This window comes from Dyadobacter luteus (assembly GCF_003383615.1).
Taxonomy (GTDB): Bacteria; Bacteroidota; Bacteroidia; order Cytophagales; family Spirosomataceae; genus Dyadobacter; species Dyadobacter luteus.
On the sequence record NZ_QNUL01000027.1, the window covers coordinates 1 to 89,360 of the forward strand.

Sequence of the window (89,360 nt, forward strand, 5' to 3'; positions counted from 1 at the left end):
GTCAGCGGACAATGTAATTTCCTTGACCTGCTTTCCTTACATTAAAAATACGTCAATTTAATTCTGATTTAGTATAAGCACTCGTGGATAATTTATTCATTTTCAATGCTTGTATAGCCCATACACTTATAAAAGACATGATTAATAATACTATTGATATATTGAGAATTGGCATTGACAAAGGCATCATTTTAGAAAATGCATCTAAGCGTGATTCATGGCTGGAGTAATTTTGATATACGAATAGCCAAAGTCCATGGTAATAAATATTTGCCAATAGGGAAAATATGGAAATAATCCATTTAGTATTCATATCAGTTTATGGAGTTTGTTGTTCCCGACATTGCAATAAATTGAGCGAACCACCGCCTCGGTTTAAAGGCAAATCATAACGTTAAAGTAATACACAAATGTATACTCTATTTCGTTATTGATAATCCAAATGAGCTTCTGACTTCTTTGAAATTCAATTATTTACAATTTTCAAACCCGCTTCGTCCATTACTATTCATAAATAAGTTATGTTCCTATCGCTCCTTTTCAATACTCCAAACCTGATATATCACGTTCATCTTCGAACAAGCCACCTGCATTAAAAGTCTGAAAATTAAATACAACAATCCCATTGACAGAATATTTGAAAAGCGTTAGTTATCAAATAAAATTTGCATACCATAGCGTTCTCTGACTTTTTCAGACTGGGTTAATCAAGTCCTTTCCAGATTCCCGGAGTGGCCAGCTCTACAAGGTGATTACCCGGATCGCGGAAATAAATGCTTCGTCCTTCATTGAATTCCACAGTACTTTCGGTTTCGATATGATGGTTGGCAAGCCTGGTAAGCCAGTCGTCATAGGAGTCAGAACTAATGGAAAAGGCAATATGAACCGGACCGGATCCGTCGTGCGGGGGAATAATACCGCCACCAGGCAATGTAATAGGAGACAATGAACTTTCTTTCTTAAACAGAAGAAGCACTTGTTTGTCAGCAATGTTCAAAGCAATGAGTCGTTCGTTTTGAATCAAAGTTTCAAAGTCGAACAAGTTCTTGTAAAAACTGGCTGCCTCTTCAATATCATCAAAGTATAATGCAGATTCGAGGATACCGTTAACTTTCATATTCATTTTGTTAATGATCGTGTTAATTCCATAATTAAAACAGCATACCCTGCCACTAAAAGTTCATTTTGGCAGTAATAAAAAGTGAATGACTGTAGCATTTGTAGTGGTTTTTGTAATCTGACTAAATCTAACGACCTGAAAACATGCTTTATAACTATATCAAAATTGCATTCAGAAATCTCCGCTCCGGCGGATGGTATTCGGCACTCAATATAGGAGGTTTGGCTGTGGTTTTGGCAGTGAGTCTACTGCTATCCTGGTGGGTCAGAGATGAGTTGAGTTTTGACCGTTTTCACCAGGAAGCCAAACGTGTCTATCAGCTCAATACTCATTTTGGAAAAGGAGAGGAAGAAATGACTTTGACTTCATCACCCGGCCCCATTGGCCATTTAGCAGTGCAACGGCTTCCGGAGATAGAAAGTGTAGTACGATTGGGCTACTTCCCTTCCGGAACATTTCTGGTAAACGGACAGACATTCGCAGAAAAAGATAATCTGACTTATGCCGATAGCAGTTTCCTTGATATCTTCAATGGTTTCAGGATGATACATGGGAATGCAGACAACCCGTTTACCTCCCCAAATTCAGTTGTACTTACGGAAAAGCTGGCACTCAAATTTTTTGGAACTACTGATGTCGTAGGCAAATCATTTGTGCAGGTTGAAACCAATGAAAGGTTTTCAGTCAGTGGCGTACTTGCCGAGGCACCTGATAATTCATCCTTCCGCTACAACATGTATGTCAACATGCAAGTCAGGGGGAAAAAGTTTGCAAGCGAAAAGTCTGCCAACGAGAGCTGGGATAACTATGATTTTTCCACTTATATCAAACTTCAGCCAAAAACTGATCCTGAAGCTGTAGGAACAAAGCTGACAGCTATCCAGACTGATCTTTTGAAAAATAAAGAGAATGCACCGGACTATCTGCTGCAGCCACTTGTCGATATACATTTGCAGTCGGTGGAGGGCAACGAAGGTGCTATGCAACAGGTAAAAATTCTGGGAATAGTTGCGCTGCTTTTAATTAGTATCGGTTGTATCAATTATGTGAACCTTACCACAGCCAGAGCCACCAGACGAAACCGCGAAGTCGGCGTCAGAAAGGTAGTGGGAGCTCAAACTACTCAGTTGGCCGGACAACTGCTGGTAGAATCGGCCATGACACTCGGACTGGCCCTGCTGATCGCTCTTTCTCTTGTGTATCTCTTACTTCCTTTTTATTCAGAAATTACCGGTAAGGCAGGCCGGTTTTCTTTGACAGATCCCCATGCCTGGCAGCTCCTGGCGGGAACACTGCTTTTTTGCTTTGTAATGGCTGGAATTTATCCTGCAGTGTTGGTTTCTAAATTCAACCCCATACTAATGCTCCGCGGACAATCCAACCATTCGGGTGGCGCGGGTTTACGTAAAACACTGGTTGTTGTCCAGTTTACCTTGGCTACAATCTTAATCGGCGGAACATTCGTCATCGGTAATCAGCTTCGGTTTATTCGGGAGCGCAATCCGGGTTTTAACAGAGAACATGTATTTACTTTCAATGGAAAGGAGTTTCCCCCTCAATTCAGGCAAGCTCTGGCAGCGGAAACGAGTATCAGCGCAATAAGCACATCCACAGACAGTCCCGTTAACGTATCCAGCGGCACCACCATGGTAGACTGGGACGGAAAGGACAAGAACCGTACACTGATCATGGCACAAATGGGCATTGATAAGGACTTCATTCCCAACTTTGGTATACAACTGGTCGCAGGGAAAAATTTTGATGGAAGTAAAGCGGATGAAACGCATTTCATTCTGAATGAGACTGCTGTGAAACAGGCAGGAATCAAAGATCCCGTCGGAAAGCGGTTCCGGCATGAAGGTGTGGAAGGCGTTATTACAGGAGTCGTTAAGGATTTCAGTATCACTTCTATACGTATGCCGATCTGGCCTTTAGTACTGTTTTCCCGCCCTGAAAATAATCATGTGGTACATATACATACCACCGGCCAATCCGCATCAGGTGCAATTGCTAAGGCAGAAAAGCTATGGAAACAATATATGCCACAGTATCCTTTTGAATATCAGTTTCTTGACGAAGAATACAACCGCCTCTACAAAGCAGAACAACAAACCGGCCAGCTATTTAATTTTTTCGCAGGTGTGGCCATCCTTATTTCATCGCTTGGCCTACTCGGACTTGCTTCTTTTACAGCGGAGCAACGTACCAAAGAAATAGGAATCAGAAAAGTGCTGGGTGCAACCGTACCGGACATTACCGTATTGCTTTCCCGGGATTTCATAAAGCTGGTTTTGATCGCTATTGTGATTGCTACGCCGGTCAACTGGTTTGCTATTCGCCACTGGTTACAGGGATTTGCATATAAAGTAGACGTCGCATGGTGGACCCTGATTTTGTCGGGAATGCTATCAGTCGTTGTCGCGTTGCTCACCATCAGTTTTCAGAGCATAAAGGCGGCCCTTGCCAATCCTGTAAAAAGTTTAAAAGCTGATTAGTTCTTCAGCAAATGGAATCTGTTTCGCAACAAATAATCGGCCAGTAACAGGATGCCCAGAGCACTCAGGGAAGCGGTATATACCGATGGCATAGCTAAAATCCCGGTAGCAACGGATGTGAAAAATCGATCCGTTGCAGTCACAGCTACGGTCGTTTCGAGTGAGCCGGTCTCATGATAAAAAAAGATTCCCGTCAGACAAATGATTGCCGCACAAGCTGCCGAGAGGATATACCATATCCGACTGCTTATGATAGGTTTCGCAACAGATACAGGCGGAAGCACTACTTGTTGGACCTCTGCCTGGGACATTACGCGAAGCAAAAAATCATGACCTGGTTTTTCAATCACACCACTATGCTGCAGCAAAGATTGCAGGGCGGGATTCAAAACCGTTTCTTCCTGATTTGTAGTCCGAACTCCGGACATAACAATCCGGGTAAAGTCTGGTGAAGGTATTTCCGCGCCAGCTTCCTGAATCAATTTTCTGAATTTATCCTCGTTTTCCTGTTCCATTTCTGCTCAGTCAGTTCTTTAACTCTCACAATAAAAACTGTAACTCCTTCTCCAGTATTTTTCTGGCACGAAACAATTTCACTTTAATATTCGACTCGGACATCCCCGTAATTTCCTCAATTTCTTTAACCGTATTCTCATTCAGATAAAACAGGGTGATCAGTAATGACTCCGACTCAGGTAACTTCCCGATTGCTTTTCTTACAAAAACCGACCTTTCGGTATGCTGTAACTGATCAAGTTGCGAGTCAGAATAATCATAAATGTAATCTTCATTCAAGTCTTCATCGATTGAATATGTCAGAATCCTGTTCCGGTTAAGTTTGGATATCGAGGTTCTGTAAACAATTGTATACAACCACGTCGAAAACTTAGCTGCTCCCTGAAATGAATAAAGCTGCTGATAAGCCTTGATGAAACTCTCCTGCGCAGCATCCTCGGCATCTTCAGCACTTTTCAGAATCTTCAGTGCGATCGTATACGCCATGTCTTTATACCGGTTCACCAGAAATGAATAGGAAGACGGGTCTCCGTTTTTGACGTTCTCGATCCAGACCTGTTCTTCCGATTGTTTCATGCTGAGTGGTTAGCCCCGTAAAGCTTGGTTTTACAAAAATGCAAATCAAATCTGTTATCCGACTGCTCAGGTTAGACATCTATTTCAAAAAACAGGTTACAACATTTCTCACATTTTTTATTTTTTCATTTTTTTCAAAAAAACTGTAACCTGATTCCCGAAACGAAGGTCATATGGCTGAAATTAAAATTCAAACCAATGGAACACATCAAACATATCATCATCACAGTTACAGCAATAGGTTCAGTTTTTGGCGTATTATATGTATTGATGATGACCCGCTATCGCGAACGTATGGCTATGATCGAAAGAAATGTAGACGCCTCACTATTCACAAGCAAAGGATCTATCTCCCCCACCCTGAAATTCGGTATGCTGCTTGTTGGCGTTGCTTTGGGAATTCTGATGGGCAATGTGCTGCACGACCATTACAGTCTAAGCAGAGGGACTTCATTTTCTTCCATGACGCTTCTTTTTGGAGGTATAAGCCTCATTATCAATTTTGTAATCGAGCGAAGACTCGACCGTAAGTCAGAAGAATGAAATGGCTCACAGAAACAGTTCATAGTATTTTACCTAAAAAAAATTTAGCATAGTACCTTGCATTACAAAGTACCTTTCTATATATTTGATAAGAAAATTAAAATAGACATTAGCCATGAACTGAAATCGTTAATCACCGGCCGGTAAAACTTTTCTGTTCTTCATTTCCAGCATTGCCCGAAAGAGAGAAAATCCTCTTACAGGTATCGTATTGCCTATTTGCATCTATTAGCCATCGAACCATGAGATTCGTAACCATGAAAAAAAATGAAGACATCTATGCTCCTTGCACAGCTGATGCTGCTCTTGCTGGCGTTGCTTGCATTCCAGAAAAAAGCTATAGGACAAAACCAAAACTACCGGATTTCAGGTAGTGTTTCCGACTCTGTTTCGGGTAAGTACCTTGATTTCATCACAATCAATCTGATGACAGATAGGAATACAGTTATAAAAGCGGATTATACCAAAACCGACGGCAGCTTTCTGTTTTCCGGCCTGAAACCATTGCCATATGAAGTGGTCATTGTCGGTGTAGGTTACAAGAAAAAAGTCGTGAAAGCTGATCTCTCAAAAAGTACTGAACTCGCCCTGGGAAATATTCAGATGACATCCGAGACAGTGGGTTTGAAGGAAGTGACAGTCAGCGGTACAAAACAGGTTATCAAACAGGAAATTGACCGTATTTCCTACGACTTACAGGCAGATCCGGAAAGTAAAGTTTTCAGCGTATTGGATATGATGCGCAAAGTTCCGTATCTGTCATTGGACGCCGACAACAATATCTACCTGAAAGGCAATGCAGATTTCAAAATTCTGATCAATGGCAAACCTTCCAGTATGGTAGAACGCAGTTACAAGGACATTCTGCGCAGTATGCCGGCATCATCCATCGAGCGCATTGAAGTGATTACTACTCCGCCAGCTAAATACGATGCAGAAGGACTGGCAGGAATTATCAATATCATTACAAGTAAAAAAGTGGATAATGGCATCAACGGCTCAGTCAATATCAATGAACGCTTCCCATTTGGCGGCCCTGGTGTAGGTGGGTCTGTTTCGGCAAGACTGGGAAAATGGGGAATGACCGCCATGGCTGGTGGAAGTGTTTACAATATACCCGAGACTTATAATACCGTCACCAGGATTACAAACAGCAGTACGCCCACCAACCTTTGGCAAAATTCCTATAATATTTCAAAAAGCCGGAGCGGATACATAGGCTACGAAGTCAGCTATGAAGTGGATACACTTAATCTTATCTCGGGTCAGATCAATTTCAATGGCAGTAAGTCCAGTGGGACAAATGCACAGTGGTCCGTGCTGAACGGATCCGGCGAAATATTACAACAATACGGACTGGATAACCGCAACTCAGGAAATGGTACGGGTATGGACGCAGCACTGAATTATCAAAAAGGTTTCAAAGCAGATAAAAACCGCCTGCTTACTTTCTCCTACCGGTTTTTCAGATTCGACAATAATCAGGATGCCGACCTGGCTATCTCGGAACGTATCAACTATCCTCTGCCCGACTACCGACAGCTGAACGATCAGAGTTTTTCAGAACAAACGATCCAGGTAGATTATGTATATCCCTACAAAAAACTGAATATAGAGGCAGGTTTAAAAGCCATTATCCGCGATAACAAGAGTGACTTTCAATACCGGCAATTCACTGAAAATTCTTCAGATTTTGAAGTAGTACCCGGCCTGAGTAACAAATTTGCCAACATGCAAAATGTATACGGTGTCTATAATACCTACCAATACAATCTCAAAAGTTGGGGTTTCAAGGCAGGTGCCCGTCTGGAACAAACAACGATGAATGCAGATTTCATTTCTACGGAATCTACCATGAAACAGAACTACCTTAATGTGATTCCTTCGGTTTCGATCAGCAAGAAATTTAAAAAGCATAATAGTGGCATGAACCTTGGCTACTCGCAACGTATCCAGCGACCGGGTATTTATCAGCTTAACCCTTTTGTAGATAGATCCAATCCAAATTTCGAGCGTACCGGAAACCCGAACTTGCGCCCCGCACTCGTGCACGACTTTCAGATAGGCTACAACCGGGCAGCCAAAGGATCACTTAATTTCAGCGGGGGAGGAATCTTTTTTACGGACCTCATTTTTCCCGTATCGGTATATGATCCTGTAACAAATATCAACCGGATCAGTTTTGACAACACCGGAACCGCCCGACTTTTCATGGCCAACCTGAGCTGGAATTATCCTTTCACCAAACGTTGGAATATGAACGTTAATGCAAGAGCCGCTCATGGAAAAGTACATGGAACCGTAAATATGCAACCAGTTACCAATCAGGGTATAATGGTACAAACGAACGTATCCAGCGGGTATCGCTTCGAAAAAAACTGGAGGATTAATGCAAACCTCAATTATACCGGCCCCAGCATCAACTTGCAGGGAAGCTCAAACTCTTACTTATTTAGTTCGTTGAGTGTCAGCAAGGATGTTGTAAAAGATAAACTTTCCTTATCCGCATCAGTCAATAATCCGTTTACCAAATTCCGCCAGAATTACCGCTACACTTCCGGACCTGACTTCGAGCAAACAGATTACCGCAGAGAATATTTCAGATCGTTCAACGTCAGCGCTAATTACAAATTTGGTAAGCTGAAAGACGCCATCAAGAAAAATAAACGGGGAATCAGAAACGATGATGTTCAGAATTAGTAAGTACTAACAAAAACCCATCAATAAATTTACCCGGAGCACCATCTCAGGTAACAGGCAGCTTACAACCGCAAAGCGGATAAGCTGCCTTTGCAATTTTTACTTCACTCACATAAAGAGTACCTTTGCATTTATTAAAGGCTAAATCCCTTTCACAATGCAACAAACACTACAATTTGTTCTGGCGCCTGAGATCGCGCTGGATGAGGAAAATTTCCGCCGTTTTATTATCAAAAAGCTGAACCTGCGCGAAGGTGACAATCCTGTTATCCGTAGAACGAGGCAATCGATTGACGCCCGCAGCAAGCAGGTTAAAGTGAATATACAGGCTGAAGTCTATGTAAATGAAACTCCTCCTTCACTCATTAGTTTATCTACCGACTATCCCGATGTAAGTCAGCGTCCGCAGGCTATTGTGGTAGGTTGTGGCCCTGCCGGAATGTTTGCAGCACTTCGGCTTATTGAGCTGGGTATCAAACCGGTTTTATTCGAAAGAGGAAAAGACGTTCGTACAAGGCGCCGCGATCTGGCAGCTATTAATAAAGAGCATGTTGTCAATCCGGAGTCTAACTACTGCTTCGGGGAAGGCGGAGCCGGTACCTATTCTGACGGAAAGCTATACACAAGATCGAACAAACGCGGCGATATTCGCAGAGTACTTGAAATCTTTGTCGGACATGGCGCGAGCGAGCAGATCCTGATTGATACCCATCCTCACATCGGCACTAATAAACTTCCACTTGTGGTAGCTGCTATGCGTGAAAGCATTCTGAAAGCAGGCGGTGAAATTCATTTTGACACCAAAGTAACGGATCTGATTGTTGAGCAAAATATGCTGAAAGGTGTCGTTACTGATGACAAAACTGAGCATATTGGCATAGGTGCAATCCTGGCAACAGGTCATTCTGCCAGAGATATTTATGAGTTGCTAGACAAGAAAAAAATATTGATCGAGAACAAGTCCTTCGCGATGGGAGTGCGTATAGAACACCCGCAACGCGTCATCGATCAGATACAATACCACTGCGAAACGGATCGCGGCTCCTACCTGCCCGCCGCATCTTATAGTCTGGTAACACAAACAAGATTCAACGGCGTACAGCGTGGCGTTTTCTCATTTTGTATGTGCCCTGGTGGATTCATTGTTCCGGCAGCTACAGCTCCGGGCGAGTTGGTTGTAAACGGTATGTCTCCTTCACGCCGCGATTCTCCTTATGCAAACTCTGGCATTGTCGTAGCTGTTGAAGATGTTGATATTGAACCATATAAAGAGTTTGGAGCATTGGCAGGACTCGAATTTCAGAAAGAAATAGAAAAGAAAGCCTGTGAACTGGCCGGAGCTACACAAACTGCGCCAGCTCAACTGGTCACCGATTTTGTGAGAATGAAAAACTCGGGACAACTAAGAGAAACTTCTTATCAACCCGGTCTGCAGGCTGTGGATCTTTATGAAGTGCTGCCTGACAACATTGCTTTGCCATTAAGGAGTGGACTTTCAGATTTTGGAAGAAAAATGAAAGGTTATCTTTCTGAAGAAGCGCAGCTGATTGGCGTAGAAAGCCGTACTTCTTCCCCTGTTCGTATTCCCCGGGACCGCGAATCGTGTGAACACCCTGTCATTAAAGGACTTTTCCCTTGTGGTGAAGGTGCAGGTTATGCAGGGGGCATTATGTCCGCAGCTATGGATGGAGAAAGGTGTGCAGAGCAACTTGCAAAGTTATATACCAAGGTCTGACAGATAGAGATATCCGTCGGGAATTTCACTGAAAGTATCAACAAAACTTCCAGTTGTGATACCTTTAATATCAGATCAAAAAGTAGTATATTTGCATTTAGCAGTGTAAATTATAACCCGAAGCATAATGAGATGGCGCGGAGAAAAGCGCTATGAGGAAGACAATCTATTGTATCACCTTTAAAGGAACCATTTATGGCGTCAGCAGGAGCATTTTCTTTATTTACCACACAATTGGTTAATAATCTGAAATATCCGCTGCCCGGTGAGTCTGCTCACCAGGTAATGCAGGCGACGTCCAAAATGAGGTTGAGTTTCAAGCCCAATCTGCGTACCCGGAAAAGCGCTGTTTTGATATTGTTTTATCCATATCAGGGAGAAATTTACTTTCCGTTGATACTCCGCCCGGCTTACGATGGTGTACACTCCGGGCAGGTCGCATTTCCCGGAGGCCGGTATGAGCTGACGGACGAAAATCTGATACGCACAGCTTTGCGGGAGGCTCAGGAAGAAGTGGGGCTCAGGCTTACTGACGTGAGTATTCTGGGTTGCCTGACCGAATTGTTTATTCCGCCCAGTAACTTTTATGTACTGCCCGTGATCGCTTCCATTCCTTATCGTCCCGACTACTTTCCGGATCCGAGAGAAGTCGAAGATGTGTTTGAAGTAAAGCTTTCTGAAATTACAGATGAAAGCATTGTAGGAGCCAGCTATCTGCAGATTCGCGGCGAGCAGGTTTACGCTCCTCATTACGACGTGCACGGATACAAAATATGGGGTGCCACCGCGATGATGATCAGTGAACTTCTGGCCGTCATCAACAGTACGGACGAGGGGGCTCAAAAGTAGAAATAACCGCTTTATTTGCTATATTAGCGATATTAATGAATATAATCTTAATGGAGTGCAACCAACAGATCCACCTTTTGCCAATCCGTTGAACCTTCTGCAAAGCCGGCAAGAAACTGAATTATAATTTAAGATTTAAACCCTGTTTGTTCCTTTATTTATGGACGAAAACGGATCTGCACCTGAAGCAGAAGACAGCGAACTTCATGAAAAATTGCCCATTTCGGGTTTGTACGAAAGTTGGTTTCTCGATTATGCATCCTATGTAATTCTGGAACGTGCCGTTCCCGCTATCGAAGACGGATTGAAGCCCGTTCAGAGGCGGATCATGCATGCATTGAATGAAATGGACGACGGTCGCTTCAACAAAGTAGCCAACGTGGTAGGATCTTCTATGCAGTATCACCCGCATGGAGATGCTTCCATCTATGATGCAATTGTCAATATCGGACAAAAGGAATTGCTTTTTGATACCCAGGGAAACTGGGGGGACATCCGTACCGGTGACGGTGCTGCTGCAGGCCGTTATATTGAGGTAAGATTATCCAAATTTTCAAAAGAAATTGTTTTCAATGACAGCACCACCGAATGGCAGCTGTCGTATGATGGACGTAAACGAGAACCGGTTACTCTACCTGTTAAATTCCCGCTTTTACTTTCGCTGGGTGTTGAAGGTATTGCAGTAGGACTTTCTACCAAAATCCTTCCTCATAACTTCTGCGAGCTGATTGAAGCCTCTATCGGAATCCTACAGGGAAAAGAAGTAACGATTTATCCTGATTTCCTCACAGGTGGGCACATCGATATATCCAACTATAATGATGGGCATCGTGGTGGGAAAGTGAGGGTTCGCGCGAAGATTGAAGAAGAGGATAAAAAGATGCTTGTAATCCGGGATATTCCTTTTGGAACCACTACTTCTTCCCTGATCGACTCTATCGTAAAAGCAAACGACGGAGGTAAAATCAAAATCAAAAAAGTGGTGGATAATACCGCTGCTGATGTTGAGATACAGGTTCACCTTGCTCCCGGAGTTTCGCCAGATATTACAATGGACGCGCTTTATGCGTTTACAGAGTGTGAAGTATCTATCTCTCCGAACGCCTGTATCATCATTGCCGACAAACCGCATTTCGTTGGCGTTACAGAAATTCTAAAATACAATACCCAACAAACGGTGGGTTTATTACAGCGTGAGCTTGAAATCAAAAGACTCGCATTGCTGGAAAAAATCCTGTACGGTTCTCTGGAAAAAATATTCATTGAAAACCGTATCTACCGCGATATTGAGGAGTGTGAAACGTTTGAGGCGGTAATACGAACCATAGATAAAGGTCTTGATCCTTACAAACCTCAGTTTTACAGAGAGATCACAGACGACGATATTATTGAGCTGACTGAAATCCGGATCAAGCGTATCTCCAAATATGACGGTTACAAGGCAGATGAACTGATGCGTAAATGGCAGGAAGAGCTTGCTGAAACTGAAGACAATCTTGCCAATATCACTCGCTTCGCCATCGATTATTTCCGCGACCTGCTGAAAAAATATGGCAAAGGGCGTGAAAGAAGAACAGAAATCCGCGCATTTAACCAGATCGCCGCCAATATCGTAGCGGCCAACAACCAGAAGCTATATGTGAATCGTGCGGAAGGTTTTGTCGGATACGGTCTGAAAAAGGATGAATACGTGATGGACTGCTCGGATATTGATGACATTATCGTATTCAAAGCGGACGGAAAATGCGTGGTAGTAAAAGCGCAGGACAAAATCTTCGTAGGGAAGGACATTATTCACTGTGCCGTGTTTGTCAAAAATGATGAACGTAAAGTGTACAACCTGATTTATGTTGATGGAAAAACAGGCGTTTCTTACATCAAACGTTTTCAGATTACAGCTGTTACCCGCGACAGAGAATATGATCTGACGCAGGGCACACCAAAATCCAAGGTTACGTACTTCACTGCCAACGATAACGGAGAAGCTGAGATCATTACGGTCAACCTGCAGGCACAAAGCAAAGCAAAGGTGAAACAATTTGATTTCAATTTTGCTGACCTGCTGATCAAGAACCGTAGCGCGATGGGTAATATTCTAACCAAATATCCTGTTCGGAAACTGACGATGAAACAGGCCGGACGCTCAACGCTGGGAGGTGTGGATATGTGGTTTGATCCAATTCTGGGCAGACTGAACAGGGACGAACGCGGAGAATACCTGGGCAATTTCGGTTCGTCGGACAATATACTGGTCGTATATAAAGACGGAACTTACGAGCTTACCAACTTCGACCTCACTAACCACTACGTCACCAACGATGTGGTACTGGTGAAAAAGTTTGATCCGAAAATGGTAATCACCGCGGTATACTACGATGGCGGACAGAAACAGCACTTTATCAAACGTTTTAATATTGAGACTACATCGCTTGACAAGAAATTTCTGTTTATCAGCGATACGAAAAATACCAAACTCCTATTAGCTAGTTCCGATAAACACCCAAGACTGGAAGTGGTGCCACTCAAACCCACAGATGGAGACAAGGCAGGAAAAGAATACCTGATTAGTGAAATGGTGGATGTGCGTGGCTGGAAAGCAATGGGGACTAAGTTACCACATGATAAATTCAAGGATATTCAATGGCTCGAACCTCTGCCTGAACCGGTAGAAGAAGAAGCTCAGCCTGAAGTTGAAAATCCAACAGATGAATCATCAGAATCTGAAGAAAACGACGCAACAGAACCAATCGAAGAGGAATCTGCACCCGTAGCTGAAGATGAACAGGAGACCACCAATGGTTCACAGGAAGAAGACGCTCCGAAAGATGATGTAGCGGCAGACGCTTCAGAAGAACCAAAGCCTGCCAAAGTAAAAAGGGAATCTAAAAAGAAATCGGATCCTGAAAGTCAGCTCGGATTATTTGAATAAAAAACTAAATGCTTTTTGTTGCCAAGGATATATTATTGTTTATTGGCAACAAAAAGCTCCCTCTGCCGCGTACTGGTACATGAAGATTAATTAAAAACGAACCAGGAGGCGGCGAAAGGTTGTTAGGTTTTAATACTATCCTCAGTTTCAGACGTGAAAAATTTGATCAAGGCTATTATTCTATTAGCATTTATCAGCTTGATTTTCATCCTGCTCTGTAATTTCTGGGTGGTTTATTATACACGTCCCTACAACTTTTTCTCCATTAACAACCTCCCTAGCAACGATGTAGCGCTGGTGTTAGGAACGAGTAAGAAAACGGAAAAAGGCAAAGAGAATCTGTTCTTTAAATACAGAATGGAAGCTACTGCCCGGTTGTTCAAAGAAGGCAAAATCAAATATATTATCCTCAGCGGCAATAACGATTCCCGTTATTACAACGAACCGCTGGATATGAAAAAGGCTTTGCTTAACCTGGGTGTTCCGGAAAATGTCATGACTTTGGATTACGCCGGTTTCCGGACATTCGACTCTGTTGTCAGATGCAAACAGGTTTTCAATCAGGACAATTTCACAGTCATTTCTCAAAACTTCCACAACGCCAGAGCCTTATATATCGCTCGTCATGAGGGAATAAGTGCTATATCATTTGCTGCCCAGGACGTACCGGATGGTTATTCCCTGCGCACACTGGTTCGTGAATACCTTGCCCGGCCTAAGGCTGTGCTGGACGTTCACATTCTGAGACCAAATACAGATGTAACGTCTAATAATGAAATTTTTAAAAGGTAAAACTTCGAAAAATATGTAACTTGATGGTATACATCCACACTTCGTCCTTTAAATGAATAAAGCTATACTTTTCCTGATTTTATTTACAACAGGAAGTTTCACAAGTATTTACGCGCAAAACAGCTTTACCATTAAAGGCAGAGTAACGGATGCTTCTTCAGGTGACCCGATTCCATTCGCCAATATTGCTATCAAAGCATCGCTCTCAGGCACCACTACAAACTTTGATGGATTTTATCAGCTTACGTATTCTCCCCCTGCCGACTCCATACTTGTAACATACGTTGGTTATGAAACGAGAAGTAAAGCAATCAAGTCCGGTATTGCCGAACAAAACATAGACATACAACTAAGCCCCGGATCCCAGCAGCTGAAAGAAGTAAAAATCTTTGCGGGTGAAAATCCGGCTTATGCTGTGATGAGAAAAGTGGTAGCTGCCAAAAAGAATAACAACCCTGAAAGCGTCAATGCTTATCAATACCAGAGCTATAATAAAATTCAGATTGACATGGACAATCTGTCTGAAAAGCTCCGCAAGCGAAAGGCAATCAATAAAATGGCTCACATTGTTGACCAGTACGATGAAATCAAGGGCGATAATGGAGAAACTATTATTCCTTTGTTTATTTCTGAATCGGTATCCAATGTATACTTCCGCAATGATCCAAGACGCAAAAAAGAAGTAATCCTCAAAACCAAGGTCTCAGGTGTCGGGCTTACGGACGGAAGCCTGGTTTCTCAACTTGTTGGCTCGTCATTTCAACAATACAATTTCTATAACAACTGGCTCAATATCCTGGAAAAGGATTTCGCTTCACCGGTTTCGGACAGTTGGAAAATCACTTACGAATATTATCTGGCAGACAGTATTGCCAATGGTACAACTCAGGATTATCATATTGAATTTGAACCTCGCAGAGAGCAGGATCTGGCTTTTACGGGATCATTCTGGGTGGACGGACAGACCTTTGCGATTACACAAATTGATGCCAATGTAGGAAAACGGGCTAATTTGAACTTCATAGAAAAAATTAAAATTCAGCAATCTTATGCATTATCTGATTCTGCACAGCGCTGGGTGCCTGAGAAAACCCGCGTGCTGATAGATGTGGATGAGCCGACCAAAAATGCGGCGGGTATGCTTTTGAAGTTTTATTCATCCAATTCAAAATATAAACTCGGACTTCCCCTAAGCAGTAAGTTCTATGATACCGGGATTGAGCTGCGCGAGGATTACATGAAACACGACTCTGCGTTTTGGAAAAACAGCCGTCCCGAATCTCTCACGCCTGCTGAAATATTGAGTTTCCAACTTGTAGATTCCCTGAAAGCACTTCCCGTTGTAAAAACTTACACCGAGATCCTTAATATTTTTGTAAACGGCTATAAGAAGCTGGACAAATGGAATATTGATCTGGGTCCTTATCTTTTCCTCTATGCCAATAATGCAGTAGAAGGTCACCGTTTCCGACTGGGGTTCAGGACCGATCCCGGATTTAGCCGAAAATGGATTTTCAATGGCTACGGAGCATATGGAACCCGTGACAACGCATTCAAATACGGTGTTGGTATGGATCGCATCATTTCCCGGAAGCCCTGGACTATGACAGGCATTTCCTATTCAAAAGATCTTGAAAGGCTGGGAGTTTCTGCTGAAACGATTGGCCCTAATACGCTATTCGGGGCATTTTCAAGATTCGGAGCTTTCCGAAGAGCCTATTGGCAGGAAGATATTGCTGCCTATTTCAAGCGTGAAATCGTAAAAGGGCTCACAGGAAGTGTACAGCTTAAACATAGAAATTTCCGGCCACTATTTCCTTTCGCTTATAAAACCAATCCGGGTGAAGGTGCTGAATCTCCGCTACGAAGTGCATTTGAGGTCACAGAACTCAATTTCGAAACCAGACTGGCAAGAAAGGAAACGTTTCTGCAAAATGACAACGAGCGTATCAGTATGGGTAACGGAAATTCTCCGGCGTTCACTTTAAGGTATTCATTGGGCATGAAAAACTTTCTGGGAGGAGACTTCAGCTATCAAAAGCTATCTTTCAATGTGAAACATAGTTTCAGAGCAGGCATCATGGGGCGCACCCATTACAATCTTACTCTGGGTTATATACCATCGACTTTGCCGTATCCACTGCTATATACCCCCTTGGGCAATGAATCGCTGTTTTATGTTGATAACGCTTTCAACATGATGAAATACTTCGAGTTTATCAGCGACAAGTATGTGGTACTGCGAATGGAGCATAATTTTGAAGGGCTACTTTTCAACCGGCTTCCCGCCATCAGAAAGCTGAAATGGCGCATGCTGGCAACAGGGAAATTATTTTACGGAAGTGTTAGTGAGTCCAATCTGTCGCTTACACCATCGGTAGACCATGAAGGGAATGCCATACCTACTTTCAACAGGCTGACCAACACCCCCTATATCGAGCTCGGATATGGAATAGACAACATTTTGAAAGCAGGCCGGATAGACTTCGTCCACCGGCTCACTTATCTTCAAAACCCGAACGTGACGCCATTTGCGATTAAAATTTCGTTCTGGTTCAATTTGTGATACTATTCTCCGGCAACCATTACATCCCGTGATGAATAGGTCAGGAATACCTCATCACCTATTTCCAGATCTCTTCTGTTGCGGTAAAACGCCAGGTCACCCTGTTTGTTTGCGCATCGCACTTCCCAGTGATTCCCATGAAAACGAATTGCCTGCACTTTACCCGACCACTTACTTTTTTCCGGATGTTTGGTTCTCTTGATTTTCTCCGGCCTGATAAACGTTTTTTTGCCTGATTCCTGATCGTTTAACCAGTTAATATCACCCGTCAGCTCGGCTACATAGCTATTCACTGGCTTATTATACACCTCCTGAGGCGTTCCAATCTGAATAATTTCGCCGTCCTTCAGTACAGCTATCCTGTCCGACCACGCCAATGCATCTGCTGATTCGTGCGTTACAAACACACAGCTCATTTTTTGCTGTTTGCGTAAACCCTCAATCGCATCCGCAAGTACGCGACGGTTATGATTGTCCAAATGTGCAAATGGCTCATCAAGCAACAATACATCGGGCTGTTCCGCAAGCGACTTTGCAATGGCTGTCCGCTGTTTCTCCCCGCCCGATAACAGTTTTGCTTTCTGATTACGTACCGATCCTAAGGCGGTAATTTCCAGAAGATCCTCAACACGCTCCTTCTTATAGGCAGGATCATAGAAACGAAGAGAATAAGAGATATTCTCCTCTACAGTCTGATTAGGAAAAAGTTCAAACTCCTGATGTATCAGCTTAATAGCATCGTAACCTCGCATCAGTTCACTGCTCACAGGAGGTAATTCATTTCCTTTGAAACTGATAGAACCTGTATCAGCATCCAGAAAGCGTCCCAGAATTTTCAGTAATGTACTTTTCCCGGATCCGCTTTCCCCCAAAATACCCAACCATTCCCCTGCCGGTAAGTCAATGCTAATATCCGATAGCACAGGCACCGAACCATAACTCTTGGATATCGATGATGCCTGAAGCATAATTTTCGTATTCTTCATTTTAAGCCCAGATCACCTTTCCTTCAATGGGAGTACGGCGTGCAGGCGTTGCAGGTGCCTCGTGATAGCCCATGAAGAATAGTCCCAGACATTTCTGATTTTCAGGCAATCCCTGAAATTGGCCTAACAAATCAAGGATTGCAGGACTACTCCAGTAAGATCCGATACCATAAGCCGTAGCTGTAAGCCACATATTCTGTACCGCACAGGCAACGGCTGCCGTTTCTTCCCACTCCGGCACTTTATCCGAATGTACCTCCATATTGATCGCAATTACGCAGTCCGACTTCACTACTTTATCTCCTGCCGCTTCGTACCGTGCCTGAGAAAAAGACTCAGCCGGCGTTACTAACTTATATCTTTCCATGAAAAACTCAGCCAGCTTTTGTTTGGCATCACCTTTAAAAACCGTAAAACGCCATGGCTCTGTCAGCTTATGTGTGGGTGCGTAATTGGCATTCCCCAATATGTTCTCAATGATTTCCTTTGGAATTTCCTTCTGAATGTAGCTTGGAGGAAAAATACTGCGACGATTACGAATCGTTTCGTTAATGATATCTACTGAATTACTCATGAAACTCTTGTGTTATTTAAATACTCTGTTAAAATAGCTGTTATTAATGAGCTGTTAGCGATCAGCCCATTTCTCAGTGGTCTTATGCAAATCTAAGCAATATAGCCAATCTGTAGCTTCCGGAATGTCCCAAAGGCTGGTTTTCGATCATTCACTCATAAGGTTATGAAACCAATGATCGAACGTAAATACCATTGACCACGAAATATTTTATGGGATTTATAAATTATTCTAACTTGCAACATCAAAAAACAGCAACTTAACCAAACTATTCACTCCACGTATATGCTCGTTACCACTACACCTAACATCGAAGGAAAGAAAATTGTTAAATACATAGGTCTTGTCAATGGTGAAGCCATTATAGGAGCCAACGTAATGAAAGACGTTCTCGCAAAAATTACCGATATTGTTGGCGGACGGTCAGGATCTTACGAGCAGGGGCTCAGGGAAGCAAAAAGTATAGCGCTTCGTGAAATGATGGATCAGGCACACCGCCTTGGTGCCAATGCCGTGATTGGTGTAGACCTCGATTTTGAAACTATAGGAAACAACGGCTCCATGCTTATGGTGAGCTCAAACGGAACCGCTGTAGTTGTAGAATAAAATCAGAACACCTGTCTTGCAATCTGAGCGACGTTGTCAGACTTACCCATTGTATAAAAATGCAATACAGGCACGCCGTACGCCAGTAGTTCTTTACATTGCTGTACCCCCCATTCGATTCCAACCTGGCGAACGTCTTTTTCAGAAGCGGCTGTAGCTGCCTTAACAAGATCTTCAGGAAATTCGAGGTGGAAGATATCAGCCAGGACAGTGAGTTGCTTTTTGGTTGCGAGAGGCTTTAGCCCTGGGATAATCGGAACAGTGATTCCTTCTGCACGACACCTGTCCACGAACCTGAAAAATTTCTGGTTATCGAAAAACATTTGGGTCACTATATAATCAGCTCCGAGTTCAACCTTTTTTCGCAGGTATTCAAAATCTGTGTCAAGACTGACAGCATCAATGTGTTTTTCAGGATACCCGGCTACACCAATGCAAAAGTCGGTGGGCGTAGTCTCTGTTTCTGCATTGAGCAAAATACCCTTATTCATATCTGCTACCTGTGTTACCAGTTCAGAAGCATAGGTATGCCCGCCATTTTTAGCATGAAAAACGCCAGCAGACTTTTCAGGATCCCCGCGAAGCACTAGTACATTGTCTATTCCTAAATAATGCAGATCGAACAATACGTCTTCCGTTTCTTCTTTGGTAAACCCACCGCATATCACGTGTGGCACTGCATCAACATGAAAGCGTTCCATGAGTCTTGCGCAGATACCAACAGTTCCTGGTCTCTTACGAACCGGAATTCTCTCAATGAGCCCATTAGGTCCTACCCTGTCAATAAGTTCTTCTCTATGATAAGTCACGTCGACGAAAGGCGGCTTAAACTCCATCAAAGGCGCAATAGAATCAAATAACTCATTGATGTTCTGACCTTTAACAGGAGGTATTATTTCAATTGAAAAGAGTGTTTTGCCGTTTGCCTGACTTATAAATTCGGTAACTTTTGTCATGATTGGATCTATTCGGAACTAAAAAGTTCACAAATGAACGGCATTTCGAAACCCAAACCAATGAGGCGAGCACAAAAAAATGGCTTACCGCATTACAGTAAGCCATTCCACGTAAACCCTCCTCTATCAGTGTTCGTCAAAAAAGTTGATTGGAGTTCTGACGGGCGTCAGTTCCAAAGCAACAATTTGCTTGACTGAATACTAATAACTAAAATTCTGTGCCAAAGTATTAAACTTATTTGGAATACACAAATGAAGACGCGAAAATGTAAATCAAATGTAGTTAAAGTACTACATTTTAATCGTATAATCCTTACATTGTTCAATTTTTCAAGGAATCGGCATTTTTTCGTGTATACTAATTCATCACTATTGGGAAAAGCTTCCACATTTTGTTACATCTCATTTTCTTGTGCTTTTATGGTCATTTCAATATGATCAATTCCATCCTCAGGATACACATCGCTGGTCTGAACAAAGCCAAAAGATTCGTAAAATGCTTTGAGATATAACTGCGCACCAATCCTGATCGGCACCTGTCCGTACACGCCCGTGATTCTGTCAATGGCTACATGCAGTAACTCTTTCCCGAGCTTCTCACCTCTTCCATCCTGAGATACGACAACCCGTCCTATAGAAGCATATTGATACGAAATACCGGGAGGCACGATGCGGGCATAGGCAAACAGTGCCCCGCCTCTCCATCCTGACAAATGCTCACACAACTGATCCTTATTATCCATATCCGGGAAAATACAGTTTTGCTCCACTACAAATACCTCACTCCTAAGCCGCAGTATTTCATATAATTCATGCACATTGAGCTCAGTAAATTTCTGAACCGACCAATTTAGCTTCAAATCCATTTTCAATAAATTATACCTTAAAGATTACTATTTATGCCTGAATTTATCTGTCTTTTATAAATTTGCACCCTAGTTATAAATAACCGTTTAATACAACAAACTGTATTGACCCTCTTAGAATGAGAAAAAGGTTATTATTGACACCTAATCAATAGAAAAACAACATTTTAATCAGAAAGTAGAAATGGGAAGAGCCTATGAATACAGAAAAGCCCGGATGTTTAAGCGTTGGGACAAAATGGCAAAAACCTTTACAAGAATCGGAAAGGATATTGTTCTGGCTGTAAAAAGCGGTACTGCTGATCCCAATACCAATGCAAGACTTCGGGTTCTGCTTCAGAACGCACGGGCAGCCAATATGCCAAAAGATACGGTAGAAAGAGCGATCAAAAGAGCTACCTCTAAAGATCAGGAAGACTACAAAGAAATGGTGTATGAAGGTTATGGGCCATATGGAGTGGCTATTCTGGTTGAAAGTACTACTGATAACCCGACCCGTACAGTTGCCAACGTACGCAGTTACTTCAACAAACTTGGGGGAAGCCTGGGTACGATGGGAATGCTTGATTTCATTTTCGACCGTAAATGTATATTCAAGGTTAAAAACAACGGGAAAGATATTGAGGAACTAGAGTTTGAATTGATCGACCACGGCGGAGAGGAAGTATTTCTTGATGAAGAAACCGATCAGATCAATATCTACGGAGAATTTACAGCATTCGGTAACCTACAGCATTACCTGGAAGAAAACGGTTTTGAGATTATCGAAGCTGATTTCGAAAGAATCCCGAATGACACCAAAAAGCTTTCTGATGAAGAAATTGCGGAAGTTGAAAAGCTGATTGAGAAGATCGAAGACGACGACGATGTTCAACGCGTTTTCCATAATATGGCTTAATAAGGCCGCAGACTATCTCATTTCCAGAATAGTTTGCTCCTTATTCTGAAATCTGAATTTCTCATTCACGGTTTTTCCCAATAGTATTACACCCACCGGAGATGAAGATGAGACTGCTATAACGGTTTCATCTTCATACTTCAATACACCCAAACTCACAGATACGAAGAACCAGCCGGCGGTAGTTTTTATCAATGATCCTACTGCCCCTCTTTCCGGAGCCGTCGTATTTCCAATCCGTTCAAGCACTGTTCTTTCTACTCTCACCTGCTCGTATTGACGGGCATGCATATTCCTGTCGAGTTGCCCCATAGACCGTGACGTTTCGTATTTGTCCCCCATTGAGCTTTTCCCCTGATCGTTAGCTGACTCCTGGGCCGCTTCCATAGCTTCCCATGCCACTTTCATTTTTTCCTCTAACAGCTCTTTCACATAATCAATCAACCCCGACTTATTCATTTTTAAAATCTGATTTTTAATAGCACAACAACATTTCTCCTCCTGTCATAAACGTGGACGAACTTCAAAGATAGCTATGATGAAGTAAATCCTGCTCATCATAAGGATTGCTATTTTAATTCCTTAAATCAGCACAACCCCAAAATACTGCTGAAAAAGTATTTGTGTTAAAACATACCGGTGAACACCGAAACATCCTATTCGCACAGAAAAAGTACAAAGTTTATGAAAGAATAGATTTTTCCTTGGAGAGCCGAAAAATGCATGTTTTGCAAATGTCCTGTTCTACTTTTTTAAAACATTTAAAAATCAATTGATTATCTGCTTCGCAAAACAAAGCATGATTTATATTGATGAATTAAATCCGATTTCAATTTTCTCATTCCCCCTTCCTTAGTATCTTTGCCAAACTTCTTGAAATTTAGCAATGACAAAACTTTCGGTCCGGCACTTACTTGGAATAAAAAACCTGAACGAGAATGATATTCAAACAATTTTAGAGACTGCTACTCAATTTAAGGAAATCATTAATCGACCGATCAAGAAGGTCCCTTCCCTTCGGGATATTACCATTGCCAACGTTTTTTTTGAAAACTCCACGCGTACAAGGCTTTCTTTCGAGCTCGCTGAAAAGCGTCTTTCAGCAGATGTAGTCAATTTTTCTGCTTCAGGAAGTTCTGTAAAAAAAGGAGAAACACTGCTCGATACAGTCAACAATATCCTTGCGATGAAGGTGGATATGATTGTGATGCGCCATAGCAGTCCGGGTGCACCACACTATCTTTCATCACGCATTCCCGCCAATGTGGTCAACGCCGGTGACGGTACACATGAACACCCGACGCAGGCTCTGTTAGATGCTTTCTCTATGAGAGAAAAAATCGGGGATCTTACAGGAAAGAAAATTGCCATCATTGGAGATATAACCCACTCACGCGTAGCACTTTCCAATATTTTTTGTCTTCAGAAACTAGGAGCTGAAGTAATGGTTTGCGGCCCCTCAACCCTGATTCCCAAATACCTGGGTGATCTGGGTGTACGAATAGGGCATGATGTGAGAGAAGCATTACAATGGTGCGACGTGGCCAACGTCCTGCGTATCCAGCTCGAAAGACAACAGATTAAATATTTTCCGTCTCTCCGCGAATATTCTCTTTACTTTGGTATTAACAAGGATATGCTGGACGAGTTGAATAAGGATATCGTTCTGATGCACCCCGGCCCTATTAACCGCGGTGTTGAACTTTCTTCTGACGCAGCTGACTCCAAGCACTCAATCATCCTTGATCAGGTAGAAAACGGAGTGGCAGTTCGTATGGCAGTACTCTATCTTCTTGCTCAGCAATAATTGACACTTCTACCCATTTTGTAATTTTATTGCAAAAAATCCCAGGCGGGATCATATTATTCATACATTTACGATAGTATGCACGCATAACATTATAAATGTATGGACTTATGAAGTATGCCTATAAAACACTTCGGGTAAATACCGAAACTCCATATATCGCTTCCATATCATTCAACAGACCTGAAAAAGCGAATGCTCTCCACATGGAGGCATGGGAAGAATTAAAAGAAATTTTTATTAACCTAAGCGAAGACGATGCTATTCGCGTCGTCATTCTTTCCGGGGAAGGGAAGCATTTCTGCTCGGGAATAGATTTAAGCCTTTTACAGGAACTTACACAGTCATCTTCAATTCAAGGGGGACACCAGAATGAACTTCTCAGAAAAAAGATAGTAGCGCTACAGACTGCTGTTACATCGATAGAAAATTGTAACAAACCGGTTATAGCAGCTATTTCCGGTGGCTGTATCGGCGCCGGATTGGATATCGCAACGGCCTGTGATATGCGTTACGCCAGTGAAGATGCCTACTTTTCCATCAGAGAAATAGATATGGGCATGGTGGCTGATCTCGGCACATTACAAAGACTTCCGAAAATAATTTCTGAGGGATTGGTTCGGGAGCTTGCCTATACAGGGAGGAACGTTCCTGCTGAGGAAGCCGAAAAAACGGGTCTGGTGAATAAGGTTTATTCTGATAAAGACGAACTCACAACGGCTGTCCATTCCATAGCAAAGGCGATCGCGGAGAAATCACCTTTAGCCATTCGTGGAACAAAACATATACTCAATTACAGTCGGGATCATTCTGTTGCAGATGGTTTGAACTACGTGGCTACCTGGAACGCGGCTACATTACTTTCCGCTGATCTGAAAGAGATATTTGTTTCAAAGCAGAAAGGCCGTTCTCCTAAATTCAATTCTTAAATCACCTTAATAGAAGAATTATGCTTCACCAGCAAGGAATGCTTCGAGACGGAGCACTATTGAATAAAACCATCATCGTTACCGGCGGCGGAACCGGACTAGGCAAATCCATGGCCACTTACTTCCTGAAACTGGGCGCCAACGTGGTGATATGCAGCCGGAAGCTGGAGGTTCTTGAAAGCACCGCAGAAGAACTTCAAAAACTGACCGGCGGCAACATTCTGCCTCTGGCTTGTGACGTTCGTAAACCTGAACAAATCGAACAGGTAATCAGCACGACTATTGAAAAATTTGGTCAGGTGGATGGCCTTGTCAATAATTCTGCTGGCAATTTTATCAGTCCGACAGAACGCCTTTCTCACAAAGCAGTAGATGTGGTTGTAGATATCGTATTGAGAGGTACGTACTATTTTACACTTTCTCTAGGCAAATATTGGATCGAAAACAACATTAAAGGAACCGTTCTCAACATTTCCACGACTTATGCATGGACAGGATCCGGCTGGGTTGTACCTTCGGCCATGGCCAAAGCGGGTGTACTGGCTATGACAAAATCGCTCGCATTTGAATGGGCAGACCATGGCATCAGACTCAATGCCATTGCTCCCGGCCCTTTTCCTACCAAGGGAGCCTGGGACAGATTGTTTCCCGAGGAGCTTTCAAAACAATTTGCTTTCGAGAACAGGATTCCGTTACACCGTGTTGGAGATCACCAGGAGCTGACCAATCTGGCGGCCTACCTGATGTCAGATTATTCTGCATACATGACCGGCGAAGTAATCACGCTGGATGGAGGAGAAGTTTTGGCAGCAGGACAGTTTAATTTCCTTAAAGATGTGACTGACGACCAGTGGGATGCAATAGAAGATCAGATCAAAAATGCCAACCGGAACAGTAAGAAATCAGAATAATAATTTTCTTCCGTTTTTATTGGGTAATTTTGCACGTTCGTTCGTTATTTGAGAAAATGATGAAAAGATTTCTATGAAAAATATTTTAGGAGTATATCTGTCTTTTTTTGCGGCTGTTGTGCTTGCAGGCTGTGCATCATCAGGAAAGGTTGCCAAACCTCTGCCCGAGGCTCAGGTATATGCATCTGAACAGGCAGCAACGCCTCCATCCAGTGAAGAACTTTCTCTGGTGTCAATCCAGAGCAAATATCTGATCAAAGACACCACTCAGGTAAAAGTATACTTGTATGTGGATGCCTATCGTGGCAAAAACAGCATCCCGGTCGATGATTTTATAAGAATATATAATCTCAATTATGTCATTTACTCCGACTACGGTGCACGCGACAGGCTGGGATATGGTAATGTGAAACTTACCAACTCTAATGTAAGTAAGGTTGGTAACAGAATCGTCATCAGCTTCGACGTGAAGAGTCCGAATAAGGACTATGGTGTATTGCTAAGTGAGATCAGCCAGACCGGCACTTTGAAAAAAGTATTAAATGACCTTACTATCCGCTTTAAAAAGCAGTCGACCAGTGAGCTATATGGCGTATATACGGCTGCAAGTTCTGAGCCATTGCAACGCCATTACATCAATTCCAACGAACAGTTTACAATCAAAAGAGCCAACGAGAGTGCTGATCAACTGCATGTGTTTTACTACAAGCACAGCTTCGATCCGGCAGGTTCTCCTATGAATACTGCCCCTCCGAAGTCGGCAGCAAAATCACTGCAGGTGGACAGTTCGTTTACAATCAGAACAAACGAACCCATTACGTTTGAAAAGGAGGGTCTTTACAACATATTTTCCGATACTACTCAGTCTGAGGGAATGGGAATCCTGATTGTAAACGAGCGTTTTCCTAAAACTACGCAGCCTGAAATGTTGTTAGGGCCTTTGCTTTACATGAGTACAAATACAGAAATCGCCGATATCAAAAAAGCGGAAGATTTCAAGAAGGCACTCGATAAGTACTGGCTTAATCTGATGAACGGCAACGAAGAGCTTGCGCGTCAATCCATCAAATCTTTCTATACGCGTGTGGAGGAAGCAAATACGCTTTTTACAACGTATAAAGAAGGATGGAAAACCGACAAGGGAATGATTTATATTGTTCTGGGTTCACCGGATAAGGTACAACGCAGCAAAGACCGCGAAGTCTGGACTTATGAGCGCCGCGGTAATGCACAGAACGTCAATTTTACATTTAACAGAAGAAACAATCAATTTGTGGATGATCACTATGAGCTGGTTCGGTATGCCGAATATCAGCCAATTTGGTATCCAATGGTAGAAGCATGGAGAAACGGAACTATACGGTAAGAAAACCCGCCCCAAGACCATCCCAGGCGGATATGGTTTTTGGTACACAGTCGGTACTTGAAACACTTCGCTCAGGAAAGGAGATCGAAAGATTATTTATTCAGAGAGAGCTTGGTATGGCTGAGATTGAAAAACTCGCCAAAGAACTTGGTATTCCCTATCAGCGCGTTCCGGTTGAAAAACTGAACCGCGTGACACGGAAAAACCACCAGGGGGTGATTGCTTTTGTGTCCCCTATCCAATATATGCCTTTGCACAATGTGCTTACGCAAGTTTATGAGGATGGTAAAGTTCCATTTTTCCTATTACTGGATAGAATAACAGATGTAAGAAATTTTGGAGCTATCGCCCGTACTGCTGAGTGTGCAGGTGTACAGGGTATTATCGTGCCAATAAAGGGAGGAGCACAGATTAATGCGGATGCGATGAAAACGTCTTCCGGAGCTTTGAACTTCCTTCCGATTTGCAGAGAACCGAATCTATATGAGACGTTACTTTACCTTCGCAACAGCGGCTTGCAAATTATAGCTTGTACTGAAAAAACAGACAAATCTGTTTATGATATTGACTTTTCAGTTCCGACAGTTATCATTATGGGTTCTGAAGAAGATGGTATTTCCAAAGAATTTATACAACTGGCCGATAGCGGTGCAAGAATTCCTTTGAATGGTAAGGTTGAATCGTTAAACGTTGCAGTTGCCAGCTCAATTATTCTTTATGAAGCTGTGAGGCAGAGGGTTTAAAATGAGGAGTTAAGAAGTTAAAGAATGAAAAGGAGTTAAGAGCACAGAGCTTTTAACTCCTTTTTTATTTGAGTACTTTAAATAAAAAAGGAGTTAAAAACGTAGGACACCTGACGCCTAACTTCCTTAACTCCTTATAACTCTTGTAACTTCTTCCTAAGCCTGCCTAAAGTTCTTCATAATCCAGCCACCGCCAACTACATCGTCTCCTTCATAAAAAACAGCAGCCTGGCCAGGTGCGATGCCATTTACACCGTCATGGAAATGAACTTTCACTTTTCCATCTCCCTCAGGCAGAAGCGTAGCCGGAGTTCCTTCATGTTTGTAACGTACTTTGGTAACGGTTTCTAATGGCTCTGTAATCCCATCATATTTCTGCCAGTTCAATTTACCCACTACCATTCCATCACGGAAAAGGTCAGGCAAATCGCCGAGCACAACTTCATTTGTATCTTTTCTTACTTCTGTCACAAATACCGGACGTCCCAACGCTATCCCAAGCCCCTTACGCTGCCCGACAGTATAGAATGGATATCCTTCATGTTTCCCTACAACGGTGCCGTCTTCGTATACAAAATTCCCTCCTGCCACTTCCGCTTCCAATCCGGGAATACGACGTTTCAGGAATCCGCGGTAATCATTATCCGGAACGAAACAGATTTCATAGCTCTCAGCTTTATTTACAAGATCAATAAAACCGCGCTGCTTCGCCATTTCACGAATTTCAGTTTTATGCAAATGTCCCAGGGGCAACTTCGTACGGCTCAGACTTTCCTGAGATACGCCCCAAAGCACATAACTTTGGTCCTTCCATGCATCAATTCCTTTTGATACATAATGACGTCCGTTATGAATATTCATATTGGCATAGTGCCCCGTAGCGATAAATTCGCAGTCGAGTCTGTCAGCGCGACGTAACAACGCATCCCACTTGATGTGTGTGTTGCACAAAACGCATGGATTAGGCGTACGGCCTTCCAGATATTCTCCTGTGAAGTGATCAATTACATAATCCCCGAACTCATTCCGGATATCAAGAATATAGTGAGGAAAACCCAGCTCTACAGCTATACTACGGGCATCATTAATGGAGTCGAGCGAACAGCAACCGGTTTCTTTTTTGGTGCCACCGCTACTTGCATAGTCCCAGGTTTTCATCGTCATACCGATCACCTCGTAACCTTGCTCATGTAACATTACAGCCGCCAGAGAGCTGTCTATGCCGCCACTCATAGCGACCAGTATTCGTCCGTGTTTACTCATGGTGAGAATCTGCGAAGGTTGAACGCCTTCCGATTTTGTTTAAATTGAAAATTGCTAACGACAAAAATCTGCTGTTAAGTTCCCCAAAGGTAGCGATATTGTACGATAAACCTTAAATCTAAATATCCATCAGGAAATCACCTGTCTGATTACATTCTTGATATTCAGTTCAATAATATCTGTCATACTTTTGCAGTGATTGTAGTGTGAATCCTGATAATGTTTTGCCAAACCAGAGCTCAACTGATGAATATTCTCCGGGGTTGAAATATTGTCTTTGATAGAAACATCACGCAATTCTTTAAGCCGATGCCTTTCACTCCGAGCCTGATACATAATCGATGACTGCTCTTCCTGCTGATACTGAAGTACTGTTTTATCTGTCAGGTATTCCATTGCCAACTCAACGTAAGCCCTGTTTTCTTTGAAAAACTGAGGCATATATACTTTCAGATTTCCTTCATAAAACTGCTGATCAAAATCAATGGCGCGCAGGCGAAATTGAAAATCGTCAAAATCGGGCGTGATCTGCATGACAAAATTGTAAGCCCGCATATCTCCCAGAAGTGTGATTTTACAACGTTCATTGAATTTCACAAACTCTTTGGCTATACGGATCGGATTGTAATCAGTATGTCCTAAACGTGTTTGCGCAAATACATCTCCTGGTATCCCTGCAATATGTTCCTCCACCAGTGTTTCTCCGTCGACCAGGTAATTCACCTGATTGGGCGAAAAAATCTCTTCCAGCTCCAGTCCGTAAATGCGCGACGCATCTGCTTTTTTGATATAGAAATAATCGTAAATATCGTTCAGCCTGTTTACGATCTTAACCCGAAAAGGGTTCGAATTACCAAACTTGCAGTAATCAATCCTGTCTATATACTTATGCTCAACAATACGCAGATTACCTGACGCCTTCAGCATCGCGTAGGCCTTTTTTAAACCGTTATGCAGGCGCTCCATTTCGTGAGGCGGATACATTGGGCTTTCCCAAAGCGTATCGTTCCCAAATTTGTCACTCACGGGAAATGATTCGTGAAAATAAAGCAGATCGTGGTAACTAACCGGAAGTTTGGCATCCCGCTGATAAAACCGCAAATATCTTCTCAGCTCCGCACTAACCGGATAAATCGGCTTCTTTTTAAGAATAGTCACATCTCCCTTTTCCATACCTTTTTATTTAACTGCAACGCGCTGCTTTACTTTATAAGGATTACCAAGCTACAAAAATTAACGTAATCTGATTAGCTACACGACATGGATAACAAACTTAAACCACAAATAAGCTCCATTTAAAGTTTCACCATGCTAACTTCACAGGAAGAACTGAGCTTATGAAAACAGAAAGTCATCTTTATGGTTTAGTGGTTGGCGGAGGAGAAAGTCAGCGTATGGGAAAGGATAAAGCTTTTCTGACCTATTACGAAAAACCACAGTGTTTTCACCTTACTGATCTTTTAAAGAACGAGCCAGCACTCTGCGAACAGGTATTTATTTCCTGTAACGAGAAACAGCAACACCTCATTCCTGCCGCATACCAACCTCTTCCTGATAAAACTGCTTATAAAAGTAATGGCCCGATTGCGTCATTACTGACTGCATTTGAAAAATATCCCGGGAACGACTTTCTGATCGTTGGCTGCGACTATCCCCTACTTTCAATAAGAGAGCTTCGATCATTCCTGAACACAATCAGGAGAGAAAGCATTGCAGCTACTTTTTATAACAACGAGAACAAATATGAGCCATTAATAGGATGGTATTCTGCGCAGTGTGCGCCTTTGCTGATGCAATTTTATCGCGAGGGAAACCGTTCTCTTCAGCATTTTCTAAGGCAAAACAACGCTGAGAAATATGTACCTGAACAGTTAGAAACAATGAAGAGTGCGGATACACCTGAAGATTACGAGCGCATTCTCAGTATTTTACAAAAACGATTTTGACATGAATCCGGATACAGCCGTAGTTACAAGATCTATCCAGAAATCAACAAGCGAAGGTTTGATATGGCAGGATGATTTTCTGGCAGTGGAAGAGCCTTTGGAAATCAGTATTTCTTATTTGTCGGACCATAAAAGGATAAAAAAGAATGTATCGGTTACCATGCGCACGCCTTCCCGTGATGAAGAGCTGGCCCTGGGATTTCTTTTTACCGAAGGAATCATTCGCGATTTCAATCAGATTGAGAAAGTAGTATCAAACGAACTTGATCCTAACAAAGTTACAGTGGTGCTCAGGGAGGGCTATGTTCCGAATCTTAATACTTCGGAGCGGAACTTCTATACAACTTCCAGTTGCGGCGTTTGTGGAAAAGCCAGCATTGACGCGATACATGTTACCTCGTCTTTCCAGCCCTCTTCTCAATTAATGACCGTATCTGATCAGGTATTTCTAAAAATCTTTTCGGAACTGAATAGCAGACAGAATATTTTTGAGAGTACCGGAGGATTACATGCTTCCTCTCTGTACGATATTAAGGGAAATTTTCAAATGATCTTTGAAGATGTGGGCAGGCACAACGCTCTTGACAAACTCATTGGCGCTGCCTTCCGAAGTAATATGTTACCTCTTCAGGGATCGGTTTTATTATTGAGTGGAAGAGCCAGTTTCGAGTTGATACAGAAAGCACACATGGCCGGCATCATGATAGTAGCTGCTATTGGCGCTCCATCGAGCCTTGCAGCAGAACTGGCAGAATCCTCAGGAATAACATTGGTAGGCTTTTTGTCAAAAGAGAAATTCAACATTTATACAGGTTTCGACCGGATCAGCAAATTATGAAAATCAGGATACAGGGAAATTCAGTCCGATTCAGACTTTCCCGGACAGAGGTTGAAAAGCTTTGTTCCACAGGACGAATCGAAGATGCGACTTCGTTTGGTACAACCCAATTTGGATATGCTGTCAAAAGCGATGCTACTATTGAGCAGCTAACCGCCTCTTACACAGAACACCAGATTACGTTATCAGTCCCACAATCCTTCCTGGAAAACTGGCCGGACAATCAGTTGGTTGGATTTGAAGCCAATATGCTATTGGACGGAGAAAATACATTGTACCTTCTTATTGAAAAAGACTTTAAGTGTCTGGATAATACGACGGAAGATCAGTCGGACAACTATGAAAATCCCCTTAAATCCTGCTAATCATGAGCAAGCAAGAGCAACATCCGAATCCGGAAAACCCCGAAACACTTACGGGACTGCGCAGAACGGAAATCGCCAAAGTGGCTGCCGGAATACCTGCTGTAGTATCTGCCCTTAAAATGGTTACAGAAGAGGCAGGTTTTAAACGCGGAATGAAAGCCTTGTTGCAGCTCAATCAGAAAGGTGGTTTTGACTGCCCGAGTTGTGCCTGGCCCGATCCGGACGACGAAAGATCCGGCATTGCAGAATATTGCGAAAATGGCGCTCGTGCCGTTGCAGAAGAAGCGACGGCTAAAAAACTTACGCCTGATTTCTTCGTAAAAAATTCGGTAGCTCAGCTTGCTGCGCTGTCAGATTACGAATTAGGGAAAACCGGACGGATTGCCCAGCCAATGTACCTGCCGGAGGGAGCTTTACATTATAAACCCATTTCCTGGAATTCAGCTTTTGAGAAAATAGGATTTGCATTAGGCAGATTGAATACTCCTGACGAAGCTATTTTTTACACATCCGGGAGGACGAGCAATGAGGCGGCTTTTCTCTACCAGCTATTCGTAAGAGAGTTTGGAACCAACAACCTGCCCGACTGCAGTAATATGTGCCACGAAAGTAGCGGTGTTGCGCTGAATGAATCGCTTGGGATTGGCAAAGGCTCCGTCACGCTGGAAGATTTCTATGAAGCTGAAGCCATCATCATACTCGGTCAGAACCCGGGAACAAATCATCCAAGAATGCTCACTGCTTTACAAAAAGCAAAAGCTAAGGGAGCAACCATCATTTCCATTAATCCGCTTCCCGAAACAGGGCTGATGGCTTTTAACAATCCGCAAACGGTACAAGGTGTATTAGGATTGAAGCCAAACCTGACAGATATTTTTTTACAGGTAAAGATCAATGGCGATATGGCAGCATTACAAGCCATTGAAATGATGCTGTTAAAAATGGAAGAACAAGCGCCCGGCTCCGTTCTTGATCATGCCTTTATCCGGGAACAAACCCATGGTTATGAGAGTTGGAAAGAAAATTTACAACAGAAAAATCTCCAGGATCTGGCGAAAGCCAGCGGAATAGCGCTCGGACAGCTTGAAGAAACGGCCCGCATACTGGCACCTAAGAAGAAAATTATTGCCTGCTGGGCGATGGGACTTACACAGCACAAAAATGCGGTCGATACCATCAAGGAAATTGTGAATCTGCTTCTGATGAAAGGGAGCATTGGCAAGCCCGGCGCGGGCACCTGTCCGGTACGCGGGCACAGCAATGTGCAGGGTGACCGTACAGTAGGTATTTACGAAAAACCATCAAAAAGCTTTTTAGATGCTATAGAAAATAACTTCGGCTTCACGCCGCCTGCCAAACATGGCTATGATGTAGTGGAAGCGATTAAGGCAATGCATGAAGGTAAAGCGCATGTATTTTTCGCCATGGGAGGCAATTTCTTGTCGGCTACACCAGATACATTGCTCACTGCTGAAGCTTTGCAAAAATGCCGTCTGACTGTGCAGGTTTCGACCAAACTTAACCGCAGTCATCTGATCCATGGAAAGGAAGCAATTATTCTTCCATGTTTTGGCCGCAGCGACAGAGACGAAACCGGGGGAGCAGAGCAGTTTGTTTCCTGTGAAAACTCAATGGGTGTCGTGCAGTCTTCACACGGTGTTTTAGATCCGGTATCGGAACATCTACTGAGCGAACCGGCCATTGTGTGCAAGCTGGCAAAGGCGACTTTAGGTAAAAGAAGTAAGATCGACTGGGATCGTTACTTGCGGGATTATGATGTGATCAGGGAGGATATAGAACGAACGATTCCCGGGTTCGACAATTATAATGAGCGCGTGCGCAAACCAGGAGGCTTTTATCTGCCGAACTGCAACAGAGAGGGCAATTTCAATACACCTTCGCAAAAGGCACATTTTAACATCGCTACAGCTCCGGAAACCGAATTGGAAAAGGATCAGCTTATCATGATGACCATTCGCAGCCATGATCAGTTTAACACAACGGTATATGGCCTGAATGACCGGTACAGAGGTATACACAACGAACGCCGTGTGGTGCTGATGAATGCCGGTGATATCAGAGAAAGAAATCTGAAGGAAGGTGATCTGGTTGATCTGGTTAATGAATTCGGAGGCTCCAAAAGACAAGTCAGTAAGTTCATCGTTCTTGCTTATCCGATCCCTGAAGGTTGCTGTGCGACCTACTTCCCGGAAGCGAATGTATTGGTACCGTTAGAAAGCGTAGCTGAGAAGAGCAATACACCTACATCCAAGTATGTGGTTATCATTGTTAATAAACATGATATTCGGCTGAACCAGCTGAAGTGATGCCGGCTTAACGGAAATTTAATATTTTGTTACCTTATCCGTTCCTTTTCTTTGTACCGGAAAATAGTCCGAAAGAGGCGCTTTTTGTAAATGTATAATTACCTTGATATGTTAAAAACAACCATTCTTTTTTGTGCGGCACTTCTTTGCCTGAATGCTACAGATGTTATGTCTCAAAATAAAAATAAAGTGATTGCACACCGCGGTGCATGGAAAAATACCGGCGCTACCGAAAACTCTATCGGCGCATTGGAACATGCTATCAAACTTGGATGCTACGGTGCGGAATTTGACGTACACATGTCGTCCGACTCGGTGATTTTCGTGCATCACGACCATGCAATCAAAGGAACGCATATTGAAAAAACATCTGCCGCTGAACTCTCGGCAATCAAGCTGAGTAACGGAGAAAGTCTGCCTATGCTGGAAAACTATCTCAAAACCGGTGGGAAGCAAAAGAAGACCAGGTTGATTCTTGAAATCAAGACTTCATCTATCAGCAAAGAACGTTCATTGGCACTGGCTGCCAAATGCGTAGAATTGGTAAAAAAGTATAAAGTTGAAAAAATTACAGACTATATCGCTTTCGATTTTGATGTTTGTCTGAAAGTGAAAGAGTTGGCTCCCAAAGCACATGTGGAATACCTGAACGGAGATAAAACACCTGCTGAAATCAAAGCAGCCGGACTTGATGGTACAGACTATCATTTCAGTGTTTACAAGAAAAACGAAGGCTACCTGAAAGAATTGCAGGATCTGAAATTGTCTACGAACGTATGGACTGTGAACGATGAGGCAACCATGAAATGGTTTCTGGAAAGAAACGTTGATTTTATCACAACCAACGAACCTGAACTGTTATTGAAGATTACTAAATAATCTGAATCAGAAGTTTATCAAAGGAATGGTTTCGGTTAACATCCGGAAGCATTCCTTTTTTCGTCTACACCATGATCACTTTTTACTGTACTTCGCGATCGCTTCCCTGATTTTTTCTTCCCTGTTGGCAGGACTTGGATGCGTACTCATAAACTCCACTCCACCATCTGAAGATTTGGCCAACACTTTCATCACAGCTAACAGCGCTTCCGGTTTATAGCCAGCAGCGACCATGTATTTCACACCAAAATCATCAGATTCGAGCTCATCACTCCTGCCGTAACTCAGGTCGATCAGCCGGGCGACATAACGTGCTGTTTGCGCTGTGGTGTAATCCCCTCCCGCTACTCCCGCAGCTCCTGCGAGTCCCTGCAGCAAATCTCCTTTTGCCATTTGTTCAGCAGAATGCCGTCCGATTACATGGCCTATTTCATGTCCTAATACCCCGGCAATTTCGTCGTCGGTTTGCAGCTGTTTCAGTAATCCGGCTGTGATGAATATTTGCCCGCCCGGTAATGCAAAGGCATTGATTGTTTTTTCGTCTGCCAATACATGAAAGTCAAACTGATACGGCGACTTGTCCGCCTCCGAATGACTAACAAGCTTTTTACCAATCGTCTTGATTTTAGTTTGTAATGACCTGTCATGATGCAAACCGCCAAACTCAGCAGCCATTTGCGGAGCAGATTTCAGACCAAGCTGTATTTCTTCTTCCGGAGTCAGCCCCACACGCTGCTTCTCTCCTGTCACAGGATTCACCTGGGTTTTGCTGAAATAGCTATACAACGTTCCCAAAATAACCATTAGGGCTAGTATCAACCGTGCTCCTATTTTGCGCATGATGAAAAATTTAAGCTGAATAAAATGCAAACAAAAAGTCCTGCACAAAAGTACAGGACCGACAATAATATCATTCATGGAGACTTACTCCAATCTTGCCGACTGAAGCTGCCCGTTGGTTTGCTGCCAAGCTCTGATCACCTGCGCCAACTGTTTGTATTCGATCAGGAAGCCATCGTGACCATATAAGGAATCAATCTCCTGGAAAACGGCATCCGGGATGTGTTTTGCAATGAATTGCTGCTCTGTAAGCGGGAACAGCAAATCAGATTTGATACCTAATACCAGTGTTTTGGCTTTCACCATACCAAGCGCATGCACAATTCCTCCTCTGTTTCTCCCCACATTGTGCGAATCCATGATTTTCGACAAAGTCCAGTACGAATACGCATTGAATCTTTTCATAAACTTATCACCCTGGTATTGCTGATAGGACGATGCCCTGAAATCATCAATCTGGTCAGGATTATCGCGCGCCTGGGTAAAGTTATAAGTATCATAATTGCGGTACGACAACAGCGCCATCGAACGCGCAGCTCTCATACCCAGTTTTCCTCCTTCTTCATGATCTTCCCTGTAAGTAGGATCGGCCTCAATAGCCATACGCTGCGATTCATTGAAAGCAATTCCCCAGGGCGAGTGAAGTGCATTGGAAGCGATCAGAATCAATTCTTCAAAAAGATCGGGAACCTCTACTGCCCATTCCAGCGCCTGCTGCCCGCCCAATGAGCCACCAATGCAAATATTGATTTTTCTGATTTGCAGCTCCTGCCGAAGTATTTCCAAAGTACCCACCACGTCCTTCACGGTAATAATCGGAAAATCACGGTAAAAGGGTTTTTGAGTCAATGGGTTGATCGAAGCAGGTCCGGTAGAACCATAGGCTGATCCCAATACATTGACGCAGACAATGAAGTATTTGGCCGGATCAAAATATTTCCCTTCTCCGACAAGCCCATCCCACCACTCGGCTGCAAAAGCATTTCCTGTAAGCGCGTGACATATCCAGACGATATTATCATCTGCCTCATTTCTGGTTCCGAGCGTTGTGTAAGCGAGTTCAAAGCCAGGCAGTTCACGACCCAGTTCAAGAGAATACGTATAAGGATATCTGAATATTTTTTGTTCCGCTTGCATAAGTGCCAGAGCACAGGTTTAATTATAAATCAGTTAAAAACGTATGTCAGGTGTAACAAAACACAAGCAATACGGAATAACCCACCTAATGAAAAACGGTTTCAGCGTCAGATACGAGATTAAAGCCATCCGGCTTACGGAAATTTCTAACTGTAAGTTCTTTTACGAATTGAGTTTATATCTCCTAAATAACTTAGGTGGGAATTAGCACCTTTCTCCTATTTGGTAGCAGGTTGCCAGAGGTTCGTAGAGCCCATTCTCTCGCCTCTTCTTTATAAATCAATCGCTGAATAGTGAAGCAATTGACTTGATGGCACAATATTAAGGCCGGATGGCTGAAAAAACAAATTCCGCATGGAATTATTTAAGTCGGTATATGTGTACATTTGCATCCTGTCTTCATTAACTATGGCACAACATTATCGTTTCAATAAAGAACAAGCATCACGTCGCCCGGGGGTAACTCCGCTGAAAGATGCTATTGAGCAAATGCTGGACAAGTACAAATTGAAGAATCGGTTTGATCAGTCCTATGTAGTTGCACATTGGGATAAAATCATGGGTGATGCAATTGCTTCCAGAACAAAGAAAGTCTTTATCAAGGATCGTACGCTTTTTCTTCAGATTGAATCTGCACCGTTACGCAATGAGCTGGTACGTGCCAAATACAAAATCATTGAATTAATTAACCGGGAAATGAAGAGTGACCTCGTAGAAGAAGTCGTGTTCATTTAACCTTCATTCGCCCGATGGATCTCTGCCTTTCTGATGTCACAAAACAACCATTCCGTTAATCCGATTGTATTTCCCCCGTTTCTGAAACCTGGTGATAAAGTAGGCGTAGTAGCTCCTGCAAGTGTGGTCAGATATGACGACCTGAAAGAAGGAATTGCTATGTTACGCGACGAATGGGAACTGGAAGTCGTGGAAGGAACAACTTTAAAAAGCAGTTTCAATCAGTTTTCGGCCACCGACGAAGACAGGCTTCAGGATTTGCAACGTATGCTGGATGACCCTGAAATTAAAGCCGTCATTGCTGCGCGTGGCGGATATGGCTGTTCCCGGATTATTGATCAGCTTGATTATAGCACACTTTTGAAATCCCCTAAATGGGTTGTAGGGTTCAGCGACCTGACGGCATTGTTGGCGGGTTTATATCAAAATGGGATTGCGGGTATGCATGCCCCCATGGCCAAGTCTATAACTCAAATCGGCGCAGTTGAAGCGGCTGAGTCCCTCAAAGGTGCTTTATTTGGAAATCTTCCTGTTTACGATATCTCTGCTCATGAGCTCAACCGTATCGGTGAGGCTTCCGGACAGTTGATCGGAGGTAACCTTTGCCTTTTTGCTCATCTTATCGGTTCTCCAACTGATACAGACACAAATGGCAAAATCCTCTTCATTGAAGATGTGAATGAATACATGTATAATCTGGACAGGATGATGATACAGCTGAAACGCGCCGGTAAGCTTGATCATCTGGCCGGACTTATTGTTGGTCAGTTTTCCGATATGCGGGACAATTCGTCACCCTCGTTCGGAAAAGATGCAAATGAAATTATTGCAGAACATACATCGACATACAAATATCCGGTTTGTTACAATTTCCCTGTGGGACATGTGGCCGACAACCGTACCATGATTGTTGGTGCTACTGCACATTTAGCTATTACAAAAGAGGGCGTTCAACTTCGCTTCCAAAACCCGTCAGCGGATCTGGTGTAGGTTATAGCCATAAATAAATTTAAGTTGTTCATTACTGTCATTGGCTCTTAAACATCGATTGCCTGGATAATCGCTAAGTGCCCGCAGCTATTTAAAACAATATGGAAACATTTAAAAATAAGGTAGTATGGATCACCGGCGCATCTTCCGGTATTGGTGAAGCCATTACGCTGGCATTTGCGAAACAAGGTGCAAAACTTGTTCTTACTGCGCGCAGAGAAGAAGAACTGGTACGTGTAAGTAAGCTGACTGGCCTACCTGAATCTTCTGTATTAATCCTGCCTATGGATGTAACAGACTTTGATAAAGCAGTTCCGGCAGCAGAAAGAATCATTCATACCTTCGGTCGGATTGATATCATGATTCACAATGCAGGCGTAAGTCAGCGTTCCTATATCGTTGATACCGATCTGGATGTGTACCGGAAATTGATGGATGTTGATTTCTACAGTACAGTTGCAATCACAAAAGCTGTGTTGCCGTATATGATTAAACAGCAAAGCGGCCATTTCATCGTGATCAGCAGTGTGGCAGGAAAAATCGGTACTATTATGCGTTCGGGTTATAATGCCGCGAAACATGCCTTGCACGGTTTTTACGATTCACTCAGAGCAGAAGGATACAAAGACAATATCAAAGTAACAACGGTGTGCCCCGGATATATCAGAACGAACATCTCTCTCAATGCTCTGAATGAATCAGGAAGTAAGTTTGGTAAAATGGACTCCAACCAGGCCAACGGTATTCCGGCAGATGAATGTGCCCGCCAGATATTGCAGGCTGTCAGCAAAGACAAAAAAGAAATTTATATAGGAGGATTAAAAGAAGTCGCCGCGATCTACCTCAAACGCTTTTTACCCAACGTTCTGTTTGATCAGGTGAGGAAGAATATACCGGAGTAAGGGTCAAGGGTTAATGGTTAATGGTCGAGGGGTAAATCGCCCCTCATTAACCATTAACAACTAATAATTAGTCGCTACAGGCTGAACGGCTTTGCGGAAGACAGCGTCCATTTAAACTAGCCTTGCTCCAATCGTTCAGCCCGCTAAAAAGCGTGCAGACCAGACAAGCTACTTCCAATCGCCCCTCATTAACCATTAACCACTAATAATTAACCCTTATTTCCTCCCTTCCATATAGTCTGTCGCCAACCTGCTCAGTGATCTTACACCTAACACCAGCCCGCTTTCATCAATATAAAAATCAGGAGTGTGATGGGGAGCAGCTTCCAGTGGATTCTTACCTTTTGGCATACCTCCTAAAAAGAAGAAAAAACCGGGTACCTTTTGCTGAAAATAGGAGAAGTCTTCAGCTCCGGTTTTAGCCGACGTAAGAATGACGTTTTCCTTTCCTGCCACACTTTGCAACGTGCCCACCATCTTTTCTGTAAGCGGTACATCGTTGAATGTAACAGGGTATAATACATCAATTTTCACATTGGCGGTCGCTCCTGCGCTCTCAGCAATATTGGTTGATATTTCGGTAATCCGTTTATGAACGTGGCTGTGCATTTCTTCGTCGAATGTCCTGATGGTACCAATCATTTTTACCTCCTCAGGAATGATATTCTGACGAATTCCACCATGAATCGCCCCAACAGTTACAACGGCCGGTGCTTTGGTAATATCCAGATTACGGCTTACTATCGTCTGCAGACCTGTTACAATCTGAGATGAGGTCACAATCGGATCTACTCCCGACCATGGATACGCGCCATGCGTTTGTTTTCCTTTTACATCAATACTGAAAAAATCCACTGCAGCCATGGTAGCCCCGGGCTTGTATGCGATCGTATTAACCTCTGTTTGTGAATTGATATGCAGGCCAAAAATCGCATCTACTTTCGGATTTTCAAGTACCCCTTCCTTCACCATCAGTTTCGCACCTCCCTCTTCACCTTCCGGCGCTCCCTCTTCGGCCGGTTGGAATATAAATTTGACGGTTCCTTTCAGATCCGACTTTACTGACGCCAGCACTTCAGCAACTCCCATCAATATAGCCACGTGCGTATCGTGCCCACATGCATGCATTACACCGGTAGCTTGTCCGTTATATTCCGCTTTCACATTGGACTTGAAAGGCACATCTACTCTTTCCGTTACCGGTAATGCATCCATATCTGCCCTTAATGCTACAACCGGCCCCGGCTTTCCACCCTTCAGCAATCCGACAATACCTGTGTGAGCAACTCCTGTTTGTACTTCAATCCCCAACTGTTTCAGGTGTGCTGCAATTTTTTCAGCAGTCTTAAATTCCCGATTGCCAAGTTCCGGATTCTGGTGAAAATCGCGGCGCCATTCCACCACTTTGGATTCCAGAGATTTTGCCTTTTGGTCAATCTTCGTATTCAGGTTTTGGGCAGAAGCAAAAAAGCCGGAGAGCGCAAGGAAGGAAAATGGTAAAACTGTTTTCAGATTCATAGGTATCAAAATATCAATATTTAAAAATTGGTAAGAGAAGCAAGTATTTTGAGCTTAGCAAAAAGATAGTAAAATAATCCAGTGGCTTACCAGACTAAAGCAAATAAATGTTTTAAAACACAAAAGGCCATCTCTCTCAAGATAGCCTTTTGCTCCGCAGGTCAATTTACTGTTTATCCCAGAAAATCCTTACCTGTTGATTGGTTTTCTGTGCAGGCAGGTTAATTGGATTGGTATCCACTTCAGACTGCGGATAATACAGAGAGCGTGGTACAGCAGGCTCCATCGGATTTGCCGGTAAAGTCAAAGCCGGATAACCTGTTCTTCTGTAATCTGTCCATGGCTCTACAGCTACCCCATAAAGGGCCACATACTTTTCCTCAATAATCTGTTTGATCATTGCTTCACTGGCACCTGCAAGTGTTCCATTCGCTGTCAGGTAAGTAGCAATAGCAGCATCAGCTACCCCAGCACTTTTCATACTCGCTGTAATCCCTTTGCTAAACCATTCCTGAGCAACTCCGTTTGCACCACGAGCCGCAGCTTCAGCACGGATAAAACAGTATTCTGCATAAGTCAGCATCCGGATTGGTGCAGTTCCGTTATAAGTTAAAGCCGTAGCCAAAATCCCACCATCTGCATTGGGTGTAGGCGTACCGGAAACCGTCCCACGCAGATATGTATGCATCCGAGAGTAATTTACAGTACCTGGATCACCTGCCTTCACACCTTTATAATTTGTTGAACCGTAGGGAAATGCAGTAAAATAGCTGGATCTTCTTGGGTCCAGTTTTGAATTCATCAAATCCACAAAGTCAGCACCTGGAAAAAGATAATTAGGCCTGCTTATCTCATAAGCATGAATAGGATTCCGACGATTCGCCTCATCCAAAAATGCCATTTGGAAACTATCCTCGTTACCTTCCATAAACACCGCATTCGATCCCAGCAGCGTATTGATCTGCTGCGTCATAAACGCAGGATCTACTTTACTATAATGAATATAGATTCGCAGCTTCAATGTATTAGCCAGTTTCTCCCACTGCTTTTTAGTTGTGGCAAATGCGCCGGGAAAAATAACAGAATTTGTTCCCGGAGAAAGTGCACTTGTTTCCGCTTTGACCTCAGTGATACCTTCATTCAGGAGAGTGATCAGGTTGGTGTAGATCGCAGAGGCTTCATCATAAGCAGGCTGTGTATTCTGATCAAGCATAAGAGCCTGAGCATAGGGAATATTACCCCACATGTCCACAGCCAACTGATATTGATACGCTTTCATGATTTTGGCAACCCCCGAATAATGAGGACTTCCACTAGCTGTTGCATTTTTAATGATAAGTTCAAGATCGCTCAATGTTGTCGCAAACATACTCGACCACAAATTGTTCTGATCACTACCTGTAATATTAAATCGATTATACTCGAATGTTTGAAAGCCAGGTGACGCTTGTCCTGAAAATTGTTGGGTAAGAATAGACGCATAACGAAACTTATCACTTCCCCCTTCAAAACCAAGGTTTACCTGAGCAGCTGTAAGTAATTGAGGCAAAGGAGCATTGGTAGATACAATATTGTCTGGGTCTGTATTGATATCCAGAAAATCAGAACAGCCTGTGAACAGTACACTCCCCAAAGCGAGCCCTGCTGTAAGTATATATGATATTTTTTTCATAATAGATTCGTAAGTAATTAATCAGTCCTGTGAAAACGGCTTCGATAGCTTTTTCCCTCCGGTTAAATTAGAATGATGCTCTCAGAGATACACCCATGGAACGTGTCTGTGGAAGTGCATTAAATTCCAGCCCTTGTGCGTTAGATACGCCTAAAGCATTTTGTTCAGGATCAAAGTGAGGATAATTAGGTGTGTGCATCCAAAGGTTGCGTCCAAATACACTTGCCTCCACACTACCAAACGGAGTTCTGGTTAATATTTTTGATGGAATTTTATAGCTTAAAGAAGCTTCTCTTAGCCTTACCCATGATGTTTCCAGAATATATCCTTCAGCAGCGGCATACTTACCTGAGTTACCCCAATATTGCTCCACAGTAACAGGAACCGTATTTGCTTCTCCTGCTGCATTCACCCCTTCAAAAAGATACGGTGTAGTTGCCGTTCCGTCAGCATTGAATCTTTCGAACTCCGCAGTTTCAGCTGCGACACCGTTTCTGCGGATATCTGCAATATTACGGCTATACTGGTCACCACCTTTTTTGATGTCAATCAGGAACGAAAGGTTAAATCCTTTTACAGAAAGACTGTTGTTAATCCCCAAAAGGAATTTAGGATTAGGATTACCGATTTTTTCAACTCCCGTTGTAATTAAAGGCAAGCCAGTAGCCCCGATAACCATTGGAGAGCTTCTATCCTGACTTCCGTCTTCCAATTGTCTCTGGCGCAGGTATGCATTACCATAAATCTGACCATATTCGTCACCTTTTACCAATCGGATATTTGGTGTTGTAAATCCACCCAGGAAGATATTAGGCACATTATCGGCCAATTCTTCCACTTTGCTCTTAAACTGAGTATAGTTGAAAGTAAGCCCCCAGTTCACTGATTTCGTTTTTACAGGCACTACAGTCACTCCAAGTTCAACCCCTTTGTTGCTCATTCTACCTGCGTTTTTGGTCACACTGGTAATTCCGGAAGCACCCGAAACAGGGACTGAGAATATAAGATCTCTTGATTTTTGCTGGTAAACAGTTCCCTCGAATGTCAGTCGCGATTTGAACAGAGAAAACTCAGCAGCAATTTCTTTGTTGGTTGTGAACTCAGGCCCAAGTCCTGAATTACCTGCAGTATTACTCAAAGTAAATCCTTGTAAGCCGTTATAAGGAAAACTCACAACCGGACCAAAGCCATCGCTGGAGCTCGCTCCTACAAAGTACGAATCCGTGCTGTAAACGAAATCGGTACCAGCTTTACCTACGGTGGCTATGTTTCCTCTGAGTTTAATATTGTCGATTACATCATTTTTAATTGTCGGGAACAATTCAGTAATGTTCAAAGAAGCAGCTACTGCATTGTACAGGTATGATCTGTTGTCTTTCAGGAATGTAGAAGACCAGTCATTTCTTAAAGTTACGTTTACACTGGCGATACTCTTGTAGCCAAACGTCAGATCCCCGTACAAACCGATTAGTCTCACTTTGCTTGAACCAAAGCTTGGATTGTAAGTGGTCGTATTTTTCATTTGTTCAAAGTCTCTCACAATCACTCCTAAGCCGGTTACAGAACTGGTTCTGTTATAAATCTGAGAAACTTCATTACCAACGATCAAAGCAGATGTAAAATCTCCGAAGTTCTTCGTTGCGGTAAAGAAAAGGTTCGAGTTAAAGTTTCTGTACTGGTTTCTGCGCTCCAACACACCACCTGCACCTCCAGCTGTAGTATTTGCTGCTCCTCTTGCTCCTATCTGATCATATCCATGAATGAAAGTAGAGTACACATCCGTTCCTAATTTGTAGTCAGCATTCAGCCAGTCAGTGATGTTATATTTAAGTGCAACGTTACCTATAACACGGTTGATCTCGTCGTTGTAGCGGTTGTGTTTGATAGTCCAGTAAGGATTGTCTTCTCCACCAAAATACGTTTGATTTCCGGCTGCATCTTCAAACGGCAGGCCGGTAAGGTCATAACTACGCGGCATAAACCATGCACGGAATAGCGGGCTACTCAACTGGTTACCCTGCTGCGTTCTTTTTGAATGGTTATTCACATAATTTGCAGAGACACTCACATTCAGCTTTTTGTTGACCTGATATGCAGTATTCAAAGAGAAGTTATGTCTTTCCAGTTTATTGATATCGATAACGCTGGTGTTACTCAGATATCCATAAGAAAAGCGGAAAGAACTTTTGTCGTTACCACCGCTGAATCCCAGATTACCCTGGAAGTTCTTACCTTTTTGAAATATGTCCTTTACGTTATTAGGATAAGCCTGTAGCTGCTCTTCTTCTCTGAAAAAGTTGGTTACCGTTTGCCCTGCAATTTTAGGTCCCCATGAAGAAGCAGATGTGTTGATGTAACGCCCACCTGTCCCCTGTCCATATTCATTCTGATAATCCGGAAGGCGATTCACTTCTTCTATAGCATAAGAAGTCGAGAAGGTAACTGAATTTTTCTGATTCAGACCACCCTTTTTAGTAGTGATCAGGATTACACCGTTAGATGCTCTCGAACCATACAATGCAGCAGCTGATGGCCCTTTAAGAACTGTCATCGTTTCAATATCATCCTGATTAATATCAATGGCGCGGTTGGATGGAGGTACACCCGTCTGAAGTGCCGTACCGCCTCCACCATTGTCAATAGGGACACCATCTATTACAAACAATGGCTGATTACTTCCTGTAAAAGTAGTGTTACCTCTGATTACGATACTGGATCCGGTGAAGGCTCCACCACTACCACTTACTCTCACACCCGGAACTTTACCTGCCAGTGCATTCGTCACGTTGGTAGTACGTGCCTGGGTGAGCTCTTCGGTATTAAGCTGGGTTACACCGTATCCGAGGGTTTTCTTATCTCTCTTAATACCAAACGCTGTAACAACTACTTCCGAAAGATTCTGAATATCGTTGTCCAGAGTGATATTCAGAACCGATTTTCCTGCAACGTCAACTTCCTTAGTTACAAAACCAATAAAGCTAACTACCAACGTGGCATTCGAGCTCGTAGAAATAGAATATGCACCTTCTGCATTAGTGGTGGTTCCGGCGGTAGTTCCCTTCACTAAAATTGAAACACCTGGTAGCAACGAGCCATCTTCGCCCGAAGTAACCGTGCCCGTGATCACCTTATTTTGCGCCAGTACCACACCAGAGCAAAACAAGCACAAAAACAATAAATACTTCCTCATACTTAATAAGTTAGGTTTAGAGATAAATAAAACAAGAAATGAAAAATGAAATACAAAACAGAATGAGTCATCTACATCTGTTTACCAAGCCAGTATATGGCGGAAACTGATATAGATAAGCGTGATCTAAGTCTCTTTGTAAAGTGGTTTCAAGTGACTGTTAGCTACCGCAAAACCAGGTACCAGCGAACTCAAATAACCTTTTCTTATTGCTTAGAAATAAAAACTCAGACGTTGAAATTGTCGGTGAACAAGCGGAGAATGTAGAATACGAATCATATTATTGAAGTTAGGTTTGTTATATTTTCATAAGTTACAAAAAATAAACAATCACCAAACACTATGACCTGCATTTTGAATTATTTTCAAATTATTATTCTGAATAATATACAAAAATGACAATTTTTATTCTTAAAATGATCAATTACTCAGCATTATCAAATGGTCCGCATAATATCCCGCAAACCATTACAGAATTATTTTTAACAATATCATAAATCGGGTGTTGCACTTCTAAATTGAATCTGCACAACATTATAACTGATATTGCAAACAACCCCGATTCCTTTCTTCAATTTTCGAAATCACAATAGTTGAACAATGACCTCGTATAACGCAAAAGGCCACCCCTTTTGGAATGGCCTTTTGAACTAATAATCTAAAACACTTATTAGTAATTTGGATTCTGCTTAATTACAGGATTCTGAGTAACCTCAGTTTCCGGAATAGCCCAGATAAATCTGAAATCTGCGTAAGGAATAGCAGGCTGGCCCGGAGTGTATGCAGTTGCACATACAAAGTTAGTTAAGCCAGCTGTTCCGTTCACCGCTTTCGCAGGAATTCCACCGGTTGAGTAATCGGCATCCATTACCAATCTTGAAATATCATTCCAACGCTTACCTTCAGCTATAAACTCAATTCTTCTTTCTTTAAGGATAGATTTTACCAACGCTACTTTGTTACCAAACTTAGCTGCAGTATAACCTTCAGTTTCAGGCGCTGCAAGAGATCTGTTACGAACTGTGTTCAACAAATCCAGAGCACGAGTACTTACTCCTGTTGCCACACGCGCTTCCGCTTCAGCCAAAGTCAAAAGAACTTCTGCATATCTGATTTGCGGAGCATAATCTCCCCAGGTATTGTAATCTCTGTATTTAGTTGAGAAAATACTCTGAGTACCCGCTGAGTTAGTTCCAGCAACAGTCAGAAGTGTTCTTCTTTTATCAGTGCAAAGCCATTCTGCATCGTTGTAGATAATAGGAGACAAAGACAACAACCCACGTCCGTTCAGGTTAGCCGCTCCGTACATACGGGACAAGCCTGCGTTTGTACTTGGTGCATCTACTGCGTCATTCTTTACAGAGAAAATACTCTCAGTAGAATTGTTGTTTGCAAACGGACCATCAGGAGAAGCTGTCAAAGCCCATGCACCGATAGGACTTACTACACTTGTTGGAGCCAAAGGATTAACTGTTGCAGGAACCAGTTTATTTCCCTCTGCAACTACACCTGTCCAGTCACCCTTGTGCGTTTTAATTCTCATTTTCAAGGCAATAGCAGCAGCCTTAGTAGCGCGATATGTAAATATCTTCGCAGGAAGGTTAGCTTCTGCAAAATCAAGATCTGCCAGTATTTTGCTATAAACACTATCAACACGCATTCTTGGTGTATTCAAGATGTTTGTCACCGCAGTACTGGAAGTAATAGGCTCCTCTCTGTATGGTACACCTACCTGTGTTCCGTTTCCATCCAAATAAGGACGTGACCAGTGAAGCAATGCTTCGTGGTGCGACAATGCTCTCAGGAAACGGCTTTCTGCTTCGTATTGAGTCGCCACTTCCGCAGTCAGAATTCCCGTTTGGCTAGCCTGACGGAAACCTGCGATGGCTACGTTTGCTTTGTTGATCAGGGCATAAATACCTTTCCAGTGTGCAACACAGTTTGCGGAGTTAGAGTTGTAAGTTCCCTGATAAGTGATCTGGTAGAACGCCTGAACGTTCACAACATCTTCCCCACGGGCATCACCTTGCTGAATATTTGCAGAACCGAAAGGATACCCTCTGTTTTCTGTTGTATTTGAAGTATAATAGGAACCCTGTGCTGCATCATATACTCCGTTCAAAGTCAAAAGACATCTGTCTGCAGTTGAGAACGCACTTGCATCTGTTACCGAGTTATATGGAGATGTATCCAGTACACTTTCACAACCAGCCAGGAAGACTCCCAAACCAACCACCAATAATATTTTTTTCATAGTTATAATACTTTAAGAAATTAGAAACCTACAGACAAACCGAATGAAATCGTTCTTACCTGCGGAGATACAGCCGCATCTACACCCAACGAACTGATATTATCTGGATCAGCTCCTTTGTATTTCGTCCACACATGTAGGTTTTGTCCTTGTGCATATACTTTCAGATTGTTCACATAACCTCTTGTCCATTTAGACAAATTGTTTCCATTGAAAGAATAGCTCAACACAATATTTTGTAGTCTCAGGTAATCTCCGCTTTCAACCCAACGTGAAGATGCATTACCCGTTGTGTTCATGTTAGCAGCCAAACCATTATAAAGTCTTGGCACATCTGTAACCTGACCTGGTGTTGTCCATCTGTCAAGAATCTCTTTTCCGTTGTTTTGGAAGCTTTGGTTAAACAGAATTTCCTGACGGGTAAAGTTCATGATTTTGTTACCTCCCGAATATCTCAACATTACTTCCAGACCAAATCCTTTGTAAGCAAAGTTGTTGGTCAAAGCACCGAACCAAGTAGGAACACCTTGTCCTAAATTCACCTTATCAGCCGATGAAAGAGAAGTTGCATCTCCCAGAGTACCGTCAGAAGCGCTGTTAGCTGTATAGAATACACCACGACTTTTTTCGCTGGTAGTATTAAACTGAATAAGTGTTCCGTCCGCTTTCAGGAACATTGCATTACCATTGGCAGAGTTCACTCCTGCACTGCGGTATCCGTACAAAATATTGATAGGATCACCTACACGAATGATGTTGTATACACCATTTTCAATAAACTGAACAGGAGCACCACCGCTTTGGTACAACGAAACAATCTTATTCTTCACTTTGCTATAGTTGAAGTTAGCATCCCACGTAAAGTCTTTTCCTCTCAGGATACTACCACCGATAGAAAGCTCGATACCTTTGTTCTGAAGCTTACCGATGTTTTGAGAAATCGTTCCGCCACTTGCAGTCTGCGATCCCGGAATACCTGCACTCATAGGAGTAGGTACATCCAAAACCATATTATCAACATTGTTCAGGAACCAGTCAGCACTTACGTGGAATCTGTTATTGAAAATTCCAGCATCAATACCTACGTCATATTTGGCACTGGTCTCCCATTTCAACTCAGGGTTACCTACACCTGTTGGTCCGATACCTGGCAAGTTACCGTAAGGGGTACTTCCGTATCTGCTCAGATAAGGATAGCTTGTCAATGTGTTTCCTACTTTGGCATAAGAAGCTTTCAATTTCAGATCACTCACTACTCTGCTCAATCCATCAGAACCTTTCCAGAAACCTTCTTCTGAAACTCTCCAACCTGCAGAAAAACCTGGGAATACCCCATACTTACTGCCTGGGGACAATGCGCTTTGTCCGTCACGACGGATAGTAGCCTGGACGAAATAACGACCTGCAAAATCATAGTTTAAACGACCAAATATCGACGTAAAACCTCTTTCATCGTAGTTACCGCCAACTACCTGCGTACTTGCTGAGTTTGAGATAACGTTTTTGCCAATGAAGAACGCATCTGACAACGCTTTACCATCAGCACTGAACCACTTGTAAGTTTCTTTCTGAATTTCATTACCCCCTGTAAGGAAGAAGTTATGCTTATCAAGAGAGAAATTATAGTTAAAGTAGTTAGACCAAACCAATCTCAATTGGTTCTGTGTAGCATTATAGTTCTGTCCTGTTCCATATCCATCACCGTGGAAAAGATTCAATCCCTGGTAGCTGTAGTCAGTAAATAAATCCACACCCACCTGGCTTCTTATTTTCAAACCCTCAATAGGAGAAACTTCCACGAATGAGTTATTGATGATACGGTATTTATCAGAAGAATATTTGTTTGCACGAGAAGTGAATGCAACGTTATTGAAATTATCATCCACAGTCTGAGAGTTAGGACCAGGAGTCATTGATCCCGAAGTAGGATAATTGATGTTGTATCCCGTTACATTGCTTTCCAGGTATGGAGAAACGTTTGGCAACAACCTCAAAGAAGCGGCGATAGCACCACCCAAAGAGCTTGATCCGTTGTTTCCATCAGTATCTACCTGACGGCTCAATGTTATGTTGTTACCCACTTTCACAAACTTATTCACTTCGTAATCAAGATTCATACGAGCTCTGTAAGATTTGTTGCTGTTATTAATAATAATACCTTTCTGATCAGTATAACCAAGTGACAAATAGTAGTTCAATTTGTCACTACCACCAGACACACTCAGGTTATGGTTGTGAGCAGCAGCATTATTGATCATCACTTCATTCTGCCAGTTAGTATCATAAGAAGGTGCTGAAGTATTCACGCCCGCTCTTGCAGCCAAACCTGCATTAGCAAGCTTTTCATTAGCAATTGTTACAAACTCATTGGCATTCAGAAGGTCAAATTTCTTTAAAGCAGAGCTGAAACCAACGAAACCATCATAAGTTACTTTTGCTTTTCCTTTCGCTCCTCTTTTAGTGGTAATAAGAATTACCCCTGCAGCAGCTCTTGAACCGTAAATAGCAGTTGCAGAACCATCTTTAAGGATTTCCATGCTCTCGATATCGCTTGGGTTAATATCACCCAATGCGTTAGAGTTACCTACAGATGCAAGGTTACCAGAGATAATGGGGATACCATCCACAACGATCAAAGGATCATTGTTCTGGTTGATTGAGTTCACACCTCTCACGCGTATACGTGCAGGAGTGTTCACACCACCACCACTATTTGTAACCTGTACCCCTGTCGCACGACCAGCAAGCTGCTTGTCAATAGAAGGAGTTACAAGGTTCGTAAATTGCTTGGTATCGATACTTGAAGCGGAACCAGTGAAAGCTTTCTTCTGCTGCACACCATAACCAACAACAACTACCTCGCCCAGTGCTTTTACATCGGAGGTCAGTGAAATATTAAGAACACTTTGAGATCCTACCGAAACTTCTTTGAATAAGAAACCTACGTAGCTAAAAGTTAACGCGGTTCCTGTGGATGGCACATCTATCGAAAAGTTACCAGTGGCATCAGTACTTGTACCAACAGTTGTACCTTTTATCAAAATATTCACCCCTGGCAAGACACTCCCGTCCTCCTCAGCAGTCACTTTTCCTGTTACGGTGCGGTTTTGCCCATATGCAACACCTGCAAGCAACAGGTACAAGAAAACTTGTAATCTTTTCCTCATACTTGAATTAATTAACTAGTTAGGTTTATAAAAAAAATGTAAAACAAAAATTCATGGATTAAAACTTACCACAGCATATAACATATCCATATAGATCATCCTACCGGTTAAGCGCTAAGCTTACGGCATACCAGATATATTACAAGAGAGCACTAATGCAACACTGCTTACAATAAAATTCAGATTAGAATAACTGTGATGGCATAAAGACCTGACATCGAAGAAGAGTAGATAGAGGATTAATCATATTTTTTTAAAGTTAGGTTTGTTATGTAATACTACTGTTGCAAAAGTAACTATTGTTTTGACCACCACAATAAAATTTTGAAGATTTATCAAAATATACTTTGGTTTACGCTTACTAAATGGCAAATTTTCTATTTAAAAAGGCATTTATTGCCAATTTTTCAACTGATCAATTTTCTGTATTACTGGGATATTTCTTTCTTTTTTATAAAAATCAGGCACTGGTGTTACATTATTATCACTAAAAGTCACATTTTTTAACAATAATTTAATTCCACCCTATTTCTGATCGTATAGCCATTTTCTCTTCAAAAAAATTTAAGCTAGCCTGGCATCTGAAATACACAACTCCTTCACGATCATAAGAATAATACAATTATAGCCTACTAAAATCGGGTAGCTTATTTACCTTCCCTGCCATAAAGGATTCATTCAACTTCAGTGATTGCCTGGACCTTTCCGTACGGATACTTAGTACTTATGTATCTCAGTCCCAATGCAACAGATTACATTTTTTTTCGGTTGGCACATAATTTATAATCAGTAAAAACAACGCTTTCTACACATCCGAATATCCTTACGGATTTCTACAAAAATTGTGTAACAATCGGTTAATAAATCATTTCAAAACAAAATAAAAATTCAAAAAAATGGGCTTACACCACACAACTCTGATTTGTCAAAAATTGAAATATTTTCAATAAATAGACTATACTACAGAAATTAGTTACATCAAATAGTACTATAACATCTACATTATTGACAAAATCATAATTCAATTATTAAGATTGTGTTAATGATATATTATTTTTGCATTGTTTACATTAACCAACTTTAACCAAATCAAATCGTATGAGGAAGATTATATTATTCTGCTTTACGATGACTGTGCTATTCAGCATGCATGTCTCGGGGCAAAATCTTGCGGTTACCGGCGTGGTGTCCGCAGAAGACGGGTCGATTTTACCCGGTGTGAGTATTACTGTGAAAGGTACTACCCGCGGTACTACCACAGATGAAAATGGAAAATATTCCATAGATGTACCTGGGAATGTGTCATTGAGTTTCAGCTTCATTGGATTTCAAACCCAGGAAATCGCTGTTAGCGGTCAGTCGGTAATTAACATTACACTTAAAAATGACATCAGCCAACTGAATGAAGTGGTGGTTACGGCTCAGGGTATTCAGCGTGAAAAGCGCTCACTGGGTTATGCCGTTTCTGAAATCAAAGGTGACGTTGTCAACAAGGTTCCTGAGCAAAACTTTGTCAATTCCTTGAATGGTAAAGTATCAGGTGTACAGGTGACTTCAGGTGGTGCTCCGGGCCAGGCAGCCAGGATTACGATCAGAGGTGGTGCCAAATCTATCTCTGGTGATAACCAGCCTCTGTTTGTTATTGATGGAATCCCTGTTAGTAATGACAACGATGGAAGTGGAGCTGCTAACGAGGTAAGCGGTGCAGCAACGCCTAACAGAGTGGGAGATATCAACCCGAATGATATCGAATCAATCAGCGTACTGAAAGGTAGTGCAGCTTCTGTACTATATGGTAACAGAGGATCTAACGGGGTCGTTTTGATCACAACCAAATCCGGTAAAGGAACAAAGGGCAAACCTGTCATCACGGTTAATTCGAATATCGGTATTGATAATGCATTGAGACTGCCATCTTACCAGACCAAATTTGCACAAGGTAACAGAGGTGCTTATCTTGAAGGTACATCCTTATCATGGGGGCCAGAAATTACTGGTCAGCAGGTAACGAGCGCAGCTGCAGGCGGAACTACCAACCTGACGGTTCACGATCCCCGTGCCGATTTCCTTAAAACAGGTGTTACGATCAACAACAACGTAAGTATTTCTCAAACACTTGAAAAAACTACTTTTTACGTATCTGTTGGTCAGAACAAGCAAACTGCAATTGTCCCTAACCAGGGTTACAGCAAAGCAAACTTCAGAACGAACGTAACTACTAATCTTTCTGACAAGATTACAGCTGGGATTAATGTAGGTTACACAAAAAGTAACGGTGATGTACCCTATTTGGGACAGGATGGAAACAACCCATTCTTCTCACTATTTCACGTTCCTGTAAGCTGGGATCTTAATGGCTATGGTTATCAGAATCCAACTACAGGCAGACAAATCAACTTCCGTGGAGGAGCGTTTGACAACCCACTTTGGACAGTAAACAAAACCTACTTCAATACTAAAAATGATCACTTCATCGGAGGTTTGAACTTTGCTTATACGCCAACTTCCTGGTTGAACTTTACGTACAGACTGGGTATGGATCAGTACACTGATAACCGCCAGTCTTTCAGAGATATCTACACAGGAGGTAATCCAAATGGATATCTGAGCAATGACATCGTGAGCAGACAACAGATTACTTCAACTTTCGTTGCGAATCTGAGCCACAGCTTCAACGATGATTTCTCAGGAACACTTTCAATCGGACACGATTACAACCAGAGAAAATATGACCGTAACGCGCAAACTGCTACCATGCTTGCATTGCCGGGAATTGCTCACATGAACAATGCTACGGCTTTCGATCCTGATTACGAATATCATTCCAAAAGAAATCTGATCGGAACATTTGCTGATTTGCGTTTGGACTACCGCAATTACCTGTTCCTTGGCGTAACTGTAAGAAACGAGTGGTCTTCTACTTTGCCACAAGCTAACAGAAGCTTCCTGTATCCGGGTGTGAACGCTTCGTTTGTATTTACAGAAGCGTTTAACATTAATCCTGATGTTCTTAATTTCGGAAAGGTGAGATTGAGCTGGGCCAAAACTGCCAGAGATACGGATCCTTACAGATTACAAAGTACATATATATTGGCAAGCGCGACTGACGGGTTCACAGACGGTGTAACTTTCCCATACATTGGTCTGCCAGGTTACATGGTTAACTCTACAGTGAACAATCCAAATCTGAAACCTGAGTTTACAAGAGAAGTTGAAGCAGGTGTTGAATTGAAATTCTTCAAGAACAGACTTGGTGTGGATTTCACCTATTTCAATAACCGGAATACAGACGGTATCATTTCATTGGACGTAGCTCCAAGTACAGGAGCTTCTTCTCTGATCGTTAACTCTGGAAGAACTACGAACAAGGGTATCGAAGTAGGATTGGATTTCCAGGCAATTAAAACAAAGGATTTTAACTGGAATGTTGGTGTAGTATACAGCCGCATTCGCACAGAAGTCAATGAACTTTACGGAGATCTTGACAAATTATATCTGGGTGGATTTAGTGGTAACCCGGCTATCTACGCAGTTAAAGGTGAAAGGTATGGTAGTATAATAGGTGCAGGTTATAAAAGAACTAACATCAATGGCGTTCCTAATCCAAATGGCGCAATATCAACAGATGCGGATGGATATCCCCTTCTTGAAGACGGCTTGATTCTGGGACATATAGAACCAAACTGGACTGGTGGAATCACAAATACATTTACCTATAAAGGTATCAGACTTTCAGCATTGTTTGACACCCGCCAAGGTGGCCATATATTCAGCGGAACATCACAACTGTTAGATAACTATGGGGTTTCAGACAGAACCCTGGACCGCGGAACTAACATCGTTTTTGACGGAGTTGACGAAGAAACCGGTGTTAAAAACGATGTTTCAGCCGTGAAGGACCAGGATTGGTATGGATACGTAAGCGGATCGAACGCGGAAGCTCACGTTTACAAAAACAACTGGGTTAAACTTCGTGAAGCTAATCTTTCTTACACATTCAATATCAAGAGAAGCATTCTGCAGTCAATCGACTTGGGTGTTTATGGTCGTAACCTGGCACTTTGGACCAAGGTTCCGGATATTGATCCTGAATCCAGCTCATTCGGTTCTGGTAACGGACAAGGAGCAAGCCGTATGGCCTATCCTTCTACACGTTCACTTGGTGTAAATGTTAAGTTGACTTTCTAAAAGAAACAGATATGAAATTTTTCAATAAAAAATATATCTATCCTGCCGTGATGGCTTCGTTCCTGATGGTAACCGGAACCGCCTGTGAGGATAGTCTGAACATCAATACAGACCCAAACTCATTTACTGATGTTCCGTTACGTACTATTTTGCCAGCCGCTCAGGTAAATCTTGCTTACGCCCTTGGGGGTGATGCCAGCCGATATACCGGTTCCATCGTTCAATATTATGGCGGTCACCGCGGTCAGCCTCTGGAATACAGCCAATTTACATTCAACCCATCTACAACGGATACGTTTTGGGATAGAATGTATACTTCTGTTCTCACTCAAATGAAGGCCGTAATGGCTAAAGCTGATGAAAATGATGATAAGATATATACCGGTATTGCTCAGATCACTACCGCTCAGACAATTTCTATCTTAACTGATATTTTCGGAGATATTCCCTACAGTGAAGCACTTCTCAGCACTGAGAATATTACTCCTTCTTATGATAAGCAGGAAGCGATTTATACAGCTTTGATTGATTTGCTGAATCAGGGTATAGCGAATGTAAAATCAGGGCAGGGAACCAAACCAGGTACTGATGATCTGGTGTATGGAGGCGATGTTGCCAAATGGGAAAAGTTTGCAAACTCTCTTAAACTGAGACTTTACAATCACCTGAGCAAAGTACAGCCCAATGCGGCTGCGGAATTTCTTGCAACCAATCCTGCTCTGATTACTGCCAATGCAGACAATGCGAAAGTCACTTTTGGTGCAAATGCTTCTAATGCCAACCCTATTTACCAATTCGACGTATTGTCGGGTAGAAAAGATATGGCGGTATCAAGCACAATCGTGAATAAACTAAAAGCGCTGTCCGATCCGAGAATTCCTGTGTATTTCCATGGAATTGCGAATGGAGCGAACGCAGGACAGTATGTTGGTAACGGTCCTGGTGTGAACGATGACGATTCAGGCGAGACTAAGTTTTCAAGAGTGGGAAGTTTTTATGCATCAAGCACTTCTCCGGTTGTTTTCCTGAGTGCTGCAGAGGTACAGTTTATCATTGCTGAGGTACAGTTCCGCAAAGGAGACCAGGCTGCTGCTACAACTGCTTACAATGCTGCTGTAAAAAATGACTTTGCTGCCTTGGGACTTTCCGCTGCATCTGATGCGTACCTGGCAACGACTGCTGTCAAATATGACAATACTTTAAACAGGATTCTGGAGCAGAAATGGATTACCATGTATCAGGCTCCTTATGAAGCATGGGTTGACTGGCGTCGTACCGGCTTCCCTCAGCTTGCTATACCGGTAACAAACTTTAATGGTGGTGTTACGCCAAGAAGATTACCATATCCGCAATTGGAATTGAACCTGAACCGTCAGTCCATTGAGGCAGGCCCTGGTTTCCTTACTTCTGTTGAAGCGATGAAATCAAGAGTATGGTGGGATAAAGAATAATCCCTGTTGGAAAAGAATATGAGAAAAACCGCTACAAATCATTGTGGCGGTTTTTCTCGTTTAAAGTATATAATTATTCCTGTATAAGCTGCCATTTCAATTTTTCATTAACTTTGAAAATCAATAGCATTACAATCAGCTCATGGAATTTTTAAAAAGCCAACGCCTCAACAATCTTAAGTATGAGATCAGAGGTGCTACGTATCAGAAAGCACTGGAACTCGAAAGCCAGGGTTTTAAAATCCACAATCTGAATATTGGTAATCCGGCACCTTTCGGGTTCGATTCTCCGGATGAAATCGTACATGATATCATCATGAACTTACGAAATGCTCAGGGTTATTCAGATTCAAGAGGTCTGTTTGCCGCGCGCAAAGCCGTAATGCACTACACCCAAACCATCGGTATTCAGGATGTAGAAATCAATGATATTTTTATAGGGAACGGCGTAAGTGAGCTCATTTTGCTCTCAATGCAGGCACTGCTCAATCCCGGAGACGAAGTACTCGTCCCAAGTCCTGACTATCCGCTTTGGACGGCTTCTATTGCCCTGAGTGGCGGAACACCGGTACATTATATATGTGACGAGCAGGCCGACTGGAATCCGGATCTGGAGGATATGGAGAAAAAAATCACTTCCCGTACTAAAGGTATTGTACTCATCAACCCGAACAATCCAACTGGTGCAGTATATGAAAAAGACGTCTTGTTGCGTATAGCCAAAATGGCTGAAGAACACGGCCTGATCATTTTCTCAGATGAGATTTATGACAAAATCCTGTACGACGGAGCTGTACACTATCCGATGGGTTCTCTCGTGACGGATACATTATGCGTCTCTTATGGAGGTCTGTCCAAAAACTACCGTTCTGCCGGTTTCCGTGGAGGGTGGATGATATTGAGCGGAGCCAAACAAAAAGCCAGGTCCTATATGGAAGGACTTTTGTTGCTGGCGAGCCTTCGTCTATGTGCGAACGTTCCTACGCAATATGCCATCCAGACTGCCCTGGGAGGGTACCAAAGTATCAATGAACTGATTACTCCGAATGGAAGACTTTATAAACAGATCAATCTGGTGTATGACCGGCTGGTTTCTATACCGGGCATCACTTGCGTAAAACCCAAAGGATCTCTGTACGTTTTTCCTAAAATTGATCTCAAAAAGTTCGGCCTCAAAAATGACGAGCAGTTTGTTTATGATTTACTGAGCGAACAAAAAGTACTTGTCGTGGCAGGAACAGGCTTCAATTATAAAAGCGATGACCATTTCCGAATCGTTATTTTGCCAACACTTGATGAACTGAACCAGGCGATGGATAAACTGGAATTTTTCCTTGAAAACCGTCGTGTACTCTCGTCAAGAACCGTGGAAGATGTTATCGCCTGATTTTCAGTTTAACTCGAACCTAATTTTATTGATCATCAATGATACTGCAAGACCCATCACTACAGGAAGCCAAAAGACAACGACTTTTTCTGGTTTTATGCGGTATCTTTCTTACAAATGCACTGATAGCTGAAATTATCGGTGGTAAAATTTTCTCGGTGGAGGCGCTTCTGGGCATTCCGCCAGCCCAGTTGCTGATCGGTGGTCAGCGACTGGACTTTAACATGACAGCCGGTGTAGTGAACTGGCCTGTCGTTTTTATTACTTCAGATATTATCAATGAGTATTTTGGTAAAAAAGGTGTAAAACGCATCTCTTATCTTACTGCCGGTTTCATTGTATATACTTTTATTACAGTATTGGTAGCTACCAAACTTCCTCCCGCACAATTCTGGCTGGATCTGAATGGTAAAGACAATGCCGGAAATGTATTCAATATCAACGATGCTTTCACCCGGATTTTCAATCAGGGGTTGGGTATTATGGTAGGATCTATCGTGGCTTTTTTACTCGGACAATTACTGGATATTTCCGTTTTCTCATGGCTTCGTAAAAAAACAGGAGGTAAGTATATCTGGCTTCGGGCAACAGGTTCTACCATGTTTTCTCAATTGATTGACAGTTTCCTTGTAATCGGTATCGCCTTTTACGTATTCGGAAACTGGGATCTGAAACAGGTGTTTTCAGTAGGAAGTATTAATTATCTGTACAAAGGGATGATCGCCATTTGCCTTACGCCACTCCTTTACATAGCACATTATTTTATAGACGGATACCTGGGCAGGGAATACGCAGAAGCACTCACGCACAAAGCTTCGGAAGAGTAAGGGGCAAATGGAAAAGGGCATGGGAAAAGGAACATGCCCAAAACCCACTACCCTATGCCCATTGCCCCAAGCCCGGAACCCTATGCTCCTAAACTCCGTCTCAAATTATCCAGAATTACCGCAGTTGCGATACCTACATTGAGCGATTCGGCTTCACCGAAACGGGGGATGGTTACTTTTTCTCTTACATAAGTTTCAACATCCTCTCCTACTCCATTGGCTTCATTACCCATGATGATGTATCCACCCTTTGGAGAAAACTGAAAATCATACAAGGAATGCCCACCGAGAAAAGCACCTATTACTGTTTTATTTCCGGCATGTTTTCCCAAATATTCAGCCAGATCCGTGTAATACAGTTTCACTCTGGTAAAAGATCCTTTACTTGCAGCAATCACTTTGGGATTATACAGATCCGTAGTAGAATTGGAGCAAACGATTTTATTGATCCCATACCAATCTGCAATTCTGATAATCGTGCCCAGATTACCCGGATCATTGATATCATCCAATACAATCACATATTCTGATTCACTGGCATCCAGAAAAATATTTTCTTTAATCTTCGCAACAGCCAGGCATGAATCATTCGTTTGAAATGAACCCAACCCTTCAAGTTCAGTTAATGTGACGGTTTCGATCACAGTTTTATGCTGACTTAAAATACTTGAGTATTTTTGCTGAAATTCCTGTGTAGCCAATACAAACTCAACGTCGAAATCAGAACGGATCAATTCCAGTACACTTTTGGCACCTTCAATAATAAACGACTGATTAAGCTGACGATACTTTTTGATTTTCAGCGAGTTAATGTACTTAATACGATTTTTGGAAAGCATTGAATAGCGAATATAATTTCAAATACTGTATATATCTTTTCCTGTTTCTTCTGGGATTGTCGTCCTGTGCCCGAAAGCAGCAAACACAGCTAAACGGTTACTATCTGGGTAATTCATACATCAAAGGTAATCGCGCCATCAGTAATACAGAGCTTGATGCCCTCATTCCTCAGAAGCCAAACCGACGTTTACTCGGCCTGCCCGTGTTTCCTTATGTAGGGCTTTATCGTTTTGGTCAGCTCTTCTATGTAAAAGAAGAAAAACAGCGAAAAGTAATAGAGGTAACGCAAAATTACCAGAAAGAATCACGTTTGCACCAGGAGAATCCGGCTAAACTGGAAAAAATCCAGCGCAGATACGGCAAAAAGCTGGAGCGGGCGCAAACAAGAGTGGATAAGGGAAACTTCTGGATGCGCGTTTTGGGAGAAGAACCCGTTTATTATATCCATGGTGAAGTAGAGAAAAATGCAGAGAAGATGCAGAAATATCTTTACAACAATGGCTTCTTTCAGTCAACAGTGACATTTGCGCCGGATACCATTTTCAACCGGATCAAAGTAACGTACCATATTGCCGAGAACCGCCCCACTATGATACGGAATGTGGAGTATCATATCACAAATGCATTTGCGGACAGTCTTCTTACCGCTAATCATAAAGATGCTGCACTGCTTTCCGGAAAGCGATATGACGGGGATGCTTTTGAAGAAGAGCGCGTACGGATCGAAACTTTATTTCGCAACGAGGGCTATATGGGCTTTTCCAGACAGAATGTAACGTACCTGGTTAACGACACCCTCACTAATTCCCAGACTGACAGTGCGTTCAAACAGGTTGATGTGGATGTAAAAGTGGACATGGAAACTTCAGGAGACAAGCGGCTCGACCGGTATACCTTTTCATCAGTCAATTTTGAAGTCTCTCCGCCAACGGGTTTGCCTGATTCGCTGTTCAGAAAAACTGCATCTACTTTCAGAGAGATTAATTACTCTTTCTCAGATAAAAAGTTCTCTACCAGTATTCTTGATAGCAAAATTCAGATCAGGCCTGGTGACTTTTACAGTCAGCAGAAAGAAAGAGACACGCAACGCCTGTTGTCGCTCACAGATCAGTTTCGCTTTATCAACTATGGCTATAAACTTGACTCAACCGGAAAAGGTATACAGGCGACTTACAAAGCTATTCCACTGGACAAATATCAGTTTTCCACAGACCTTGGGTTGAATGTGATCCAATTGCAGGGAGCTCCCGGACCATTTGCCAACTTTTCTTACAAAATCAGAAACGTATTCAACGGGCTGGAAAACTTTGAAGCCAACCTTCGGGGTGGTATCGAGCTCGTACCGGGCTTTCTGAGCGACAATGATATCTACAGAAGTGAAGAAATCGGGCTTAACACTTCAATTCTGTTTCCGAAACTACTTATACCCGGCAACTACTTCGGACGAAAAGTGGCAGCTTACAATCCACGTACACAGGTTGGTGTCGGTTTCAATTTTGTAAACAGGCCGGAGTATTCGAGGACCAATTTCAAAACGGCAGTGACGTATTCGTGGCAGCCTAACAACTTCACACTGTACAACCTATCGCTGGTCGATCTTAACATACTTAATACATCCAGACTAAGCCCGGGATTCAGTAATTTGCTGGATACACTACAGGCGCAGGGGAATAATCTGAGATATAGCTTCCTGAAAGCCTTCGTTTCTGACGTGAATTTTACCTATGTTTTCAATAATAATCCCATTGCAGGTCCTCAGAAAAATGCCCGCTATTTCAGGTTTTCTTTCGAGTCCGGTGGAACATCTCAAAACCTTTTCCCAGGGCAGAAGAAGCTGATTAATAACATTTTTAAGGATAACGACGGGAACCTGCAGTTCTATAAATATATTCGCTGGAATGTCGATTTCCGACGTTACTGGCCTGTAGGACGTCAGTCGGCTTTTGTAGCCAGAGTCAACAGCGGAGCCGTGCATAGCTATGGAGACAACAAAGTACCGCCGTATGAAAAATATTTCTTTGCCGGTGGATCCAATAGTGTGAGAGCATGGCTTCCCCGCCGTTTAGGGCCCGGTTCTGCCCCACCGCAGCTAACCACATCTAACCTGTTGATTGAAGCGCCCGGGCAGTTTTTGCTTGAAGGAAACCTGGAATGGAGAGGACACCTGGCTGATTTTTTTGGAGCGATCAACTACGCCTTCTTTATTGATGCCGGAAATGTATGGAGTTTCAGTAGCCCCAATGAAAGACAAAATATAAAAGCTGAAACTTTTCTGAAAGACATCGCTGTGGGATCCGGCTTCGGTATAAGGTACGATCTGTCATTCTTTGTGCTACGTTTCGACTTCGGTATTAAAGTATATGATCCTGCTATTGTGACTGTCCAGGGAAGTGATGATGATACCATCACCAGAAGACGAGGTTTTGTGCTGGACGATTTTGATATCAGAAAACCTTTCCGCCGTTCTCAACCCAATTTTTTGAATATCAATCTGGGAGTTGGTTATCCTTTCTGATTTCATTGATCCCGGCTTTGTTCCTTTCATAAAAATGAAGAACCACACCTGCCGGACGTATAATAACTTTATCGGGTGACTTATGACAGTTTGTCAGTTTTCGCCAATTTATTTTACCTTTGTAGTTCTTAGGAAACTACCAAGAATACCTTTGTCAGATGGAGAACAGAATTGCAGCGAGTTTAAAAATATTAACAGAATCGGATAAAGAGGCCTGTGAAATTGTGAAGGTTTCCGAAAACGAGCCCGCATTCGGGAAGAAAACCCTTTTTATAGAAAGTTATGGTTGCCAGATGAATTTCGCTGACAGCGAGATTGTCGCTTCCGTAATGCGCAATGCCGGCTTTGCCACTACATCCGATGCAGAAAACGCTGATCTCGTTTTCCTGAATACCTGCGCCATCCGGGATAACGCGGAGCAGCGTGTAAGAACAAGACTAAAGCAACTGAACGTATATAAAAGAAAAAGACCTGGTATGCTGATCGGCGTATTGGGTTGTATGGCGGAACGACTGAAATCCAAACTTCTTGAAGAGGAGAAAATGGTGGATATCGTTACGGGTCCGGATGCTTACCGCGACCTTCCCCGCCTGGTGGAAGAAGCTGAAACAGGACAAAAAGGCGTAAATGTTTTTCTTTCGAGGGAGGAAACGTATGCTGATATTTCACCGGTAAGGTTGAACTCCAATGGTATTACTGCGCTGATCTCCATCATGCGTGGTTGTGACAATATGTGCAGCTTCTGCGTGGTACCCTACACCCGTGGACGGGAACGAAGCAGGGATCCTTATTCTATTGTAAAGGAAGCGCGCGAGTTGTTTGATATGGGGTATAAAGAAGTTACCCTGCTCGGACAAAATGTAGATAGCTACAAGTGGGACAGTGCCAAAGTGAAAGGCGAAGAATCTTCCGGACAAGTTCTGGTCAACTTTGCAAGTTTGCTCGAAATGGTAGCATTGATCAGCCCCGAACTTCGTGTACGCTTCAGCACTTCACATCCAAAGGATATCACAGATCAGGTGTTGTATACGATGAAAAAGTATGACAACATCTGTAAATATATTCACCTTCCCGCTCAGCACGGAAACAGCCGGATGTTATCCGTAATGAACCGTACCTATGACAGGGAATGGTATCTGGAAAGAGTGGATAGCATACGCAGAATACTAGGTGAAGAATGCGGCATTTCTCATGACATGATCGCAGGATTTTGCACCGAAACAGAAGAAGAACATCTTGACTCCCTTTCTTTGCTTGAACATGTCCGTTTTGATTTCGGATTTATGTTCTCGTATTCGGAGCGCCCGGGAACACCTGCAGCCAAGAAATTCGCTGACGACATTCCGGCTGATGTGAAGCAGCGCAGACTTTCTGAAATCATAGCAATCCAGCAACGTATATCTGCCGAGCGCAATCAGAAATTGATTGGAACGGTGCAAAGGGTACTTGCTGAAGGGTTTTCAAAACGCTCAGATGATGATTTGTCGGGACGCAGTGATCAGAATAAAGTAGTCATCTTCCCGAAAGAGAATTTCAAAAAAGGTGATTATGTCAATGTAATCATCACAGACACGACATCGGCAACGCTTAGAGGGAAAGCTATCGTTGAGGAATATGCAGTCTTATCCTGACTATAGATGTCTCTTAGGTTTTTAATTATTGATAGCTAATCGCTATCAGCTAAAGACTAATCGCTATTTAATGAATTCATCAGAAATACAATCTGTAAAGAATAGATTCAGCATCATTGGCTCCTCTCCTTCCCTGAACCACGCGATCAACGTGGCGATTCAGGTGGCGGCTACGGATCTTACCGTACTGATTACAGGCGAAAGCGGGAGTGGTAAAGAATCATTTTCTAAAATTATACACAGTATCAGCTCTCGTAAACACGGAGCTTTTATAGCCATCAACTGCGGTGCAATACCCGAGGGCACTATAGACTCCGAACTTTTCGGGCACGAAAAAGGTGCTTTCACAGGTGCCCTGGATTCAAGAAAGGGTTATTTCGAGACCACAAACGGGGGAACCATTTTTCTGGATGAAGTGGGTGAAATGCCACTCGGAACACAGGCGCGCTTGTTACGTGTACTTGAAAACGGTGAATATATCCGCGTGGGCTCATCAAAGGTGATGAAAACAAACGTACGTGTTGTAGCTGCTACCAATGTCAACTTACTGGAAGCGGTTAACAATGGAAAATTCAGAGAGGATTTATATTATCGTCTGAATACTGTCCCTATTTACGTACCTCCCTTACGTGACAGAGGCGAGGATGTACTGCTTCTTTTCAGAAAGTTCACCAACGATTTTTCTGAGAGATACAGAACGAAAGCCGTACGCCTTGATGCTGAAGCCAGGGATTTGCTGATGGAATATCCATTTCCGGGTAATATTCGTCAGCTTAAAAATATTGCTGAACAAATCACGATTCTTGAAACGGATAAAGAATTACCCATCAGTGCTGTGGCGCTGAATGGTTATCTGAACCCCGTACAGCCGTCAAGCCGGAAAGCGCTTGTCCCCATCCGGAATTCGGAGGAATCAGCGAACTCTTTCTCGGAACGGGAGCTATTGTACAAAGTTCTGTTCGATATGCGCCGGGATGTAACCGAGCTCAAAAAACTGGTGAGAGGGGTACTCGAAAATGAAAAATATGGTGGTGAAATTCTGAAAGACCATCAGGAATTATTCAGTTCGCTCAATACGCCTGAACCTGTCATATCCCAACCGGCACTGGAACCTGCACGCTTGCTCACTCAGCATCCAAGACAGGTTGACCTGGATCGTTATTCAGACGAAAGAAGTGAAATTGAAGACGTGATTCACGTAACAGCCGAGGAAGAGTCTTTGTCATTGGAAGACAAAGAAAAAGAAATGATCATCAAGGCGCTCAGAAAGAATAATAACAAGAGGAAATATGCCGCCAGTGCATTAGGAATATCTGAACGTACGTTATACCGCAAGATTAAACAATACGATATCGAAGAATAAAAAATGAATACTGATTTGTTCAAAATAGTTTTTAACAGAATGAAAGGCAGTTTTTCTTCATTAGCCATGAAGATGACGCTCTTACTTTTCATTCTTAACGCTACATTCCTTTTATCCGGCTGCGGCATTTATTCTTTTAGCGGAACCAACCTTTCCCCTGATCTGAAAACGTTTTCGGTAGCTAACTTTACCATGGGAACTGCCGGTGGCCCAGCCAACCTGCCACAACGACTGACGGAGCAATTGAAAGAATATTTTCAAAAAAATACCAGCCTTACAATTCTCCCAAGTGGTGGAGATCTGGTACTGGAAGGTTCTATCACAGGCTATGATGTAACACCTGCCGCAACGACAGCAAGTGATCAGGCAGGACTTAACCGCCTGAATGTTACAGTTCAGGTGCGGTTTACGAATGCAAAGGACGAAACTAAAAACTTCGATCAGTCTTTCACTTATTTTGCCGACTTTCCTCAGGCACAAACACTTGACCAGAACGAAGCAAGACTATTGCCCACTATTCAGGAAAACTTAATACAACAGATATTCAATAAATCGGCTGCCGACTGGTAGTAGATTTCGAATTTCACTACTTTCATCTTTTAGTATAATTTAAAGCCATCGCGGTATATGACAATTGTTGATAAAAACACATTTAATCACCTGGTAAAAAATCCAAATAAGCTGGGGACGGATGTGATTCCGCAACTTGAAGCCACGATAAAGGCATTTCCCTATTGCCAGATCAATTATTCCCTGCTGGCAAAAGCATCAAGTTTTTCAGGGCCTGACGAGCTTGAAAAAACCAAACCGCTTGCTGCAGCTTATGCGCTAAGTCGCATAGCGTTACAAAATTTGGTTGAAAGCCAGGATCGATATGATGATTCGGTTAACATTGAAGAAATTGTTGCCAGCACCGAGCTTCTCATACCGGAAGTAGCTGTAGATGTTTTAGGAAAACTAAGCCAGGAAGAAGTACCGGATTTATTGGCGCAAAGATCTGAGGAACAGAAGAGACAGCAACAGATTATCCAGGGTTTCATGAAGAAAAACCCCCGAATTATTCGTCAGGAGAGCAATGTTGAGCCTGTATCTCTTGATCTGTCGGGAAGGGTTGCACAGTCTGGAACAGGGATGATTGAAACAGAAGCATTTGCAAAAATTCTGCTTCGCCAGGGTAAAACAGACAAAGCAATTGATGTCTATCAAAAATTGATTTTGAGAAATCCGGAAAAAAGGAATTACTTTGCGAAAAAATTAAGTGAACTTTATCATTCAGAAGCTTAGCTCTGTTTGTTTTAAATTGATTATTTACGCATTCATTCATTCTATATTATTTTTTAAGGCATGTACTTGGGTTTAATTATTTTGGTTGCGATCATCGCAGTTTTGTTAATTCTGGTAGTTTTGGTTCAGAACTCCAAAGGTGGTGGATTATCCAGTGAGTTCAGCGGAGCAGGAACAACACAAATGTTCGGAGTTAAGAAGACTACTGATTTACTTGAACAAATTACATGGGGACTTGCCAGCGCGGTTATCCTGATCTCACTTGCTTCTTACATTATTGTTGGTGGCAATACAGAAGGAGGCGGCATCAGAAGTGTAAACATCGAAAAAGCGCAAAATACTGTAGTTCCTGGTGGTAACATCGCTCCTGCTCCTGCGGCGGGTGGTGAAGCGGCTCCTGCAACAGCAACACCTGAAGCAGCTCCAGCTGACACTACAAAATAAAAAATCTTTTAAGGCTTTAAACAGCTAATTTTGACAACTTCATGTCAGGATTAGCTGTTTTTTTATTCCATAATTTTAACTGATTATGAAAAGTATTACTGTATTCTGTGGTTCCAGCTTCGGAACCGAAAACATTTACCAGGCTCAGGCAACGCAACTTGGCAAAACACTCGCCAGGCGGAAAATTGAACTCATTTATGGCGGAGCCAATGTGGGATTGATGGGTGCAGTAGCGGATGGAGCTTTAAGCGAAGGCGGAGCTGTAAAAGGTGTATTACCTCATTTTCTCCAAACCAAGGAAATAGCCCATACCGGGCTGACTGAACTTATTCTGGTGGAAAGCATGCACGAGCGCAAAACCAAAATGAATGAAATAAGTGAGGGTGTTATCGCTTTGCCGGGTGGCTTCGGAACCCTGGAAGAACTCTTCGAAATGCTCACCTGGGGACAACTCGGATTACACAGGAAACCGATAGGAATTCTGAATATAGATGGTTTTTATGATTCGCTCAGCGCTTTGCTGGAAGTGATGGTAAATAAAGGTTTTTTGAAGCAGATCAATAAAGAGATGCTGCTCATCAGCGATGATGTAGAACAACTCATCACAATGATGGAAAACTATACTGCTCCGGAAGTAGGAAAATGGATTAGTAAAAAGACTGCGTGATTTTTTTCAATCCCATTCTCAGGCAGCCATGAGCTGTTTGAGAATGAGTTTTTTTGCAACCGGCAAAAGTGTTTCTTCCATCGGGTACGCATACTTCGACTCCACCATGTAAGTTGCAGGATTAGGAAGCGATTGATTACTCCTCATAAGGTTGACTTTGATCTGCGATACAGTGTTTGCATACCCAAGCCTGACAGCATCTATAAAAACAGTTTTCAGATATCTTTCCCGCTGCTCATTGTAAAGCGCAAGCTGATATTGAAAGATACTGATACAATTCTCAGTAGTGTGGGACAGAAACAGATAACCCTCTTCCTTCCTCAGCGGAACGATCCCGACAGGTGATATACTGATATTTTCTCCTATTGCCGACAGAATTTCCTGACCGTCCGAGTTTTTCTGTGCCAGATTCGGAATTGCAAAATCAAGAATACTGTCTAATTCTTCAGGATAAGTATTATCAGTCACGGCATCCTCGTAGACAAAACGTAAGGATTTCAGGTCAACACCTTTCAGATTTTTCGGGAAAGCACTCTTAAGCATTTCCTTACTTTCTCTGATTTTGACACAGGTATCGAAATGGAGCTGTAATTCCGTCAGATGCGGATAAAGTTTATTGGCATAAAACTGCCCTTCTATATGTTTGAGGTATGCCAGAAGCACATACTTCTTGTATTCAAAATCAATAATACCTTTTGTGAGCCAGTCCGATTCCAGTTTTGTCATGATGGTCGACTTTTAGATACGGACAGAAATTAATCAATTGTCGGAGTAAAATCAAATCTTTGTAATCTTTGACATAGTACCCACCTGAATAGTTATAACAAAACACGGCAACATACAAATTTGTCACAACTGTGCTGAAAAAATGTCAGCATTGGCGGACTGGCACAGATTGTGCTAAGTAAGCAGGAGTCATTCAAATTACTGACAAATCAAAAAAAATAAATAAACGTTTAATATCTATGTCAACTTTAGCAGAAATACAAGTGAACGTACAACCTCTGGCTGATCGTGTTCTTGTAGAACCAGCCCCAGCCGAAGAAAAAACTGCATTTGGTATCATCATTCCTGATACTGCAAAAGAAAAACCTCAACGTGGTACTGTTGTGGCAGTAGGTCCTGGCAAAAAAGATGAGCCATTGACAGTTAAAGTTGGTGACACAGTATTGTATGGCAAATACTCTGGTACAGAGCTGGCGTACGAAGGAAAAGATATCCTTATTATGCGTGAATCAGATATCTACGCCATCATTGGTTAATATCTGGAAACTATCCCATTTAAATCTTAAAAGTTAATTCAAATTACTTATTGGTATGTCTAAGAAAATATTTTTTGATACCGAAGCCCGCGATAAAATAAAGAAGGGTGTAGATACATTGGCGGATGCCGTTAAAGTTACATTGGGACCTCGTGGCCGCAACGTTGTAATTGACAAGAAATTCGGTTCTCCAAGCATCACAAAAGATGGTGTATCTGTTGCAAAAGAAATCGACCTGAAAGATCCTATCGAAAACATGGGAGCTCAGCTGGTGAAAGAAGTTGCTTCTAAAACTGCTGATTCTGCTGGTGATGGTACTACTACTGCGACCGTTCTTGCTCAGGCTATCTACTCAATCGGTGTTAAAAACGTAGCAGCTGGTGCTAACCCAATGGATTTGAAACGTGGTATCGACAAAGCTGTTGCTGCCATCACTAAAAATCTTGAAGGACAGAAAAAAGATATTTCTACTTCAAAAGAAATCGCTCAGGTTGCAACTATCTCTGCTAACCACGACGAAGAAATCGGTAACATGATTGCTGAGGCGATGGAAAAAGTAGGAAAAGAAGGTGTAATCACTGTGGAAGAAGCACGTGGTACTGAAACAGAAGTTAAAACTGTTGAAGGTATGCAGTTCGACCGTGGGTACCTTTCTCCATACTTCGTAACAAATACAGAGAAAATGGAAGCTGATCTGGAGCGTCCATATATTCTTATCTCTGAGAAGAAAGTTTCTTCAATGAAAGAACTTCTTCCTGTATTGGAAGCAGTTGCTCAAACTGGCCGTCCATTGGTTATTTTGGCAGAAGATGTTGACGGAGAAGCGTTGGCTACTTTGGTAGTTAACAAAATCCGTGGTGCCTTGAAAGTAGCTGCTGTTAAAGCTCCGGGCTTCGGTGATCGTCGTAAAGCAATGCTTGAAGATATCGCTAAAGTTACAGGCGGAACTGTAATCAGCGAAGAGCAAGGATACAAATTGGAAAATGCTACTTTGGAGTACCTTGGTACTGCAGAGAAAGTGATTATCGACAAGGACAACACGACTATCGTTAACGGAAGTGGTTCTCCTGAAGAAATCGCAGGACGTGTTAACCAAATCAAATCTCAGATCGAAAATACTACATCTGATTACGATCGTGAGAAACTTCAGGAACGCCTTGCTAAATTGTCAGGTGGTGTAGCTATCCTTTACATCGGAGCTGCAACTGAGGTTGAAATGAAAGAGAAAAAAGACCGCGTTGACGATGCATTGCATGCAACACGTGCTGCTGTTGAAGAAGGTATTGTAGCTGGTGGTGGTGTTGCATACATCCGTGCAGCTGCTGCGCTTGATGGCTTGGTTGGAAACAACGAAGACGAAACAACAGGTATCAACATCATCCGTGTAGCTTTGGAAGCTCCATTGAGAACAATCGTATCTAACTCTGGCCAGGAGCCATCTGTAGTTGTTGCGAAAGTGAAAGAAGGAACTGGTGCTTACGGTTACAACGCGAAAGACAATGTTTACTCTGATTTGTTAGAAGCAGGTATCATTGACCCTAAGAAAGTTTCCCGTCTTGCTTTGGAAAACGCAGCTTCTATCGCTGGTCTGTTGTTGACAACAGAGTGCGTAATTGCTGACGAACCAGAAGAAGCTCCTGCAGGTGGTGGCCATGGTCACCCAGGCGGAATGGGCGGAATGATGTAATTCATTCGCTGATATAGCTTGCGCAAAGGCAGTCCTTAACCGGGCTGCCTTTGTTGTTTTATGACGATTTAAAATTGATAGTATTCTTCCTAACTTCTCTAAAATTGGATAATTTTGATATATTCTGAGTTACAAATTGTAATTTCGTTATCAATCATCTGACTTCTTGCCCTATGCAAAAGACACTTACCCATACGCTCAAATTAACAGCACTTCTTCTTACGCTATTTTTTACAAATTTTTCGTGCAAGGAAAAGGAAGTTCCGCAGGTACTGCCGGTAATAGAAGCATTGCCTATTACTCAGATCATGGTAGGCCCGCCTTCGGGACCAAGAAACAGTTTCACTAGTAATTACAGAGTATTGGTTAAGGAAAAAGGTAATGTCAAGGTCATTGAATATGGAATTCTTTTTTCTACATATTACAGTAGTGAGATATTGAACAATTCACCGTATTTGTGGAAAGTACCAACTCTACAGACTCATGGACCACATATCATAACCGAAGAATTTGAAGTTGGAGAAAGGGTAATGAGCCGTGATAACAATTATCCTTTACGCACTCATGCATATCAGCGCGCCTATGCGAAACTGGAAGATGGTCGTATCATTTACAGTGATGTTATTTTTACAACACACGAAAAAGTTGCCACTCCCTACTAGATTGATGGCACTTGACAATTTCACTGTAGCAAATGAACATATCATAATACCACAAAAAATAGCCGCCCGGAAAACTCCAGGCGGCTATTCACTTTACTCAACGTTATGAAAAACTTCGCCATTATGACGGGGTTCATAATCGCTGGTCACATAAAGTTTAAAAATATTTTAAATTATTTTTCTGATTAAGAAAGCATTCTGCCATCCTGCATCACAAGCCTCCTGTCGGCCATTTCGGCCAGCTCCTCATTGTGTGTCACAATCACAAAGGTTTGTCCGAACTCGTCTCTCAATTTAAAAAACAACTGATGTAAATCGAGTGCATTATGAGAATCCAGATTTCCGCTTGGTTCATCAGCCAGTACAATGGAAGGTTTATTGAGTAAAGCACGGGCAACAGCCACCCGCTGCTGCTCACCACCGGACAATTGCGAAGGCAAATGATTCATCCGGTCGGCTAATCCCAGCATATCCAATAATTCCTTACCCCTGTTGATGATTTCCTGATCCTTCATTACGCCACCAATGTAAGCAGGCATACAAGCGTTTTCCAGCGCTGTAAATTCCGCCATCAGGTTATGAAACTGAAAAATAAAACCGATTTTTTCGTTCCTGAATCGGGCAAGTTCCTTGTCTTTTTGCGTAAAAACATTCACATCTCCGATATACACCTCCCCCTCTTCCGGCCGATCAAGCGTTCCAAGTATATGTAAAAAAGTGCTCTTGCCAGCTCCTGATGCACCTACTATCGCAACCACCTCGCCACTGGCTACTTCCAGGTCAATTCCCTTCAAAACCTGAAGTGAGCCATAAGTACGTTTTATTCCTCTTGCCCTAAGTAAATTCATTTTACAAAAAGATAATTAGGGAAAAACTTACCCCCGTTTTGATTAATTCCTTAATTTGCCGTGAAAATACCAATTTACTTTTATACTCATGAATATTCACGAATATCAAGGCAAAAGCGTTCTGAAAAAATACGGTGTGCGTATTCAGGAAGGGCTTGTAGCCGACACGCCCGACAAGGCGGTAGAAGTTGCACGTGAACTTAGCCAGCAGACAGGTACCAAGTGGTATGTGGTTAAATCGCAGATTCATGCCGGTGGGCGTGGTAAAGGCAGAATAGTTGGTACAGAACAACGCGGAGTTGCTCTTGCTAAATCTGTTGAAGATGTACGTACGATATCCAACAACATTCTTGGTAAAGTACTTGTTACGCATCAGACAGGCGAAGCTGGAAAACGTGTAAATAAAGTTCTTATTGCAGAAGACGTTTACTATCCAGGCCCAAGTGAGCCAAAAGAATATTATCTGTCCATCCTTTTGGATCGTGGCAGAAACTGCAACGTAATCATGGCCAGCACCGAAGGTGGTATGGACATTGAAGAAGTAGCAGAACATACACCAGAAAAAATCATGAAGGAGTGGATCGATCCTAAAGTTGGATTGCAGCCATTCCAGGCACGTAAAGTTGCTTTTGCTCTTGGGCTTGAAGGTGACGCTTTCAAAGAAATGGTGAAATTCATCACTGCACTTTACAAAGCATACGTGGAGAGTGATTCGGCCATGTTCGAGATCAATCCGGTTTTGAAAACATCTGACAACAAGATTCTTGCTGTTGATGCAAAAGTGGATCTGGACGACAACGCATTGTATCGTCATCCTGAGCTGGCAGAAATGCGCGATACCAACGAAGAAGATCCTTTGGAAGTAGAAGCTGGTGCTAACAACCTGAACTATGTGAAACTTGACGGAAACGTGGGTTGTATGGTAAACGGTGCAGGACTTGCTATGGCAACAATGGACCTTATCAAACTTTCGGGTGGAGATCCTGCTAACTTCCTTGATGTTGGAGGTGGTGCTAATGCCCGTACCGTTGAAGCGGGTTTCCGTATCATCCTGAAAGATCCAAACGTAAAAGCTATTCTTATCAACATTTTTGGTGGTATCGTTCGTTGCGACCGCGTTGCTGCCGGTGTTGTAGAGGCTTACAAAGCAATTGGTGAAATTCCTGTTCCCATCATCGTTCGTCTGCAAGGTACCAATGCCGAAGAAGGTGCTCGTATCATCAACGAATCAGGATTGAAAGTTTCTTCTGCAATTGAATTCAAAGAAGCAGCTGCAAAAGTGAAAGAAGTACTTGCCGGACTTGGTCTGCAATAATTTCTGATATACAATATCATGAAGCCCGTTCCGGAATCCGGAACGGGCTTTTTTGTAATCTTTCGGTTTTCTCAACAGACGAATCAGACCAGGATAAAATAGAGAATAACCGTCACTATAAAGCTGGCGATACCTTGCAAGCCTGTAAGAATAGTATGACTGCGGTAAGTATCCGTCGCCGACATGCCTGTGAACTGCGATACCACCCAGAACCAGGCATCATTTGCGTGCGACACGATCATGGCGCCACTACCCACGGCCATCACGACAAGCGTTATCTGAACCGGATCTGTGAATCCCAGTGATGGTAGTAAAGGAGCCAGAATACTGGTCGTCAGCACCATGGATGAAGTTGTGGATCCTTGTGCGGTTTTGAAAAACAACGCAATCAGAAAGGCTATAAATAATAAGTACACACCGCTCATTTCGTTCCGGGTTAACCATTCACTCACCAGATGCTTCAATTCTGTTTCTTTTAATATAGCCCCAAAAGCGCCTCCTGCCCCAACCAGGACCAGTGTTGTTCCGCAGTGTTCAATACCATTTTTGAAACAGGCATTCATACTCGCAGCAGCATTTTTTGGAAATAACGAGTAACTGAAAAAGATCGCCAACAGAAACGAAACCAGCGGACTACCAAAGAAACCCAGCCATTTTGTCCAAACAGGAGAAAAATGAAATATCTGTGCGGACGACGCCAAACTAATCAGGAAAATCGGGAGTAGAATAGGCATGAACGCTTTCCATGCAGGCGGTAACGTCAGATCCTCGACAGGCGCATCAGTATTATCAACGGTTACCTGAATATTTCTGGTGTAACGATCAGCAAACCAGGTTGAAACAAACAAGCTGGGAACAGAAACAACGAGACCGATCAGAATCACTAGCCCTATGGAATCAGGAATACCCAAATTACCTGCTGCAGAGAGCGGTCCAGGTGTAGGCGGAACCAGTGTATGAGTTGCAAATAATCCACCAGACAACGACAAAGAAATGGTAGCCAGCGGAATACCCGTTCGTTGTGCCACGATACGGTTCAACTTATGTAAAATGATAAATCCTGAGTCACAAAAAACCGGAATACCTACAATGGCACCAATCACCGACATTGCAAATGCAGGTCTTTTCGTACCAAAAAGATTCAAAATCACATCAGCAACTTTTATTGCCGCACCCGATTTATCCAGAATAGCACCAATTATACAACCTAAGATCACCATCAGTCCAATCTTCGACATCAACTCACCGAATCCCTTCCCGATCGTTTCCGCCAATTTTTCAATTGGTAATCCAGCGAAAATACCTACTCCCAAGGCAGCAATAAGTAAACCTGCCAACGGGTGCAGCTTAAAAACAGTAGAGCTTAAAACGATGAAAACAATAGAGAGAAGTACAACCCAGATGATCATAAATACCAAAGCTAAATCCTACAACAACTCCATTATTTTCGCGTCACCCATGACGGCATTGCCTGGTCTTGGATGTTGCGCATTAAAAACTTCAAGTTCTTTCTGATCGAGTAACCTGGAAGCAGTTTCATCCACTTTTCCTGAGGCATTTATTACAGATTTCAAATCCAGTTTCAGCTGCTTTGCCAGAAATGCGTACATCGCCTGTCTTTTTGAAGGCCCATAATCGTGCTTTTCGTCGGGCAAATGTACATTCTGAACCTGATCAGCTTTTCCATAGAGCTTATAGATAGACGTGATATGCGGGAATTCTACTTCCGGCGTATGCTTGGTCCAGTCGTCCCCGTCAGAGATCAGCAGCATGGGCCGTGGAACAGCCAAAGCAGCGATTTCTACATTATTTGTTTGATGAGCCCCGTTTTTATGAATCGGCATACCACTTTCACATACACATCCCCCGAAAAAATAAGAAGAAACCATCACGGTTGGGACAGATACTTTTACCCGATCGTCCAAAGCGGTGAGCAGGAAAGTCTGTGTTCCTCCACCCGACTCGCCTGTAACTGCAATTCGCTGCTTGTCAACTTCAGGCAGTGAAGAGATGAAGTCAAGTGCTCTGATCGCATTAATTGTCTGTAATTTAAGCGCCTTCGGCATTTTATGTTCGCATTGTCGGGAATCGCCCTGGCCTACCATATCCCAAACAAACACAATAGCACCCATTCTGGCTAAGGTAGCGCAACGTTTCTGGGTTTGCTCACGGAAACGACCATGAGGATTTTCTCCGTGTCCGTGAGGACACAGCACGGCTGCGTAAGATTTCTGTTTTTTTAGTGGTCTGTATAAATTTCCTGTTACATAAATCCCCTCTACACTCTGAAAAGCCACATTCTCAATAGTATAGCCGTCCATTGCTCGTTTGCTATGGATAATGGGAGCCGATGCCGGCTGTGCGGGCAGATTTTCCAGCTGCATTCCTTTCACAATCTGATTCTTTATTGCTACCGACCTTGCCTCCCATGCAGCTTTTGTTGTCGCAGGATGACTTTCCAGAAAAGCTTTGCCCTGTTCCTCTGTAAAGTATTTGCCCTGGCATAATTCCGGTGTTTGTGCCCAGGCACTACCCACTATAAACGCTTGAAGAATAACCGTCGCAACTGATTTCATAGAAGTAAAAATAGGAATTGAGATTGACCGGAAAAGGCATACCGGTGGGATGTACTACTGATGGAGTACCGGATATTATCTCGAATGGACTAGTTAACTGGTTTCACCGTTCAGCCTGACTGCGTCATGCAGACCGGGTCGCGCAGACCGGTGAAACCAGTTGCGGCTAAATCCGTTCAGTCCGGCTGCGCCGTACAGACCGGGTTGCGTAAACCGGGGCGCGCAGACCGGATCAGGGTACAGCCACAGTAATATAATCCTTCAGAATATGTGTTTCCAGTTTTTTAACCTGCCCTTTGTATTCTCCGTCAATCTGAAAATACACTTCCTTATCCAGACACTCAATCACCGCATTTTCTACGGAAATAATCTTCATAATTTCAGGATTAAGATCTGTATTTCCGGTCAGTATCTTGGCCGTTTCTATAAAATCAAGTCTTTTAGCTATTACCAGTTCATAAAATCCGTCAGACATATTGCCCTGCGGATTGATATTTACTCCGGTACCATACTTTTGGGCATTGGCAATAATGACGATCAGTGCTTCCGTTTCAAACGATTCGTCATTGGTAGTAATTCTGACATTGAAATTTTCATGTTCACTAAGTGTTTTCAGCATTTCACGGGCATAACCCATTTTCCCTCTTGTTTCGCCATTTTCATAATTTTTAACAAGAAGTGCATTCAATCCGATATCGCTCAAATGCAAACTGATTTCCCCATTAATACTCACCGCATCTATTCCGATCTTATTTTCTCCAAAGGCTATATCCACCGCCTCCTCCAGACTGGCAGGTATGCCAAAGTCAACCGAGAGACCATTTGCCGAACCAGCAGGAATAATGCCCAAAATTACGTCCAGATCATGCACCGCCTGAGCCACCAGTGAAATAGTCCCGTCGCCGCCAGCGGCAATCACCCGCTGTGGTCTCAGGTTCTCTACCATCTCCCTGATTATCTGCCCGTCATGATTTCCCGTAGTAGTATAAATCCTCAGATCTATGCCTTCTTCATTAGTTCTGTTGATGACTGCGTCAAAAATTTCATTCTTATCTAAATCGCCCGATATAGGGTTAACAACCAACAAAACCTTTCGTTCTGAAAACATAATGTCTAAATTAGTGACTTGTAAATGCGTAAAATGGGGTGTATGAAACGATGTGATATTAAATTATACCGGGGGTATGCAAATAAAAAAGAACTGGTTGTTTATGGACATGTTGTAAAAAAGTATCCTTCCGGAGATCATAAATATACACGAAAAGGCTTTCGCTATGCAAGAACAATCATTCAGCTGTTTTCAATAAAAACTATTCCAAATGTAAGCGTTGTACTGCACGCAGGCTCGGTAACGGCTGAAACTGTCACCGAAGAGGATGGTTATTTCAGATTTCAGGTTCCGCTTCCTGAAGAACTTGACGGGGGATGGCATCAATATTCTGTTTCTGTTGACGTCAACGTGGATGGTAAACACTACGAGGCGACGAGTGACGAAGAATTTTTTATACCGTATCAAAGCTCTTACGGCATTATATCCGACATAGACGATACTTTCTTAATATCACACAGTAGAAGGTCATTCAGAAAGCTTTTTGTACTGCTTGCAAGAAACGTACAGGCCCGAAAGCCCTTCGATGATGTAGTGAGGCATTACCAGCTACTGTCCTATGCAAGTAGAGTGCATCCGCATAAAGAAAATAATATCTTCTTTTATGTTTCAAGCAGTGAGTGGAACCTTTATGACATGATTGTAAGATTTGCGGAACTTAATGGTTTGCCCAAAGCGATATTAAAGTTAAAGAAAATAAAATCAGGCCTGGACGATTTCGTCATGACCGGAGCAGGATCTCACGACCATAAACTGCGCAAAATTCAGAATATTGTAGGTTTTTACCCCGAACTGCAATTTATTTTGCTCGGTGACGATTCACAGAAAGACCCTGAAATTTATGATAAAATATGTAATCAATTTCCTCAAAATATCAGAGCCGTATACATCCGGCAAACAAGAACAAGAAGTAAGCCAGAAACCTCACAACATATTAAAAATATAGCCAGCCATGGGATCGACACCTGTTATTTCGCCCATAGCAATAAGGCAATTATACATTCACTCGACACAGGAATCGTTTTTCAAGCACCCATAGATACACTCTCGCCTGATCAGGCAGACTCTAAACAACCTTAACTTATTCCATGGAAATATCTCATATACTGAATGAACTGGGCGAAGACCGAAGCCTTTATTTTAATGCCGTAGCTCCGCCCATCGTGCAATCCAGTAATTTTGTTTTCGATTCATTTGACGAAATACGAAAAGCATTTGAAGACGAAAATTCAACTTACCTCTATTCCCGTGGGAAAAACCCGACCATTGAAATACTGAGAAAAAAGCTGGCTGCGCTGGATGGAGCCGAAGATGCGCTGGTTTTCAACAGCGGCGCTTCCGCTATTTTCTGCTCGGTAATGGCTAATATCAAAACCGGCGATCATATCATCTCCGTGGAAAGACCTTACAGCTGGGCTTCCCGGATGTTTGATAATCTCCTTCCCCGCTTCGGTGTAACCACAACTTATATTAACGGAACAGACATCAGCAATTTTGAAGCAGCCATCCGTCCCGAAACGCGGATTATCTACCTTGAATCACCGAACTCGCTTACTTTCGAACTTCAGGACCTGGAAGCCGTGGCCAAACTGGCAAAACTTCACAATATTATTACCATATTAGACAATAGCTATTGTACCCCACTTTACCAACAGCCACTAGCATTGGGTATTGACCTGAGCCTTCAGTCGGCAACCAAATATCTGGGTGGGCATAGCGATACCGTTGCCGGTGTATTGACCGGAAAAGAAGATATGCTTCAGAGAATTTTCTTTGAACAGCTACTCAATAACGGTTCGGGTATTTCTCCATTTAATGCATGGCTCATCCTGCGGGGGTTACGTACTTTGCCTATGCGACTGGCACATATCACGCAAACAACCAACAAAGTAATCGGTTTCCTGAAAGCCCATCCAAAGATCGACAAGGTTCTCTTTCCATTCAGCGATGATTTTCCTCAATTGGAACTGGCAAAGAAACAAATGACGGGAGCATGCGGACTCTTTACTATTGTCCTGAAATCGGACTCCTATTCACAAATCGAAAAATTCACGTATGCATTGAAACATTTCCTTGTAGCTGTATCCTGGGGTGGCCACGAATCGCTTATTTTACCACAGGCCGCCGGAATAGGCCCCGAAAATTTTGATCCTGCAAATGAAAGACATCGTATGGCGCGAATGTACGTAGGATTTGAAGATGCTGATTTCCTGATTGCCGACCTTGAACAGGCGCTCGAAGTGCTATAACCAACTTATTTGTCAACCCGATTTACCACCAGATGAGAAAAATACTGATCATTGAGGACGACAAGCGCATTGCACAAAATATCTACCGCGGTTTGGTTTCAGAACATTTCGAGGCGGAGATAGCTCAGGATGGTATCACCGGAAAGCAACTTGCGCTTGACAAAAAATTCGACCTGATATTGCTTGATGTAAATCTTCCTGGGATGCGCGGGTTTGAGGTTTGTCAGCAAATACGACTGTACAAGCCTGCTATCCCGATCATCATGCTCACTGCATACGGGGAGATTGAAGATAAAGTAGAAGGATTGGGACGTGGCGCGGATGACTACATTGTAAAGCCATTCGATTTCAGAGAGCTGCTTGCACGCATCCATGCCGCACTGAGACTTTCAGAAATCAGGAATCCGGAGACTGTCAACAAAACATTAAAAATGGCGGATCTCGTTATGAACCTCACTACCAAAGAAGTAGTAAGAGCAGGAAAATCCATTGAACTTACAGCAAAAGAATTTGCTTTGCTGGAATATTTCCTTGTCAATCGGGGCCGGGTTATTTCGAAAATGGATCTTGCCGAGCACGTCTGGCATCTCAATTTTGATCCCGGAACAAATGTAGTAGAAGTATATATCAACTACCTGCGGAAGAAGGTGGATAAGGATTTCAGTCCGAAACTCATTCACACACGCCCGGGCCTTGGCTATATACTGAAAGAAGAATAGCGGACACTCATAAACCACTCCTCGTGAAGATAAAAGAAAGAATCGCCATACAGTTTACCATTCTGGTTGCTGCGCTGCTATTTGTATTCTCGGTGGTGGTTTACACCGTTTCTTCCACTTTCCGCCAGGAAGAGTTTTTCGACCGTCTGAGGAGTAAAGCCCGTACTACCTGTCGTTTGCTGGTGAAAGTACATGGTATTGACAAAGATCTGCTCAAAGTGATTGATGAGAACACGCTCACCGAAATGCTGGATGAGAAGGTTCTTATTTTCAATTCTAAAAACGATTTGGTTTATTCCAGCGTAGACGATAAGCTACTTACCTACCATGCCAATTTGCTGGAAGAAGTGCGTGAAAAGAATAGTATAGAGTTTGTGCAAGGTGAAAGCGAAGTAATCGGATTACTCTATACAGAAGGAACTGAACCTCTTGTTGTACTTGCTTCTGCCTTTGATAAATTCGGAAAGAGCAAACAGGACAACCTTATCAAAACACTCACCTGGGGACTCATAGTCGGTATTGTCATTACCGTTGGTTTGGGTTTCTATTTTGCGGGCAATTCGCTTCGACCTATCAGCCACATCAATGATCAGATTTCTCTCATAACAGCTCAGAACCTCTCCCAAAAACTTGACGAAGGAAACCGAAAAGATGAAATCGCACAACTTGCTATCAACTTCAACACGGTACTCTATCGACTCAATCAGGCTTTTGAGCAACAAAAAAGCTTCGTTTCGCACGCTTCACATGAGCTCAGGACACCGCTTGCCGCTTTAAAATCCGAGATTCAGTTGGGACAACGTTTTTTGAAAAATGATCCTGATCTGGAAGAGGTTTTCGACAATCTGTTTTCTGATACGGAAAGGTTAATCAGCATTACAAACAACCTGCTTTTCCTTGCCCGTTCCATGGAGAATATCGAGCGGCTGAAAATGTCGCAGGTTCGCGTTGAAGATCTTGTATTCCTTGCCAAAGAAGAAATACTGACTACCTCGCCCGATTACAAAGTCAGTATTGATTATACCTCCATTCCTGAAAATGAGAGAGAAACCGTCATTGAGGGAAATGAAGAATTACTGAAAAGGGTATTTCTGAACCTGATAGACAATGCCTGCAAATACTCAGAAAACCACGAAGCCCGGATTCTCATTGATACAAATGAAACCTATTGTGGTGTAACCGTAAAGGATGAAGGTTACGGTATCAGCGCAGACGACCTCCCTCACATCTTTAATCCATTCTACCGATCAGCGCTGACCAGCGATCTGCCGGGCTTCGGTATAGGTCTTTCGATTTGTCAGCGTATTGTAGAGCTGCACAAAGGGCATCTTTCCGTAGAAAGCGAACCTGGCAAAGGAAGCTCTTTTAAAGTACAGCTGTTCCACATCTGACTTTCTAATGTTTTTCTAAAGTTAATTTAAGGTTGCTGTAATACTGATGTCGGAATATCGCAGATTCTAAAACAGAAAATATGCGAATTCACCTCATTGGATTTTTCACCCTGTTGTACGGTACCGTGCATGCGCAGGACACACTAAGGCTTTCTATTCATCAGGCCGACAGCCTTTTCCTCCGAAACAACCTTGAATTATTAGCGGAAAAATATCAGATTGATATTGCCAAATCCATTGAAATTCAGGACAAATTATGGGACAACCCCTCATTAAGCCTTGAGATAAGCGCCTATAATCCATCACGCGGCTTTCTGGACGTAGGACGCAACGGTCAGAAAGCAATCAGTATTCAGCAAATGATTACCCGTGCCGGCAAGCGAAACAAGCAGGTGGCACTGGATGTAGAATCGACACGTAAAAGTGAATTTCAGTTTTATAATCTGATCAGAACATTAAAATTTGACCTGAGACAATTGTTCTTCGAAACCTATTTTCTGGAGCAAACCATCGCAAGGCTCGATAAGCAGATCTCCACATTACGTACTACCATCACAGCCTTCGACAAGGAGTATAGCAGAAATAATATTTCACTGAAAGAGGTAGTCCGGCTGAAAGCACTCATGTTTCAGCTTACAAATGACCGCGCCGACATTCTCTTTGAATTATCCGAAAATCAGCGTGATCTCCGTACCTATCTGAATACAGAGCTTCCCATTAAAGCATTAGTCAGCGAGCAGGATATTAATCGTTATCAAATTCGTAATTATGATACATCAACCCTGAAAGACAAAGCCATTCAAAGCAGGGCTGATCTGAAAGTAGCGCAATCCTCTTCCAAACAGGCGGAACTCAACTATACCCTGCAAAAAGCGCTGGCAAAGCCAAACCTCCAGCTCGGTGCCGTATATGATCAGGCGAGTAATTACACTAATAATTATTTCGGCGTTTCGGCAACAATGGACTTACCTGTCTTCAACCGTAATCAGGGAAATATCAGGGCAGCCAAAAGTAATATCAGCTATTTTAAGACAGCAGAAAAAGCAAAGGAAATCAGTATCAACAACGAAGTAGATGCCGCTTTACAAAAAGTAAATATTGCTGAAACAGCCTATCAGAGCGTGGAAAGCCGATTTACAGAACAGTTTGAATTACTGAACAAAGGCATATATGACAATTTTCAAAAGCAAAATATTACCCTGCTCGAATTCATTGACTTCATCGAAACTTATAACGAGAGTATCCGTGAATTCAACCGCCTTCAGGCCGACCGGATCAAGGTATATGAGGAGCTCAATTTTGTGGTAGGCGAAGAGCTGTTCAACTAATATTTCACCCCGTTTTAACAAAGATATTTCTCTTAAAGACGATACAATGAAAAAGTTAATTTCTGTAACCTTACTTACCTCTATCGTAATCTGGAATGTCGCCTGTAGTAAAAAGCAGGAAGCTCCGGAAGAAGCAAAGGCTTTTATGCTTTCCGATACAATGATGAGCCGCATTACACTGGATACCGTAAAAACGGAGACCGTGCGGAACGAACTTACTCTCGTGGGGAAAGTGGTTCCTGATGAAAACAAAGTAATAAAAATCTTCCCGCTGGTAGGGGGAAATGTGGAGGATGTAAGTGTAGAGCTGGGCGACAATGTGGTAAAAGGCCAAAAACTCGCTACTATCCGTTCAGGTGAAGTGGCAGATTTTGAGCGTCAGATGATACAGGCGCAATCCGACTTGCTGATTGCTCAAAAAAATCTTTCCTCAACAGAAGACCTCTACGAAAGCAAACTGGTTCCTGAAAGGGATGCAATCACCGCCCGCCAAATGGTAGATAAAGCGCAGGCTGAACTGAACCGTGTGAAGGAGATATTTTCGATTTATGGCATTGGAAAATCGACCAACTATACCATCAAATCCCCGATCAGCGGATTTATTATTAACAAGAATGTCAACCGCGGAATGCAGCTGCGTTCCGATAACTCCGAAAGTTTGTTTACAGTAGGACAAATCGCGGATGTGTGGGTATTGGCAAACGTTAACGAAAGTGATATTCCGAGAGTACAATTGGGCATGGCAGCCGATGTAAAAACCATTTCCTTCCCTGACCAGATTTTCAAAGGGAAAGTGGACAAGATCTATAATGTACTTGATCCTGAAACCAAGACGATGAAAATCAGGATTCAGCTGCAAAATGTCGGTTTCAAACTAAAACCTGAAATGCATGCAACGGTATATCTGAACTTTGAAGAAAGTAATCAAATGCAGGCAATTCCGTCGCAGGCTGTCATTTTTGACCGCAGTAAAAATTGGGTAATGGTATTTCATGGTCGTTCCAAAATTGAAACTAGGGCTGTGGAAGTATATCGCTCACTGGCCAACAGGACTTACATCAGCAGCGGTTTAAAGGATGGCGATGTGATCATTTCCAAAAATCAGTTGCTGGTGTACGACGCGCTGAATGACTAATAAGTGAATTCTGAATGAGAGAATGAGTGACCACACCAACGCGCAAAATCACTAGTATCGAAATTTTCGGTATTCTATCATTCTCTGATTCAATCATTCTATCATTCGCCCTTTTACTCATTCACTCATTCTATCATTATTTCGATGAATAAATTCATTCGGGGAATTGTAGGTTTCTCTCTTAAGAACCGTTTCTTCATTTTTTTCATGACAGGCCTGCTCATCGTTGCAGGAATTGCCAGCTACCGCGATACACCTCTGGAAGCATTTCCGGACGTTACCAATACACAGATCATCATTGTAACGCAATGGAATGGCCGGAGTGCTGAGGAAATAGAGCGTTTTGTGACGGTACCTATAGAGGTTGCCATGAACTCAGTGCAGCAGAAAACCAATGTCCGGAGCACGACCATGTTCGGGCTTAGTATTATCAAGATCATTTTTGACGACAATGTAGAAGACTTTTTCGCGCGGCAGCAGGTCAACAACCAGCTAAGAAATATTTCCTTGCCCGAGGGAGTCGAACCCGACGTGCAACCTCCTTACGGTCCCACGGGTGAGATTTTCAGATATACACTAAAGAGCAAAGATCGGGATAGCAGGGAATTGCTCACACTACAAAGCTGGGTAATTGACCGCCAGCTGAGAAGTATTCCCGGCGTTGCTGATGTGGTGGCATTCGGAGGGCGCGAGAAGATTTATGAAGTGCAGGTAAATCCTACCAATCTGGTTAAATACAATATTACACCACTGGAAGTGTATCAGGCGGTAACGAAGAGTAACATTAACGTGGGCGGTGATGTGATTGAAAAAAACGGGCAGGCCTACGTTGTTCGCGGTATAGGGCTGTTGACTTCCATTCCCGATATCGAAAACATTATCGTGGAATATGTGAATGAAAACCCAATTCTGGTGCGCGATGTGGCAGTAGTGAAAGAATCAGATATGCCACGTGTTGGTCAGGTAGGATTGGACGAAAACGACGACGTGGTGGAAGGAATTGTCGTGCAGCGTAAAGGCGAAAACCCAAGTGCAGTTCTGGCTTTGATCAAAGATAAGGTCGAAGAGCTGAACACTAAAATTTTACCGCCGGATGTAAAAATGGTAACGTTTTATGACCGCGATAATCTGATTGAATTCTGCGCACATACGGTAAAACACAACCTGATCGAAGGGATCGTACTTGTAACGGTAATTGTATTCCTTTTCATGGCCGACTGGCGCACAACCATCATCGTATCCATCATCATTCCGTTAGCGCTGCTTTTTGCCTTTATGTGTCTTAAAATGAAAGGCATGTCGGCCAACCTGCTTTCGATGGGGGCGATCGACTTCGGGATCATCATTGACGGTGCCGTGGTAATGGTGGAAGGGATTTTTGTGGCGCTGGATCATCTCGCACACAAGAATGGCATGCAGCGTTTCAACAGACTTTCCAAACTGGGATTGATCAAAAAAACGGGTGGAGAACTCGGTAAAGCTATATTCTTCTCGAAGCTGATCATTATTACCGCACTTATACCCATCTTCAGTTTCCAGAAAGTGGAAGGCAAGATGTTTACACCATTGGCCTATACACTTGGGTTTGCATTACTTGGTGCATTGCTTTACACCCTCACACTTGTGCCGGTGCTTTGCTCTTATCTGCTGAATAAAAACGTGCGTGAAAAAAGTAACCCTATCGTCCGTTTCTTCGACAATGCTGTAACCAAAGGTTTTGAGTGGTGTTACGGACATAAAAAAGTGAGTGTGCTTTTTGCTTCTGTATTTATGGGTCTAAGCCTCTTCTCCTCTACCCTGTTGGGAACGGAGTTCCTTCCGACATTGAATGAAGGTGCGCTTTGGGTAGAAGCCAAAATGCCTATGAGCAGCTCGCTAAACGAGACCATTAAAATGGTAACAGTACTTCGTGCCAAACTCAACGAATTCCCTGAGGTGAATGGCGTGTTATCGCAAACGGGCCGCTCCAATGACGGAACGGATCCTTCAGGATTTTACTATGTACAGATGCAGGTAAACCTGAAACCAAAAGAGGAATGGACACGGAAAATTACCCAGGATGAACTGATTGAAGAAATGGATACGAAGTTGAAGGAATTCCAAGGTATTAACTACAATTATTCCCAGCCCATTATTGACAACGTAGCAGAGGCTGTAGCGGGTATGAACGCCAGCAATGCTGTCAAAATATACGGAGATGATCTGGAAACGCTGAACACCAAAGCCAATGAAGTACTGGAAGCCATTAAAGATGTTCCGGGGATTAAAGATGTTGGTATTCTCAGGAATATAGGTCAGCCTGAAGTGAGCGTGATTTTGCACGACCATAAAATGGCGCAGTATGGCGTAAGTACCGCCGACGTACAAGCGGTGATCGAAATGGCCATTGGAGGAAAGACGGCTTCGATTCTCTATGAAGGAGAACGTAAATTCGATATCAGACTACGTTATGAAGAGCAATACAGAAAAAGCGTTGATGATATTCAGCAGCTGATGGTACCAACGATGACGGGTGGCAAAATTCCGTTGAAGGAGATTTCAACCATCAGAACCATTACCGGACCCGCATTTGTGTACCGAGATAACAACAAAAGGTTTATTGGTGTAAAATTCTCCGTGCGTGAACGGGATCTTGGAAGCACCATTGCCGATGCACAACAACGTGTAAAACCACTTCTGAAATCATTGCCCAAAGGATATGCTGTGAACTGGTCTGGAGAATTTGAAAATCAGGTACGTGCTACGGCAAGATTGGGGCAGGTTGTTCCGATCAGCCTTATCGGGATTTTTATTCTCCTGTTTATCATGTTCAATAATGCCAAAGATGCCGGACTGGTGTTGGTAAATGTTCCTTTCGCACTGATAGGCGGGATTCTTGCCTTGCATGTAACCCATATGAACTTCGGGATTTCGGCAGGGGTTGGCTTCATTGCGCTCTTTGGCTTATGTGTACAAAACGGAGTTATTCTGATTTCAGTCTTTAATAAAAACTTGGCCGATAGAATGTCACTCGATCAGGCCATTCGTGAAGGTGTCAAATCCAGGATCAGACCAGTCATTATGACCGCACTGATGGCTGCTATTGGCTTATTACCCGCCGCTACTTCAACCGGTATTGGTTCCGAAACTCAAAAGCCACTGGCCATTGTCGTAATCGGCGGGTTGATTACGGCAACGGTATTAACCTTACTTATTTTCCCGATTGTTTATGGTTTCTTCAACAGAAAGAAACGGCTTGCTGTGTAAAGCGTAATTTGATTGGAGTATTAAAAAGAGAAACTGCCTCAGCTTATTGGGGGCAGTTTCTTTATTTACATACCAAACGAGAATCACAGATTCGTTTCCTTTTGAGAAGAACTATTCATCCTCCCGAAATCATACCCTAAGTGCATATTATAACGCAATGAGACACCGAAGGCCAACCCTGTTCCATTACCAGTAATGCTGGCTGACTGGTTCTCAGTGCCGTTGACATAATATACCAGCTCCGTCCTGACAGAATTTCCCGCCCCCCACTGGTAACGCGAAAAGAAACTGATATCGATCTTTTTAGAAACCTTCAGTATGTATTCTGCAGAAGCTTCAAGTGCCGCCGTGGGGTGTGAACTAACACGGGTATCACTGGTGATAAACAATGTATCATATCCCATTCTTCGACCTGCACTCCTGTAACCTATAAATTCTCTATATTTCGTTTGTCTTCCTGAGTTAGGAACAATTCCGGCTCCTGCACCCACCCATAATGCAGACCGACGAATACTGGGTTTACCAAACAGGATACGCCGTTTTACCCGAAATAAAATACTGTTCTTATCATTCTCCATTTTATAGATCTGAGGATAATCGCCATGTAGCACCAGTGTATTATGTATCGGTGAGCGTGCATATTCCAGTTCCATGGTCCACTGCTCCCTGCTCACCCAACCCACACTGGCACCGAAACCATAATCAGTGGCCGACTGTGTGCCTATCAGATCATTAAAATTGTTGTTGAGCTTTGCCTGATCGTTCCTGACAAAACCATTAAACCCCGCATACCAGCGATTCCTGATCCGCACTTCACCAAACCGTTTCAGATATGATTCAGTATTGTGATGTTCAAACCCCGGCTCTTTCTTCACCGGAAGAGTGTAATAATCAGCACTACTCTGCGCAAGCAAAGAACCTGAAAAAAGTAAAAGTAATAAGGAGGTAAAGCCTGGTTTCATAGACATATTGATTGGTAATCCAATCGACTATACGCCACTGAAATTGTGACTGTTGCAGAGACTTATTCGTAATTTATCTCCTAGTTCCCCTCTTTGAATGCAGTATGAGTATAGATATATGCGCTTTACTCACAAAAACAACATAAAACATCTATCCCTGATCTGTACTTTGGTAAATCTACATCACTATGAAAGGAATATGTAAGTTGTATGAAGTCGAGGCAGAATTAATGGAAAGTCATATAATTCCAAAATTTGTAATCGAACACATGAAGAAAACAGGTTCTCGTTTTCTTAGAGCCTTTGCCAATCCAAATAAACGCATGCAGGATGGTTGTATGCGTCCGATAAAACCATATTTTAACAGATCCTTATAGTCCGTAATCTTGTTTCATGAAAACTGAGACGAAAAAAATGCGTGAGCTGTACGATCAATGGCAAACGCAAGGTATAAGCAAACAGGCTTTTTGCAATCGGAATGGTATTGGCTACCATAAATTCAATTACTGGGTTAAAAAATTCCGCGGCAAGAATGTCGCTCCCGTCGAACCAACCCGCGGGTTCAGCCAGATACCGGTTCAACAACCGGATTTAATTGAGCAAAATCAACAGGTGCTGGCCGCCATTACTTTTCCATCGGGAGCGCGTATAGAGCTGTTCGGATCTCTTGACGCTTCTTTTATCAAGAAGCTCATCCTTTAATATGCTAGCTTTATCTCACAGCTGCCGGTACTTTTTGTACCGGAGTCCTGCTGACATGCGGCTGGGAATCTACAGCTTAGCCGGTCT

At 42.8% G+C, this 89,360-nt stretch carries 70 protein-coding genes and 1 riboswitch; of the genes, 46 read left to right on the forward strand and 24 right to left on the reverse strand.

The window, feature by feature from the left end; all coding sequences use genetic code 11:
- Nucleotides 1-703: 703 nt before the first annotated feature.
- Nucleotides 704-1,117, reverse strand: coding sequence for a VOC family protein (locus tag DSL64_RS23440; RefSeq protein WP_199539483.1), 414 nt, complete (start codon nucleotides 1,115-1,117; stop codon nucleotides 704-706).
- Nucleotides 1,118-1,263: 146 nt separating this feature from the next.
- Here DSL64_RS23440 and DSL64_RS23445 point away from each other — a divergent pair, with 146 nt between their 5' ends.
- Complete coding sequence (locus DSL64_RS23445; RefSeq protein ID WP_115833389.1) at nucleotides 1,264-3,615, forward strand: FtsX-like permease family protein; 2,352 nt, start codon at nucleotides 1,264-1,266, stop codon at nucleotides 3,613-3,615.
- Here the strand turns inward: DSL64_RS23445 and DSL64_RS23450 are convergent.
- Together DSL64_RS23450 and DSL64_RS23455 are read right to left on the reverse strand one after the other, a co-directional pair.
- Complete coding sequence (locus tag DSL64_RS23450) at nucleotides 3,612-4,130, reverse strand: hypothetical protein (protein WP_115833390.1); 519 nt, start codon at nucleotides 4,128-4,130, stop codon at nucleotides 3,612-3,614. The two genes, DSL64_RS23445 and DSL64_RS23450, sit on opposite strands and share 4 nt — an antisense overlap.
- Nucleotides 4,131-4,155: 25 nt before the next feature.
- Nucleotides 4,156-4,707 (reverse strand): RNA polymerase sigma factor, encoded by a 552-nt coding sequence (locus tag DSL64_RS23455; protein WP_115833391.1) that lies wholly within the window; start codon nucleotides 4,705-4,707, stop codon nucleotides 4,156-4,158.
- 198 nt (nucleotides 4,708-4,905) lie between these two features.
- Between DSL64_RS23455 and DSL64_RS23460 the strand changes: the two genes are divergently transcribed.
- From DSL64_RS23460 to DSL64_RS23490, 7 genes are all read left to right on the forward strand, one after another.
- Nucleotides 4,906-5,250, forward strand: coding sequence for a DUF6249 domain-containing protein (locus tag DSL64_RS23460; RefSeq protein ID WP_115833392.1), 345 nt, complete (start codon nucleotides 4,906-4,908; stop codon nucleotides 5,248-5,250).
- A 267-nt stretch (nucleotides 5,251-5,517) separates the two neighbouring features.
- Entirely contained in the window at nucleotides 5,518-7,950 is a 2,433-nt protein-coding gene (locus DSL64_RS23465) for a TonB-dependent receptor (RefSeq protein WP_115833393.1), read from the forward strand.
- Between the two features lie 157 nt (nucleotides 7,951-8,107).
- Entirely contained in the window at nucleotides 8,108-9,685 is a 1,578-nt protein-coding gene (locus DSL64_RS23470) for an NAD(P)/FAD-dependent oxidoreductase (protein WP_115833394.1), read from the forward strand.
- 195 nt (nucleotides 9,686-9,880) lie between these two features.
- Complete coding sequence (locus DSL64_RS23475) at nucleotides 9,881-10,534, forward strand: NUDIX hydrolase (protein ID WP_115833395.1); 654 nt, start codon at nucleotides 9,881-9,883, stop codon at nucleotides 10,532-10,534.
- Nucleotides 10,535-10,694: 160 nt separating this feature from the next.
- Nucleotides 10,695-13,463, forward strand: a complete 2,769-nt coding sequence (locus DSL64_RS23480; RefSeq protein ID WP_115833396.1) for a DNA gyrase/topoisomerase IV subunit A — start codon at nucleotides 10,695-10,697, stop codon at nucleotides 13,461-13,463.
- Nucleotides 13,464-13,616: 153 nt separating this feature from the next.
- Complete coding sequence (locus DSL64_RS23485) at nucleotides 13,617-14,255, forward strand: SanA/YdcF family protein (RefSeq protein ID WP_310587873.1); 639 nt, start codon at nucleotides 13,617-13,619, stop codon at nucleotides 14,253-14,255.
- 52 nt (nucleotides 14,256-14,307) lie between these two features.
- A complete protein-coding gene (locus DSL64_RS23490; protein ID WP_115833397.1) occupies nucleotides 14,308-16,821 on the forward strand; it encodes a DUF5686 and carboxypeptidase-like regulatory domain-containing protein in 2,514 nt (837 codons plus the stop codon).
- Nucleotides 16,822-16,823: 2 nt separating this feature from the next.
- Here the strand turns inward: DSL64_RS23490 and DSL64_RS23495 are convergent, their stop codons facing one another.
- Together DSL64_RS23495 and DSL64_RS23500 are read right to left on the reverse strand one after the other, a co-directional pair.
- Nucleotides 16,824-17,807 (reverse strand): ABC transporter ATP-binding protein, encoded by a 984-nt coding sequence (locus DSL64_RS23495; RefSeq protein ID WP_115833398.1) that lies wholly within the window; start codon nucleotides 17,805-17,807, stop codon nucleotides 16,824-16,826.
- Between the two features lies 1 nt (nucleotide 17,808).
- Nucleotides 17,809-18,381, reverse strand: a complete 573-nt coding sequence (locus DSL64_RS23500; protein ID WP_115833399.1) for a nitroreductase family protein — start codon at nucleotides 18,379-18,381, stop codon at nucleotides 17,809-17,811.
- Between the two features lie 285 nt (nucleotides 18,382-18,666).
- On the opposite strand from DSL64_RS23500, the gene DSL64_RS23505 reads away from it, so the two are divergent.
- Entirely contained in the window at nucleotides 18,667-18,987 is a 321-nt protein-coding gene (locus DSL64_RS23505) for a heavy metal-binding domain-containing protein (protein WP_115833400.1), read from the forward strand.
- A 2-nt stretch (nucleotides 18,988-18,989) separates the two neighbouring features.
- On the opposite strand, the gene DSL64_RS23510 is transcribed toward DSL64_RS23505, so the two are convergent.
- Nucleotides 18,990-19,943: a methylenetetrahydrofolate reductase gene (locus DSL64_RS23510; RefSeq protein WP_115833401.1), complete on the reverse strand. Its 954-nt coding sequence runs from the start codon at nucleotides 19,941-19,943 to the stop codon at nucleotides 18,990-18,992.
- 395 nt (nucleotides 19,944-20,338) lie between these two features.
- Nucleotides 20,339-20,809, reverse strand: coding sequence for a GNAT family N-acetyltransferase (locus DSL64_RS23515; RefSeq protein ID WP_115833402.1), 471 nt, complete (start codon nucleotides 20,807-20,809; stop codon nucleotides 20,339-20,341).
- Nucleotides 20,810-20,993: 184 nt separating this feature from the next.
- Here DSL64_RS23515 and DSL64_RS23520 point away from each other — a divergent pair, with 184 nt between their 5' ends.
- A complete protein-coding gene (locus DSL64_RS23520) occupies nucleotides 20,994-21,707 on the forward strand; it encodes a YebC/PmpR family DNA-binding transcriptional regulator (protein WP_115833403.1) in 714 nt (237 codons plus the stop codon).
- Between the two features lie 12 nt (nucleotides 21,708-21,719).
- Here the strand turns inward: DSL64_RS23520 and DSL64_RS23525 are convergent, their stop codons facing one another.
- A complete protein-coding gene (locus DSL64_RS23525; protein WP_115833404.1) occupies nucleotides 21,720-22,166 on the reverse strand; it encodes a transcription elongation factor in 447 nt (148 codons plus the stop codon).
- Nucleotides 22,167-22,593: 427 nt separating this feature from the next.
- Between DSL64_RS23525 and DSL64_RS23530 the strand changes: the two genes are divergently transcribed.
- From DSL64_RS23530 to rlmB, 5 genes are all read left to right on the forward strand, one after another.
- Nucleotides 22,594-23,514, forward strand: a complete 921-nt coding sequence (locus DSL64_RS23530) for an aspartate carbamoyltransferase catalytic subunit (RefSeq protein WP_115833405.1) — start codon at nucleotides 22,594-22,596, stop codon at nucleotides 23,512-23,514.
- A gap of 110 nt (nucleotides 23,515-23,624) precedes the next feature.
- The gene (locus DSL64_RS23535) at nucleotides 23,625-24,443 is read left to right on the forward strand and encodes a crotonase/enoyl-CoA hydratase family protein (RefSeq protein WP_115833452.1); all 819 of its coding nucleotides are present in this window, start codon (nucleotides 23,625-23,627) and stop codon (nucleotides 24,441-24,443) included.
- Between the two features lie 20 nt (nucleotides 24,444-24,463).
- On the forward strand, nucleotides 24,464-25,354 hold the full coding sequence (locus DSL64_RS23540) for an SDR family oxidoreductase (RefSeq protein WP_115833406.1): 891 nt from the start codon (nucleotides 24,464-24,466) through the stop codon (nucleotides 25,352-25,354).
- A 73-nt stretch (nucleotides 25,355-25,427) separates the two neighbouring features.
- The gene (locus tag DSL64_RS23545; protein ID WP_115833407.1) at nucleotides 25,428-26,720 is read left to right on the forward strand and encodes a GWxTD domain-containing protein; all 1,293 of its coding nucleotides are present in this window, start codon (nucleotides 25,428-25,430) and stop codon (nucleotides 26,718-26,720) included.
- Nucleotides 26,696-27,463: a 23S rRNA (guanosine(2251)-2'-O)-methyltransferase RlmB gene (rlmB, locus tag DSL64_RS23550; RefSeq protein ID WP_115833408.1), complete on the forward strand. Its 768-nt coding sequence runs from the start codon at nucleotides 26,696-26,698 to the stop codon at nucleotides 27,461-27,463. The genes DSL64_RS23545 and rlmB overlap by 25 nt, the downstream gene beginning before the upstream one ends.
- 156 nt (nucleotides 27,464-27,619) lie before the next feature.
- Here rlmB and mnmA read toward each other — a convergent pair whose 3' ends face one another.
- Both mnmA and DSL64_RS23560 read right to left on the reverse strand, forming a co-directional pair.
- Nucleotides 27,620-28,726, reverse strand: coding sequence for a tRNA 2-thiouridine(34) synthase MnmA (gene mnmA, locus DSL64_RS23555; protein ID WP_115833409.1), 1,107 nt, complete (start codon nucleotides 28,724-28,726; stop codon nucleotides 27,620-27,622).
- 129 nt (nucleotides 28,727-28,855) lie between these two features.
- On the reverse strand, nucleotides 28,856-29,899 hold the full coding sequence (locus DSL64_RS23560) for a hypothetical protein (RefSeq protein ID WP_115833410.1): 1,044 nt from the start codon (nucleotides 29,897-29,899) through the stop codon (nucleotides 28,856-28,858).
- Nucleotides 29,900-30,063: 164 nt separating this feature from the next.
- Between DSL64_RS23560 and mobA the strand changes: the two genes are divergently transcribed.
- The 5 genes from mobA (at nucleotide 30,064) to DSL64_RS23585 (ending at nucleotide 35,081) form a co-directional block, all read left to right on the forward strand.
- On the forward strand, nucleotides 30,064-30,672 hold the full coding sequence (gene mobA / locus DSL64_RS23565; RefSeq protein ID WP_115833411.1) for a molybdenum cofactor guanylyltransferase: 609 nt from the start codon (nucleotides 30,064-30,066) through the stop codon (nucleotides 30,670-30,672).
- 1 nt (nucleotide 30,673) lies between these two features.
- A complete protein-coding gene (fdhD, locus tag DSL64_RS23570) occupies nucleotides 30,674-31,510 on the forward strand; it encodes a formate dehydrogenase accessory sulfurtransferase FdhD (protein ID WP_115833412.1) in 837 nt (278 codons plus the stop codon).
- Complete coding sequence (locus tag DSL64_RS23575; protein WP_115833413.1) at nucleotides 31,507-31,875, forward strand: DUF7009 family protein; 369 nt, start codon at nucleotides 31,507-31,509, stop codon at nucleotides 31,873-31,875. The genes fdhD and DSL64_RS23575 overlap by 4 nt, the downstream gene beginning before the upstream one ends.
- 2 nt (nucleotides 31,876-31,877) lie before the next feature.
- Entirely contained in the window at nucleotides 31,878-34,202 is a 2,325-nt protein-coding gene (locus DSL64_RS23580) for an FdhF/YdeP family oxidoreductase (protein ID WP_115833414.1), read from the forward strand.
- A 108-nt stretch (nucleotides 34,203-34,310) separates the two neighbouring features.
- Nucleotides 34,311-35,081 (forward strand): glycerophosphodiester phosphodiesterase, encoded by a 771-nt coding sequence (locus DSL64_RS23585; RefSeq protein ID WP_115833453.1) that lies wholly within the window; start codon nucleotides 34,311-34,313, stop codon nucleotides 35,079-35,081.
- A 75-nt stretch (nucleotides 35,082-35,156) separates the two neighbouring features.
- Here the strand turns inward: DSL64_RS23585 and DSL64_RS23590 are convergent, their stop codons facing one another.
- Both DSL64_RS23590 and DSL64_RS23595 read right to left on the reverse strand, forming a co-directional pair.
- Nucleotides 35,157-35,921 carry a M48 family metalloprotease gene (locus tag DSL64_RS23590; protein WP_115833454.1) on the reverse strand — a complete coding sequence of 255 codons (765 nt, stop codon included), beginning with the start codon at nucleotides 35,919-35,921 and terminating at the stop codon, nucleotides 35,157-35,159.
- Between the two features lie 84 nt (nucleotides 35,922-36,005).
- A complete protein-coding gene (locus tag DSL64_RS23595; RefSeq protein ID WP_115833415.1) occupies nucleotides 36,006-37,058 on the reverse strand; it encodes a homoserine O-acetyltransferase family protein in 1,053 nt (350 codons plus the stop codon).
- Between the two features lie 172 nt (nucleotides 37,059-37,230).
- Nucleotides 37,231-37,339, reverse strand: a riboswitch (SAM riboswitch).
- Between the two features lie 127 nt (nucleotides 37,340-37,466).
- Between DSL64_RS23595 and DSL64_RS23600 the strand changes: the two genes are divergently transcribed.
- The 3 genes from DSL64_RS23600 (at nucleotide 37,467) to DSL64_RS23610 (ending at nucleotide 39,685) form a co-directional block, all read left to right on the forward strand.
- The gene (locus DSL64_RS23600; protein ID WP_115833416.1) at nucleotides 37,467-37,793 is read left to right on the forward strand and encodes a DciA family protein; all 327 of its coding nucleotides are present in this window, start codon (nucleotides 37,467-37,469) and stop codon (nucleotides 37,791-37,793) included.
- Between the two features lie 33 nt (nucleotides 37,794-37,826).
- Nucleotides 37,827-38,783, forward strand: coding sequence for a S66 peptidase family protein (locus DSL64_RS23605; RefSeq protein ID WP_115833417.1), 957 nt, complete (start codon nucleotides 37,827-37,829; stop codon nucleotides 38,781-38,783).
- 101 nt (nucleotides 38,784-38,884) lie between these two features.
- Complete coding sequence (locus DSL64_RS23610; RefSeq protein ID WP_115833418.1) at nucleotides 38,885-39,685, forward strand: SDR family oxidoreductase; 801 nt, start codon at nucleotides 38,885-38,887, stop codon at nucleotides 39,683-39,685.
- Nucleotides 39,686-39,901: 216 nt separating this feature from the next.
- Here the strand turns inward: DSL64_RS23610 and DSL64_RS23615 are convergent, their stop codons facing one another.
- The 5 genes from DSL64_RS23615 to DSL64_RS23635 all read right to left on the reverse strand — a co-directional run bounded on the left by DSL64_RS23615 (nucleotide 39,902) and on the right by DSL64_RS23635 (nucleotide 51,486).
- Nucleotides 39,902-41,203, reverse strand: coding sequence for an amidohydrolase (locus DSL64_RS23615; protein WP_115833419.1), 1,302 nt, complete (start codon nucleotides 41,201-41,203; stop codon nucleotides 39,902-39,904).
- A 166-nt stretch (nucleotides 41,204-41,369) separates the two neighbouring features.
- Nucleotides 41,370-42,875 (reverse strand): SusD/RagB family nutrient-binding outer membrane lipoprotein, encoded by a 1,506-nt coding sequence (locus tag DSL64_RS23620; RefSeq protein ID WP_115833420.1) that lies wholly within the window; start codon nucleotides 42,873-42,875, stop codon nucleotides 41,370-41,372.
- A 67-nt stretch (nucleotides 42,876-42,942) separates the two neighbouring features.
- Entirely contained in the window at nucleotides 42,943-46,065 is a 3,123-nt protein-coding gene (locus DSL64_RS23625; protein ID WP_115833421.1) for a SusC/RagA family TonB-linked outer membrane protein, read from the reverse strand.
- A 670-nt stretch (nucleotides 46,066-46,735) separates the two neighbouring features.
- Complete coding sequence (locus tag DSL64_RS23630; RefSeq protein WP_115833422.1) at nucleotides 46,736-48,319, reverse strand: RagB/SusD family nutrient uptake outer membrane protein; 1,584 nt, start codon at nucleotides 48,317-48,319, stop codon at nucleotides 46,736-46,738.
- Nucleotides 48,320-48,339: 20 nt separating this feature from the next.
- Complete coding sequence (locus DSL64_RS23635; protein WP_115833423.1) at nucleotides 48,340-51,486, reverse strand: SusC/RagA family TonB-linked outer membrane protein; 3,147 nt, start codon at nucleotides 51,484-51,486, stop codon at nucleotides 48,340-48,342.
- Between the two features lie 1,098 nt (nucleotides 51,487-52,584).
- Between DSL64_RS23635 and DSL64_RS23640 the strand changes: the two genes are divergently transcribed.
- The 4 genes from DSL64_RS23640 to DSL64_RS23655 all read left to right on the forward strand — a co-directional run bounded on the left by DSL64_RS23640 (nucleotide 52,585) and on the right by DSL64_RS23655 (nucleotide 59,339).
- Nucleotides 52,585-55,674 carry a SusC/RagA family TonB-linked outer membrane protein gene (locus tag DSL64_RS23640; RefSeq protein WP_115833424.1) on the forward strand — a complete coding sequence of 1,030 codons (3,090 nt, stop codon included), beginning with the start codon at nucleotides 52,585-52,587 and terminating at the stop codon, nucleotides 55,672-55,674.
- Between the two features lie 11 nt (nucleotides 55,675-55,685).
- Nucleotides 55,686-57,125, forward strand: a complete 1,440-nt coding sequence (locus tag DSL64_RS23645; RefSeq protein WP_115833425.1) for a SusD/RagB family nutrient-binding outer membrane lipoprotein — start codon at nucleotides 55,686-55,688, stop codon at nucleotides 57,123-57,125.
- Between the two features lie 142 nt (nucleotides 57,126-57,267).
- On the forward strand, nucleotides 57,268-58,512 hold the full coding sequence (locus DSL64_RS23650; protein ID WP_115833426.1) for a pyridoxal phosphate-dependent aminotransferase: 1,245 nt from the start codon (nucleotides 57,268-57,270) through the stop codon (nucleotides 58,510-58,512).
- Nucleotides 58,513-58,550: 38 nt separating this feature from the next.
- Nucleotides 58,551-59,339, forward strand: coding sequence for a queuosine precursor transporter (locus DSL64_RS23655; protein WP_115833427.1), 789 nt, complete (start codon nucleotides 58,551-58,553; stop codon nucleotides 59,337-59,339).
- Between the two features lie 80 nt (nucleotides 59,340-59,419).
- On the opposite strand, the gene DSL64_RS23660 is transcribed toward DSL64_RS23655, so the two are convergent.
- Nucleotides 59,420-60,178, reverse strand: coding sequence for a TrmH family RNA methyltransferase (locus DSL64_RS23660; protein WP_115833428.1), 759 nt, complete (start codon nucleotides 60,176-60,178; stop codon nucleotides 59,420-59,422).
- On the opposite strand from DSL64_RS23660, the gene tamL reads away from it, so the two are divergent.
- The 7 genes from tamL (at nucleotide 60,178) to DSL64_RS23695 (ending at nucleotide 68,083) form a co-directional block, all read left to right on the forward strand.
- Nucleotides 60,178-62,694 (forward strand): translocation and assembly module lipoprotein TamL, encoded by a 2,517-nt coding sequence (gene tamL, locus DSL64_RS23665; RefSeq protein WP_229217205.1) that lies wholly within the window; start codon nucleotides 60,178-60,180, stop codon nucleotides 62,692-62,694. The genes DSL64_RS23660 and tamL overlap by 1 nt on opposite strands.
- 158 nt (nucleotides 62,695-62,852) lie before the next feature.
- Complete coding sequence (miaB, locus tag DSL64_RS23670; RefSeq protein WP_115833429.1) at nucleotides 62,853-64,325, forward strand: tRNA (N6-isopentenyl adenosine(37)-C2)-methylthiotransferase MiaB; 1,473 nt, start codon at nucleotides 62,853-62,855, stop codon at nucleotides 64,323-64,325.
- 70 nt (nucleotides 64,326-64,395) lie between these two features.
- Nucleotides 64,396-65,688: a sigma-54 interaction domain-containing protein gene (locus DSL64_RS23675; protein ID WP_115833430.1), complete on the forward strand. Its 1,293-nt coding sequence runs from the start codon at nucleotides 64,396-64,398 to the stop codon at nucleotides 65,686-65,688.
- 39 nt (nucleotides 65,689-65,727) lie between these two features.
- A complete protein-coding gene (gene lptE, locus DSL64_RS23680) occupies nucleotides 65,728-66,258 on the forward strand; it encodes an LPS assembly lipoprotein LptE (protein ID WP_229217206.1) in 531 nt (176 codons plus the stop codon).
- Between the two features lie 57 nt (nucleotides 66,259-66,315).
- Nucleotides 66,316-66,972: a DUF8458 domain-containing protein gene (locus DSL64_RS23685; protein WP_115833431.1), complete on the forward strand. Its 657-nt coding sequence runs from the start codon at nucleotides 66,316-66,318 to the stop codon at nucleotides 66,970-66,972.
- A gap of 60 nt (nucleotides 66,973-67,032) precedes the next feature.
- Nucleotides 67,033-67,416, forward strand: a complete 384-nt coding sequence (gene secG, locus DSL64_RS23690) for a preprotein translocase subunit SecG (RefSeq protein WP_115833432.1) — start codon at nucleotides 67,033-67,035, stop codon at nucleotides 67,414-67,416.
- Nucleotides 67,417-67,501: 85 nt separating this feature from the next.
- Entirely contained in the window at nucleotides 67,502-68,083 is a 582-nt protein-coding gene (locus DSL64_RS23695; RefSeq protein ID WP_115833433.1) for an LOG family protein, read from the forward strand.
- An 18-nt stretch (nucleotides 68,084-68,101) separates the two neighbouring features.
- Here DSL64_RS23695 and DSL64_RS23700 read toward each other — a convergent pair whose 3' ends face one another.
- Nucleotides 68,102-68,809, reverse strand: coding sequence for a hypothetical protein (locus tag DSL64_RS23700; protein ID WP_115833434.1), 708 nt, complete (start codon nucleotides 68,807-68,809; stop codon nucleotides 68,102-68,104).
- Nucleotides 68,810-69,048: 239 nt separating this feature from the next.
- Between DSL64_RS23700 and DSL64_RS23705 the strand changes: the two genes are divergently transcribed.
- The 3 genes from DSL64_RS23705 to DSL64_RS23715 all read left to right on the forward strand — a co-directional run bounded on the left by DSL64_RS23705 (nucleotide 69,049) and on the right by DSL64_RS23715 (nucleotide 71,694).
- Entirely contained in the window at nucleotides 69,049-69,345 is a 297-nt protein-coding gene (locus DSL64_RS23705) for a co-chaperone GroES (protein WP_031526862.1), read from the forward strand.
- Between the two features lie 55 nt (nucleotides 69,346-69,400).
- Nucleotides 69,401-71,032 carry a chaperonin GroEL gene (gene groL / locus DSL64_RS23710; protein WP_115833435.1) on the forward strand — a complete coding sequence of 544 codons (1,632 nt, stop codon included), beginning with the start codon at nucleotides 69,401-69,403 and terminating at the stop codon, nucleotides 71,030-71,032.
- Nucleotides 71,033-71,205: 173 nt separating this feature from the next.
- Nucleotides 71,206-71,694: a hypothetical protein gene (locus tag DSL64_RS23715; RefSeq protein ID WP_115833436.1), complete on the forward strand. Its 489-nt coding sequence runs from the start codon at nucleotides 71,206-71,208 to the stop codon at nucleotides 71,692-71,694.
- Between the two features lie 185 nt (nucleotides 71,695-71,879).
- On the opposite strand, the gene DSL64_RS23720 is transcribed toward DSL64_RS23715, so the two are convergent.
- Nucleotides 71,880-72,542: an ABC transporter ATP-binding protein gene (locus tag DSL64_RS23720; RefSeq protein WP_115833437.1), complete on the reverse strand. Its 663-nt coding sequence runs from the start codon at nucleotides 72,540-72,542 to the stop codon at nucleotides 71,880-71,882.
- An 88-nt stretch (nucleotides 72,543-72,630) separates the two neighbouring features.
- Here DSL64_RS23720 and sucC point away from each other — a divergent pair, with 88 nt between their 5' ends.
- Entirely contained in the window at nucleotides 72,631-73,857 is a 1,227-nt protein-coding gene (sucC, locus tag DSL64_RS23725; RefSeq protein WP_115833438.1) for an ADP-forming succinate--CoA ligase subunit beta, read from the forward strand.
- Between the two features lie 83 nt (nucleotides 73,858-73,940).
- On the opposite strand, the gene DSL64_RS23730 is transcribed toward sucC, so the two are convergent.
- The 3 genes from DSL64_RS23730 to DSL64_RS23740 all read right to left on the reverse strand — a co-directional run bounded on the left by DSL64_RS23730 (nucleotide 73,941) and on the right by DSL64_RS23740 (nucleotide 77,541).
- Nucleotides 73,941-75,266, reverse strand: a complete 1,326-nt coding sequence (locus DSL64_RS23730) for a GntP family permease (protein WP_115833439.1) — start codon at nucleotides 75,264-75,266, stop codon at nucleotides 73,941-73,943.
- Nucleotides 75,267-75,284: 18 nt separating this feature from the next.
- Entirely contained in the window at nucleotides 75,285-76,433 is a 1,149-nt protein-coding gene (locus DSL64_RS23735) for an alpha/beta hydrolase family protein (RefSeq protein WP_115833440.1), read from the reverse strand.
- A 232-nt stretch (nucleotides 76,434-76,665) separates the two neighbouring features.
- Nucleotides 76,666-77,541 (reverse strand): diacylglycerol/lipid kinase family protein, encoded by an 876-nt coding sequence (locus tag DSL64_RS23740; RefSeq protein ID WP_115833441.1) that lies wholly within the window; start codon nucleotides 77,539-77,541, stop codon nucleotides 76,666-76,668.
- Nucleotides 77,542-77,583: 42 nt separating this feature from the next.
- Between DSL64_RS23740 and DSL64_RS23745 the strand changes: the two genes are divergently transcribed.
- From DSL64_RS23745 to DSL64_RS23775, 7 genes are all read left to right on the forward strand, one after another.
- The gene (locus tag DSL64_RS23745) at nucleotides 77,584-78,621 is read left to right on the forward strand and encodes an App1 family protein phosphatidate phosphatase (protein ID WP_115833457.1); all 1,038 of its coding nucleotides are present in this window, start codon (nucleotides 77,584-77,586) and stop codon (nucleotides 78,619-78,621) included.
- Between the two features lie 8 nt (nucleotides 78,622-78,629).
- Nucleotides 78,630-79,790 (forward strand): trans-sulfuration enzyme family protein, encoded by a 1,161-nt coding sequence (locus DSL64_RS23750; RefSeq protein WP_115833442.1) that lies wholly within the window; start codon nucleotides 78,630-78,632, stop codon nucleotides 79,788-79,790.
- A 32-nt stretch (nucleotides 79,791-79,822) separates the two neighbouring features.
- Nucleotides 79,823-80,509 carry a response regulator transcription factor gene (locus tag DSL64_RS23755; protein WP_115833443.1) on the forward strand — a complete coding sequence of 229 codons (687 nt, stop codon included), beginning with the start codon at nucleotides 79,823-79,825 and terminating at the stop codon, nucleotides 80,507-80,509.
- Between the two features lie 23 nt (nucleotides 80,510-80,532).
- Entirely contained in the window at nucleotides 80,533-81,900 is a 1,368-nt protein-coding gene (locus tag DSL64_RS23760; protein ID WP_115833444.1) for a sensor histidine kinase, read from the forward strand.
- An 80-nt stretch (nucleotides 81,901-81,980) separates the two neighbouring features.
- A complete protein-coding gene (locus tag DSL64_RS23765) occupies nucleotides 81,981-83,228 on the forward strand; it encodes a TolC family protein (protein ID WP_115833445.1) in 1,248 nt (415 codons plus the stop codon).
- 46 nt (nucleotides 83,229-83,274) lie between these two features.
- Nucleotides 83,275-84,363, forward strand: a complete 1,089-nt coding sequence (locus DSL64_RS23770) for an efflux RND transporter periplasmic adaptor subunit (RefSeq protein ID WP_115833446.1) — start codon at nucleotides 83,275-83,277, stop codon at nucleotides 84,361-84,363.
- Between the two features lie 144 nt (nucleotides 84,364-84,507).
- Nucleotides 84,508-87,609: an efflux RND transporter permease subunit gene (locus DSL64_RS23775; RefSeq protein ID WP_115833447.1), complete on the forward strand. Its 3,102-nt coding sequence runs from the start codon at nucleotides 84,508-84,510 to the stop codon at nucleotides 87,607-87,609.
- 83 nt (nucleotides 87,610-87,692) lie between these two features.
- Here DSL64_RS23775 and DSL64_RS23780 read toward each other — a convergent pair whose 3' ends face one another.
- On the reverse strand, nucleotides 87,693-88,571 hold the full coding sequence (locus DSL64_RS23780; RefSeq protein ID WP_147300411.1) for a hypothetical protein: 879 nt from the start codon (nucleotides 88,569-88,571) through the stop codon (nucleotides 87,693-87,695).
- A gap of 393 nt (nucleotides 88,572-88,964) precedes the next feature.
- Between DSL64_RS23780 and tnpA the strand changes: the two genes are divergently transcribed.
- Complete coding sequence (tnpA, locus tag DSL64_RS23790) at nucleotides 88,965-89,273, forward strand: IS66 family insertion sequence element accessory protein TnpA (protein WP_115833450.1); 309 nt, start codon at nucleotides 88,965-88,967, stop codon at nucleotides 89,271-89,273.
- Nucleotides 89,274-89,360: the final 87 nt, after the last annotated feature.

What these genes read in the sequence shown, in the direction of transcription:
- DSL64_RS23640 (WP_115833424.1), top strand. Translation starts at nt 52,585, where the DNA reads ATGAGGAAGATTATATTATTCTGCTTTACGATGACTGTGCTATTCAGC.
- DSL64_RS23560 (WP_115833410.1), bottom strand. Translation starts at nt 29,899, where the DNA reads ATGGAAAAGGGAGATGTGACTATTCTTAAAAAGAAGCCGATTTATCCG.
- DSL64_RS23535 (WP_115833452.1), top strand. Translation starts at nt 23,625, where the DNA reads ATGAAGTATGCCTATAAAACACTTCGGGTAAATACCGAAACTCCATAT.
- sucC (WP_115833438.1), top strand. Translation starts at nt 72,631, where the DNA reads ATGAATATTCACGAATATCAAGGCAAAAGCGTTCTGAAAAAATACGGT.
- DSL64_RS23465 (WP_115833393.1), top strand. Translation starts at nt 5,518, where the DNA reads ATGAAGACATCTATGCTCCTTGCACAGCTGATGCTGCTCTTGCTGGCG.
- DSL64_RS23595 (WP_115833415.1), bottom strand. Translation starts at nt 37,058, where the DNA reads ATGCAAGCGGAACAAAAAATATTCAGATATCCTTATACGTATTCTCTT.
- DSL64_RS23580 (WP_115833414.1), top strand. Translation starts at nt 31,878, where the DNA reads ATGAGCAAGCAAGAGCAACATCCGAATCCGGAAAACCCCGAAACACTT.
- DSL64_RS23585 (WP_115833453.1), top strand. Translation starts at nt 34,311, where the DNA reads ATGTTAAAAACAACCATTCTTTTTTGTGCGGCACTTCTTTGCCTGAAT.
- DSL64_RS23525 (WP_115833404.1), bottom strand. Translation starts at nt 22,166, where the DNA reads ATGAATAAGTCGGGGTTGATTGATTATGTGAAAGAGCTGTTAGAGGAA.
- DSL64_RS23625 (WP_115833421.1), bottom strand. Translation starts at nt 46,065, where the DNA reads ATGAGGAAGTATTTATTGTTTTTGTGCTTGTTTTGCTCTGGTGTGGTA.
- tnpA (WP_115833450.1), top strand. Translation starts at nt 88,965, where the DNA reads ATGAAAACTGAGACGAAAAAAATGCGTGAGCTGTACGATCAATGGCAA.
- DSL64_RS23520 (WP_115833403.1), top strand. Translation starts at nt 20,994, where the DNA reads ATGGGAAGAGCCTATGAATACAGAAAAGCCCGGATGTTTAAGCGTTGG.
- DSL64_RS23615 (WP_115833419.1), bottom strand. Translation starts at nt 41,203, where the DNA reads ATGAATCTGAAAACAGTTTTACCATTTTCCTTCCTTGCGCTCTCCGGC.
- DSL64_RS23475 (WP_115833395.1), top strand. Translation starts at nt 9,881, where the DNA reads ATGGCGTCAGCAGGAGCATTTTCTTTATTTACCACACAATTGGTTAAT.
- secG (WP_115833432.1), top strand. Translation starts at nt 67,033, where the DNA reads ATGTACTTGGGTTTAATTATTTTGGTTGCGATCATCGCAGTTTTGTTA.
- DSL64_RS23730 (WP_115833439.1), bottom strand. Translation starts at nt 75,266, where the DNA reads ATGATCATCTGGGTTGTACTTCTCTCTATTGTTTTCATCGTTTTAAGC.
- DSL64_RS23685 (WP_115833431.1), top strand. Translation starts at nt 66,316, where the DNA reads ATGACAATTGTTGATAAAAACACATTTAATCACCTGGTAAAAAATCCA.
- DSL64_RS23470 (WP_115833394.1), top strand. Translation starts at nt 8,108, where the DNA reads ATGCAACAAACACTACAATTTGTTCTGGCGCCTGAGATCGCGCTGGAT.
- DSL64_RS23780 (WP_147300411.1), bottom strand. Translation starts at nt 88,571, where the DNA reads ATGAAACCAGGCTTTACCTCCTTATTACTTTTACTTTTTTCAGGTTCT.
- DSL64_RS23575 (WP_115833413.1), top strand. Translation starts at nt 31,507, where the DNA reads ATGAAAATCAGGATACAGGGAAATTCAGTCCGATTCAGACTTTCCCGG.
- DSL64_RS23505 (WP_115833400.1), top strand. Translation starts at nt 18,667, where the DNA reads ATGCTCGTTACCACTACACCTAACATCGAAGGAAAGAAAATTGTTAAA.
- DSL64_RS23655 (WP_115833427.1), top strand. Translation starts at nt 58,551, where the DNA reads ATGATACTGCAAGACCCATCACTACAGGAAGCCAAAAGACAACGACTT.
- DSL64_RS23735 (WP_115833440.1), bottom strand. Translation starts at nt 76,433, where the DNA reads ATGAAATCAGTTGCGACGGTTATTCTTCAAGCGTTTATAGTGGGTAGT.
- DSL64_RS23635 (WP_115833423.1), bottom strand. Translation starts at nt 51,486, where the DNA reads ATGAGGAAAAGATTACAAGTTTTCTTGTACCTGTTGCTTGCAGGTGTT.
- DSL64_RS23445 (WP_115833389.1), top strand. Translation starts at nt 1,264, where the DNA reads ATGCTTTATAACTATATCAAAATTGCATTCAGAAATCTCCGCTCCGGC.
- DSL64_RS23650 (WP_115833426.1), top strand. Translation starts at nt 57,268, where the DNA reads ATGGAATTTTTAAAAAGCCAACGCCTCAACAATCTTAAGTATGAGATC.
- DSL64_RS23695 (WP_115833433.1), top strand. Translation starts at nt 67,502, where the DNA reads ATGAAAAGTATTACTGTATTCTGTGGTTCCAGCTTCGGAACCGAAAAC.
- DSL64_RS23740 (WP_115833441.1), bottom strand. Translation starts at nt 77,541, where the DNA reads ATGTTTTCAGAACGAAAGGTTTTGTTGGTTGTTAACCCTATATCGGGC.
- DSL64_RS23605 (WP_115833417.1), top strand. Translation starts at nt 37,827, where the DNA reads ATGTCACAAAACAACCATTCCGTTAATCCGATTGTATTTCCCCCGTTT.
- DSL64_RS23510 (WP_115833401.1), bottom strand. Translation starts at nt 19,943, where the DNA reads ATGACAAAAGTTACCGAATTTATAAGTCAGGCAAACGGCAAAACACTC.
- DSL64_RS23705 (WP_031526862.1), top strand. Translation starts at nt 69,049, where the DNA reads ATGTCAACTTTAGCAGAAATACAAGTGAACGTACAACCTCTGGCTGAT.
- DSL64_RS23455 (WP_115833391.1), bottom strand. Translation starts at nt 4,707, where the DNA reads ATGAAACAATCGGAAGAACAGGTCTGGATCGAGAACGTCAAAAACGGA.
- DSL64_RS23755 (WP_115833443.1), top strand. Translation starts at nt 79,823, where the DNA reads ATGAGAAAAATACTGATCATTGAGGACGACAAGCGCATTGCACAAAAT.
- DSL64_RS23540 (WP_115833406.1), top strand. Translation starts at nt 24,464, where the DNA reads ATGCTTCACCAGCAAGGAATGCTTCGAGACGGAGCACTATTGAATAAA.
- fdhD (WP_115833412.1), top strand. Translation starts at nt 30,674, where the DNA reads ATGAATCCGGATACAGCCGTAGTTACAAGATCTATCCAGAAATCAACA.
- DSL64_RS23765 (WP_115833445.1), top strand. Translation starts at nt 81,981, where the DNA reads ATGCGAATTCACCTCATTGGATTTTTCACCCTGTTGTACGGTACCGTG.
- DSL64_RS23715 (WP_115833436.1), top strand. Translation starts at nt 71,206, where the DNA reads ATGCAAAAGACACTTACCCATACGCTCAAATTAACAGCACTTCTTCTT.
- DSL64_RS23675 (WP_115833430.1), top strand. Translation starts at nt 64,396, where the DNA reads ATGAATTCATCAGAAATACAATCTGTAAAGAATAGATTCAGCATCATT.
- DSL64_RS23590 (WP_115833454.1), bottom strand. Translation starts at nt 35,921, where the DNA reads ATGCGCAAAATAGGAGCACGGTTGATACTAGCCCTAATGGTTATTTTG.
- mobA (WP_115833411.1), top strand. Translation starts at nt 30,064, where the DNA reads ATGAAAACAGAAAGTCATCTTTATGGTTTAGTGGTTGGCGGAGGAGAA.
- DSL64_RS23660 (WP_115833428.1), bottom strand. Translation starts at nt 60,178, where the DNA reads ATGCTTTCCAAAAATCGTATTAAGTACATTAACTCGCTGAAAATCAAA.
- DSL64_RS23600 (WP_115833416.1), top strand. Translation starts at nt 37,467, where the DNA reads ATGGCACAACATTATCGTTTCAATAAAGAACAAGCATCACGTCGCCCG.
- DSL64_RS23530 (WP_115833405.1), top strand. Translation starts at nt 22,594, where the DNA reads ATGACAAAACTTTCGGTCCGGCACTTACTTGGAATAAAAAACCTGAAC.
- DSL64_RS23490 (WP_115833397.1), top strand. Translation starts at nt 14,308, where the DNA reads ATGAATAAAGCTATACTTTTCCTGATTTTATTTACAACAGGAAGTTTC.
- DSL64_RS23630 (WP_115833422.1), bottom strand. Translation starts at nt 48,319, where the DNA reads ATGAAAAAAATATTATTGGTGGTTGGTTTGGGAGTCTTCCTGGCTGGT.
- DSL64_RS23480 (WP_115833396.1), top strand. Translation starts at nt 10,695, where the DNA reads ATGGACGAAAACGGATCTGCACCTGAAGCAGAAGACAGCGAACTTCAT.
- DSL64_RS23775 (WP_115833447.1), top strand. Translation starts at nt 84,508, where the DNA reads ATGAATAAATTCATTCGGGGAATTGTAGGTTTCTCTCTTAAGAACCGT.
- DSL64_RS23440 (WP_199539483.1), bottom strand. Translation starts at nt 1,117, where the DNA reads ATGAAAGTTAACGGTATCCTCGAATCTGCATTATACTTTGATGATATT.
- groL (WP_115833435.1), top strand. Translation starts at nt 69,401, where the DNA reads ATGTCTAAGAAAATATTTTTTGATACCGAAGCCCGCGATAAAATAAAG.
- DSL64_RS23770 (WP_115833446.1), top strand. Translation starts at nt 83,275, where the DNA reads ATGAAAAAGTTAATTTCTGTAACCTTACTTACCTCTATCGTAATCTGG.
- DSL64_RS23700 (WP_115833434.1), bottom strand. Translation starts at nt 68,809, where the DNA reads ATGACAAAACTGGAATCGGACTGGCTCACAAAAGGTATTATTGATTTT.
- DSL64_RS23450 (WP_115833390.1), bottom strand. Translation starts at nt 4,130, where the DNA reads ATGGAACAGGAAAACGAGGATAAATTCAGAAAATTGATTCAGGAAGCT.
- DSL64_RS23495 (WP_115833398.1), bottom strand. Translation starts at nt 17,807, where the DNA reads ATGAAGAATACGAAAATTATGCTTCAGGCATCATCGATATCCAAGAGT.
- mnmA (WP_115833409.1), bottom strand. Translation starts at nt 28,726, where the DNA reads ATGAGTAAACACGGACGAATACTGGTCGCTATGAGTGGCGGCATAGAC.
- lptE (WP_229217206.1), top strand. Translation starts at nt 65,728, where the DNA reads ATGAAAGGCAGTTTTTCTTCATTAGCCATGAAGATGACGCTCTTACTT.
- DSL64_RS23645 (WP_115833425.1), top strand. Translation starts at nt 55,686, where the DNA reads ATGAAATTTTTCAATAAAAAATATATCTATCCTGCCGTGATGGCTTCG.
- DSL64_RS23545 (WP_115833407.1), top strand. Translation starts at nt 25,428, where the DNA reads ATGAAAAATATTTTAGGAGTATATCTGTCTTTTTTTGCGGCTGTTGTG.
- DSL64_RS23500 (WP_115833399.1), bottom strand. Translation starts at nt 18,381, where the DNA reads ATGAGTAATTCAGTAGATATCATTAACGAAACGATTCGTAATCGTCGC.
- DSL64_RS23460 (WP_115833392.1), top strand. Translation starts at nt 4,906, where the DNA reads ATGGAACACATCAAACATATCATCATCACAGTTACAGCAATAGGTTCA.
- DSL64_RS23745 (WP_115833457.1), top strand. Translation starts at nt 77,584, where the DNA reads ATGAAACGATGTGATATTAAATTATACCGGGGGTATGCAAATAAAAAA.
- DSL64_RS23610 (WP_115833418.1), top strand. Translation starts at nt 38,885, where the DNA reads ATGGAAACATTTAAAAATAAGGTAGTATGGATCACCGGCGCATCTTCC.
- DSL64_RS23515 (WP_115833402.1), bottom strand. Translation starts at nt 20,809, where the DNA reads ATGGATTTGAAGCTAAATTGGTCGGTTCAGAAATTTACTGAGCTCAAT.
- miaB (WP_115833429.1), top strand. Translation starts at nt 62,853, where the DNA reads ATGGAGAACAGAATTGCAGCGAGTTTAAAAATATTAACAGAATCGGAT.
- DSL64_RS23750 (WP_115833442.1), top strand. Translation starts at nt 78,630, where the DNA reads ATGGAAATATCTCATATACTGAATGAACTGGGCGAAGACCGAAGCCTT.
- rlmB (WP_115833408.1), top strand. Translation starts at nt 26,696, where the DNA reads ATGGAGAAACGGAACTATACGGTAAGAAAACCCGCCCCAAGACCATCC.
- DSL64_RS23620 (WP_115833420.1), bottom strand. Translation starts at nt 42,875, where the DNA reads ATGAAAAAAATATCATATATACTTACAGCAGGGCTCGCTTTGGGGAGT.
- DSL64_RS23720 (WP_115833437.1), bottom strand. Translation starts at nt 72,542, where the DNA reads ATGAATTTACTTAGGGCAAGAGGAATAAAACGTACTTATGGCTCACTT.